The organism is Streptomyces sp. NPDC090045 (assembly GCF_044747975.1).
Classification (GTDB): Bacteria; Actinomycetota; Actinomycetes; order Streptomycetales; family Streptomycetaceae; genus Streptomyces.
This window is the reverse complement of sequence record NZ_JBIVFA010000012.1, coordinates 113,655-225,227: the sequence shown is the minus strand read 5'-3', so window position 1 is coordinate 225,227 and position 111,573 is coordinate 113,655. Positions and strand designations below refer to the sequence as shown.

85 protein-coding genes and 1 riboswitch (1 of these 86 cut by a window edge) are annotated in these 111,573 nt (G+C 72.5%); of the genes, 54 read left to right on the top strand and 31 right to left on the bottom strand.

The genetic code is table 11. The annotated features are described in order from the left end of the window. Window positions 1-383 precede the first annotated feature (383 nt). Window positions 384-638: a hypothetical protein gene (locus tag ACIPYQ_RS28875; protein ID WP_401256620.1), complete on the bottom strand. Its 255-nt coding sequence runs from the start codon at window positions 636-638 to the stop codon at window positions 384-386. A 205-nt stretch (window positions 639-843) separates the two neighbouring features. On the opposite strand from ACIPYQ_RS28875, the gene ACIPYQ_RS28870 reads away from it, so the two are divergent. The 4 genes from ACIPYQ_RS28870 (at window position 844) to ACIPYQ_RS28855 (ending at window position 7,532) form a co-directional block, all read left to right on the top strand. Continuing rightward, window positions 844-2,715 (top strand): IucA/IucC family protein, encoded by a 1,872-nt coding sequence (locus ACIPYQ_RS28870; RefSeq protein ID WP_401256704.1) that lies wholly within the window; start codon window positions 844-846, stop codon window positions 2,713-2,715. A 32-nt stretch (window positions 2,716-2,747) separates the two neighbouring features. After that, the gene (locus ACIPYQ_RS28865) at window positions 2,748-3,446 is read left to right on the top strand and encodes a GNAT family N-acetyltransferase (protein ID WP_361761146.1); all 699 of its coding nucleotides are present in this window, start codon (window positions 2,748-2,750) and stop codon (window positions 3,444-3,446) included. A 98-nt stretch (window positions 3,447-3,544) separates the two neighbouring features. After that, window positions 3,545-5,509 carry an IucA/IucC family protein gene (locus ACIPYQ_RS28860; RefSeq protein ID WP_401256618.1) on the top strand — a complete coding sequence of 655 codons (1,965 nt, stop codon included), beginning with the start codon at window positions 3,545-3,547 and terminating at the stop codon, window positions 5,507-5,509. A 52-nt stretch (window positions 5,510-5,561) separates the two neighbouring features. After that, a complete protein-coding gene (locus tag ACIPYQ_RS28855; protein WP_361761140.1) occupies window positions 5,562-7,532 on the top strand; it encodes an ATP-dependent DNA helicase in 1,971 nt (656 codons plus the stop codon). Window positions 7,533-7,661: 129 nt separating this feature from the next. On the opposite strand, the gene lexA is transcribed toward ACIPYQ_RS28855, so the two are convergent. Continuing rightward, window positions 7,662-8,456, bottom strand: coding sequence for a transcriptional repressor LexA (gene lexA / locus ACIPYQ_RS28850; RefSeq protein WP_030709636.1), 795 nt, complete (start codon window positions 8,454-8,456; stop codon window positions 7,662-7,664). A 497-nt stretch (window positions 8,457-8,953) separates the two neighbouring features. Here lexA and nrdR point away from each other — a divergent pair, with 497 nt between their 5' ends. Both nrdR and ACIPYQ_RS28840 read left to right on the top strand, forming a co-directional pair. Continuing rightward, entirely contained in the window at window positions 8,954-9,466 is a 513-nt protein-coding gene (gene nrdR, locus ACIPYQ_RS28845) for a transcriptional regulator NrdR (protein ID WP_361761137.1), read from the top strand. 169 nt (window positions 9,467-9,635) lie between these two features. After that, on the top strand, window positions 9,636-12,524 hold the full coding sequence (locus ACIPYQ_RS28840; RefSeq protein WP_401256614.1) for a vitamin B12-dependent ribonucleotide reductase: 2,889 nt from the start codon (window positions 9,636-9,638) through the stop codon (window positions 12,522-12,524). Window positions 12,525-12,624: 100 nt separating this feature from the next. Here the strand turns inward: ACIPYQ_RS28840 and ACIPYQ_RS28835 are convergent, their stop codons facing one another. Continuing rightward, on the bottom strand, window positions 12,625-13,020 hold the full coding sequence (locus tag ACIPYQ_RS28835; RefSeq protein ID WP_401256612.1) for a winged helix-turn-helix transcriptional regulator: 396 nt from the start codon (window positions 13,018-13,020) through the stop codon (window positions 12,625-12,627). A 68-nt stretch (window positions 13,021-13,088) separates the two neighbouring features. On the opposite strand from ACIPYQ_RS28835, the gene ACIPYQ_RS28830 reads away from it, so the two are divergent. Next, on the top strand, window positions 13,089-13,775 hold the full coding sequence (locus ACIPYQ_RS28830) for a nitroreductase family protein (protein ID WP_401256610.1): 687 nt from the start codon (window positions 13,089-13,091) through the stop codon (window positions 13,773-13,775). Window positions 13,776-13,812: 37 nt separating this feature from the next. Here the strand turns inward: ACIPYQ_RS28830 and ACIPYQ_RS28825 are convergent, their stop codons facing one another. Next, window positions 13,813-14,772 (bottom strand): DUF1152 domain-containing protein, encoded by a 960-nt coding sequence (locus ACIPYQ_RS28825; RefSeq protein WP_401256608.1) that lies wholly within the window; start codon window positions 14,770-14,772, stop codon window positions 13,813-13,815. A 56-nt stretch (window positions 14,773-14,828) separates the two neighbouring features. Between ACIPYQ_RS28825 and ACIPYQ_RS28820 the strand changes: the two genes are divergently transcribed. The 5 genes from ACIPYQ_RS28820 (at window position 14,829) to ACIPYQ_RS28800 (ending at window position 19,993) form a co-directional block, all read left to right on the top strand. Next, complete coding sequence (locus ACIPYQ_RS28820; RefSeq protein ID WP_401256607.1) at window positions 14,829-15,713, top strand: arylamine N-acetyltransferase; 885 nt, start codon at window positions 14,829-14,831, stop codon at window positions 15,711-15,713. A 32-nt stretch (window positions 15,714-15,745) separates the two neighbouring features. Beyond that, window positions 15,746-16,351 carry a YdbC family protein gene (locus ACIPYQ_RS28815; protein WP_319728923.1) on the top strand — a complete coding sequence of 202 codons (606 nt, stop codon included), beginning with the start codon at window positions 15,746-15,748 and terminating at the stop codon, window positions 16,349-16,351. A gap of 72 nt (window positions 16,352-16,423) precedes the next feature. Continuing rightward, on the top strand, window positions 16,424-17,083 hold the full coding sequence (locus ACIPYQ_RS28810) for a histidine phosphatase family protein (RefSeq protein ID WP_327416804.1): 660 nt from the start codon (window positions 16,424-16,426) through the stop codon (window positions 17,081-17,083). An 11-nt stretch (window positions 17,084-17,094) separates the two neighbouring features. Next, entirely contained in the window at window positions 17,095-18,012 is a 918-nt protein-coding gene (locus tag ACIPYQ_RS28805; RefSeq protein ID WP_401256604.1) for an ADP-ribosylglycohydrolase family protein, read from the top strand. A gap of 169 nt (window positions 18,013-18,181) precedes the next feature. Then, window positions 18,182-19,993 carry a DUF4153 domain-containing protein gene (locus ACIPYQ_RS28800; protein WP_401256602.1) on the top strand — a complete coding sequence of 604 codons (1,812 nt, stop codon included), beginning with the start codon at window positions 18,182-18,184 and terminating at the stop codon, window positions 19,991-19,993. Window positions 19,994-20,090: 97 nt separating this feature from the next. Here the strand turns inward: ACIPYQ_RS28800 and ACIPYQ_RS28795 are convergent, their stop codons facing one another. After that, a complete protein-coding gene (locus tag ACIPYQ_RS28795) occupies window positions 20,091-21,644 on the bottom strand; it encodes an MFS transporter (RefSeq protein WP_401256600.1) in 1,554 nt (517 codons plus the stop codon). A 142-nt stretch (window positions 21,645-21,786) separates the two neighbouring features. Here ACIPYQ_RS28795 and ACIPYQ_RS28790 point away from each other — a divergent pair, with 142 nt between their 5' ends. The 3 genes from ACIPYQ_RS28790 (at window position 21,787) to ACIPYQ_RS28780 (ending at window position 23,952) form a co-directional block, all read left to right on the top strand. Beyond that, on the top strand, window positions 21,787-22,389 hold the full coding sequence (locus tag ACIPYQ_RS28790; protein WP_401256598.1) for a TetR/AcrR family transcriptional regulator: 603 nt from the start codon (window positions 21,787-21,789) through the stop codon (window positions 22,387-22,389). A gap of 115 nt (window positions 22,390-22,504) precedes the next feature. After that, window positions 22,505-23,215: a ribonuclease HII gene (locus ACIPYQ_RS28785; protein ID WP_361761107.1), complete on the top strand. Its 711-nt coding sequence runs from the start codon at window positions 22,505-22,507 to the stop codon at window positions 23,213-23,215. Between the two features lie 59 nt (window positions 23,216-23,274). Then, entirely contained in the window at window positions 23,275-23,952 is a 678-nt protein-coding gene (locus tag ACIPYQ_RS28780; RefSeq protein WP_361761104.1) for a hypothetical protein, read from the top strand. Between the two features lie 272 nt (window positions 23,953-24,224). Here ACIPYQ_RS28780 and ACIPYQ_RS28775 read toward each other — a convergent pair whose 3' ends face one another. Together ACIPYQ_RS28775 and ACIPYQ_RS28770 are read right to left on the bottom strand one after the other, a co-directional pair. Beyond that, the gene (locus ACIPYQ_RS28775; RefSeq protein ID WP_361761101.1) at window positions 24,225-24,854 is read right to left on the bottom strand and encodes a hypothetical protein; all 630 of its coding nucleotides are present in this window, start codon (window positions 24,852-24,854) and stop codon (window positions 24,225-24,227) included. Window positions 24,855-25,069: 215 nt separating this feature from the next. After that, on the bottom strand, window positions 25,070-27,229 hold the full coding sequence (locus tag ACIPYQ_RS28770; protein ID WP_361761098.1) for a RecQ family ATP-dependent DNA helicase: 2,160 nt from the start codon (window positions 27,227-27,229) through the stop codon (window positions 25,070-25,072). Window positions 27,230-27,351: 122 nt separating this feature from the next. On the opposite strand from ACIPYQ_RS28770, the gene ACIPYQ_RS28765 reads away from it, so the two are divergent. The 7 genes from ACIPYQ_RS28765 to ACIPYQ_RS28735 all read left to right on the top strand — a co-directional run bounded on the left by ACIPYQ_RS28765 (window position 27,352) and on the right by ACIPYQ_RS28735 (window position 37,828). Beyond that, window positions 27,352-28,617, top strand: coding sequence for a DUF4192 domain-containing protein (locus tag ACIPYQ_RS28765; protein ID WP_361761095.1), 1,266 nt, complete (start codon window positions 27,352-27,354; stop codon window positions 28,615-28,617). Window positions 28,618-28,916: 299 nt separating this feature from the next. Then, window positions 28,917-30,905 carry a glycogen debranching N-terminal domain-containing protein gene (locus tag ACIPYQ_RS28760; RefSeq protein WP_401256594.1) on the top strand — a complete coding sequence of 663 codons (1,989 nt, stop codon included), beginning with the start codon at window positions 28,917-28,919 and terminating at the stop codon, window positions 30,903-30,905. Between the two features lie 117 nt (window positions 30,906-31,022). Then, window positions 31,023-31,769 (top strand): NUDIX domain-containing protein, encoded by a 747-nt coding sequence (locus ACIPYQ_RS28755; protein WP_401256592.1) that lies wholly within the window; start codon window positions 31,023-31,025, stop codon window positions 31,767-31,769. 188 nt (window positions 31,770-31,957) lie between these two features. Continuing rightward, window positions 31,958-33,742: an ATP-binding cassette domain-containing protein gene (locus ACIPYQ_RS28750; protein ID WP_401256590.1), complete on the top strand. Its 1,785-nt coding sequence runs from the start codon at window positions 31,958-31,960 to the stop codon at window positions 33,740-33,742. A gap of 191 nt (window positions 33,743-33,933) precedes the next feature. Continuing rightward, a complete protein-coding gene (locus ACIPYQ_RS28745; RefSeq protein WP_362801645.1) occupies window positions 33,934-34,821 on the top strand; it encodes a FadR/GntR family transcriptional regulator in 888 nt (295 codons plus the stop codon). 375 nt (window positions 34,822-35,196) lie between these two features. Further along, window positions 35,197-36,789, top strand: coding sequence for an RNA polymerase sigma factor (locus ACIPYQ_RS28740; protein WP_361761080.1), 1,593 nt, complete (start codon window positions 35,197-35,199; stop codon window positions 36,787-36,789). Window positions 36,790-36,901: 112 nt separating this feature from the next. Continuing rightward, window positions 36,902-37,828 (top strand): serine protease, encoded by a 927-nt coding sequence (locus ACIPYQ_RS28735; RefSeq protein ID WP_401256588.1) that lies wholly within the window; start codon window positions 36,902-36,904, stop codon window positions 37,826-37,828. A gap of 136 nt (window positions 37,829-37,964) precedes the next feature. Here ACIPYQ_RS28735 and ACIPYQ_RS28730 read toward each other — a convergent pair whose 3' ends face one another. After that, window positions 37,965-38,198 (bottom strand): hypothetical protein, encoded by a 234-nt coding sequence (locus tag ACIPYQ_RS28730; protein WP_030016583.1) that lies wholly within the window; start codon window positions 38,196-38,198, stop codon window positions 37,965-37,967. Between the two features lie 448 nt (window positions 38,199-38,646). On the opposite strand from ACIPYQ_RS28730, the gene ACIPYQ_RS28725 reads away from it, so the two are divergent. The 3 genes from ACIPYQ_RS28725 (at window position 38,647) to ACIPYQ_RS28715 (ending at window position 43,027) form a co-directional block, all read left to right on the top strand. Beyond that, window positions 38,647-40,767, top strand: a complete 2,121-nt coding sequence (locus ACIPYQ_RS28725; protein ID WP_401256586.1) for a type IIA DNA topoisomerase subunit B — start codon at window positions 38,647-38,649, stop codon at window positions 40,765-40,767. A 185-nt stretch (window positions 40,768-40,952) separates the two neighbouring features. Further along, window positions 40,953-41,438 (top strand): DUF485 domain-containing protein, encoded by a 486-nt coding sequence (locus ACIPYQ_RS28720; RefSeq protein ID WP_401256584.1) that lies wholly within the window; start codon window positions 40,953-40,955, stop codon window positions 41,436-41,438. Beyond that, window positions 41,435-43,027, top strand: coding sequence for a cation acetate symporter (locus tag ACIPYQ_RS28715; RefSeq protein WP_362236498.1), 1,593 nt, complete (start codon window positions 41,435-41,437; stop codon window positions 43,025-43,027). Before ACIPYQ_RS28720 ends, ACIPYQ_RS28715 begins: the two co-directional genes overlap by 4 nt. Window positions 43,028-43,093: 66 nt before the next feature. Here ACIPYQ_RS28715 and ACIPYQ_RS28710 read toward each other — a convergent pair whose 3' ends face one another. The 3 genes from ACIPYQ_RS28710 to ACIPYQ_RS28700 form a co-directional block, all read right to left on the bottom strand. Beyond that, window positions 43,094-43,807, bottom strand: coding sequence for a response regulator (locus ACIPYQ_RS28710; RefSeq protein WP_401256581.1), 714 nt, complete (start codon window positions 43,805-43,807; stop codon window positions 43,094-43,096). Then, window positions 43,804-45,405, bottom strand: coding sequence for an ATP-binding protein (locus tag ACIPYQ_RS28705; protein ID WP_401256580.1), 1,602 nt, complete (start codon window positions 45,403-45,405; stop codon window positions 43,804-43,806). Before ACIPYQ_RS28705 ends, ACIPYQ_RS28710 begins: the two co-directional genes overlap by 4 nt. 160 nt (window positions 45,406-45,565) lie before the next feature. Beyond that, the gene (locus tag ACIPYQ_RS28700) at window positions 45,566-46,801 is read right to left on the bottom strand and encodes a citrate/2-methylcitrate synthase (RefSeq protein ID WP_401256578.1); all 1,236 of its coding nucleotides are present in this window, start codon (window positions 46,799-46,801) and stop codon (window positions 45,566-45,568) included. 80 nt (window positions 46,802-46,881) lie between these two features. Between ACIPYQ_RS28700 and ACIPYQ_RS28695 the strand changes: the two genes are divergently transcribed. Further along, window positions 46,882-48,042, top strand: a complete 1,161-nt coding sequence (locus ACIPYQ_RS28695; RefSeq protein WP_401256576.1) for a citrate synthase — start codon at window positions 46,882-46,884, stop codon at window positions 48,040-48,042. A gap of 32 nt (window positions 48,043-48,074) precedes the next feature. After that, a complete protein-coding gene (locus tag ACIPYQ_RS28690) occupies window positions 48,075-49,187 on the top strand; it encodes a CobW family GTP-binding protein (RefSeq protein WP_401256574.1) in 1,113 nt (370 codons plus the stop codon). 30 nt (window positions 49,188-49,217) lie between these two features. Here the strand turns inward: ACIPYQ_RS28690 and ACIPYQ_RS28685 are convergent, their stop codons facing one another. From ACIPYQ_RS28685 to ACIPYQ_RS28675, 3 genes are all read right to left on the bottom strand, one after another. Then, the gene (locus tag ACIPYQ_RS28685; RefSeq protein ID WP_401256572.1) at window positions 49,218-49,982 is read right to left on the bottom strand and encodes an alpha/beta fold hydrolase; all 765 of its coding nucleotides are present in this window, start codon (window positions 49,980-49,982) and stop codon (window positions 49,218-49,220) included. Between the two features lie 10 nt (window positions 49,983-49,992). Further along, window positions 49,993-52,044: a restriction endonuclease gene (locus tag ACIPYQ_RS28680; RefSeq protein ID WP_401256570.1), complete on the bottom strand. Its 2,052-nt coding sequence runs from the start codon at window positions 52,042-52,044 to the stop codon at window positions 49,993-49,995. Between the two features lie 99 nt (window positions 52,045-52,143). Further along, window positions 52,144-54,600, bottom strand: a complete 2,457-nt coding sequence (locus tag ACIPYQ_RS28675) for a DNA topoisomerase (ATP-hydrolyzing) subunit A (protein ID WP_401256568.1) — start codon at window positions 54,598-54,600, stop codon at window positions 52,144-52,146. 262 nt (window positions 54,601-54,862) lie between these two features. Between ACIPYQ_RS28675 and ACIPYQ_RS28670 the strand changes: the two genes are divergently transcribed. From ACIPYQ_RS28670 to ACIPYQ_RS28655, 4 genes are all read left to right on the top strand, one after another. Next, window positions 54,863-56,212, top strand: a complete 1,350-nt coding sequence (locus tag ACIPYQ_RS28670; RefSeq protein ID WP_361762468.1) for a pitrilysin family protein — start codon at window positions 54,863-54,865, stop codon at window positions 56,210-56,212. 20 nt (window positions 56,213-56,232) lie between these two features. Then, window positions 56,233-57,600 carry a M16 family metallopeptidase gene (locus tag ACIPYQ_RS28665; protein WP_401256702.1) on the top strand — a complete coding sequence of 456 codons (1,368 nt, stop codon included), beginning with the start codon at window positions 56,233-56,235 and terminating at the stop codon, window positions 57,598-57,600. Between the two features lie 217 nt (window positions 57,601-57,817). Further along, a riboswitch (cyclic di-AMP (ydaO/yuaA leader) is annotated at window positions 57,818-57,977 on the top strand. A 12-nt stretch (window positions 57,978-57,989) separates the two neighbouring features. Then, window positions 57,990-58,790, top strand: a complete 801-nt coding sequence (locus ACIPYQ_RS28660; protein ID WP_401256566.1) for a M23 family metallopeptidase — start codon at window positions 57,990-57,992, stop codon at window positions 58,788-58,790. Window positions 58,791-58,974: 184 nt separating this feature from the next. Next, window positions 58,975-59,652, top strand: a complete 678-nt coding sequence (locus ACIPYQ_RS28655) for a GntR family transcriptional regulator (protein ID WP_361762462.1) — start codon at window positions 58,975-58,977, stop codon at window positions 59,650-59,652. A 321-nt stretch (window positions 59,653-59,973) separates the two neighbouring features. On the opposite strand, the gene ACIPYQ_RS28650 is transcribed toward ACIPYQ_RS28655, so the two are convergent. Next, window positions 59,974-60,255 (bottom strand): HPr family phosphocarrier protein, encoded by a 282-nt coding sequence (locus tag ACIPYQ_RS28650; RefSeq protein ID WP_030026990.1) that lies wholly within the window; start codon window positions 60,253-60,255, stop codon window positions 59,974-59,976. 185 nt (window positions 60,256-60,440) lie between these two features. Here ACIPYQ_RS28650 and ACIPYQ_RS28645 point away from each other — a divergent pair, with 185 nt between their 5' ends. The 4 genes from ACIPYQ_RS28645 to ACIPYQ_RS28630 are packed head-to-tail and all read left to right on the top strand — an operon-like array spanning window position 60,441 to window position 65,849. Beyond that, window positions 60,441-63,293, top strand: a complete 2,853-nt coding sequence (locus tag ACIPYQ_RS28645; RefSeq protein ID WP_401256563.1) for a GNAT family N-acetyltransferase — start codon at window positions 60,441-60,443, stop codon at window positions 63,291-63,293. A 50-nt stretch (window positions 63,294-63,343) separates the two neighbouring features. Beyond that, window positions 63,344-63,943 (top strand): DUF5998 family protein, encoded by a 600-nt coding sequence (locus ACIPYQ_RS28640; RefSeq protein WP_030009684.1) that lies wholly within the window; start codon window positions 63,344-63,346, stop codon window positions 63,941-63,943. Next, a complete protein-coding gene (locus ACIPYQ_RS28635; RefSeq protein WP_401256561.1) occupies window positions 63,943-65,145 on the top strand; it encodes an alkaline phosphatase family protein in 1,203 nt (400 codons plus the stop codon). The genes ACIPYQ_RS28640 and ACIPYQ_RS28635 overlap by 1 nt, the downstream gene beginning before the upstream one ends. Window positions 65,146-65,198: 53 nt before the next feature. After that, the gene (locus ACIPYQ_RS28630) at window positions 65,199-65,849 is read left to right on the top strand and encodes a thymidine kinase (protein ID WP_362235998.1); all 651 of its coding nucleotides are present in this window, start codon (window positions 65,199-65,201) and stop codon (window positions 65,847-65,849) included. Between the two features lie 9 nt (window positions 65,850-65,858). Here ACIPYQ_RS28630 and ACIPYQ_RS28625 read toward each other — a convergent pair whose 3' ends face one another. Genes ACIPYQ_RS28625 through ACIPYQ_RS28600 form a run of 6 tightly spaced genes read right to left on the bottom strand, consistent with a single transcriptional unit; the run spans window position 65,859 to window position 84,801 of the window. Further along, window positions 65,859-67,790: a hypothetical protein gene (locus ACIPYQ_RS28625; protein ID WP_401256559.1), complete on the bottom strand. Its 1,932-nt coding sequence runs from the start codon at window positions 67,788-67,790 to the stop codon at window positions 65,859-65,861. Continuing rightward, a complete protein-coding gene (locus ACIPYQ_RS28620; protein ID WP_401256557.1) occupies window positions 67,783-73,041 on the bottom strand; it encodes a hypothetical protein in 5,259 nt (1,752 codons plus the stop codon). Before ACIPYQ_RS28620 ends, ACIPYQ_RS28625 begins: the two co-directional genes overlap by 8 nt. Then, window positions 73,034-76,282: a hypothetical protein gene (locus ACIPYQ_RS28615; protein ID WP_401256555.1), complete on the bottom strand. Its 3,249-nt coding sequence runs from the start codon at window positions 76,280-76,282 to the stop codon at window positions 73,034-73,036. The genes ACIPYQ_RS28620 and ACIPYQ_RS28615 overlap by 8 nt, the downstream gene beginning before the upstream one ends. Next, window positions 76,279-77,469, bottom strand: a complete 1,191-nt coding sequence (locus ACIPYQ_RS28610) for a Kelch repeat-containing protein (protein WP_401256553.1) — start codon at window positions 77,467-77,469, stop codon at window positions 76,279-76,281. Before ACIPYQ_RS28610 ends, ACIPYQ_RS28615 begins: the two co-directional genes overlap by 4 nt. Window positions 77,470-77,521: 52 nt before the next feature. Then, a complete protein-coding gene (locus ACIPYQ_RS28605; RefSeq protein WP_401256551.1) occupies window positions 77,522-82,213 on the bottom strand; it encodes a DUF6603 domain-containing protein in 4,692 nt (1,563 codons plus the stop codon). Beyond that, window positions 82,210-84,801 carry a hypothetical protein gene (locus tag ACIPYQ_RS28600; protein ID WP_401256549.1) on the bottom strand — a complete coding sequence of 864 codons (2,592 nt, stop codon included), beginning with the start codon at window positions 84,799-84,801 and terminating at the stop codon, window positions 82,210-82,212. The genes ACIPYQ_RS28605 and ACIPYQ_RS28600 overlap by 4 nt, the downstream gene beginning before the upstream one ends. A 429-nt stretch (window positions 84,802-85,230) precedes the next feature. Here ACIPYQ_RS28600 and ACIPYQ_RS28595 point away from each other — a divergent pair, with 429 nt between their 5' ends. Continuing rightward, window positions 85,231-85,788: a nitroreductase family protein gene (locus ACIPYQ_RS28595; RefSeq protein ID WP_401256547.1), complete on the top strand. Its 558-nt coding sequence runs from the start codon at window positions 85,231-85,233 to the stop codon at window positions 85,786-85,788. Between the two features lie 316 nt (window positions 85,789-86,104). On the opposite strand, the gene ACIPYQ_RS28590 is transcribed toward ACIPYQ_RS28595, so the two are convergent. Together ACIPYQ_RS28590 and ACIPYQ_RS28585 are read right to left on the bottom strand one after the other, a co-directional pair. Beyond that, entirely contained in the window at window positions 86,105-87,166 is a 1,062-nt protein-coding gene (locus ACIPYQ_RS28590) for a M20 family metallopeptidase (protein WP_401256700.1), read from the bottom strand. A gap of 66 nt (window positions 87,167-87,232) precedes the next feature. After that, a complete protein-coding gene (locus tag ACIPYQ_RS28585; RefSeq protein ID WP_401256545.1) occupies window positions 87,233-87,541 on the bottom strand; it encodes a hypothetical protein in 309 nt (102 codons plus the stop codon). A 273-nt stretch (window positions 87,542-87,814) separates the two neighbouring features. Here ACIPYQ_RS28585 and ACIPYQ_RS28580 point away from each other — a divergent pair, with 273 nt between their 5' ends. Next, window positions 87,815-88,066 (top strand): ACT domain-containing protein, encoded by a 252-nt coding sequence (locus ACIPYQ_RS28580; RefSeq protein ID WP_401256543.1) that lies wholly within the window; start codon window positions 87,815-87,817, stop codon window positions 88,064-88,066. A gap of 260 nt (window positions 88,067-88,326) precedes the next feature. Beyond that, window positions 88,327-88,467, top strand: coding sequence for a hypothetical protein (locus ACIPYQ_RS28575; protein WP_401256541.1), 141 nt, complete (start codon window positions 88,327-88,329; stop codon window positions 88,465-88,467). Here ACIPYQ_RS28575 and ACIPYQ_RS28570 read toward each other — a convergent pair. Next, window positions 88,464-89,249 (bottom strand): VOC family protein, encoded by a 786-nt coding sequence (locus ACIPYQ_RS28570; protein ID WP_361762422.1) that lies wholly within the window; start codon window positions 89,247-89,249, stop codon window positions 88,464-88,466. The genes ACIPYQ_RS28575 and ACIPYQ_RS28570 overlap by 4 nt on opposite strands. Window positions 89,250-89,425: 176 nt before the next feature. On the opposite strand from ACIPYQ_RS28570, the gene ACIPYQ_RS28565 reads away from it, so the two are divergent. Further along, window positions 89,426-90,271: a sulfurtransferase gene (locus ACIPYQ_RS28565; RefSeq protein ID WP_401256538.1), complete on the top strand. Its 846-nt coding sequence runs from the start codon at window positions 89,426-89,428 to the stop codon at window positions 90,269-90,271. A gap of 187 nt (window positions 90,272-90,458) precedes the next feature. Here ACIPYQ_RS28565 and sepH read toward each other — a convergent pair whose 3' ends face one another. Next, entirely contained in the window at window positions 90,459-91,478 is a 1,020-nt protein-coding gene (sepH, locus tag ACIPYQ_RS28560) for a septation protein SepH (protein ID WP_401256536.1), read from the bottom strand. Window positions 91,479-91,999: 521 nt separating this feature from the next. On the opposite strand from sepH, the gene ACIPYQ_RS28555 reads away from it, so the two are divergent. Then, the gene (locus ACIPYQ_RS28555) at window positions 92,000-92,806 is read left to right on the top strand and encodes a hypothetical protein (protein ID WP_401256534.1); all 807 of its coding nucleotides are present in this window, start codon (window positions 92,000-92,002) and stop codon (window positions 92,804-92,806) included. 23 nt (window positions 92,807-92,829) lie between these two features. On the opposite strand, the gene ACIPYQ_RS28550 is transcribed toward ACIPYQ_RS28555, so the two are convergent. Next, window positions 92,830-94,167, bottom strand: coding sequence for a D-arabinono-1,4-lactone oxidase (locus tag ACIPYQ_RS28550; RefSeq protein WP_401256532.1), 1,338 nt, complete (start codon window positions 94,165-94,167; stop codon window positions 92,830-92,832). Then, window positions 94,109-95,374, bottom strand: coding sequence for an MFS transporter (locus tag ACIPYQ_RS28545; protein WP_361762407.1), 1,266 nt, complete (start codon window positions 95,372-95,374; stop codon window positions 94,109-94,111). The genes ACIPYQ_RS28550 and ACIPYQ_RS28545 overlap by 59 nt, the downstream gene beginning before the upstream one ends. 171 nt (window positions 95,375-95,545) lie before the next feature. On the opposite strand from ACIPYQ_RS28545, the gene ACIPYQ_RS28540 reads away from it, so the two are divergent. Continuing rightward, window positions 95,546-96,700, top strand: a complete 1,155-nt coding sequence (locus ACIPYQ_RS28540; RefSeq protein ID WP_401256530.1) for a ferrochelatase — start codon at window positions 95,546-95,548, stop codon at window positions 96,698-96,700. Between the two features lie 11 nt (window positions 96,701-96,711). Beyond that, complete coding sequence (locus tag ACIPYQ_RS28535) at window positions 96,712-97,515, top strand: inositol monophosphatase family protein (protein ID WP_401256528.1); 804 nt, start codon at window positions 96,712-96,714, stop codon at window positions 97,513-97,515. A gap of 163 nt (window positions 97,516-97,678) precedes the next feature. Here the strand turns inward: ACIPYQ_RS28535 and ACIPYQ_RS28530 are convergent, their stop codons facing one another. Then, window positions 97,679-97,858 carry a hypothetical protein gene (locus ACIPYQ_RS28530; RefSeq protein ID WP_319728675.1) on the bottom strand — a complete coding sequence of 60 codons (180 nt, stop codon included), beginning with the start codon at window positions 97,856-97,858 and terminating at the stop codon, window positions 97,679-97,681. A 245-nt stretch (window positions 97,859-98,103) separates the two neighbouring features. Here ACIPYQ_RS28530 and ACIPYQ_RS28525 point away from each other — a divergent pair, with 245 nt between their 5' ends. The 4 genes from ACIPYQ_RS28525 (at window position 98,104) to ACIPYQ_RS28510 (ending at window position 101,628) form a co-directional block, all read left to right on the top strand. Beyond that, the gene (locus ACIPYQ_RS28525; protein ID WP_030008767.1) at window positions 98,104-98,757 is read left to right on the top strand and encodes a response regulator transcription factor; all 654 of its coding nucleotides are present in this window, start codon (window positions 98,104-98,106) and stop codon (window positions 98,755-98,757) included. Window positions 98,758-98,762: 5 nt separating this feature from the next. Beyond that, window positions 98,763-100,004, top strand: coding sequence for a HAMP domain-containing sensor histidine kinase (locus ACIPYQ_RS28520; protein WP_361770650.1), 1,242 nt, complete (start codon window positions 98,763-98,765; stop codon window positions 100,002-100,004). A 382-nt stretch (window positions 100,005-100,386) separates the two neighbouring features. Beyond that, a complete protein-coding gene (locus ACIPYQ_RS28515; protein WP_030036261.1) occupies window positions 100,387-100,683 on the top strand; it encodes a DUF4193 domain-containing protein in 297 nt (98 codons plus the stop codon). A 12-nt stretch (window positions 100,684-100,695) separates the two neighbouring features. Then, window positions 100,696-101,628: a hypothetical protein gene (locus ACIPYQ_RS28510; RefSeq protein WP_401256525.1), complete on the top strand. Its 933-nt coding sequence runs from the start codon at window positions 100,696-100,698 to the stop codon at window positions 101,626-101,628. Window positions 101,629-101,657: 29 nt separating this feature from the next. Here ACIPYQ_RS28510 and ACIPYQ_RS28505 read toward each other — a convergent pair whose 3' ends face one another. Beyond that, window positions 101,658-102,131: a DUF3093 domain-containing protein gene (locus tag ACIPYQ_RS28505; RefSeq protein WP_361770646.1), complete on the bottom strand. Its 474-nt coding sequence runs from the start codon at window positions 102,129-102,131 to the stop codon at window positions 101,658-101,660. 58 nt (window positions 102,132-102,189) lie between these two features. Between ACIPYQ_RS28505 and ACIPYQ_RS28500 the strand changes: the two genes are divergently transcribed. The 7 genes from ACIPYQ_RS28500 to ACIPYQ_RS28470 all read left to right on the top strand — a co-directional run bounded on the left by ACIPYQ_RS28500 (window position 102,190) and on the right by ACIPYQ_RS28470 (window position 108,799). Continuing rightward, window positions 102,190-102,774, top strand: coding sequence for a PaaI family thioesterase (locus tag ACIPYQ_RS28500; RefSeq protein ID WP_401256522.1), 585 nt, complete (start codon window positions 102,190-102,192; stop codon window positions 102,772-102,774). Next, complete coding sequence (dut, locus tag ACIPYQ_RS28495; RefSeq protein WP_361770642.1) at window positions 102,774-103,319, top strand: dUTP diphosphatase; 546 nt, start codon at window positions 102,774-102,776, stop codon at window positions 103,317-103,319. The genes ACIPYQ_RS28500 and dut overlap by 1 nt, the downstream gene beginning before the upstream one ends. Before the next feature lies 1 nt (window position 103,320). After that, window positions 103,321-104,106 carry a DUF3710 domain-containing protein gene (locus tag ACIPYQ_RS28490; protein ID WP_361770640.1) on the top strand — a complete coding sequence of 262 codons (786 nt, stop codon included), beginning with the start codon at window positions 103,321-103,323 and terminating at the stop codon, window positions 104,104-104,106. A gap of 238 nt (window positions 104,107-104,344) precedes the next feature. Then, window positions 104,345-106,942: an ATP-binding protein gene (locus tag ACIPYQ_RS28485; RefSeq protein ID WP_401256520.1), complete on the top strand. Its 2,598-nt coding sequence runs from the start codon at window positions 104,345-104,347 to the stop codon at window positions 106,940-106,942. Beyond that, window positions 106,939-107,625, top strand: coding sequence for a response regulator (locus ACIPYQ_RS28480; RefSeq protein WP_361770636.1), 687 nt, complete (start codon window positions 106,939-106,941; stop codon window positions 107,623-107,625). Before ACIPYQ_RS28485 ends, ACIPYQ_RS28480 begins: the two co-directional genes overlap by 4 nt. A gap of 25 nt (window positions 107,626-107,650) precedes the next feature. Beyond that, entirely contained in the window at window positions 107,651-108,070 is a 420-nt protein-coding gene (locus ACIPYQ_RS28475) for an OB-fold nucleic acid binding domain-containing protein (RefSeq protein ID WP_078892815.1), read from the top strand. A 3-nt stretch (window positions 108,071-108,073) separates the two neighbouring features. Further along, window positions 108,074-108,799 carry a DUF3159 domain-containing protein gene (locus ACIPYQ_RS28470; protein WP_361770634.1) on the top strand — a complete coding sequence of 242 codons (726 nt, stop codon included), beginning with the start codon at window positions 108,074-108,076 and terminating at the stop codon, window positions 108,797-108,799. A 181-nt stretch (window positions 108,800-108,980) separates the two neighbouring features. Here ACIPYQ_RS28470 and ACIPYQ_RS28465 read toward each other — a convergent pair whose 3' ends face one another. Both ACIPYQ_RS28465 and ACIPYQ_RS28460 read right to left on the bottom strand, forming a co-directional pair. Continuing rightward, the gene (locus ACIPYQ_RS28465; RefSeq protein WP_361767904.1) at window positions 108,981-109,643 is read right to left on the bottom strand and encodes a TrkA family potassium uptake protein; all 663 of its coding nucleotides are present in this window, start codon (window positions 109,641-109,643) and stop codon (window positions 108,981-108,983) included. Beyond that, window positions 109,640-110,308 carry a TrkA family potassium uptake protein gene (locus ACIPYQ_RS28460; RefSeq protein ID WP_361767901.1) on the bottom strand — a complete coding sequence of 223 codons (669 nt, stop codon included), beginning with the start codon at window positions 110,306-110,308 and terminating at the stop codon, window positions 109,640-109,642. Before ACIPYQ_RS28460 ends, ACIPYQ_RS28465 begins: the two co-directional genes overlap by 4 nt. A 243-nt stretch (window positions 110,309-110,551) precedes the next feature. Between ACIPYQ_RS28460 and ACIPYQ_RS28455 the strand changes: the two genes are divergently transcribed. Beyond that, on the top strand, window positions 110,552-111,573 hold the 5' end (the start) of the coding sequence (locus ACIPYQ_RS28455) for an APC family permease (RefSeq protein ID WP_401256516.1). 1,033 nt of this gene lie beyond the right edge of the window; 1,022 of the gene's 2,055 nt are visible here — the first part of the coding sequence; its start codon is at window positions 110,552-110,554; the stop codon falls past the right edge of the window.

The following is a 111,573-nucleotide window of genomic DNA, read 5'->3' as shown; positions in this document are numbered from 1 at the left end:
CCTCCCGACATGGCCACCCCAGGTCCCGCGGTGAGCCCGTCACCTCGCCCGACCGAGGACCACCACCCGCGGCCGGCCTCGACCGTGTCTCCCGACATGGCCACCCCAGGTCCCGCGGTGAGCCCGTCACCTCGCCCGACCGAGGACCACCACCCGCGGCCGGCCTCGACCGTGTCTCCCGACGCGGCCACCCCAGGCCCAGTGGTGAGCCCGCCGGCCCGCCCGATGGAGGACCGGAGCCCGTGGCCGACTTCGACGGTGTCTCCCGACACAGCCGCCCCCGGCGCCGCCGCGAGCCCGTCACCCCGCCCGACCGAGGACCGTCACCCGCGGCCGGCCTCGGCCGTGTCTCCCGACACGGCCGCTCCGGGCCCTGTGGTGGGTCAGCCGACCAGCCCGATGGAGGACCGGCCGCTGTTGCCGATCTCTGAGGTGTCTCCCGACACCGCCTCAGGCTCGGCGGTGAGCCCGTCGGCCCGCCCGATGGAGGACCGGCCGCTGTTGCCGGCCGCCGAGGTGTCTGCCGGCACCGCCCAGAGCTCCGCAGTGAGCCCGTCGGCCCGCCCGTTGGAAGGCCGGCAGCAGTGGCCGACCTCTGCGGCGTCTCCCGACGCCGCCACCGTCCCGGGTTCGGGCACGGCGCTGCCTGCTCCCGCCGACGACACCCCGGCAGCGCCCCCCGCCGCCCCGCGAGGCGCAGACGGCGGGCAGGCCCCCGTGGCCGCGAGACCGCAGGGAACCTCCGCAGACCCGGCCACGGACTCCCGCCCCGGTACGCCGGCCCACCCCGGCGGGGCCACCCGGGAGCACGAGGCAGAGGGCCCGGCCGGCACCCCCGCCACCCTGCGAGGCGGCGAGGCCGGTGAGCTCGCCGCCGCCGGCACCGGCGCGCCGGTCACCGTGCCGCGTCAGAAGGACGGCACGCCCAGAGCCCGTTCCGGGTGGTCGGGTCCCGTCTGGCCGGAGCCGTCCGCGCTCCCCGACCTCCTGGACCACCCGGACCCGGCCGTCGCCGCCGAGGCCGCGGCGGTGGAGAACCTGCTCCGGTGCTGGGTCCGCGAAGCCGGTGTTGGCCGCCCCGACGGCCCCGCCGGAACCCCCCTTCGCATCCCCCTCCCCGCATCGGGCACCGCCGTACTCGTCGCCGTCCGCTACTGGTCCCAGGCCGGCTGGCACCGATTCGGCCCGGCCCGGCTCGAAGGCTCCCCCGCCGGCGCACCCTGCCTGGACGCCGTCACCTTCGCCTCCCTCATTGCCCGTGAGGGCACCAGAGGCGGCCGCGGCGGCGCCGACCTCGTCGGCCGGGTCGCCGACTCGGTGCGCCGTACCACCGAGTTCATCGCCGACCGACGGGAACGCCCCACCGCCCCGGCCCCCGTGGGCGGGGACCGCTTCCTCACCGCCGAACAGTCACTTCTCCTCGGTCACCCCCTCCAACCCGACCCGAAGAGCCGCGAAGGACTCTCCGAAGCCGAGGTACGTCGCTACTCGCCCGAACTCCACGGCTCCTTCCCCCTGCACTGGTTCGCGGTAGACCCCTCCGTCCTCGCCACCGAATCGGCCTGGACCGAGCGCGGACGCCCCGTCTCCGCGCCCCAGCTCCTCGGCCGCCTCGCCCCCGGGCTCCCGCTGCCCGACGGCGCAACCCCCCTTCCCCTGCACCCCTGGCAGGCCCGAGACCTGCTCCAGCGCCCCGCCGTCACCGCCCTCCGCGACGCAGGGCTTCTGCACGACCTGGGCCCGCACGGCGAACCCTGGTATCCCACCTCCTCCGTCCGCACCGTCCACCGTCCCGGCGCTGCCGCGATGCTCAAGCTCTCCCTGGGCCTGCGCATCACCAACTCCCGACGCGAGAACCTCCGCAAGGAACTGCACCGGGGCGTCGAGGTCCACCGGTTGCTCCGCACCGGCCTGGCCGAGCAGTGGCAGGCGGTCCACCCCGGCTTCGACATCGTCCGCGACCCCGCCTGGGTCGCCGTCGACGCCCCGGACGGCACCCCCGTTCCCGGCCTCGACGCCCTGTTGCGCCACAACCCCTTCCGCTCGGGCGACGACGCCGTCTGTATCGCCGCGCTCACCGCTCCCCGCCCATGGCCCGGCCGGCCCACCATGAACTCCCGCCTCGCCGAGCTCATCTCCCGCCTCGCCGCCGCCACCGGACGCAGCACGTCCGCCGTCTCCGCCGAGTGGTTCCTGCGTTACCTCGACCACGTCGTCCTGCCGGTCCTCGCCTTCGACGCGCTCGCCGGCATCGCCCTCGAAGCGCACCAGCAGAACACCCTGGTCCTCCTCGACCCGGCCGGCTGGCCGAATGGCGGCCGCTACCGCGACAACCAGGGCTACTACTTCCGCGCATCCCGCCGCGCGGAACTGGAGCACCGGCTCCCCGGTATCGGAAGCGCCAGCGACACCTTCGTCTCCGACGCCGTCACCGACGAACGCTTCGCCTACTACCTGGGCATCAACAACGTGCTCGGCCTCATCGGCGCCTTCGGATCCCAGCGGCTCGCCGACGAGCGCGTGCTCCTCGCCGCCTTCCGCCGCTTCCTCGCCAAGGCCGCGGGCCTCGGCCCGCTCCCCACACGGCTGCTCGACTCGCCCACCCTGCGCTGCAAGGCGAATCTGCTCACCCGCCTGGGCGGTCTCGACGAGCTGGTCGGCCCCGTCGACACCCAGTCCGTCTACGTCACCATCACCAACCCCCTTCACGATTGACGCGTCGGCGCCGACGCGGAGAAGAGCCCCCGATGCGCTCCACCGACACACCCGCCCATTCCGCCGGCTCCGCCACCGACGCCTTCGGCGCCATCGACGTGGCAGAGCACACCGTCGGACCACGGCTCAACGCCGGCCTGTTGCCGCTACTCGCCGAAGCCGACCTGCTCGACTCGCCGGCCATCTGGGGCAGCGCCGCCACACCCGCCGGAGCCTTCCGCCTCGAACCCGTACGGCCGGGCCGGGACCTCGAGCTCCTCACCGGCTGGATGAACGATCCCGAGGTGGCCGCCTACTGGGAACTCGCCGGCCCCGCAGCGGTCACCGCAGCCCACCTACGGGCGCAGCTCGACGGCGACGGCCGCAGCATCCCCTGCCTAGGCCTCCTCGACGGCACGCCGATGAGCTACTGGGAGATCTACCGGGCCGACCTCGACCCGCTCTCCCGCCACTACCCGGCGCGCCCCCACGACACGGGTATCCACCTGCTCATCGGAGACGGCACGAACCGCGGCCGCGGCCTGGGCACGACCCTGCTGCGCGCCGTCGCCGACCTCGTCCTCGGCAACCGCCCCCGCTGCACTCGCGTCATCGCGGAACCGGACATCCGCAACACCCCCTCCGTATCTGCCTTCCTGAGCTCCGGTTTCCGCTGCTCAGCGGAAATCGACCTTCCCGAAAAGCGCGCCGCTCTGATGATCCGGGAGCGGGCGCTGCGCAATCTCCTCTGAGTGCCGCCCCGCAAGCCCTGACCATCGTCGCCGCTTCGCACCTCTCCCTTAGAAAACTCTGCGTCGCGCAGCAAAGTTCCCGATCTTCGAGGAGTCCCGTGCCGAACTTCCACGCAGCCCCCGACTCGACGGAACCCACCGTGCCACCGTCGCCCCAGCACCCCTGCACTCCGCCCGAACTCAACCGTCCGACCTGGGACTTCGCCGCCCGTCGGCTGCTCGCCAAGATGATCGCCGAGTTCGCGTACGAGGAGGTCATCAGCCCCGTCCCGACTCCGGCCGCCGCCGGCGACGCGTGGACCCTGACCCTCGACGACGGCAGCAGCCTCGGCTTCCGGGCCCGCCGCCGCTCGTACGGCAGCTGGCACGTCGCCCCCGACACCATCACCCTCACGCCGCCGCCGGCCACCCCCCAGGCACGCACGACCTCCGGTGACCCGACCGCCTCCACCCACCCGACCGCCTCCACCCACCCGACCGCTTCCACCCATCCGACCGCTTCCGCTCACCCGACCGCTTCCGCTCACCCGACCGCCTTCGGAGACCCGTACGCCTTTCTCATCCGCGCCCGGACCCTCCTCGGCCTCGACGGCCCCACCCTCGGCCACCTCGTCCGCGAGCTCAGCGCCACCCTCGCCGCCGACGCCCGGATCGACCACACCGCCCTCACCGCCGACGTCCTCGCCGACCTCGACTACGCCGCACTCGAAGGGCACCAGACCGGCCACCCCTGGCTCGTCCTCAACAAGGGCCGCATCGGACTCTCCGCCTCCGACACTGCCGCCTGGGCCCCCGAGGCCCGCACCCGCCAGCGCCTGCCGTGGCTCGCCGCCCACACCTCCCTCGCCGCCTACCGCGGCACCGCCGGACTGGAGGACCCCGCCCGCCTCTACTCCGCCGAGCTCGACCCCGTCACCCGCGCCGCCTTCGACCAGGCCCTCCGCGACCGCGGCCTCGACCCGGTCCACTACCTCTACCTACCGGTCCACCCCTGGCAGTGGGACGAGGTCGTCCTCCACCTCTTCGCCCCGGCGCTCTCCTCCGGCGCCCTCGTGCCGCTCCCCGCCGATCCCGACCTGCGCCTGCCCCAGCAGTCGATCCGCACCTTCCTCAACCTCAGCCGCCCCGACCGGCACAGCGTCAAACTCCCGCTCTCCGTCTTCAACACCATGGTCTGGCGCGGCCTGCCCTCCGACCTGGCCCTCGCCGCCCCTGCCGTCACCGCCTGGATCCACTCGCTCCGCGACGCCGACCCCTTCCTGCGCGACGAGTGCCGGGTCGTCCTCCTCGGCGAGGTCGCCTCCGTCACCGTCCGCCACCCGGTCTACGAAGAGCTCCCCGAGGTCCCCTACCAGTACAAGGAGCTCCTCGGCGCGATCTGGCGCGAGCCCCTCACCGGGCTCCTCGCCCCCGGCGAGCGCGCCCGCACCCTTGCCTCGCTCCTCCACACCGACCCGCGCGGCCGGTCCTTCACCGCCGAGCTCGTGGCCCGGTCCGGGCTGTCCCCCACCGTCTGGCTGCAGCACCTCTTCGCCGCCCTCCTGCCGCCGCTGCTGCACTTCCTCTACCGCTACGGCACCGTCTTCTCCCCGCACGGCGAGAACGCCATCGTGATCTTCGACGAGCGCGACGTCCCGGTCCGGCTCGGGGTCAAGGACTTCGTCGACGACATCAACATCACCGACGAACCCCTGCCCGAGCTGGCCTCCCTGCCCGACGAGGTCCGGGCGGCCCTGCTCACCGAGCCCGCCGACTTCCTGCCGCAGTTCATCCACTCCGGGCTGTTCGTCGGCGTCTTCCGCTACCTCTCGGCCCTGTGCGAGGACCGCCTCGGCGTCCCGGAGGAAGAGTTCTGGTCCCTCGTACGGGCGGAGATCCTGCGCCACCAGGCCCGTTTCCCCGAGCTCAAGGACCGCTACGAGCTCTTCGACCTGCTCGGCGAACGCATCGGACGGCTCTGCCTCAACCGGAACCGGCTATACGAGGACGGCTACCGCGACCGCCCCGACCGCCCGCACGCCGTGCAGCACGGAACCGTACCCAACCCCTTGTACCGGCCATGATTCCTCGTCGGTGCACTCGCTGTCGGTGGGGCCCCGTAGGGTTGTCAGTGCTATGACGAAGCCCTCCCTCCCCGACCTGCTGCACGCCGCCGTCTCCGCCGTCGGCGGCACGGAGCGCCCCGGCCAGGTGGCCATGGCCGAAGCCGTCGCCGAAGCGATCGACGACAACTCCCACCGGCTCATCCAGGCCGGTACCGGCACCGGCAAGTCCCTGGGCTACCTGGTGCCGGCCCTCGCCCACGGCGAGCGCGTGGTCGTGGCCACCGCGACCCTCGCCCTCCAGCGCCAGCTCGTCGAGCGCGATCTGCCCCGGACGGTGGAGGCGCTGCATCCGCAGCTGCGCCGCCGCCCGCAGTTCGCCATGCTCAAGGGCCGGTCGAACTATCTGTGCCTGCACCGCCTGCACGAGGGTGCTCCGCAGGACGAGGAGGAGGGCCTCTTCGACCAGTTCGAAGCGGCCACGCCCACCAGCAAGCTCGGCAAGGACCTGCTGCGCCTGCGCGACTGGGCGGACGAGACGGAGACCGGCGACCGCGACGACCTGACCCCGGGCGTCTCGGACAAGGCCTGGTCGCAGATCTCCGTCTCCTCGCGCGAATGCCTGGGCGCGACGAAGTGCGCGTACGGGGCCGAGTGCTTCGCGGAGGCCGCCCGCGAGCGGGCCAAGCTCGCGGACGTGGTCGTCACCAACCACGCGCTGCTCGCCATCGACGCCATCGAAGGCGCCCCGGTGCTGCCCCAGCACGAGGTGCTGATCGTGGACGAGGCCCACGAGCTGGTCTCCCGGGTCACCGGCGTCGCCACCGGCGAGCTCACGCCCGGGCAGGTCAACCGGGCCGTGAAGCGTGCGGCCAAGCTGGTCGACGAGAAGACCGCCGACTCCCTGCAGACCGCCTCGGAGTCCTTCGAGCGGGTCATGGAGCTGGCCCTCCCGGGCCGCCTGGAGCAGGTCCCCGAAGACCTCGGCTACGCGCTGATGTCGCTGCGCGACGCCGCGCGCAACGTGATCTCGGCGATCGGATCGACCCGCGACAAGTCCGTCCAGGACGAGGACGCGGTGCGCAAGCAGGCCCTGGCCGCGGTGGAGAGCGTCCACGGGGTGGCGGAGCGGATCACCAACGGCTCCGAGTTCGACGTCGTCTGGTACGAGCGCCACGACCGCTTCGGCGCCACCCTCCGGGTCGCCCCGCTGTCAGTGTCCGGCCTGCTGCGGGAGAAGCTGTTCGAGGACCGCTCGGTGGTCCTGACCTCGGCCACCCTCAAGCTGGGCGGTGACTTCAACGGCGTCGCGGCCTCCCTGGGACTGTCTCCCGAGGGGGTCGAGGGGGACGACGTTCCCGTCTGGCGCGGCCTCGACGTCGGCTCGCCCTTCGACTACCCGAAGCAGGGCATCCTCTACGTCGCCAAGCACCTGGCCACGCCGGGCCGCGAGGGCACCCGCGGCGACATGATGGACGAGCTCGCCGAGCTGATCGAGGCGGCCGGCGGCCGGACCCTCGGCCTCTTCTCCTCCATGCGCGGTGCCAAGGCGGCCGCCGAGGAGCTGCGCGGCCGGCTCGACAACCCGATCCTGCTCCAGGGCGAGGAGACGCTCGGCGAGCTGATCAAGGCCTTCGCCGCGGACCCGAAGACCTGCCTCTTCGGAACCCTGTCGCTCTGGCAGGGCGTGGACGTGCCCGGCCCCAGCTGCCAGCTCGTGGTCATGGACCGGATCCCCTTCCCGCGCCCCGACGACCCGCTGATGAGCGCCCGCCAGAAGTCGGTGGAGGAGCACGGCGGCAACGGCTTCATGGCCGTCGCGGCCACCCATGCCGCCCTGCTGATGGCACAGGGCGCGGGTCGCCTCGTACGGGCCACGGGCGACCGGGGCGTCGTCGCGGTGCTGGACCCCCGGCTGGCCACGGCCCGGTACGGGAGCTTCCTGCGGGCCACACTGCCGGACTTCTGGTACACCACGGACCGCAACCAGGCCCGCCGCTCCCTGGCGGCGATCGACGCGAAGGCCAAGGCCGACGGTACGTAGCCGTCCGCCCGTCCCGGGTCCCAGGGCGCGCCCCTTCCAAGGGGTTCCTGGGGGCGAACGGGTCCCGGGGACATGGAAGCCCCCGGGACCGGCGCAGTAGGTCCCGGGGGCCGGATGGAGGCGGCGGGGTCAGACCCGACGCAGTACCGCGACGACCTTGCCGAGGATGGTCGCGTCGTCGCCGGGAATCGGCTGGTAGGCGGCGTTGTGCGGGAGGAGCCAGACGTGGCCGTCCTCGCGCTTGAAGCGCTTGACGGTGGCCTCCCCGTCGAGCATCGCGGCGACGATGTCGCCGTTCTCCGCGACGGGCTGGCGACGGACCGTGACCCAGTCGCCGTCACAGATGGCGGCCTCGATCATCGAGTCGCCGACGACCTTGAGGACGAAGAGCTCGCCGTCGCCGACGAGCTGGCGGGGGAGCGGGAACACGTCCTCGACCGACTCCTCGGCGAGGATCGGGCCGCCGGCCGCGATCCGGCCGACCAGGGGAACGTAGGAGGCGGCGGGCTTGCCGGTGGTGTCCGTGGGCTGCGAGCTGGGCTGGTCGGAGCCGCGTACCTCGTAGGCACGCGGGCGGTGCGGGTCGCGGCGCAGGAAGCCCTTCCGCTCGAGCGCCATCAGCTGGTGGGCGACCGACGAGGTGCTGGACAGGCCGACCGCCTGGCCGATCTCCCGCATGGACGGCGGGTATCCCCGGCGCTGCACGGAGTCGCGAATGACCTCGATGACCCTCCGCTGCCGGTCCGTGAGCCCGGAGCTGTCGGCGCGGATGCCTGGAGGTCGACCTGGCAGCGAGCGTGCGGGGCGTACTACGGGCTCCGCATCCGGGTTCAGGTTTGCGTCGTTCATGGCATGCACCGGCTCGAGTCGGCTCTGGGAGCGGTTCTGGGCAGTGATGGTGGCACTGTCTGCGGTGGTGGTCACGTCGGCCCCTCTCGAAATGTTCTCCCTAGCTGGACAACGGTAGTAGCTTTCGAAAGGTTGCGCCAAACACACGTTCGAGTGAAAAATCGCGGATCGTCCGGCGTGGGCATATCAAGGGGTGTATGGACGATCGGCTCGCCGAACGCGGGTTCGATCTGACGCTCGCTGCTTACGCTACCCTTCCCCGTCGGGTCGCCGCCGTCCGGGCCCGCGGCGGCCTGCGACGCCGGTGCAGGCCCGTGCCCAGTGTGGCACCGAGGGGCCTCGTGACCGCCTGACGGACACCGCGACACGCAGAGCCACGAAAATCCCATCCAACCCAAGATCTAGTGGTTGGATGGGCGTTGCCGCCTAGAAGTAGTGGTCCTCGGGTCTGTTGGGGCTCCTGGGATCGCATATGCTGGTGGCTGCTCCGCGAGCCCCCGACAGAGTCCGTCTCTGTTGTTCAGGGGTCTGTGGGGTGATTCTGTCGTGCCAAGAGGGAGGGTGAGGGAACCGTGCACTGCCCTTTCTGCAGGCACCCCGACAGCCGTGTCGTCGACAGCCGCACCACGGACGACGGTACGTCGATCCGCAGGCGCCGTCAGTGCCCCGACTGCTCCCGTCGCTTCACGACGGTGGAGACGGCCTCGCTGATGGTGATCAAGCGCAGCGGGGTGACGGAACCCTTCAGCCGTACCAAGGTCATCTCCGGCGTGCGCAAGGCGTGCCAGGGGCGGCCGGTCACCGAGGACGCCCTCGCCAAGCTCGGCCAGCGGGTCGAGGAGGCGGTGCGCGCCACCGGGAGTGCCGAGCTGACCACCCACGACGTGGGTCTGGCCATCCTCGGCCCGTTGCAGGAGCTCGACCTGGTCGCCTACCTGCGCTTCGCGTCCGTCTACAAAGCGTTCGACACCCTTGAAGACTTCGAGACCGCCATCGCGGAACTGCGCGAGCCGCGGCCTCACCCCCATGAGTGCGAGCCCCGAGGGACCGTTTCGGTCCCCGTGCCCGCCTCCGCCTCCGACTGACCGGACGGCCCGCGCCGCGATGCGCACGCACCGTGACGCGGCCGGTCGGCCCGGAGGCCCTCCCGGCGGAAGCCGGGGCAGAAAAACGTAGAAACAGACACACAGCACCGTGCCGCGGAATAGCGCTGGCACTTTAGGGCGTTTTTGCCCGCATATGGGAGGAAGCGGCATGACAGAGACGGCGAGCGGCTCGGCACGTGGTTCCCGCGCCAAGGGGACCAAGGCTGCCAAGGGCGGCCTGCGTATCGAGCGCATCCACACCACCCCGGGCGTGCACCCCTACGACGAGGTGAGCTGGGAGCGCCGTGACGTCGTCATGACCAACTGGCGCGACGGCTCGGTCAACTTCGAGCAGCGCGGCGTCGAGTTCCCCGACTTCTGGTCGGTGAACGCGGTCAACATCGTCACCAGCAAGTACTTCCGCGGCGCGGTCGGCACCCCGCAGCGCGAGACCGGTCTGAAGCAGCTGATCGACCGGATCGTGAAGACGTACACGAAGGCCGGCGAGGACTTCGACTACTTCTCGTCGCCCGCCGACGTGGAGATCTTCGAGCACGAGCTGACCTACGCCCTCCTGCACCAGATCTTCAGCTTCAACTCCCCGGTGTGGTTCAACGTCGGCACGCCCCAGCCGCAGCAGGTCTCCGCCTGCTTCATCCTGGCCGTCGACGACTCCATGGAGTCGATCCTCGACTGGTATAAGGAAGAGGGCATGATCTTCAAGGGCGGCTCCGGCGCCGGCCTGAACCTCTCCCGCATCCGCTCCTCCAAGGAGCTCCTCTCCTCCGGCGGCAACGCCTCCGGCCCGGTCTCCTTCATGCGCGGCGCCGACGCGTCCGCGGGAACGATCAAGTCGGGCGGCGCCACCCGCCGCGCGGCCAAGATGGTCGTCCTGGACGTGGACCACCCGGACGTCGAAGCCTTCATCGAGACCAAGGTGAAGGAAGAGGAGAAGATCCGCGCCCTGCGCGACGCGGGCTTCGACATGGACCTGGGCGGCGACGACATCACGTCCGTCCAGTACCAGAACGCCAACAACTCCGTCCGCGTGAACGACGAGTTCATGACGGCCGTCGAGAACGGCACCGAGTTCGGCCTGCGCGCCCGCATGACCGGTGAGGTCATCGAGAAGGTCGACGCCAAGGCGCTCTTCCGCAAGCTCGCCGAGGCCGCGTGGGCCTGTGCCGACCCGGGCATCCAGTACGACGGTGTGATCAACAACTGGCACACCTGCCCCGAGTCCGGCCGCATCACCGCGTCCAACCCCTGCAGCGAGTACATGCACCTGGACAACACGTCCTGCAACCTCGCCTCGCTGAACCTGATGAAGTTCCTGAACGACGACGGCAAGGGCAACCAGTCCTTCGACGCCGAGCGCTTCGCCAAGGTCGTCGAGCTCGTCATCACCGCGATGGACATCTCCATCTGCTTCGCGGACTTCCCGACGCAGAAGATCGGCGAGAACACCCGCGCCTTCCGCCAGCTGGGCATCGGCTACGCCAACCTCGGCGCCCTGCTGATGGCCACCGGCCACGCGTACGACTCGGACGGCGGCCGCACCCTCGCCGCGTCGATCACCTCGCTGATGACCGGTACGGCGTACAAGCGCTCCGCCGAGCTGGCCGCCATCGTCGGCCCGTACGACGGCTACGCCCGCAACGCCGAGTCCCACAAGCGCGTCATGAAGCAGCACGCCGACGCCAACGCCGTCGCGCCGCGCACCGAGGACCTCGACAACGTCATCTGGGCCGCGGCCACCGAGGCCTGGCAGGACGTCCTGCGCCTCGGCGAGAAGAACGGCTTCCGCAACTCCCAGGCCTCCGTCCTCGCGCCGACCGGCACCATCGGTCTCGCGATGTCCTGCGACACCACCGGTGTCGAGCCGGACCTGGCGCTGGTCAAGTTCAAGAAGCTCGTCGGCGGCGGCTCGATGCAGATCGTCAACGGCACCGTCCCGCAGGCCCTGCGCCGCCTGGGTTACCAGGAGGAGCAGATCGAGGCGATCGTCTCCCACATCGCCGAGCACGGCGTGGTCGTCGACGCCCCGGGCCTGAAGACCGAGCACTACTCGGTGTTCGACTGCGCCATGGGCGAGCGCTCCATCTCCGCGATGGGCCACGTCCGCATGATGGCCGCGATCCAGCCCTGGATCTCCGGCGCGATCTCGAAGACGGTCAACATGCCGGAGACGGCGACCGTCGAGGAGATCGAGGAGATCTACTTCGAGGCGTGGAAGATGGGCGTCAAGGCGCTCGCGATCTACCGCGACAACTGCAAGGTCGGCCAGCCCCTCTCCGCGAAGAAGAAGGAAGAGGAGAAGGAGGAGGTCACCGCCAAGACGGAGGAGACCATCCGCGCGGCCGTCGAGAAGGTCATCGAGTACCGTCCGGTCCGCAAGCGCCTCCCGAAGGGCCGCCCGGGCATCACCACCTCCTTCACGGTCGGTGGAGCCGAGGGCTACATGACCGCGAACTCCTACCCGGACGACGGTCTGGGCGAGGTCTTCCTGAAGATGTCCAAGCAGGGCTCGACCCTCGCGGGCATGATGGACGCCTTCTCGATCGCCGTCTCGGTCGGTCTTCAGTACGGCGTGCCGCTGGAGACCTACGTCTCGAAGTTCACCAACATGCGCTTCGAGCCGGCCGGCATGACGGACGACCCGGACGTGCGGATGGCGCAGTCGATCGTCGACTACATCTTCCGCCGCCTGGCGCTCGACTTCCTGCCCTTCGAGACCCGCTCGGCCCTCGGCATCCACACCGCCGAGGAGCGTCAGCGCCACCTCGACACCGGCTCCTACGAGCCCCTCGAGGACGAGCTGGACACCGAGTCCCTGACCCAGTCGGTCCCGCTGGCCGCGGTGCCGTCGGCGCCGAAGCCGGCCGCGACCATCCCGGTCCCGGCCCCGAAGACGGCGCACAGCAACGCCGAACTGGTCGAGATGCAGCTCGGCGTCTCCGCCGACGCCCCGCTCTGCTTCTCCTGCGGTACGAAGATGCAGCGCGCCGGCTCCTGCTACATCTGCGAGGGCTGCGGCTCCACCAGCGGCTGCAGCTGAGAATGAGTGACCGCCAGGCGTGAAGCGCCTGGCCAGAGCGGGGAGTCGGGAAATTCCGACTCCCCGCTCTCGCTATGCCGACTGCATGCGGTGCACCTGCTCAGGGGGCCTTCCCGGCCTCCGACGCGGCCCGGGCCCGGGCCCGTTCGATCTCGTTGATATGGGTTTCCGTCCACTGGCGGAGCGCGGTGATCGGCTCCGCGAGGCTGCGCCCGAGCTCCGTCAGGTCGTATTCGACCCGGGGCGGAACGGTGGGATGCACGGTGCGGGCGACGAACCCGTCGGCTTCGAGGCCGCGCAGGGTCTGCGTGAGCATCTTCTGTGACACGCCCTCGATGCGCCGGCTCAACTCGGTGTAGCGCAGGGCGCCTTCGAGGAGGGCGTCCACGACCAGAATGGTCCACTTGCCGGAGATGTGATCGAGGACCTGGCGTGTCGGGCACTTCGCGGAGAAGACATCGGCCGGCAGCCCGGACGATTCGACTGTGGTCTTCATGCGGGGAGAGTAACGCACAAAATAGTGCCCTCTTCCCGATGGAGAGTGACTCTCCAATAGTGAGTGACATGACGAGTCCCACGATGTCCGTCGCAGAAGCGATCCGCACCCGCCGCACCGTCCGCCACTACCTGCCCGACCCGGTCCCGGAAGCCACGCTCGACGCGCTTCTCGGTCTCGCTGTTGAGGCCCCCACCAGCTGGAACCTGCAGGACCGCTCGATCGTTGCGGTCTGCGGAGACGAGGGCCGTGCGGGTCTGGCATGGGCCACGGGGGGCCAGCCCCAGACGCAAGAGGCTCCGGTCGTACTGGTCTTCGTCGCCGAGCCCCAGTCCTGGCGTGACGACCACAGCGACGTCTACGAGCAGGCACGGTGCGGCGGGGCGTGGAACGACGAGTTCATCGCCATGTTCTCCGCCGCGTCACGGGCGTTCCAGGAGGATCTCGACCAGCGGGGTCTGCTCCGCGAGTACGCGGTCAAGGACGCCATGATCGCGGCATCCTTCCTGATGCTCGCCGCTACGGAGCTGGGCCTGGCGACCTCGCCCATGAACGGCTGGGACGAGGCGAAGGTGAAGAAGGTGATCGGGATCGACGGCCGGGACGACCTGGCCATCGCCCTGTTGGTGTCGGTCGGCTACCCGGCGCAGGACCAGCGCCATCCGGGCCGGCGTGCCCGGGAGCGGACGATCTTCCGCGAATCGTACGGGGCCGGCGGAGCGGGGAGTACCGCACGCCAGGAAGAGGTGCGCTGACCAGCAGGTCACGAAGGGGACCGGCCCGAGGTCGTTCTCAGTGGGGGATGCGGCGGGGCGGGCGGGTGACGAGGTCCTCGCGGAATTCCGCGATCCGGGAGTGCACCTGGCGTATCAGGTGGGTGTCCTCGATGCGGTCCAGGTAGAGGCAGTGCGCGGCGAGGCCCGGCAGGTCGAAGGCGAAGCACAGCGACATCAGCGGGTTCACGAAGAGCTCGCTGCCCTGGGTGCGGGTGGTGAACTGCACGTCGCCGAAGGAGCCCCGGACGGCCGCGGCGATCGAGCCGTTGACGATGCTGGGGCGGTCCGGCGTGTGGTCCTGGGCATGGGCCACCGCGTCCAGGAAGAGCGCGCCCTCGCGGGTGGCGCGCGGGACGGAGAACGCGCCGAGGTACGCTCCCGCGCGCTCCAGAGCCGCTATGTTCTCCAGCACCAGGGCGTGGCTGACCCCGTGGTACGCGTCCACGCCGAAGCCGACCGAGACGACGAGCCGCTCCGGTACGTCGTCCAGCGCGGCCAGCGCCGCCACGCTGGTCAGGTCCTCCTCGGGGGTGCCGAGGCCCGCTTCGTCGCCGCGCATCAGGATGTCCGTGCCGCCGTCGACCAGGACGATCGCGTCGATGCGGTGGAGGTCCACCAGCTCGCGGTAGGCGGCGCGCAGCGGCTGCACGCCGATCTGCGGGAAGGCGTACACGCGCGCCGGGTAGCCGTGGAGCCGGAGCCACTGGGCCAGCGTCCGCTCGGGGAAGTACGTCTGGTGCGGCGCGGAGTCGGGCGTGATGACGGCGAGGTCGGGGGCGGCCCATTCCTCGACGGGCAGTCCTGCGAGGGAGCTGAAGGAGAGGTTCGCCAGGTGGACCTCCTTGCCCTGGTGCAGGAGGGAGAGGGCGATGGGCAGGCCGGCGTAGATGTCGAAGCCGCCGCCCGCGCCGGCGACCAGGATGCGTTCGGCGTCGGCGAGGCGGGCGAAAAGCGGGTTGGTGTGCAGGGCCGTCATGGCGATCATTGTGCGGGGTGCGGCGGACCGGTGCCCCGGGATTTCACGGCGGCGCGATGCCGGTGGCACAGCGGCACAGCAGCACGGGGGAACGGGGAGCCATGTGGAGCGGTGACGAGCTGGACCTGGACGCATATCTGGCGCGGATCGGATATCAGGAGAACGAGGGGGAGAGCCGGGAACTCCGGCCGGACCTCGCCACGTTGTACGCAGTGCACCGGGCCCACACCGCGGCCTTTCCCTTCGAGAGCCTGGACGTCCTGCTCGGCCGCCCCGTCGCGCTGGACGTCAAGTCGATCGAGGACAAGCTCGTGCGCGCCCGCCGCGGCGGCTACTGCTACGAGCAGAACTCGCTGCTGGCCGCCGCCCTGGAGCGGATCGGCTTCGAGATCTCCGGGCGCGGTGCCCGCAACCGCACCCGCGGGGACTCCCTGCTGGCCGTGACGCACGCCGTCCTCGTCGTCACGGTCGGGGGCGAACCGTGGCTGTGCGACGTGGGGTTCGGCCACCAGGGCCCTCGCGAGCCGGTTCCACTGGGTCGCCCCGGCGTCTCGGTCGAGCAGGGGGAGTGGACGTACCGAGTCCGCGAGGAGGAGGACGGCATCCTCGTGCTGTGTCTCCTGCGCGGCGGGATCTGGCGGGACCTGTACGCCTTCTCCCCGCAGCGCTACCACCCCGTCGACTACGTCCTGCTCAACCACTACAGCTCCACCCACCCCCACTCCTCCTTCGTGGGGCGGCTCGTCGTCCACTACCCGGGCGACCGCGTCCGCCGGGCGCTCGTCGGGCGGGAGCTCACCCTGCTGTATCCCGACGGGCGGGCGGAGCGGCAGGAGGTCGGCCCGGACGAGCTGCTCGCCGTGCTCGACCGGGAGTTCGGACTTCGCCTGGCCGAGCGGGATGCGGCGGAACTGGTGCGGATCCACCGCGCCGAGGACTGACCCGGGCCGCGCCTGGCCCGTACGATGGCGCAGTGCTGGTCAAGTGGATTCGCTGCACGGTGACGGACCGACGCGGGTTCGAGCGCGGGCAGCGAAAATGGGCGGGGCTGCCGGGCGAGCCGGGTTTCCGGGGGCAGGGCGGCGGCTGGAGCCGGGGCCGGCAGGGGGTCGCGCATGTCTTCGCGTTCTGGGAGAGCCGGTCCTTCTACGACTCCTTCATGGCCCGCTCGCACGACCGGCTGGCCGCCGCGCAGAACGGCACCTACACCGATCTGCGGGTCACCCTCTTCGACCACCGCTTCGACGTGAAGACCGGCTTCGAGCCGCGCTTCACCGACGCCGACGTGGTGCGGGTCGCGCACACCCGTGTCCGGGAGGGCCGGGTCGACCACTTCGCCCTGATGCAGGAGAAGGTGTGGAATCCGGCGATGGCGGGCTCGCCGGGGATGATCCGCGGTCTCTTCGGGGAGGCCCCGGGACGGGAGTTCCTGGTGCTGTCGATGTGGCACGCGGCCGCCGAGCACGGCAAGTACCGGCAGGAGCGGGTCGAGCGGCTCTCCCTGCGGGCCCAGATCCAGGCCGATGTCGAGGCCCTCACCGGTGACGTCGTCGACCTCGAACCGTCCTGGACGGTATGACCGTACGACTACCGCCAGGCCGTTCGGCGTGCCCGGTGCACCGGTCGGGCGTTGGCCGAATAGGGTCGTGGGATGGCTCGACCACGGCGCATCGTCCTTGTCCGGCACGGGGAATCGGAGGGGAACGCCGACGACTCGGTGTACGAACGCGAGCCCGACCACGCCCTGCGGCTGACCCGGAACGGGCGCGAGCAGGCCGCTGCGGCCGGGGTACGGCTGCGCGAGCTCTTCGGCGAGGAGACCATCAGCGCGTACGTCTCCCCCTACCGCCGGACCCTGCAGACCTTCCGCGAGCTCCGGCTGGACCCGGCGCGGGTCCGGATGCGCGAGGAACCGAGGCTGCGCGAGCAGGACTGGGGGAACTGGCAGGACCGGAACGACGTACGGCTGCAGAAGGCGTACCGGGACGCGTACGGCCACTTCTTCTACCGGTTCGCGCAGGGCGAGTCCGGGGCCGACGTGTACGACCGGGTCGGGTCCTTCCTGGAAAGCCTCTACCGCAGCTTCGAGGCCCCGGACCACCCCGAGAACGTCCTGCTGGTGACGCACGGGCTGACGATGCGGCTGTTCTGCATGCGCTGGTTCCACTGGTCGGTGGCCGAATTCGAGGCCCTGTCCAATCCCGGCAACGGCGAATTCCGGGTGCTCCTGCGGGGCCCCGACGGCCGGTACCGGATGGACCGCCCGTTTGAGCGGTGGACCACACCCGAGCCTTATGACCTGGACGGCTAGAGTGACCCGCGATGACGCCTGACTCCACTCCCGAACGGCGCTACGCGCGCGCCATGTCCAGCCTCCGCGGGCTGGCGCTGGGTGACGCCCTGGGCTCCCAGTACTTCGTCCCCGTGAACTACCCGCTGCTCAAGCGGCGCGAGCTGCCCGCCGGCACCGGGACGTGGCAGTGGACCGACGACACCGAGATGGCCTGCTCGGTGGTGGCCGTGCTGGCCGAGCACGGACGGATCGACCAGGACGCGCTCGCGCGTTCCTTCGCCCACCACCACGACTTCGACCGGGGCTACGGGCCCGCGGTCAACCGGATGCTGCGGCTGGTGCGGGAGGGAGAGGACTGGCGCACCCTGGCCGCGGAACTGTTCAACGGGCAGGGCTCGTGGGGCAACGGCGCAGCCATGCGGATCGCGCCGCTGGGCGCCTGGTACGCGGACGACCCGGAGCAGGCCACCCACCAGGCGGAGATCTCCGCCTACACCACCCACCAGCACCGCGAGGCCGTGTGCGGGGCGATGGCCGTCGCCGCGGCCGCCGCGCTGGCCGCCGCTCCGGACGGTCCGCCGAAGGCCTCCGACCTGCTGGACGGAGTGATCGCGCTGGTGCCGCGCAGCGCCGTGGGCGCCGGCTTGCGGCGGGCGCGGGACATGCTGGACTACGGCGACGCGACCACGGTCGCGGCCGTTCTCGGCTGCGGGCGGCGCACGAGCGCCCATGACACCGTGCCCTTCGCCCTGTGGTCCGCGGCGCGTGCACTGGACGACTACGAGCGGGCGTTCTGGACCACCGCGCAGGTGGGCGGCGACGTCGACACGACCTGCGCGATCGTCGGCGGGGTACTGGGCGCGCGCGGGGACGCGGTGCTGCCGGCCGCGTGGCTGGCGCGTACCGAGGTCCTGCCGGCCTGGCTGCCGGAGGCGGCGGCGGGCTGACGGATCGCCGCGCCCGGCGTCCGGAGCGGGGTGAAATGAGTCCTTCCGATTGTCACGGTCCTGCCACAGGGCGCTTTTGATCCTGTTCAAAACCACCTGCCACCGGCCTACTCTGTCCGCTGTGCCGCCCCCCAAGGAACGATGGGCGGCCGACAGGGGAGGGAACCCGATGTCAGACAACACCGGCGGGGCCGACGAAGCCCGGTCCAAGGACTCGAAGGAACCGGAGGACTCGAAGGCCCTCGGCGACACGGCCAACGCGGGGGCCACGACCGGGGATTCGCCCGCGAGTCCGGCTCCGGCCGCTCCCGCTGTTTCCGTCGCTCAGGCAGTACCGGCGGCCCCCGCCGCTCCGGCCGGAAGCGCACCCACCGGCCCGTCCCGTCCGCCGGTGGGAGCGGGGCCCGCCGACGCCGCCGCGTGGCAGGCCTGGCAGGCGCACCAGCAGCAGCAGCGCCAGTGGCCCGGCGCACACGCGCCGTCGCCGTCGCCGACGCCCTCGTGGGTCACGCGCGTGCGCCCCGCCGAGACGGCCCCCATCGCGACCGCCACCCTCCTCGCCGCCGCCGCCACCGGCCTCGCCGCCGCACTGCTCCTCGGCGACGGCATGGGCCCCGGCCTCCTGCTCGCGGTGGTGCCCGCCGTCGTCGCCGCGTACGTCGCCGCCCGCACAGCCCGGCGTACGGCACGGCCCTGGACCCTGGTCTGGGCGATCGGCTGCCTCGCCCTCCTCGCCGTACCCGCCCTGCGCGACTCCGCCTGGCCGTCCACGCTCGCGATCCTGTCCGCCGTCCTGCTGGGCGCGCTGGCCCTGCACGGCAGCCGCACCTGGCCCGGCGTCCTGCTCAGCCCGCTCGGCTTCTTCGACTCCGCCGTGTCCGGGCTCGCCTGGGCCCTGGTCGGACTGCGGTCGCGCGGCGGGGTCAGCAAGGACCGCTGGCTGCCCGTTGCCAAGGCGGCTGCCGTCGCCGTGGCCCTCCTGCTGGTCTTCGGCGCGCTGTTCGCCTCCGCCGACGCCGCCTTCGCCGACCTCCTGGGCGACCTGATGCCCGACGTGTCGACCGAGAACGGGCCCATCCGGTTCCTGCTCTTCCTCCTCGGCACGCTCATCGCGCTCGCCGCCGCCCGCACCGCCGCGGCCCCGCTGCGCTGGGACCGGATCAAGGTGGCCCCGGGCAAGCCGCGCTCCCGGGTCGAATGGGCCCTTCCGCTCATCGTGCTCAACCTGCTCTTCGCCGGCTTCAACGCCGTCCAGCTGGCCGTGCTGTTCGGCGGCTACGACAAGGTCCTGGAGAGCACCGGCCTGAGCTACGCCGAGTACGCCCGCCAGGGCTTCTGGCAGCTGCTCTGGGCCACCCTGTTCACCCTCGTCGTGATCGCGCTCGCCCTGCGCTGGGCCCCGCGCTCCGGAACGGGCGACCGCCGCTTCGTCCGTATCGTCCTCGGCGTGCTCTGCGCGCTGACCCTGGTCGTGGTCGCCGCCGCGCTGCGCCGGATGGACCTCTACGTCGACGCGTACGGGCTGACCAGGCTGCGCGTGTCGGTGGCCGCGATGGAGCTGTGGCTCGGGCTGGTCATCGTACTGATCATGGCGGCCGGGGTGTTCGGCGCGCGCTGGCTGCCGCGCGCGGTCGCGGGCAGTGCGGCGGCCGTCGTCCTGGCCTTCGGCCTGCTGTCCCCGGACGGGATGGTCGCCGAGCGGAACGTCGCCCGCTACGAGGCCGACAAGAAGATCGACCTGGCCTACTTCCAGTCCCTCTCGGCCGACGCCGCGCCCGCCCTGGACCGGCTGCCCGAGCCCCAGAGGTCCTGCGCCCTGCGCGGGATCAACGACGAGATGTCCAGGGCCGGGGACGTCCCCTGGTACGCCATGAGCCTGGGCGAGTACCGGGCCCGGCAGATCCTGCGCGAGCGCCCGGTGACGGCCTCGTACGAGGTCTGCTCGCGCCTGGGCACCTTCGGAAGCCGCCTGGAGTACTAGGAGCGGTGGTACTGGGAGACGCGGCGCGCGGAGCGTTCGTACGAGAGCCCGGGTGCGGGGACCGTTCCCCGCGCCCGGGCTCTCGTACGGCAGGGGCTCAGGCGGCCGGGCCGGCCTGTGCGGCCGCACCGGCCAGGGCGTCCAGGTCGCTCTTGCGCACCCGGATCACCAGCAGGGCGGTGGCCAGGGCCAGGCCCGCCATCGCCACGGCGGCGAAGAACGCGGTGGAGATGCCCTGGGCGAGGACGAGGTCCCCCCAGGGGTCGGGCAGCTGCCGGGTCTCCTTGAAGGCGGCCAGCTGCTCGGGATTCGCCTGCGCCATGAAGGCCGGGACCTGCTTCGCGGCCTCGTCGCGGCTGGCCGTGCCGAAGACGGTGACCAGGATGGACAGGCCCAGCGAGCCGCCCACCTGCTGGCTGGCGTTGAGTAGCCCGGAGGCCGCGCCGGCCTCCTTCGGCGCCACCCCGGAGACGGCGGTGAGGGTGAGGGTCACGAAGTTGAGGCCCATGCCGAAGCCGAAGAGCAGCATCGGGCCGAGCACTCCGGAGACGTACGAGCTGTCGGTGCGGAGGAAGGTCAGCCAGGCCAGGCCGGTCCCGGTGAGCGCGGACCCGATGACCATGAAGGGCTTGGGGCCGAAGCGCGGCAGGAACCGCTGCGAGAGGCCGGCGGCGGTCACGATGGCGACGGTCACGGGCAGGAAGCCGAGCCCGGACTGGATCGGCGAGAAGCCCAGCACGTTCTGCACGAACTGGACGATGAAGAAGAACATCCCGAACATCGCCGCCGCGAGGCCGAGCATGATCACGTAGGTGCCGGTGCGGTTGCGGTCGGCGAACATCCGCAGCGGGATGATCGGCTCGCGGGCCCGTGACTCGATCACGACGAAGAGCGCGAGCAGGACGAGGGCCGCGGCGAAGGAGCCGATGGTGAGCGGGTCGCGCCAGCCGTCCTCCGAGGCGCGGATGAACCCGTAGACGAGCGAGGCCATGCCGCCGGTGGAGGTGAGGGCTCCGGCGATGTCGAAGCGGCCGGGGTGGCGTTCGGACTCGGTGATGTAGAGCGGGGTGAGGACCGCGATCAGCACACCGATCGGGACGTTGACGAAGAGCACCCAGCGCCAGTCGAGCCACTCGGTGAGCATGCCGCCGGCCAGCAGGCCGATCGCGCCGCCGCCCGCGGAGACGGCCGCGAACACCCCGAACGCCCGGTTCCGCTCGGGGCCTTCGGGAAAGGTCGTGGTGATCAGGGCGAGCGAGGTCGGGGAGGCGATCGCGCCGCCCACCCCTTGCAGGGCGCGGGCCGCGAGCAGGTGCCAGGGCTCCTGGGCGAATCCGCCGAGGAGGGAGGCCAGGGTGAAGAGCAGGATTCCGGCCAGGAACACGCGGCGCCGGCCCAGGATGTCACCGGCCCGGCCGCCGAGCAGCAGCAGGCCGCCGAAGGTGAGGGTGTAGGCGCTGAGCACCCAGGAGAGGTCGGTGGTGCTGAAGCTGAGCGCGTCCTGGATGTGCGGGAGTGCGATGTTCACGATCGTCGCGTCGAGGACGACCATGAGCTGGCACGCGGCGATGACCGCCAGCGCCACTCCCGGACGCCCCTCGCGGCGGGCCGCCCCCGGTATCCGGGGTGTGGCGAGTTGAGAGCTTGTCACTGAGGATCCCCCCCAAAGTGAAATAGTGAACGTATTCGTTCACTACGGGGCTACGGTAGGAGCCGATCCTTAAGGAACGCAAGCGTTCTCTAAGGCTGAAAATGCGTACGCCGGGCACGGGGGCCGGCCGGGAGGCGGAGAGATGGCGGGTTCGCGCTGGCCGGTGGCGTCGCCGGGGCGCAGACGGGGTCCCGAACTCGAACGGGCGATTTTGGACGCCGCGTTGGAGCAGCTGAGCACGGTCGGCTGGAACGCGCTCACCATGGAGGGCGTCGCGGCCGGCGCGCACACCGGCAAGGCCTCCCTCTACCGGCGCTGGCCGTCTAAGGCGGACCTGGTGGCCGACGCGCTGCGGACCGGTCTGCCGCAGATAGGAGAGATTCCCGACGGCGGGTCGATCCGCGAGGACCTTCACCTGCTGTGCGTGCGCACGCGGGACGTCATGCACTCCCGCGCCGGAGAGGCGCTGCGGTCGGTGCTTCACGAATGCGATCACAAGCAGGCCGACCGGTTCCACGGGCTCATCTGGTCGGGGCTGCACGAGCCTGCCCAGCGGCTGATCAGGGAGCTTGTGCTGCGCGGAATCGCGCGGGGTGACGTGCGACCGGATGCGACTGGTCCGTTTGTCGTGGATGTCATTCCGGCGATGCTGATGTACCGCGCCAAGGTGTGCGGTAGCGAATGGGGGGGCGCGGAGATCGCGGAGCTGATCGACGAGGTGATGGTGCCGCTGCTCAGGGCGTGAGACGCCGCGGGCGCGGCACGGGGTGCGCGGAGGGGGATCCGTGCCGGATCGGGCGGGGGTCGGACCCGGGCGGGGGTGTGCAGTCGGCTCGGGGCGGCGTAACCTTGCTGGCGCCATGCCGTACGAAGCACCCACCCACACCGTCGAACGCTCCCTCCGTGCAACCACCGGCGCCAAGGTCATCGCCGGGGTCGACGAAGTCGGACGAGGGGCCTGGGCCGGTCCCGTCACCGTGTGCGCGGCGATCACCGGCCTGCGCCGGCCGCCCGCCGGGCTCACCGACTCCAAACTGCTCACCGCCAAGCGGCGCGATGCCCTGCTCGACGTCCTGGAGAGCTGGGTCACCGCGTACGCCCTCGGGCACGCCTCGCCCGAGGAGATCGACGAGCTCGGGATGACGGCCGCCCTGCGGCTGGCGGCGGAGCGCGCCCTGGTGGCCCTGCCGGTGCGGCCCGACGCGGTGATCCTCGACGGCAAGCACGACTACCTCGGCGAACCCTGGCGGGTCCGTACGGTGATCAAGGGCGACCAGTCCTGCATCGCCGTCGCCGCGGCCTCGGTCATCGCGAAGGTCACGCGCGACCGGATGATGGCCGAACTGGGCGAACAGGGCGGCGGAATCGAGGACTTCGCCTTCGCCGCCAACGCCGGATACCCCTCGCCCGTGCACCGGGCGGCGCTGGAGGAACTGGGGCCCACCCCCTACCACCGGCTCTCGTGGTCGTACCTCGACGGGCTGCCCCGGTGGCGCCACCTGAAGAAGGTGCGCCGCAGCGAGGAATCGATGGAGCTGGAAAACGGAGGCCAACTCGGCTTCGATTTCTGATCGCACCCATGTGCCACCGGCCGGTACGTTTCGTACCGGTGTTTGATAGACATCAACTCATGCCTCTCACCCCCGCCATCGAGGAGCCTCAGATTCACGAGAGCGCCCAGGGTCCCCGCGTCACGCCGGCCGCGAGCCGCACCGCGCAGACCCCCCGCCCTGTACCTGGTCCGCGTCCCGCCGCCGTCCCGCGGCCCGGACGCCCCGGTCCCTCCCCCGTAGCGGCAAGCCGCACGGGTGGTGCCCCCCGGCCCGCAGCGCCCGCGCAGCGTGCGCCGCAGGCCGCCTCCGGACCCGTTCCCGCAGCGCCCGCCGCTGCTCCCACCGCACCGTCCGTCTCCGCGGCGGTGCCGCAGATCCAGCTGATCCCGGCTTCCGTCGAGGGTGCGCTGGACGCGGCCGAAGAGGCCGTCGACCTGCTGCTCGACACCGGGCGCGCGCCCGGCGACATCCTGGTGCTCACCACCGGCGACCCGCACCCGTGGGCCGCGCACGAGCTGTCCTTCGGCGAGGCCGCGTACTGGGCCCTGCACGATGCCGGGGACGACGTCTTCTACGCGGATGCGGCACAGGTCCAGCGTGCCGCGGGCCGTCCGGTCGTGGTCTTCGCGGTCAATGGCGGAGCGGTCGAGAGCGTTGCCGGCGCCCTGCCGGTCGCGCTCACCCGGGCCGGTGCGCTGCTGATCGTGTGCGGTGACGCGCAGCAGATCAACTCCGTGCTGGGTGCGGGCGTCTGACGCCCTGTACCCCGGCACGGGCGAGGGGCGGGGCGGGCTTCGAGCCGGCCCCGCTGAAGCCCGGGCCGAGGTCCGGCTCGAAGCCCGAGCCGCATCCGAGGTGAGGCCCGAGCCGAAGTCCGGGCCGCAGTCCGAGGCCTGATCCGCCGTACGCCCGGTTCCGGGTGTACGGCCGTGAGGCCTGCCCGAGTACGTCCGGTGCCCGTTCGCCTGTCATGCGTCGCGCGTACGTCCGGGGGAGCAGCCGTGCGGCCGGGCCGGCCGTACGAGGGTCAGCGCGCGGCGGTCCGGCGCAGGGCCTCGACCGCGCCACCGCCGGTGTGCAGGGCGAGCGGAGCGAACTCGGCCACGGTGTCGCCGAGGCGCTGGGGCCGCGAGTCCGAGCTGGGCTGACGGCCGCCACGGCCCTCCCCCAGCACCTGCCAGCCGCCGCGGGTCAGGGTGATGTACGCACCGCAGCGCAGCCCGTGCAGGGTGCAGGCGTCCCGCAGCCCCCACATCCACGCCCCGTCCTCCTCGGTCCACCGCTCGTCGCCCTCGCGGCAGTAGAGCAGGACCGCCGTACGCACCGGGGTCCGTCGCCGCAGGTCGTGCGGGAGGACCCGGCGCAGCCGGGACAGCAGGGCGTTGCGGTACTCCCAGCCGTCCGCCGAGGCCGACCGCTGCACGAAGGAGGCGCTCGCCACGAGCCGCTCCTCCGGACCGAGGACGGCGATCACCGCGGTCGACGGCACCGGGCTGTGCCGGGAGTGCAGGCCGCTGACGACCTCGCGGGGATTGCGGAGAAGGGGAATGCCCGCCGCCGTCCATTCGGCCGGTTCCAGCAGCCTGCCGTGCCGGCTGGCGGTGCCGGTGGCCGTTGTCAGGGACGAGGTCGAAGGCGGCGCGAATCCGAAGGTCACGGTCCTCCCTTCGGGTACACGCCCGCGGACGGGCACGGCTGGAGTCAGGGCGCGCCGCGGCGCGGCCCAGGAGAGTGCCGAGGAGCCGAGCGGGAGCACCCCAATTCTCGCGTGGCTTCTGAGCATGCGGCAACGAGCAATTGACGCCGCCGACCGGAATTCGCCGGTATGCCGTTCATATCCTTGCCCCGCCACGCCGAGGATGACGCATTCGGTTACCCCTGGAGCGCCAGCACCAGCGGGAACACCTCTTTCGCGCCTGCCCGCCGAAGCAGCCGGGCGGCCACCGCGAGGGTCCACCCGCTCTCCGAGCGGTCGTCCACGAGGAGCACCGGACCCGACGCCTGTGCCAGCGCCTCGGCCAGCTCCGGGGGCACGGTCAGGGCTTGGTGGAGCACCCGTACCCGCTGGGCGCTGTTCGAGGCCGCCGCTGCGAACTCCGGAGCCCGATCGGTGTAGGCGACCGAGCCGAGCAGGGGCATCCGGCCGACCTCCGCGATCCGCGCGGCCAGCGAACCGACCAGCCGAGGGCGGCTGCGCGAGGGCAGGGCCACCACACCCACCGGCCGGGCCGGGGCGTCCGGGGCCCCCGAGGCCCAGCCGCCGGGGCCCCGGGCCCAGTCGGCGAGCACCGCGACCACGGCTTGGGCGACGTCGTCCGGAATCGGCTGGTCCGGAGCCTGCGGGGCGAGCATGGGGCGCAGCCGGTTGCCCCAGCCGATGTCGGACAGCCGGCCCAGCGCCCGGCCCGTCGAGGCCTGTTCCCCGGCGGGGATGCGGCCCTTGAGGTCGACGCCGACCGCCGCGAGCCCGGTCGGCCACATCTTGCGCGGCTCCAGCTCCACGCCCGGGCGGCCGAGCTCGCCGCGGGCGGTGTCCAGCGCGGTGGTGGAGACCTCGGCGGTGAACCGGGCTCCCGCGCAGTTGTCGCAGCGGCCGCAGGGTGCGGCCTCCTCGTCGTCGAGCTGTCGGCGCAGGAACTCCATCCGGCACTCGGTGGACGCCGCGTAGTCCCGCATGGCCTGCTGCTCGGCGGCTCGCTGCCGGGCCACCCAGGCGTAGCGCTCGGCGTCGTAGGCCCACGGCTCGCCCGTCGAAGTCCAGCCGCCCTTGACGCGGTGCACGGCGCCGTCGACGTCGAGGACCTTGAGCATGGTCTCCAGACGGGTGCGACGCAGGTCCACCAGCGGTTCCAGAGCGGGCAGCGACAGCGGCCGGCTCGCCTGGGCCAGGACGTCGAGCGTGCGGCGCACCTGCTCCTCCGGCGGGAAGGCCACGGAGGCGAAGTACTGCCAGATCGCCTCGTCCTCGCGGCCGGGGAGCAGCAGCACTTCCGCGTGCTCCACACCACGGCCGGCGCGGCCGACCTGCTGGTAGTAAGCGATGGGGGAGGAGGGCGATCCGAGGTGCACCACGAAGCCCAGATCGGGCTTGTCGAAGCCCATGCCGAGGGCGGAGGTGGCCACCAGCGCCTTGACCCGGTTCGCCTGGAGGTCGTCCTCGGCCTGCTGTCGGTCGGCGTTCTCCGTCTTGCCGGTGTACGAGGCGACCGTGTGCCCGCGGTGGCGCAGGTACGCGGTGACCTCCTCGGCCGCGGCCACGGTCAGCGTGTAGATGATCCCGGAGCCGGGCAGATCGCCGAGCCGGTCGGCGAGCCAGGCCAGCCGGTGCGCCGCGTCGGGCAGGGTCAGCACGGCCAGGCTCAGACTCTCGCGGTCCAGCGGGCCGCGCAGCACCAGGGCGTCCGTGCCGGCTCCGGTGCCCAGCTGTTCGGCGACGTCGGCGGTCACGCGGGCGTTGGCCGTGGCGGTCGTGGCGAGCACCGGGACGCCGGGCGGCAGGTCGGCCAGCATGGTGCGCAGCCGGCGGTAGTCGGGGCGGAAGTCGTGCCCCCAGTCGGAGATGCAGTGCGCCTCGTCCACCACGAGCAGACCCGTCGCGGCGGAGAGCTTGGGGAGGACCTGGTCGCGGAAGTCGGGGTTGTTCAGCCGCTCCGGGCTCACCAAGAGGACGTCGACCTCGCCGGCGGCGACCTCGGCCTGGATGCCCTCCCATTCCTCGGGGTTGGCGGAGTTGATGGTGCGGGCGCGGATCCCGGCCCGGGCCGCGGCTTCGACCTGATTGCGCATCAGCGCGAGGAGCGGGGAGACGATCACGGTGGGGCCGGCGCCGCTCGCCCGCAGGAGCGAGGTGGCGACGAAGTACACCGCGGACTTGCCCCAGCCCGTGCGCTGGACCACCAGCGCACGCCGCTTGTGCGCGACGAGGGCCTCGATCGCACGCCACTGGTCCTCGCGCAGCCGGGCGGTGCCCGTGGGGTCACCCACGAGACGGGCGAGTACGGAGTCGGCCGAGGACCTCAGGTCTGCGTTCATGCCCCCATGCAACCCGATGCCTGTGACATCGCGCCAATGCCGCTCTGAACCTGTGGACATTGAAGCGTCAACAGTTATCCACAGGGCTTTCGGGATCGGATCATGCACGGGACCTTCGTGCCATGACGAACAACCACGAATCACGCAGCCCGTCCGACCGTCCCTCCATCAGCCCTGCCGGAGCCGCCACCGGCCCCCAGATCACCCTGCGCAGTCCGGCCGAACTGGCCGATGCCCTGCCCTACATGCTCGGCTTCCACCCGAGCGACTCCCTCGTCCTGGTCGCCGTGCACGGCGAGGGCGGGCGCTTCGGCGGCCGGCTCCGGGTCGGCATCCCCACCGCGCCCGCGGAATGGGAAGACACCGCCCGTCAGGTCGCCGACTGCCTGATCCGGGGCAGCGAACGCCGTGGCGGCAAGCCCGACGGCATCGTCGTGTACCTCTGCCAGGAGCCGCGGGGGGAGGAGAGCGGCCAGCGGGTGATGACCCGGCTGCGGCCGTTCGCCCAGCGGATCCGGCTGGCCTGCGGAGCGCTGGACGTTCCGGTCCTGGAGGCCCTGTGCCTCTCCGAGGGCCGATTCTGGTCCTACGTCTGCCCCGATGAGCGCTGCTGCCCGGCCGAGGGGACCCGGCTGGCCGCGGTCGGTACCTCGGTGATGGCCGCGACGGCCACTTTCGCCGGGCTCCAGGTCCGGGGCTCCCTCAAGGAGATCGAGGGCCGGCTCGCACCGCTGCGCGGGGCCGTGGCCGACGAGGCGGAGCGGGCCCTGGACCGGGCGGCCGCGGCCCTGATGCCGAGGATCCTCGACGGGGCCACCCGGGAGGAGGTCGGGGCCGAGACCATCACGCTCGCGCAGGCCCTGATGCGGCGCATGACCCTGGCCCCGCCGGTCGAGGGCGGCTCGCACGCCGACGACTGGGACGACGCCCTGCTGGGTCACGACGAGGCCGCCTCGCTGATCCTGGGCCTCCAGGACCGTGAGATCCGGGACATCGCGGCGGAGTGGATGGAAGACGAGGAGGCCGCCCCGGCCCTGCGGCTGTGGCGGGCCCTCGCCCGGCGCTGTGTCGGGGCCTACGGCGAGCACGCCGCGGCCCCGCTCACCCTCGCGGGCTGGGTCTCCTGGTCCACCGGGGACGAGCCGACCGCCCGGATCGCCTTCGGACTGGCCCTGCGGGCGGACGCCGAATACCGCTTCGCCCAGCTGCTCCACCACGCGTGCAACGAGGGGATCGACCCCGAGGGGCTGCGGGAGTGCCTGCGGGAGGAGCGCCGCCGCCGCGAGCCCCGGCGGGGGCGTTCCTCGGCCGGCACCCGTCCTCCCGGGCGGCGGGGCCGGACGGCGCCCCGCCGCGGGTCCCGCCGCACCGCGGGGAGCGAGCAGTGAGGGGGCGCCGGCCCTGGCGCCGTGGTCCGGTGCGGCTGCTCCGGAGCGCCCTGGGCCGGACCCTGAGGCGCAGGCCCCGCCCCGCGCATCCGCGGCAGGGTCCCGCGATCCGCACACGGTCGGGGCCCGTGACCGGCACATGGCCAGGGCTTGTGACCCGGGCGGAACCGGCGCTCGTGACCCGGGCGGGGCAGGAGGCCGTGACCCGGGCGGGGGCGGGGGCGTTCAGATGTGGGGTGGTGGGGGCCCGGCCACGCCGCCGCCCAGCTGAACCGACCGGAGCGCAGACAAGGCGACACATGTCTCACCCCGCACCTCCCCGCCCATCCGGCGTACCCGCCGCCCGCAAGTTCGAACTGCCGCCCGTGCACGGCGCCGTCATCTGTGTGGCCGCGCCCTGCCTGGTCATCTCGCCGGAGCACGGCCAGCTGACCGGGCGGGGGATCGACGGGATCTACCGGGCCGGCCGCAGGCTGCTCTCCCGTTGCATGCTGCGCGTAGGCGGCCGGGAACCCGTCGCCGTCCAAGGGCGCAGCCTCGGCTCCGACAGGGCCGCCTTCACCGCGACCGTGCGCACCGGTGCCGAGCCCGGCCCCGACCCGGACATCGGTGTGGAACGGGTCAGGCATGCGGACGGCACCGAGCGGATCACCCTGCGCAGCTTCTCGGCCCGGCCGCTGCGCCTGCCCGTGGAGGTCCTGCTCGGGACCGACCTGGCGGAGCTGGCCGCCGTGGCCGCTGGCCGGGCCGGACCGGAGCTGCCCGCCGGGGTGCACGCCGCAGGGTTGCGCTGGAGCACCGGCGAGGCGCAGACGGTCACCGCCGCCGTCCCGCCGCCGGACGACGCGCTGGCTTCGGCGGGGCTGCTGCGCTGGCAGCTCGAAATCGGCCCCGGAGAGTCCCGCACCATCGAGCTGCGGACCACCCAGGACCGGATCGTGCGGGCCACCGCCGGGCAGGCAGCCAACCCACTGGCCGACGCCCGGGCCGAAGGCGACGATCCCAGGGTTGAGGCGTGGTTCCGCAGCAGCGTGGAGGACCTGGCCGCGCTGCTGCTCAGGGACCCCGAGGCGCCGGGCGACACCTTCGTGGCCGCCGGGGCGCCCTGGAGGCTGGGCCTCGCCCCGGCCGAGTCGTTGTGGGCCGCGCGGATGGCGCTGCCCCTCGGGACCGGGCTCGCCGCGGCCACCCTGCGCGTGCTGGCCCGGACCCAGACCGACGGGAGCGGGCCCGACGCGGGGAAGATCCCGGGGCCGCTGCGCGGAGCGGGCCCGCAGCTGCCGCCGGGGTGCACCGGCACAGAGGCGACCCTGGCCTTCCCGGCGGTGCTCGCCGAAGCCCGGCTCTGGGGCCTGCCGGAAGAGGAGGTGGCCCGGCTGCTCCCGGCCGCCGAGGGGTGCCTCGACTGGCTGCGCGGCGCTCTGGGGGAGGACGGCCTCCTGGCCGATCCCGATCCGGGCCCGCGGCGCTGCGAGACCCAGGCCCACGCCCACCGGGCCGCCGTGCTCGGCGCGGACCTCCTCGCCGGATGCGGGCGGCCCGGAGCCGAGGAGTGGCGGGAGCGGGCCGCCGCGCTGCGGGAGCGGTTCCGGGCCGGGTTCTGGATCGACGGTCCGGACGGCGGGCGGCCCGCTTCGGCCCTGCATCCCGACGGGCGGCCGCTTCCCAGGCTGACGGGTGCCGCCGCCCACCTGCTCGACACCGGACTGATCAGCGGCGGCCGCACGGCCCCGGGGCTCCTGGACCGCGTGCGGTCGGAGCAGCTGGCCCGGCTGCTCGGAGCCCCCGCCATGGATTCCGGATGGGGGCTGCGGAGCATGGCCACCAGGGAGCCGGGGCACAACCCGTTCGGCCACCGCTCGGGCGCGGTCCGGGCGTACGAGAGTGCGGTGGCGGTGGCGGGCCTGGCCCAGGCGGGCTTCGAGAAGGAGGCCGCAGGCCTGCTGAGGGGCCTGCTGGACGCGGCCGAGGCCTTCGGGTATCGGCTGCCGGAGATGTTCGCGGCCGAGCAGCGCACCGCCGGAAGCGCGCCCGTCCCGCACCCGGCGGCCTGCCGCCCGGCCGCCGTGGCCGCGGCGGCCGGGGTCCACGTCCTGACCGCCCTCGCCGGGATCCGTCCCGACGCCCCCTCGGGCACGGTCGCCCTCGCCCCGCTCCCCGGCGCCCCCCTCGGCGCGCTCCGGCTCGCAGGCCTGCGGGTGTCCGGGGAGCCGTTCGCCGTCCGGATCAGCCGGCTCGGCCTCGGCATGGTGGAGGAGGCCGCCGATGTGCTCCAACTGGGCGGCTAGCGAAGTGGCCGATCGTGGCGGGCCGTCTGCCGGGCCGGCGGCCTCCCGGCTCCGGAACAGTGTCTTCAAGGTCACCAAAGAGCTGTTTATCGTCAGGCAGACGACTATGATCGCGGCATGTCGCCCTACGACCCGTCGGCCTTTCCGCCCTTCGCCGTCACCGTCGACCTGGTCGTGCTCACCGTGCGGCGCCACGCGCTCTGCGCGCTGGTCGTCCGACGGGGTGAGCAGCCGTTCCAGGGGCGCTGGGCGCTGCCCGGCGGATTCGTCCGCGGGGACGAGGACCTGGCCGGTGCCGCCGCGCGGGAGCTCTCCGAGGAGACCGGCCTGTGCGCCCACGACCCCGCTCTCCCCGGCGCGGGCAACGGGGCTCACCTCGAACAGCTGGCCACCTACGGCGATCCGAAGCGCGATCCGCGCATGCGTGTCGTCAGCGTGGCGCACCTGGTGCTGGCTCCGGACCTGCCGGCGCCGCGGGCCGGGGGCGACGCCAACAGCGCGCGCTGGGCCCCCGTGGACGAGCTGCTGGCCGCCCCAGACGAGGCCGCGGCCGCGCTCGCCTTCGACCACGCCCGGATCCTCGCCGACGGTGTGGAACGGGCCCGCTCGAAGATCGAGTACTCCTCACTGGCCACCGCCTTCTGCCCGCCCGAGTTCACCGTCGGCGAGCTGCGCCGGGTCTACGAGGCCGTCTGGGGCGTGGCCCTCGACCCGCGCAACTTCCATCGCAAGGTCACCGGAACCCCCGGATTCCTGGTGCCGGCCGGAGGGACGACGACCCGTCAGGGTGGCCGTCCGGCCCAGCTGTTCCGTGCGGGAGGGGCCACCCTGCTCAACCCGCCGATGCTGCGCCCGGAAGTCTGACGCCGCGCCACACGGGCCGGCCGGGATCCGGCCGGCTGTGCGGGGGCAGGCCCCTGCGGGCGCACCGCCGCCGGCGGCAATATCGGCATCCCATCGGACCGGTTGCCTAGAAAATCGGACATATCGCGCTATCTTGCTTGCGGTACTCACCCTGCCGCAGAGCGGTCTCACCCCCCGCGAGAGAAGCGATGCTCCAGGCCATCGGACTCACCAGCAAACACCGAACCGACGCCCCGCCCCTCGTGGACGACCTCACGTTCGAGGCCCGCCCGGGGCACGTGACCGCCCTGCTCGGCGAGCCGGGGTCGGGCAAGACGACCGCGCTGCGGCTCATGCTCGAACTCGAACCGGGTCGTGGCGTCACCTACTTCCGCGGCCGCCCGCTGCACCGGCTCCCGCACCCCGGCCGTGAGGTCGGGGTGGTGCTCGGGGACGTTCCCGGCAACCCCTCGCGGACCGTCCGCAACCAGCTGCGGATGCTCTGCGCCGCCGCCGGAGTGCCGGCGTCCCGGGCCGACACCATGCTGGAGGTCGTCGGCATCGCCGGCCTTCGCGACCAGCGGCTCGGCTCGCTCTCGCTCGGCATGGAGCGCCGGGTCGCCCTGGCCTCGGCGCTGCTCGCCGATCCGTGCACCCTGCTCCTGGACGAGCCCGGCGCCGGACTCTCCCCCCGCGAGCGCGGCTGGCTGCACGGGCTGCTGCGCGGCCACGCCTCCCTCGGCGGTGCCGTGCTCTTCACCACCGACGACGCGAAGGAAGCCGCGCGCAGCGCCGACCGGGTCGTCAGCATCGAGGCGGGCCGGCTCGTCGCCGACCAGGACGCGGCCGATTTCGCCCGCACCCGGCTGCGGCCGCGGGTCGCCGTGCGCACCCCGCACGCCGCCCGGCTGGCCGACGTACTGGGCCGGGAGGCCCGGGCCGCCCAGCGCTCGCTGGAGATCGTCGAGGAGAGCGGCAGCCGTCTCTCGGTGTACGGCAGCAACTGTGCCGAGGTCGGGGAGGCGGCGTTCCGGCACGGCGTGCTGGTCCACCAGCTCGCCGACGAGACGGGTGACGCAGGTTCGCCGACGGCGCCGGTCCCGCACGCCCGCGCCTCCGGCGCCGCGAGCCCGCCGGAGCCCGCAGAGGCCCGCGCCGAGGACTCCGGTCGCAGGCCCCGCCAAGCCCGCCCGGGGCGGCCGGCCTCGGCCGTGCGCCGCGTGGGCGGGCCCCTGCGGCCACTGCGCTACGAGTTGCTGCGGGTCTTCGGCACCGCCACGCCCGTCCTCACCGCCGCCCTCGTCGTCGCCGTCTCCGTCCTCACCGCTCTGGTCCTGGCCCGGGTCGGTCAGACCCCGCAGAACCGGCTGCTCGCCGCCTGGCCCGAGCTGCTGCCGCTGCCGCCCGCCGCCCTGGGCGCGGGACTGCTCGGCGCGCTGGCCTTCGGCGAGGAGTACCGCTACCCCGCGCTCGCCGCCGACCGCGGCACCGTGCCCCGCCGGATGGGGCTGCTCACCGCCAAGCTCGGCGTCTGCGCCGCCCTCGCCCTGCTGCTGGGCGCCCTCGCCGTGGCGGCCGACGCCGCCGCCCTCGCGCTCGTCTTCGACAGCGGCCCGCTGCGCACCCCGGTGGAGTGGCTGTCCCCGGGGGTGAGTTGGGCCGGGCTGCTGGTCGGCTGCGCCTGGGCCGGCGTACTGGCCTCCGGAGTCTTCCGGTCGGCCACCGCCGGGCTGGCCGCGGTGCTCGCCGTGCCGGTGATGGTGGTGCCGCTGGTGCGCAAGGTCCTGGAGGGCCCGTCCGCGTACCCGGTGACCGGGCTCGGGCCCCGGCTGCGGGGCATGACCTGGGTGCAGTGGCCGCCGGAGGCGGACCGCCTGCTCGTGGGGGCCCTACGGGTGATGGCCCAACCCGTCGGGACCGCGCTGGTGTTGTCGCTGATGGTCCTGTTGTGCGCCTATGGGTTCACCAGACTGCGCAGCCGGGTCCGTTGGTGATCGTTCCGGTGCCGGAGAAGTCACGGACGGGACCGGTCCCGTCCGTGTCGCGTCAAGCAGACCGCAACTCCCCGCAAAAGGCCCGGTTCTTTACGATAAGTCGTCAATTGCGTAGGTGGCACCGATCACCCTTTCGTGTGCTTTTCACCAAAGACCTCAAGGCTCATGGAGGCACGACCGACAAAGGATTCGTGAGTACCCTTGCGCACACCATGATGACCGCCGCCCGCCACGCCGACTCCGGCCTCGCCGGCCCGGGCGAACTCGACCGCTACCCCTACGCGGAGACCCCCGGGTCCGACCGCGTCGGAGCGCCCCACTGGGACGGCGCCGACGTCGAGTTGAGCCGGGTCGGCCGCCGCGCGGCAGGCAGCCGCGGCCGCGGACTGCACGGCCAACTCGTCCAGCAGCTCGGCCAGATGATCGTTTCCGGTGACCTCGGAGCGGACCGCCCCCTGGTCCCCGAGGAGATCGGCCAGCGCTTCGAGGTCTCCCGTACCGTCGTCCGCGAATCGCTGCGGGTCCTGGAGGCCAAGGGCCTCGTCAGCGCCCGCCCCAACGTCGGCACCCGGGTCCGCCCGGTCGCCGACTGGAACCTGCTCGACCCCGACATCATCGAGTGGCGCGCCTTCGGACCCCAGCGCGACGACCAGCGCCGCGAGCTGGGCGAGCTCCGCTGGACCATCGAACCGCTCGCCGCCCGCCTCGCCGCCGGCCACGGCCGGCCGGACATCCAGCAGCGCCTCGCCGACATGGTCGAGATCATGGGCCACGCGCTCGGGCAGGGCGACTCGATCACCTTCGCGCGCGCGGACAACGAGTTCCACGCACTCCTCATCCAGGTCGCCGGCAACCGCATGCTGGAGCACCTCTCCGGCATCGTCTCCGCCGCCCTCCAGGTCTCCGGCAGCCCGATCACCGCCTGCGACCGGCCGAGCGAGACCTGCGTGGCCCACCACGCACGGATGGTCGAGGCCCTCGCCGCGGGTGACGCGACCGGCGCCGAGAACGCCATGCGCCAGCTCCTGACGGTTCATCCGGAGGTAGAGCGCGTGGTCCCCGCCCCGCGCGAGCACTGAGGGGCGGTCGCGCGGGGGCGTGGGGGTGTGCAGGACGTGTCGCCGGGCCCGGTCGGGTCCGGCGACACCGGCGTGGGGCCCTCCGTCACGGGCGTCCGGCCACGTCCGGACCGCCGGTGCGACCGCTGGACCGGCGTCCGTGCGTACGGGGTGTGACTCGGGCCACGAAGATTGGGCGTAACACTCTGCGAGGTCACGCGATGACCTAAGAGGTGATGGCCGACGGAGGGAAGACAGCAGCCCTTGGGGATGCTGTGCAGCTCCCCGGCCCCTGCCCGCGCCGCCGGCCCAACCCCGGTCGGTGGTCGTCGGCTCCGGTCCAGCACCACCAGGCCCGGCGTCGGAAGCCGTTCCCATCGTTCCGAGAGGTTGTTCGTGTCGGCCAGCACATCCCGTACGCTCCCGCCGGAGATCGCCGATTCCGAGTCTGTGATGGCGCTCATCGAGCGGGGCAAGGCCGAGGGGCAGATCGCCGGCGATGACGTGCGTCGGGCCTTCGAGGCTGACCAGATTCCTGCGACCCAGTGGAAGAATGTTCTGCGCAGCCTCAACCAGATCCTCGAGGAAGAGGGTGTGACGCTGATGGTCAGTGCCGCGGAGTCGCCCAAGCGCACCACCCGCAAGAGCGTCGCAGCGAAGAGCCCGGCCAAGCGGACGGCCACCGAGCCCGTCAGGAAGACGGTGGCCAGGACGACGGCAGCGCAGCCCGCAGCCACCGCGCCCGTCGCGGCCCCGGCAGCCGAAACGGCGGACCCGGAGACCGCGGACGCTCTCGCGGAGGAGCCCGGAACCGAGCCGGCCGCCAAGAAGACGGCGGCGAAGAAGACCGCCGCCAAGAAGGCCGCGCCCGCCAAGAAGACCGCCGCCAAGAAGACGGCGGCGAAGAAGACCGCCGCCAAGAAGGACGCCGACGAGGCGGGCGAGGACGAGACCCCGGACGAGGGTCCCGACGCCGCCAAGGCCGAGGCGGACGAAGAGGAGGAGGGCGGCGAGAACAAGGGCTTCGTCATCTCCGACGACGAGGACGACGCCCCCGCCCAGCAGGTCGTGGTCGCCGGCGCCACCGCCGACCCGGTCAAGGACTACCTCAAGCAGATCGGCAAGGTCCCCCTCCTCAACGCCGAGCAGGAGGTGGAGCTCGCCAAGCGCATCGAGGCCGGTCTGTTCGCCGAGGACAAGCTGGCGAACTCCGACAAGCTGGCGCCCAAGCTCAAGCGCGAGCTGGAGATCATCGCCGAGGACGGCCGCCGCGCAAAGAACCACCTGCTGGAGGCCAACCTCCGCCTCGTGGTCTCCCTCGCGAAGCGCTACACCGGCCGCGGCATGCTCTTCCTGGACCTGATCCAGGAGGGCAACCTGGGTCTCATCCGCGCGGTCGAGAAGTTCGACTACACCAAGGGCTACAAGTTCTCGACCTACGCCACGTGGTGGATCCGGCAGGCGATCACGCGCGCCATGGCCGACCAGGCCCGCACCATCCGCATCCCGGTGCACATGGTCGAGGTCATCAACAAGCTCGCCCGCGTGCAGCGCCAGATGCTCCAGGACCTGGGCCGCGAGCCCACCCCGGAGGAGCTGGCCAAGGAACTCGACATGACCCCCGAGAAGGTCATCGAGGTCCAGAAGTACGGCCGCGAGCCGATCTCCCTGCACACGCCGCTCGGCGAGGACGGCGACAGCGAGTTCGGTGACCTGATCGAGGACTCCGAGGCCGTGGTCCCGGCCGACGCCGTGAGCTTCACGCTCCTGCAGGAGCAGCTGCACTCGGTGCTCGACACCCTGAGCGAGCGCGAGGCCGGCGTGGTCTCCATGCGCTTCGGCCTCACGGACGGCCAGCCCAAGACCCTCGACGAGATCGGCAAGGTCTACGGGGTCACGCGCGAGCGGATCCGCCAGATCGAGTCGAAGACGATGTCGAAGCTGCGGCACCCGTCCCGCTCCCAGGTGCTCCGCGACTACCTGGACTGACCGGGCACGGTCACGGCCGGCGGACGGCAGCGACGGTGGCCGCGCGGGTGCGCTCGGCCACCGGGCATCCCACTCTGGGTGGGGTCATGCACACTCGGAGTCAGGAGGCCTCATGCGTCGTCCCTTTGCCCGTGCTCTGGCGGGCGCGCTGACCCTGGCGGCGGGAGCGGCCGCGGCGCCGCTCGCCCAGATGCCGCAGGCGGCCGCGGACAGCGTGGTGATCGGCGGCAAGCCGGTCAAGGTGGCCGACAGCCCTTGGGTCGTGGCCCTGGCCAGCCGTGACCGGTTCGGGGGTACGCGGGGCGGGCAGTTCTGCGGGGGAGTCGTCGTCGCCCCGACCCGGGTGCTGACCGCGGCGCACTGCCTGGGCAGCCAGGTGCTGGGCGGCCCGGTCGAAGCCGTGCCGGACTTCCGGGTGATCGTCGGGCGTACGGAGCTCCAGGCAAGCGAGGGCCGGGAGATCCCGGTGCGCGGGGCCCGGGTGAACCCGGCCTACGACCCGCAGAGCAACGCGGGGGACCTCGCCGTCCTGGAACTGGCCGAGGCCGTGCCGGCCCACCACGTCCTCCCCCTGGCGGAGGCGGGGCATCCCGCCTACGGGGCGGGCACCGAGGCGGCGGTCTACGGCTGGGGCGACACGAGCGGCTTCGGTGACTACGCGTACGCGCTCCGGGCCGCGCGGGTGACGGTGCTGGAGGACGAGGTGTGCGGGCGCGCCTACCCCGGGGACGCCGACGGGCAGTACCGCGCCGAGTCCATGGTGTGCGCGGGGGACGGCGGGGGCGGCAAGGACGCCTGCCAGGGCGACAGCGGTGGACCGCTGGTGGCCCAGGGGCGGCTCATCGGGCTCGTCTCGTGGGGCCGGGGCTGCGGGCGCGCCGACAGCCCGGGGGTGTACACGCGCATCGCCCCGTTGGCCGGCTTCGTGACGGCCCCGGAGACGGGCGCGCAGCCCGCCGGGGTCCGGGACAGTGCATGGGAGGCCCGCAGGCGCTCCCTGCCGGGTGCAGGGCCCGCACAGGGGCATCGCACGCGCTAGCGGCCCCGTACGGCCGCCCGCCCCCGAGCGCGGGCGGCCGGATGTGAGGACGGGCGGCACCCCTGGGTCTCAGGGGTGCCGCCCGTCGACCGGCATCGCCGGTCCTGGCTCGTCGGATGCGAGGTGCAGGCCTGTGTCAGCGGTCCTCGGGTTCGGCATTGGCAGCCGGAGCGGACGTAAGCCGCTCGGTCTCATCCTGTATTTCCGCGGCGATCTTCTTGAGTTCCGGCTCGAACTTGCGACCGTGGTGGGCGCAGAAGAGCAGTTCACCGCCGCTCAGCAGGACGACGCGCAGATATGCCTGGGCGCCGCAACGGTCGCATCGGTCAGCGGCCGTCAGCGGGGTCGCGGGTGTCAGAACAGTAGTCACGTCGCCTCTTCTCTAGCTCGACGAGCTGTCGTACCAGGGTCAACATCCAACCAGGCCGAAAACGTTCCCGCTCGCGGCTTTTCCTCGAAACTTCCTTCCGAAGCTGGCCGGCTGTTGCCGGTTGGCGGCGAAGGAGCCGTATTGCGTTGCTTTACGGTTTCGCGTTGTCAGTCGTGCGCTTGTTGCAGTTCCATCCTCCCCCGGCGTGAGTGCCAGGTTGTTCATGAGGACGTGCCCGAACCCTAAATGGTTCATGCGCGGAAGGGAACGTGATGTTTCCTTCACCCGCCCGGGGGATCGAACATCCGTACGGATCTGGACTAGGGTGAGGACCGCACGAGGGTGGCGTTGCATCGGCTCTACCTGGCCTCGGTACCCTTCGAGCGGCAGCCGAGCCACCCCTGCGCCCGACCGGGCCAGAAAAGAAATTCAGCGAGGAGCGAACTGCGTGACCGCCGACACGTCCGTGCCTTCCAGCGCGCTGCTGTCCGGAGCAGACCGGGACGGTTCCAACTACACCGCGCGGCACCTGCTCGTCCTCGAAGGGCTGGAGGCCGTCCGGAAGCGCCCCGGCATGTATATCGGCTCGACCGACAGCCGGGGCCTGATGCACTGCCTCTGGGAGATCATCGACAATTCCGTCGACGAGGCCCTGGGCGGCTACTGCGACCACATCGAGGTGATCCTCCACGAGGACGCCTCCGTGGAGGTCCGGGACAACGGCCGCGGCATCCCCGTGGACGTCGAGCCCAAGACCGGCCTGTCCGGCGTCGAGGTCGTCATGACCAAGCTGCACGCCGGCGGCAAGTTCGGCGGGGGCTCGTACGCGGCCTCCGGCGGCCTGCACGGCGTCGGCGCCTCCGTGGTCAACGCCCTCTCCGCCCGGCTGGACGTCGAGGTCGACCGGGGCAGCTCCACCCACGCCATCAGCTTCCGCCGCGGCGTCCCCGGGATGTTCATCGAGCAGGGCCCCGACAGCCCCTTCGACCCCGCCAACGGCCTGCGCAAGGTCAAGCGGATCGCCAAGGGCAAGACCGGCACCCGGGTCCGCTACTGGGCCGACCGCCAGATCTTCCTCAAGGACGCCCGGCTCAATCTGGAGACGCTCTACCAGCGCGCCCGCCAGACCGCCTTCCTCGTGCCGGGCCTGACCCTGGTCGTCCGTGACGAGCGCGGCATCGACGGCGCCGGCAAGACCGAGGAGACCTTCCGCTTCGACGGCGGGATCAGCGAATTCTGCGAGTACCTCGCCCAGGACAAGGCCGTCTGCGACGTGCTGCGCCTGACCGGCACGGGCACCTTCAAGGAGACCGTCCCGGTCCTCGACGACCGCGGCCACATGACCCCCACCGAGGTCACGCGCGAGCTCGGCGTGGACATCGCCCTGCGCTGGGGCACGGGCTACGAGACCAACGTCAAGTCCTTCGTGAACATCATCGCCACCCCCAAGGGCGGCACCCACGTCTCCGGCTTCGAGCGCTCGGTCGCCAAGACGGTGAACGAGGTGCTGCGCTCGGCCAAGCTGCTGCGCGTGGCCGAGGACGACGTGGTCAAGGACGACGCGATGGAGGGCATGACGGCCGTCGTCACCGTCCGCCTCGCGGAGCCGCAGTTCGAGGGCCAGACCAAGGAGGTGCTCGGCACCTCGGCGGCCACCCGGATCGTCGCCGCCGTGGTCGCCAAGGAGCTCAAGGCCTTCCTGACCTCCACGAAGCGCGACGACAAGCAGCAGGCCCGCGCCGTGATGGAGAAGATCGTCGCGGCCGCCCGGACCCGGATCGCGGCCCGCCAGCACAAGGAGGCGCAGCGTCGCAAGACCGCGCTGGAGACCTCCTCGCTGCCCGCCAAGCTGGCCGACTGCCGTAGCGACGACGTGGAGCGCAGCGAGCTCTTCATCGTCGAGGGCGACTCCGCCCTCGGTACGGCGAAGCTCGCCCGCAACTCCGAATTCCAGGCGCTCCTGCCCATCCGAGGCAAGATCCTCAACGTTCAGAAGTCGTCCGTCTCGGACATGCTCAAGAACGTCGAGTGCGGGGCGATCATCCAGGTCATAGGAGCCGGCTCGGGCCGGACCTTCGACATCGACGCCGCCCGCTACGGCAAGATCGTGCTGCTCGTCGATGCCGATGTCGACGGCGCGCACATCCGCTGCCTGCTGCTCACGCTCTTCCAGCGGTACATGCGGCCGATGGTCGAGGCCGGCCGGGTCTTCGCGGCCGTGCCGCCGCTGCACCGGATCGAGCTGGTCCAGCCCAAGAAGGGCCAGGACAAGTACGTGTACACGTATTCGGACAACGAACTGCGCCAGACCCTGCTGGAGTACCAGCGGAAGAACATCCGGTACAAGGACTCGATCCAGCGCTACAAGGGCCTCGGCGAGATGGACGCGGACCAGCTGGCGGAGACCACCATGGACCCCCGCTTCCGCACCCTGCGCCGGATCAACATCGGCGACCTGGACTCGGCCGAGCAGGTCTTCGACCTGCTCATGGGCAATGAGGTGGCGCCGCGCAAGGAGTTCATCACGAGCTCCGCGGCGACGCTGGACCGCTCGCGCATCGACGCCTGACCCGGTCGGAGCCGGCGGCCGGCACCGGCCGGCACGGACGGCGCCGACGGGCCCCACGGCACACCGGCGCTCTTCCCTCCATCACCTGTTGGAGTGAAGAGCGCCGGTACACCAGTCCGGAAAGCGACTATTGAGCACATCCTTGTGGGCACGCGGCCAATGCGGCGGCGGACAAGGAGAGTTCGGTGGACAAGCACGAAGGTCGTGATGCCGGAACGATCCGGCTGGACGACCCCTGGTACGACGCGCTGGCCGTCGGCTGGGGCGAGGGCGAGGAAGCGTCCCCGCCGCGCCCGGCCCCGGGCGGCGGCCCCGCGCACGGCGCATCCGACATCTACCTCGAAGTGCAGCGCAGCGCCGCCTTTCAGGAGGTCCGCAGCCGCTACCGGAGGTTCGTCGTCCCCGCGACCGCCGGCTTCTTCCTCTGGTACGTCGCCTACGTGGTCGCCGCCACCGCCGCGCCCGGCGTGATGGCCCGGCCCGTGGTGGGCGCGGTCAACGTGGCCATGCTGGCGGGGCTCGGGCAGTTCCTCACCACCTTCCTGCTGACCTGGGCCTACGTCCGGCACGCGCGGCTGCGCCGGGACCGGGCCGCGCTCGATCTGCGCTGGACCGTCTTCGAGCAGGAGCGCGACCAGGAGCGGACCCGGGCGAGGGGGGCCGGCCGGTGACCACCGAACACCAGACCCTCGCGCTGATCCTGTTCAGCGTCTTCATCGCGGTGACCCTGGGCATCACCACCTGGGTCAGCCGGAACCGGCACGGGTCGGCCGAGGAGTTCTACGCGGGCGGGCGGTTGTTCTCCCCGATGGAGAACGGTTTCGCCATCGCCGGCGACTACATGTCCGCCGCCTCCTTCCTCGGCATCTCCGGCCTGATCGCCCTCTTCGGCTACGACGGCATGCTCTACTCCGTGGGGTTCCTCGTGGCCTGGCTGGTGGTCCTGTTCCTCGTCGCCGAACTGGTCCGCAACTGCGGGCGCTTCACCCTCGCCGACGTGGTCGCCGCGCGGATGAGCGAGCGCCCGGTGCGGATCGCGGCCGGCACCTCCTCGGTCGTCGTCTCCGTGCTCTACCTCATCGCGCAGATGGTCGGCGCGGGCAGCCTGGTCGGCCTGCTGCTCGGCAGTTCGAGCGCAACGGCCCGGACCCTGACCGTGATCGGGGTGGGCGCGCTGATGGTGGTCTACGTGTCCTTCGGCGGGATGCGGGCCACCACCTGGATCCAGATCGTCAAGGCCGTCCTGCTGATGGGCGGGGCGGTCACCCTGACCGTGCTCGTGATGCTGCGCTTCCACGGGAACTTCGACCAGCTGCTGACCAGCGCCGCCGACCGCAGCGGGCACGGGGCCAAGTTCCTCGGCCCCGGCCTCAAGTACGGCGGCGACTGGACCTCCCGCGTCGACTTCATGAGCCTCGGCCTCGCGCTGGTCCTCGGGACCGCCGGGCTGCCGCACATCCTGTCGCGCTTCTACACGGTGCCCACGGCACGTGCGGCGCGCCGGTCGGTGGTGTGGGCGATCGCGCTGATCGGCGGCTTCTACCTGATGACCATCGTGCTCGGTTTCGGGGCGGCGGCGCTGGTGGGCCCGGACGAGGTACGGGCCTCCAACGCCTCCGGGAACACGGCCGTTCCGCTGCTCGCGGCCTTCCTCGGCGGGGGCGCCGGATCCACCGGAGGGGCGGTGCTGTTCGCCTTCGTGGCCGCCATCGCCTTCGCGACCATCCTGGCCGTGGTGGCCGGCATCACCCTGGCCTCGTCGGCCTCCGTCGCACACGACCTGTACGCGTCGCTCAAGCGGCGCCGGGCCAAGCAGCGCAGCGAGGTCGCGGTGGCCCGGGTCGCGGCCGTCGGCATCGGGGCGGTGGCGATCGCCCTCGGGCTGCTCGCCCAGGACCTCAATGTGGCGTTCCTGGTGGGGCTGGCCTTCGCGGTGGCGGCCTCGGCGAACCTTCCGGTGCTGCTGTACTCGCTCTTCTGGCGCGGCTTCACCACGCGGGGGGCCGTCTGGTCGGTGTACGGGGGCCTGGTGCCGGCGGTGCTGCTGGTGCTGGTCTCGCCGGTGGTGTCGGGCAGCGCGGAATCCCTCTTCCCGGGCGTGGACTTCCAGTACTTCCCGCTGCAGAACCCGGGCATCGTCTCGATCCCGCTGGGGTTCCTGGCGGGCTGGCTGGGCACGGTCACCTCGGGCGAGGAGCCGGACGAGGCGAAGCACGCCCAGACGGAGGTCCGCTCCCTGACCGGCGCCGGAGCGGTCTGAGCGCCGTCGGGCCGGGCCCCCGTGCAGGGTCCCCGTCGGGCCGGGTCCCCGTCAGGCGGGCCTCCGTCAGGCCGGACCCTCCGACGGGAGCCAGGTGTAGCGGTGTTCCGGGCGGCCGGTCTCGCCGTAGCGCAGGGCCAGGGTCACGCGGGCGGTGCGTTCGAGCAGTTTCACGTAGCGCTGGGCGGTCTGGCGGCTGATGCCCGCGCGGTCGGCTATCTGCTGGGTGGACAAGGGGCCCTCCGCCGAGCGCAGGACCTGGCGCACCAGTTCCGCGGTGGTGGCGGAGTGGCCCTTGGGGAGTTCGTTCGCGGGTCCCGCGGCGGCGAGGGCGCCGAAGATCCGGTCGACCTCGGCCTGTTCGGCCTCGCCGCCCGTCTCCAGGGTGCGGCGCAGGGCCCCGTACGCCTCCAGCCGGGTGCGCAGCCCGGCGAAGGTGAAGGGTTTGACCAGGTACTGGAGGGCTCCGAGACGCATCGCGGCCTGCACGGTGGCGAGGTCGCGGGCGGCCGTGACCATGATCACATCGGTGTGGTGGCCGAGCTGGCGCAGGCGCCGGACCAGGTCCAGGCCGTTCTCGTCGGGGAGGTAGTGGTCCAGGAGGACCAGGTCCACGGCCTGCGAGGTGAGGAACTCCAGGGCCTCGGCCGCCGAATGGGCCTGCGCCGTGACCCGGAAACCGGGAACCTTCGCCACGTACGCCGCGTTGATCCGGGCAACACGCATGTCGTCGTCGACGACCAATACGTGGATCGGGGTCCCGTTCACCGCTTCGTTCATCGCAGGGCCTCCGGGAGTACGACGGAGAATTCCGCCCCTCCGTCCGCTGCTTCACCGGCCCGGACGTTGCCACCCTGCCGCTCCGCGAGGCGGCGTACGAGGGCGAGGCCCAGCCCGCGCTCGCGGTGGGCGCTGGGCTGCTTGGTCGACCAGCCCTCGGTGAAGATCTCCTCGCGGCGCGAAGCCGGCACCCCGGGGCCGCTGTCGCGCACCCGCAGCACGGCGGTACGGCCCTCCGCGCGCAGCTCCACCTCGACCAGGGGCGCCGTCGAACCGGCGGCGGCGTCCAGGGCGTTGTCCACCAGGTTGCCCACGATCGTGACGAGGCCGCCCGGGTCCACCAGGCGGTCGGGGAGGAGGGTGGCCGCGGCCAGCCGCAGGGGAACGCCGCGTTCGGCCGCGACGGTCGCCTTGCCCACGAGAAGGGCGGCCAGCAGCGGGTCGCGGACCTTCTCGGTGACCTGTTCGGCGGTCGTGCGGTGCACGTCGGCGACCTCGGTGACGAACTCCACCGCCTCCTCGTGCAGGCCCAGTTCCAGCAGGCCCAGGAGGGTGTGGAGGCGGTTGGCGTGCTCGTGGTCCTGGGCGCGCAGGGCATCGATGAGGCCCCGGGTGGAGTCGAGTTCGCGGCCGAGGCGTTCCAGCTCGGTACGGTCGCGCAGGGTGGCGACGGCGCCGCCGTCCTCGGTGGGCATGCGGTTGGCGACCAGGACCCGGGGGCCCTGGACGGTGAGCAGGTCGCGGCCGGTGACGCGGCCCGACAGCACGTCGGCGGTGCGGCCGGCGTCGAGTACGTCGTCCAGCGGGCGTCCCGCCAGGGTGGCGGTGGAGTCCGGGGCGAGGCCCAGCAGCCGGGCGGCCTCGTCGTTCACGAGCCGGACCCGGCCGTGGCGGTCGAGGGCGATGACTCCTTCGCGGATGGAGTGCAGCATCGCCTCGCGCTCGGCGAGCAGGCCGGAGATGTCGGAGAAGGCCAGGTCCCGGGTCTGGCGCTGGATCCGGCGGGAGAGCAGATAGGCGGCCAGGGCGCCCGCGGCCAGCGCACCGCCTGCGTAGGCGAGCAGTCCGGGGATGGCGCCGAGCAGCCGGTCACGGACGCTGTCGTAGGCGATGCCCACCGAGACGGCGCCGACGATCTCGCCGTCGGCCGCGAGGAGCGGGACCTTGCCGCGGGCGGAGCGGCCCAGGGTGCCCTCGTCGATCTCCATGACCTCGCGGCCGGCCAGCGCCGCGCTCGGGTCGGTGGAGACCGGCAGCCCGATCCGGTCGGCGCTCGGGTGCGAGCGGCGGATGCCGTCCAGGTCGAGGACGACGACGTACTCGGCCCCGGTGGCCCGGCGGATCCGCTCGGCCGAGGACTGCACGGGGCTGTCGGGCGAGGCTCCGGAGTCCAGGAGGCCGGCGGCCAGCGAGGGGTCGGCCGCGGCGCTCTGCGCGATCGCGAGGGCGCGCCGCATGGCCTGGTCGTCGAGCTGCGCGCTCAGCGGTGCCAGGAACAGTCCGGTCGCCAGGACGGCGACCCCGGCGGCGATGGCCAGCTGGGTCAGCAGGATCTGGGAGACGGCCCGTCTGGGCAGCCCGAGGCGCCGAGCGCTCATGAGGGGGAACCGCATGGGCAGCAACGGTAGGTCGGCCTCGGCACGAGCGGAACGTCTGTGCCGAGCTTGTCGGCTTCGCCACTTCTGTCGTGTTCGGGCCGTGGTGCACACCTCACCGCGGGTGAGGACGTAGAGGGAGGTTGCAGGGACGGGTGGGCCGTCAGGGCAGCGGCTGGGGCGGGCGGGGACCGTGGTACTGCCCGCTCGGCCGCATCCGCAGCGGCCGCTCCTGGTACTCCTCCAGGGCGTGCGCGATCCACCCCGCCGTACGGGCCACCGCGAAGACCGTCTCCCCGGCCTCCGCGGCCATCCCGCACGACACGGTCAGCACCGCCAGCGCCAGGTCGACATTGGCGTGCAGCCCGCCCTGCCTGGCCATCACCGCGGCCACCTCGCGCGCCGCACCCAGGGCGGGAGCGGCCTGTTCCAGCCCCTCCAACCGGGCGAACAGCGCCCGCGCACGCGGGTCCTCGCCCCGGTAGAGGCGGTGTCCGAGGCCCGGGACCCGGCGCCCGGCCCGAAGGTACTCCGCCACCACCGGCGCGGCCCCGCCCTGTTCCAGCACCTCCACGAGCATCCGGTGCGCGAGCCGTCCGGCCGCGCCGTGCAAGGGCCCTTCGAGCGCGCCGAGCCCGGCGGACACCGCCGCGTACGGATGGGCCCGCGCCGAGGCGGCCACCCGTACGGCCAGGGTCGAGGCGGCCAGGTCGTGGTCGACCAGCAGTGCCAGCGCCAGGTCCAGCACGGCCAGGGCGTCCGGGTCCGGCTCCCGGGCCGTCAGCCGCGACCACAGCTGCCGGGCGATCCGGCCGTCACCGGACCACGGGGCCGTACCCGCCTCGGGGAGCGCGCCGACCAGCGTGGGAATCAGACAGCGGGCGGATCCGAGGACCGCCTCCTCGGACAGGTCGAAGCGCAGCGGGTCCGCCACCGCGGCGGCGGCCACCGCCACCCGCAGCCGGTCGATGGGGCCGCCGTGGGCCGGCAGAGCGGCCACCGCACGCCGGGCCGCGGCCAGTGCCTCCGGGGGAGCGGTGAACCGTGCCCCGTGCACGACGTTCCCCGTCCAGAGCCACTCGGCGACCTCCTCGTAGCGGTACTCCGCGGCCAGCGCCACGGCGTCCACGCCCCGGAAGTAGTACCGGTCGGGCTCGATGAGGGTGAGCGCCGTGCGGACGGAGAGCTCTCCGCCGGGCGCCGCTGCCTCGCGCCGGCTCCGCCGGGCCAGCGCCTCCACCTCGGCCGCGTCGAAGGTGCTGCCCCGCCCGGCCGGATCGCGGCGGCTGGTGAGCTGGCCCCGGCTGACGTACGCGTACACCGTCGCCGGTTTCACGCCGAGTACCCCCGCCGCCTCCTGTGTGCTGAGCCTGCGCCCGCCGTCCGTCTGGTCGCTCATGACGGACACCCTACAGATGGATTTGAATATTGATTCAATCAACATTGACAAGGATTCAATCCATCATGGATGGTCGATTCATGAACACCACCGACAGCACCATCGAAGGACCGCGCGGCCTCGCGGGGGTCGTGGTCACCGAAACCGAGCTGGGCGACGTCCGAGGCCTCGAGGGCTTCTACCACTACCGCCAGTACTCGGCCGTCGAGCTCGCGGCCCGCCGCAGCTTCGAGGACGTCTGGCACCTGATGTTCCGCGGCGCCCTGCCCGCCGATGCCGCCGAGCGGGCCGCCTTCGCCGCCGAGACCGCCCCGCTGCGCCACCTGCCCGTGGAGGTCCGGGACGCGCTGCCGGGCCTGGCCCGGGCCACCCGGCTCTCCGGCCCGCTCGCCGGGCTGCGCACCGCACTCTCGCTGCTCGGAGCCTCCGCCGGCTTCCGCCCGGTGTACGACCTCGACCCCGCCCGCCGGGCCGCCGACGCGCTGGCCGCGTGCGCCGCCGTACCGACCCTGCTGACCGCCCTGCACCGGCTGGGGCAGGGGCTGGAGCCCGTAGAGCCGCGCGACGACCTCCCGTACGCCGCCAACTACCTCTACATGCTGACCGGCCGGGAGCCCGGCCCGACCGAGACCCGCGCGATCGAGCGGTACCTGATATCCACGGTCGACCACGGCTTCAACGCCTCGACCTTCACCGCCCGCGTGATCGCGTCCACCGGCGCCGACGTGGCCGCCTGCCTGACCGGCGCGATCGGCGCGCTCTCCGGGCCGCTCCACGGCGGCGCCCCCAGCCGTGCCCTGGACACCCTCGACGCCATCGGCAGCGTGGAGCGGATCGGGCCGTGGATCCGCGAACGGGTCCTGGCGGGCGACCGGATCATGGGCTTCGGCCACCCCGTCTACCGCACCGAGGACCCCCGCTCCCGCATGCTCCGCGAGATCGCCCTCGGGTTCGGCGGGCCCCTCGTGGACTTCGCCGTGGAGGTCGAGCGCCAGGTCGAGGAGATCCTCGCCGAGCTCAAGCCGGGCCGGGAGCTGCACACCAACGTGGAGTTCTACGCGGGCGTGGTCATGGAGCTGTGCGGGCTGCCGCGCGAGATGTTCACGCCGACCTTCTGCGCGGCCCGTGTGGTCGGCTGGAGTGCGAACGTCCTCGAACAGGCCGCCGATTCGAAGATCATCCGCCCTGCCGCCCGGTACAGCGGCCCCACGCCGCCCCAGCCCGTGCCGGTGATCGACTGATCGACCGGCGGAGGCTGGCTACGATCGACCGGGTGAACAGCAGGCAGCCCATCCCCGTCGTCGTCCTCGCCGGTTTCCTCGGATCCGGCAAGACCACCGTGCTGAACCACCTCCTCGCCGGTCGCGGGGGCACCCGGATCGGGGTCGTCGTGAACGACTTCGGATCGATCGAGATCGACGCGATGTCGGTGGCCGGCCAGCTCGGGGACTCGATGGTCTCCCTCGGCGGCGGCTGCCTCTGCTGCGCCGTCGACGGCAGCGAGCTGGACGCGTACCTGGAGAAGCTCTCCGCTCCCGTCCACCGCATCGACGTGATCGTCATCGAGGCGAGCGGGCTGGCGGAGCCCCAGGAGATGATCCGGATGCTCATGGCCAGCGAGAACCCCGCCGTCCGCTACGGCGGGCTGGTGCAGGTCGTGGACGCGGCCGAATTCGACGCGACGCGGGCCGTGCACCCCGAGACCGACCGCCACCTCGCCGTCGCGGACCTCGTGGTGCTCAACAAGACCGACCGGGTCGCCCCCGGCGAACGCGCCCGGATCGAGACGGAACTCGCCGCGCTCTGCGCCCCCGGCACCCCCGTCGTGGGCGCCGACCACGGGCGGATCGACCCGGAACTGCTCTTCGACCGGCGCCCCTGGACCGAGACCCGGGGCCAGCTCTCCTTCGAGGACCTCCTCGCGGAGGCCGACGGCCACGACCACTGCACCCACGCGCACGCGGCCTACGAGAGCACGGAGTTCGCCTGCGACCAGGCCCTCTCCCCGCGCCGGTTCATCGACTTCCTCGACCGGCGGCCGGCCGGGCTCTACCGGATCAAGGGCTTCGTGTGGTTCGGGGTCCCCGGTCACGAGGAGAAGTACGAGGTCCACGCCGTCGGCCGGTTCCTCCGCTTCGCCCCGCAGCCCTGGGGGCGGGGCGAAGCGCGCCTGACGCAGCTCGTCCTGATCGGCTCCGGCACCGACGGCGAGGGGCTGGTGCGGGAGTTGGAGGCCTGCCGAGAGGAGGCCCCGCAGAACGCGGCACCCGAGAGCATGTGGGGCGTGCTGCGGTACGTCGCCGAGCCCCGGTCCGCGGCCCACCCCGAAGCAGGGGCGGAGCCGGAGTCCGACTTCGGAGCCGAGGCCGAGGCCGACGTCGTCTGATGGGCGGACCGGGACACCGGTCCATCCGGTTCAGCCGGCGGGAACCGTCTCGCGCAGGAAGCCGATCAGCAGGTCCGTCACGGCTGCGGGCCGTTCCAGGCTGGGGAGATGGCCGGCCCAGGGCAGTTCGACGTGCCGGGTGTCGGCGAGCAGCCCCGGCAGCCGGGCCGCGATCTCCCGGAAGTCCGCCAGGTCGAGGCCGCCCGAAAGCGCGAGACCGGGTGCCTTGACCGCTGACAGGTCGATGTCCACGTTCCTGCGTCCGGCCCCCTCGGGGGCGGCCAGTTGCACCTCGAAGGCACGCCGCTGCATCGCACGGACCTCGTCCCGGACCGCTTCCCCGGCGTCCGGACCCAGGAAGGTGTCCACGTTCAGTTCCACGGCCCCCGCGATGTCACCCGCCTCGATCAGCGCGTCCTCCCGCTCGCCGAACGCGCGCAGCTCGTCGCCGGGTTCATGTCCGGGCAGCCCGGAACACAGCAGCGCCAAGGCGGAGACCCGGTCCGGACGGCGAGCGGCGATCTCGACGGCAACGCGTCCGCCGTACGAGGAGGCGATCAGCGCCGCCTGCTCGATGCCGAGGGAGTCCAGCAGCTCCAGCACGTCCTCCGCGTCGTTGTGGCGCCGGGCCGGCAACGGGCTCTGGCCGAAGCCCCGGAAGTCGCAACGCACCACCCGGTATCCGGCATCGGCCAGAGCCGACCACTGCGGATCCCACATTCGTCGGTCACAAACGGCGGAGTGCAGCAGCACCACCGCGGGGCCGTCTCCGGCTGCGTCATAGGCAAGAGTCATGCGGCAGACCCTAGGCGACCTCTACGCCGTACTCGCCCAGCAGGGCTTCCAGGCCGCCGCGGTAGCCCTTGCCGCCGATCACGAAGTCCCAGTCGCCGTTGGGCCGGCGCCGGAACGAACCGAGGACCAGGGCCGTCTCTCCGGCGCGTCCGTCGGAGACGTCGAGCCGGCCCAGTTCCTCCCCGCCGGCCGACAGCAGGCGGATGTGGGCGTCGGTGAACCCGACGAGGTCGGCGTGCGGATCGACCTCCGGATCGATGGCGGCCACCAGGACCAAGCGGTCGGCCTGCGACGGCAGGGCGTCGAAGGAGACCTCCAGCGCAGCCTTGTCGGGCATCGCGTGCTCCCGGGACCGGACCGAACCGTCCGGGGTGCGCGGGTTGTTGAAGAAGACGAAGTGGTCCTCGCTCAGCACCCGGTTGCCCGTGCAGACGAGAGCGCACACGTCGAGGGCGACCGACCCCGACCAGGACATGCCGAGCACGTTGTGGTCCGCCGGGGGAGCAGGCTCCGGCGCCGGCCGTGCCGGTCCGCCGCCGAGGCGGCCGCGCAGCCCGTACTGGTGCAGCAGTTCCACGAGCTTGTCGCCGGGAACCAACTCCAACGGCTTGCCGTTGGAGAAGGTGTACGACGTCGGCCCGAAGGACGAGGTGGTGACGAGCACCCCCTTGTTCGCCCCCTTGTCCTGGACCGTGCCGTACAAGTCCCTGACCGCCGTGGGCGGCACGGTGTTCCGGTAGCGCTTGACCTGTACCACGATCCGTCCGCCCGTGATCGGGGAAGGGTCGTTCGCCTCGATGTCCACACCGCCGTCGCCGGACCGCTGGGTGGTCACCGCCTCCATGCCCATCGCCCGGAACAGCTCCGCCACCAGGTTCTCGAAGGCGATCGGGTCCATCAGGAAGAGGTCCGGCTCGCCGTCGTCCGCGTGCCCGCCGTGGCTGACGACACCTCCGCCGACCTCGTCGGGCCGGCGCCCGGGACGCACGGCCGTCAGCTGGTCGGGCCGCGCCGACAGCTGCCCGCCCAGCCCCGAGACCAGACAGTCCACCGCGCTGACCTGCTCCAGCCGCAGCCCGGCGAATGCGCTGCGCTCCGCCGGCACGGTGGAGAGCACGAACCGCGCCTCCTGCCCCGTCACCGGATCGTGGCAGTCCACGAAGCCGTTGACCACGACCGAGTCCAGTACGCCGAACTCGTCCGCCGCGTACAGCTCGCGCACCACCAGCAGCACGCACTGCGCCAGCAGGTCCCGGTACAGGGCCCGGCGTTCCGTGACCGGGCGCGGCTTCACCTTGTCCTGGTCCGTGCTCGGCAGGTACTGCACGGCCCGGGCCTCCGGCACGACCGCGTACCCGGGAAGCTCCCAGTCCAGTACCAGCTGGCGCGCGGCGGGATCGTAGGCGGCGGCCACCTGCCGGGGCAGCGCCTCGGGCCAGGCCTTCGAGGCGTACAGGGCTGCCGAGAAGTACTCCACCGCCGCCTCGGCATCGCCCGTGCGCAGCGCGTCGGCCAGCTCGGTGAGCCCGCTGTTGTGCGACCGTACCCCGGCGAGCTGCTCCGCCGCCCATCGGTCGTACTGCTGCCGGTATGCGGCCAGTTGCTGCTGCCGCTGCGCCTCCGCGGCGTTCGCGGCCTGCCAGGCCTGCGTGTACCGGGCGTGCGCATCCCGTTCCGCCTGCGCCCGGTGGTTCGAGCCGAGGGTCCAGCCGCTGCTCTGCCGCTGGAAGTCCTCGATGCGGGGCATCGGCACCGGCTGGGCCAGGGCCCCGGGGTTGAAGGGCTCCAGCCGGTCGGGCCGGGCCAGGTCGGATATCCGGAACGCCGGTGCCCGGCAGCCCGTGGCCAACAGGCCCTTGAGGGCGGTGACCTCGGCGTCGATCTGTGCGGTGCGCCTCAGGGCCTCCGCCTCGCGGTACTGCCGGTGGCTCCGGTTCGCGTCCCGTTCGTAGGTCCGCTGCCGACGCTCGGCCTCCCGCTGCTGGATCAGCTGCGTCTGCTGCTGACGGCGCTGCGCCTCCGCCCAGTTCCCGATCAGTCCGCTGCCCGCTCGACGGCTCATCAGCTGTGTTCTCCCCCCACCGCGTCCACGGGGAAAACACTAGTCGGCATTCGGGTGGTACGTCCCCTCGGCCGCACCACCCGAATGACCGCGTACTTCCTACAGCGCGGCACCCGCCAGCGCCGCCACGGTGGCGGGCAGTGCCGTACCCGAGCCGTCCCGGCGCGGGTCCACGGCCGGCAGTTCCGCCGGAGTGCCGTTCGCCGCCGCCGCGCGGACGGGGGAGCCGCCCGCCCAGGCCAGCACCAGCACGTCCTCGCCCTTCAGGAACCGCTGGCAGCGCACGCCGCCGGTGGCCCGGCCCTTGCGCGGGTACTGGTCGAAGGGGGTCAGCTTCCCGGACAGCACCGAGTCGTCCAGCGTCCCGTGAGAGCCCGCCACGGTGAACACCACGGCGTCCCGTCCGGGGTCGACGGCCGAGAAGTGGATCACCTTGGCGTTGTCGGAGAGCTTGATGCCCGCCATACCGCCCGCCGGGCGGCCCTGCGGGCGGACCTGGCCCGCCGGGTAGCGCAGCAGCTGGGCGTCGTCGGTGATGAAGACGAGGTCCTCCTCGCCCGTGCGCAGCTCGACCGCGCCGACGATCCGGTCACCGTCCTTGAGGGTGATGACCTCCAGCTCGTCCTTGTTGGCCGGGTAGTCCGGCACGACGCGCTTGACCACGCCCTGCTCGGTGCCCAGGGCCAGGCCCTGCGAGGACTCGTCCAGCGAGGTCAGGCAGATCACCTTCTCGTCCGCCTCCAGCCCGGAGAGGAACTCCGAGACCGGGGCGCCGCCCCCCAGGTTCGGCGCGGCGTGCGTGTCCGGCAGCTGCGGCAGGTCGATCACCGACAGCCGCAGCAGCCGCCCGTACGAGGTGACCGCGCCGACGTCGGCGCGGGCGGTCGCCGCGACCTGCGAGACGATCAGGTCGTGCTTGGCGCGGGCGCCGCCCTCCTCCTCCGGCAGCGGGTCGCCGTTCGCCGTACGCGCGAGCAGGCCCGTCGAGGACAGCAGCACCCGGCACGGGTCGTCCGCGACCTCCAGCGGAACCGCCGCCACCGCGGTGCCCGCGGACTCCAGCAGCACCGTACGGCGCTCCGTGCCGAACTTCTTCGCGACCGCCGCCAGTTCCGCGGAGACCAGCTTGCGCAGCTCGCTGTCCGACTCCAGGATCCCGGTCAGCTCGTCGATCTCGCCGGTCAGCCGGTCGCGCTCGGACTCCAGCTCGATCCGGTCGAACCGGGTGAGCCGGCGCAGCGGGGTGTCCAGGATGTACTGGGTCTGGATCTCGCTCAGCGAGAACCGCTCCATCAGCCGGGACTTGGCCTGCGCGGAGTTGTCGCTGTCCCGGATGAGCCGGATGACCTCGTCGATGTCGAGGAGCGCCACCAGCAGGCCCTCGACGAGGTGCAGCCGGTCGCGGCGCTTGGTGCGGCGGAACTCGCTGCGACGCCGGACGACCTCGAAGCGGTGGTCGAGATAGACCTCCAGCAGCTCCTTGAGGCCCAGCGTCAGGGGCTGCCCGTCCACCAGCGCCACGTTGTTGATGCCGAAGGACTCCTCCATCGGCGTCAGCTTGTAGAGCTGCTCCAGCACGGCCTCCGGGTGGAAGCCGTTCTTGATCTCGATGACCAGGCGCAGGCCGTGCGAGCGGTCGGTGAGGTCCTTGACGTCGGCGATGCCCTGGAGCTTCTTCGAGCCGACCAGGTCCTTGATCTTCGCGATGACCTTCTCGGGGCCGACCGTGAAGGGCAGTTCGGTGACGACCAGGCCCTTGCGGCGCGCCGTCACGTTCTCCACGGCCACGGTCGCGCGGATCTTGAAGGTGCCGCGGCCGTTCTCGTAGGCGTCCTTGATCCCGGACAGGCCCACGATCCGGCCGCCGGTGGGCAGGTCGGGACCCGGCACGAAGCGCATCAGCGCCTCCAGGTCCGCCTGCGGGTGGCGGATCAGGTGCCGGGCGGCCGCGATGACCTCGCCGAGGTTGTGCGGCGGCATGTTGGTGGCCATGCCGACCGCGATCCCGGACGCGCCGTTGACCAGCAGGTTCGGGTAGGCGGCGGGCAGGGCGACCGGCTCCCGCTCCTGGCCGTCGTAGTTGGCGGTGAAGTCGACGGTGTCCTCGTCGATCGACTCCGTCATCAGCGACGTGGCGTCGGCCATCTTGCACTCGGTGTATCGCATGGCGGCCGGCGGGTCGTCGTTGCCGAGCGAGCCGAAGTTGCCGTGGCCGTCGACCAGCGGGAGCCGCATGGAGAAGGGCTGGGCCATGCGCACGAGGGCGTCGTAGATGGAGGCGTCGCCGTGCGGGTGGAGCTTGCCCATGACCTCGCCGACGACACGGGCGCACTTCACGTAGCCGCGGTCGGGGCGCAGCCCCATCTCGTTCATCTGGTAGACGATGCGGCGGTGCACCGGCTTCATGCCGTCCCGGGCGTCGGGCAGGGCGCGGGAGTAGATCACCGAGTACGCGTACTCGAGGAAGGAGCCCTGCATTTCGTCGACGACGTCGATGTCGAGGATCTTCTCCTCGAAATCCTCCGGCGGCGGGGTCTTCGTGCTGCGGCGGGCCATCGCTGCGCGGCTCCTTAACCAAGAATGGGGTGTGCTGGGTGTCTGGCGGGACTGCTGGGGTCTGGCTGGGTCTGGCCGGTCTTGCCGGGTCGGGCGGGTGTCCGGACGGGTATGACGCGGACCATTGTGGCCCGAGGCACCGACAACGCCGACTCCGACCCCGGGGGAGTGACCCGGGAACTTATCCGGCGGCCGACGCGCTTGCATACAGTGGCAGGTCTGACGGAAATCTCTGCATCGCGATCGAAGGGACCACATGCCCATGGGTCACACGGCCACAGCCCAGGCCGGCTCCGGCGGCCTGACAGCGACCGAGCACCGGCTGGCCAACGGCCTGCGCGTGGTGCTCTCCGAGGACCACCTGACCCCGGTCGCCGCGGTCTGCCTCTGGTACGACGTCGGCTCGCGCCACGAAGTCAAGGGGCGTACCGGTCTTGCTCACCTCTTCGAGCACCTGATGTTCCAGGGTTCGGCGAGCGTTCCGGGCAACGGGCACTTCGAGCTCGTCCAGGGGGCCGGCGGCTCTCTCAACGGCACCACCAGCTTCGAGCGCACCAACTACTTCGAGACGATGCCGACCCACCAGCTGGAGCTCGCGCTCTGGCTGGAGGCGGACCGGATGGGGTCCCTGCTGGCCGCCCTGGACGACGAGTCCATGGAGAACCAGCGCGACGTCGTCAAGAACGAGCGCCGCCAGCGGTACGACAACGTCCCGTACGGCACGGCCTTCGAGAAGCTGACCGCCCTGGCGTACCCCGAGGGCCACCCGTACCACCACACCCCGATCGGCTCCATGGCCGACCTGGACGCCGCGTCCCTGGAGGACGCGCGCACCTTCTTCCGTACGTACTACGCGCCCAACAACGCGGTGCTCTCGGTCGTCGGGGACATCGACCCCGAGCAGACCCTCGCCTGGGTCGAGAAGTACTTCGGCACCATCCCCGCGCACGACGGCAAGCAGCCGCCCCGCGACGGCTCGCTGCCCGACGTCATCGGGGAGCAGCTGCGCGAGGAGATCGTCGAGGAGGTCCCGGCCCGCGCGCTGATGGCCGCCTACCGGCTGCCGCACGACGGCACCCGCGAGTGCGACGCCGCCGACGTGGCGCTGACGATCCTGGGCGGCGGCGAGTCCTCGCTGCTGCACAACCGGCTGGTACGCCGCGACCAGACGGCCGTCGCCGCCGGCTTCGGCATGCTGCGCCTGGCCGGCGCGCCCTCGCTGGGCTGGCTGGACGTCAAGACCTCCAGCGGCGTCGAGATCCCCGCCATCGAGGCGGCCGTGGACGAGGAGCTCGCGCGGTTCGCCGCCGAGGGCCCGACGGCCGAGGAGATGGAGCGCGCCCAGGCGCAGCTGGAGCGCGAATGGCTGGACCGGCTGAGCACGGTCGCCGGCCGCGCCGACGAACTGTGCCGCTTCGCGGTGCTCTTCGGCGACCCGCAGCTGGCGCTGACCGCCGTCCAGCGCGTCCTCGACATCACCGCCGAGGAGGTGCAGGCCGTGGCCGCGGCCCGACTGCGCCCGGACAACCGCGCGGTGCTCGTCTACGAGCCGATCGCGGCAGACGACGACGAGAACGACGAGTCCGACGAGAACGAGGGGGCGGAGCAGTGAGCGACACCGCAGCCGTCACGATGACCTTCCACCCGCGCCCGCAGGCCGGCGAGCCGCAGCCGTGGGCCTTCCCGGCCCCCGACCGCGGGGTGCTGTCCAACGGGCTGACCCTGCTGCGCTGCCACCGGCCGGGCCAGCAGGTGATCGCGGTCGAGGTCAACCTCGCCGCCCCGCTCGACGCCGAGCCCGAGGGCCTGGACGGCGTGGCGACCATCATGGCGCGCGCGCTCTCCGAGGGCACCGACAAGCACTCCGCCGAGGAGTTCGCGGCCGAGCTGGAGCGCTGCGGCGCCACCCTCGACGCGCACGCCGACCACCCGGGCATCCGGGTCTCCCTGGAGGTCCCGGCCTCCCGGCTGGCCAAGGCGCTGAGCCTGCTCGCCGAGGCGCTCCGCGCCCCCGCCTTCGCCGACGCCGAGGTGGACCGCCTGGTGCGCAACCGGCTCGACGAGATCCCGCACGAGTTGGCCAACCCCCAGCGCCGCGCCGCCAAGCAGCTCTCCAAGGAACTGTTCCCGGCGTCCCTGCGGATGTCCCGGCCGCGCCAGGGCACCGAGGAGACCGTCGCCCGGATCGACTCCGGCGCCGTACGCGCCTTCTACGAGGCCCACGTACGCCCCGCCACCGCCACCGCGGTGGTCGTCGGCGACCTGACCGGCATCGACCTGGACGCCGTGCTGGCGGACACCCTGGGCGCGTGGACGGGCAACACCGCCGCGGCCCTTCCGGTGCCGCCGGTGACCGCGGACGACACCGGCCGCGTGGTCATCGTGGACCGGCCCGGCGCGGTCCAGACACAGCTGCTGATCGGCCGGACCGGGCCGGACCGCCACGACCAGGTCTGGGCGGCCCAGGTGCTGGGCACGTACTGCCTGGGCGGCACCCTCACCTCCCGCCTGGACAAGGTGCTGCGCGAGGAGAAGGGGTACACCTACGGCGTGCGCGCCTTCGGCCAGGTGCTGCGCTCCACCGCCGACGGCAAGGGCGCCTCGATGCTCGCCATCAGCGGCTCGGTGGACACCCCGAACACCGGACCGGCGCTGGAGGACCTCTGGAAGGTGCTGCGCACCCTCGCGGAGGGCGGTCTGACCGACGCCGAACGCGACGTGGCCGTACAGAACCTGGTGGGCGTGGCCCCGCTGAAGTTCGAGACGGCGGCCTCGGTCGCGGGCACCCTCGCCGACCAGGTCGAGCAGGAGCTGCCGGACGACTACCAGGCGCAGTTGTACGCGCGGCTGGCTGAAACCGGCACCGTGGAGGCGACCACGGCGGTCGTGAAGGCCTTCCCGGCGGACCGCCTGGTCACGATCCTGGTGGGCGACGCGGCGGTGATCGAGGAGCCGGTGCGCGCCCTCGGGATCGGTGAGGTCACGGTCGTCACCAACTGACCTGTCGGTGACGGCCGGCTGACGGTCGACCGACGGATCGCGCAGGGGCTCTGGCGGGCGCAACCGCCGGAGCCCCTTTTGTCCGTTTGGCGGCTAGGTTGCTCGTATGGGGTGTGGCGTACGCAACAAAAAGGCGCGTCTGTTTGGCGATTGACTGATGATCCGCCTAGCGTCGGCCCTGCTGTCCGTCAGTTGTGCCCGCCGCATCCGCGGCACCGGACAGCGATCGCCGAGTCCCCGTCAGGCGCGAGCCTGGGGAGCCGGGGACCCACATGAGTCCCTGGGGTGAATCGGACCCCCTCGCAAGAGGAGGCCCGTAGGAGACCTTCCTGCTCCGAACCCGTCAGCTAACCCGGTAGGCGAGAAGGAAGGAAAGGATCAAACCCTTCATGGCGTTTGGCAGTCGTCCCGCTGGTACCGGTAAGCACCGTGGCTCCAGCCGTCTGAGCAAGAAGACCGCCGGTTACGCCGGTATCGCCGCGATCGCCACCACGGGTGTCGTCGGCTCCCTCGCCGCCCCGGCCTTCGCCGCGGACAACCACAGCAGCTCCGCCCCGGAGAACGGGCTGGGTGCCGTGGTCGTCGCCGAGGACCTCGCGGGTGACATCGCCGAGCAGGCCGATTCCCAGCACCGCGCCGCCGAGCACGCCGCCGCCAAGGCGCAGGCGGAGGCGGAGGCCAAGCAGAAGGCCGCCGAGTCCAAGCGCCTCGCCGAGGCCAAGGCGAAGGCCGAGCGCGACGCCGCCGAGCGTGCGGCCCGCGAGGAGGAGCGCAAGCGCCTCAACACCTTCGTCGCCCCGGTCGACGGCTCGTACGTCAGCACGCAGTACCACGCGGGCGGCGGCATGTGGTCTTCCGGCAGCCACACCGGCATCGACTTCCACGCCTCCTCCGGCACCTCGGTCCACGCGGTGGGCGTCGGCACCGTCGTCGAGGCCGGCTGGGGCGGCGCCTACGGCAACAACGTCGTCATCAAGCACAACGACGGTACGTTCACCCAGTACGGGCACCTGGCCTCGCTGAACGTCTCCGTCGGCGAGCAGGTCACCCCGGGCCAGCAGATCGGCCTGTCGGGCTCCACCGGCAACTCCAGCGGCCCGCACCTGCACTTCGAGGCCCGCACGGGCTCGCAGTACGGCTCGGACATCGACCCGGTCGCGTACCTGCGCTCGCACGGCGTCAGCCTCTGACCCCGTTCCGCACCGCTTCACCGAAGGCCCCGGCTCCCCGAGCCGGGGCCTTCGTGTTGCGTCTCTGTGCAAATGTTTCGCATTTCCGGCCGCTCTCGGAAATTATCGTGTGTTGCAATAGAGTTGCAGCGCGCGCATGTGCGTGCAATCAGGCTGGCGGTCGGAAATAGGCGGAGGTTCGGTCTTGCGTATTCCTGCGCACGCGGTATGCACAGCAATCCGCGACGACATCGTCTCCGGAGTGTTCGAGCCGGGGGGCCGGCTGACCGAGGAGGTGCTGGCCCGCCGGTACGGAGTCTCGCGGGTCCCGGTCCGCGAGGCGCTGCGGACCCTGGAGTCCGAGGGCTTCGTGACCACGCGGCGCCATGCGGGGGCCTGCGTGGCCGAACCGACCGAGCAGGAGGCCACGGACCTCCTGGAGGTGCGGATGCTCCTGGAGCCGCTGGCGGCCGCCCGGGCCGCCCGGCGGCGCACCGAGGCGCACCTCAAGGTGCTGCGCGGGCTGGTCAGGCTGGGGCAGGAGCGGGCCAGGCGGGGGCAGGGGGAGGACCTGCGGTCCCTGGGCGGCTGGTTCCACGAGACGCTCGCGCAGGCCTCCGGCAGCCCCGGGCTGGTCGCCATGCTCACGCAGATGCGGCACAAGGTGGCGTGGATGTACGTGGTGGAGGCGCCGGTGCGGCCCGTGGAGTCCTGGGCGGAGCACGGCGCGATAGTGGACGCGGTGGCCCGCGGGGACGCGGAGCGGGCGCGGGCGCTGACCGTGCTCCACGCCGACCGGGCCGCGGGGGCGCACCGGCTGCGGCTCCGTCCGGCGGTGAGCACTTCGCAACGTGCCGTAAACATGTCGAGCGGCCGGCATTAACAGGAGCCGTATACAAAGGGTGGTGTCGGGCACTGCCGCCGGAATTCACGGCCGGTGTTAATTCGCCGTGGGAGTGGTGCGGGCACGCCGCGGCCGGAATTGATTTCCGGCCTGCCGAATTTCCTGGTGACCTGAATTCCGGTGCGGCCCGCGGTGTGCGGAAGACCGGCTTTCCGTCGATCCGGCGCCCGGTGGGGCGCCCCGGCCTCCGGCGGGCGCCGCCGCCCGCGGGCCCCGAGACGACAAACGCCGAAGCCGCGGCCCCCTGGCGATCGGGGGCCGCGGCTTCGGCGCGGTACCGCGCGGGTCGAACCCGAAGGGTCAGACGGTCTCGGGGAGCTCCTCGAGGCCCTCGGCGACCAGCTTCGCGAGGCGGTCCAGTGCGGCTTCCGCACCCTCGGCCTCGGAGGCGAGGACGATCTCCTCGCCGCCCTGGGCGCCCAGGCCCAGAACCGCCAGCATGGAGGCGGCGTTGACGGGGTCGCCGCCGGACTTCGCGATGGTCACCGGGACGCCGGAAGCGGTCGTCGCACGGACGAAGATCGAGGCGGGACGAGCGTGCAGGCCCTCGGCCCAGCCGACGTTGACGCGGCGCTCTGCCATGGTGATGCCCTTCAGGTTCTTACGGTTGTCTAGACCAGTCTCTCACGACGCCCCGAATGCTCCGACCGACCTCCGGCCCGGATCCGCCGCCGTTCGACCTTCCCCAGCTTGCACTCATTCGTCCCGGGTTGCCTCATGCGCCGCGCGGGGGGCTGCCGGGCCCCTCCCGGCCTTAAGGTGACCCCATGACCATCGAGTCGGACCCCTCGTACCCGGCCCACTGGGAAGCCGATGTCGTCCTCCGCGACGGCGGCACCGCCCGGATCAGGCCGATCACCACCGAGGACGCGGGCCGGCTCGTCAGCTTCTACGAGCAGGTCTCCGACGAGTCGAAGTACTACCGGTTCTTCGCCCCCCACCCCCGGCTCTCCGACCGCGACGTGCGCCGCTTCACGCACCACGACTACGTGGACCGGGTGGGCCTCGCGGCGACCATCGGCGGGGAGTTCATCGGCACCGTCCGCTACGACCGCATCGGCCCCGACGGCCGGCCCGCCTCGGAACCCGCCGACGAGGCCGAGGTCGCCTTCCTCGTCCAGGACGCCCACCAGGGCCGCGGGGTCGCCTCCGCCCTCCTCGAACACATCGGGGCGGTGGCCAGGGAGCGCGGCATCCGCCGGTTCGCCGCCGAGGTGCTGCCCGCCAACACCAAGATGATCAAAGTGTTCACGGACGTCGGCTACCAGCAGAAGCGCAGCTTCGAGGACGGCTCCGTCCACCTCACCCTCGACCTCGAACCCACCGCCGAGTCCCTGGCCGTGCAGCGCGCCCGCGAACAGCGCGCCGAGGCCCACTCGGTGCAGCGGCTGCTGGCCCCCGGCTCGGTCGCCGTCGTCGGAGTCAGCCGCTCCGGCGCCGGTGTGGGCGCGGCCGCCCTCCGCAACCTCCGGGACAGCGGCTTCCACGGCCACCTCTACGCAGTCAACGAGGCCGTCGAGCGCGATCTGCTCGACGGCGTACGGGCCTACCGCACGATCGGGGCCATCGGCGCCCCCGTCGACCTCGCGGTGATCGCCGTTCCGGCCGAGCGGGTCCCCGACGCGGTGGCCGCCTGCGGCGAGCACGGGGTGCAGGGGCTCGTCGTCCTGTCCGCCGGATACGGGGAGAGCGGCCAGGCCGGACTGGCCCGCCAGCGCGAACTCGTGCGGCAGGTGCGCTCGTACGGGATGCGGCTGATCGGACCGAACGCCTACGGTGTGATCAACACCGCGCCGGAGGTGGAGCTCAACGCCTCGCTGACGCCCGCGCCGATGCCGATGCGGGGCCGGATCGGCCTCTTCACGCAGTCCGGGGCGATCGGCATCGCCCTGCTCTCCGCGCTGCTGCGGCGCGGCGAGGGCCTGTCCTCCTTCGTCTCCGCGGGGAACCGGGCCGACGTCTCCGGCAACGACATCCTCCAGTACTGGTACGACGACGAGGCCACCGACGTCGCCCTGATGTACCTCGAAACCCTGGGCAACCCGCGGAAGTTCACCCGCCTCGCCCGCCGGACGGCCGCGGTCAAGCCGGTGGTCGTCGCCAAGGGCGGCCGCCACACCCCGGCCGGCCACGTCGTCCCCGGCACCAGGCTGCCGGAGGCCACCGTCTCCGCGCTGCTGCGGCAGGCCGGCGTCATCCGGGTCGACACGGTCACGGAGCTGGTGGACGTCGGCCTCCTGCTGGCCGCGCAGCCGCTGCCCGCCGGGCCCCGGATCGCGATCCTCGGCAACTCCGAGTCCCTCGGCGTCCTCACCTACGACGCCTGCCTGGCCCAGGGCCTGCGGCCGCTGCCGCCGCTGGACCTGACGACGGCGGCCGCGCCGGAGGACTTCCGGGCCGCCCTGGCCGCCGCGCTCGCCTCCGAGGACTGCGACGCGGTCGTGGTCACGGCCATTCCCTGGGTGAGCGAACACGCGCTGGCCGACGACCTGGCCGACGCCCTGCGGGAGGCCGTGGCCGAGGTCCCGGGCAAGCCCGTGGCCGTGGTGCACGTGGAGCTCGGCGAGCTCGTCGAAGCCCTGTCCGCCGCGCGCGGCCCGTCCCCCACCCCGCCCCCTCCCGACGCACCGGGCCTGCGGCCCCGCCTCGGCGGGACCCCGACGCCGACGCCGTACGCGCCCTACCCGCCCGTCCCCCCGAACCCCGGGCGGGACGCATCGGGCGGGGCGGCGGAGAAGCCCCCCGCAGGTGACCGGATCCCCAGCTACCCCGCCGCCGAGCGGGCCGTACGGGCCCTCGCCGAAGCCGTCCGGTACGGACAGTGGCGCCGCGGCCTCGCCGAGGGCGGGCACGTGCCCGAGTTCGAGGACGTGGACGAGGCCGGGGCGGCCGCGCAGCTGACCGGGCTGCTGGCCGACGTCGACGGCGGAGCCGTGCTGACCCTGGCGGAATGGGACGCCCGCGAGCTGCTCGCCCGGTACGGGATCGCCGTCCGGTCCGCCCTGCCCGCGCCCAGCGCCGACGCGGCGGTCCGGGCCGCCGGGATCCTGGGGTACCCGGTGGCGCTGAAGACCACCGCCCCGCACCTGCGCCACCGCGCCGACCTGGGCGGCGTACGGCTCGACCTCGCGAACGAGACCGAGCTGAGGCGCTCGTACGAGGAGCTCACCGAGGTGCTGGGCAAGCCGGCCGAGCTCCAGCCCGTGGTCCAGGCCATGGTGCCGCGCGGGGTCGACACCGTCGTCCGCTCCGTCATCGACCCGGCCGCGGGCGCCGTCCTCTCCTTCGGGCTCGCCGGCGTCGCCTCCGAACTGCTGGGCGACACCGCCCACCGGCTGGTTCCGGCCACCGACCGGGACGCCGCCGGACTGATCCGTTCCATCCGGGCCGCACCCCTCCTCTTCGGCTGGCGCGGCAGCGACCCCGTGGACACCCCCGCCCTGGAGGAGCTGCTCCTGCGGCTGTCGCGCCTGGTGGACGACCACCCCGAGGTGATCGGGGTCTCCCTGGAGCCCGTCGTGGTCGCCGCCGAGGGCCTCTCCGTGCTCAGCGCCACCGTCCGCGTCGCGCACCCGCCCGCCCGCGGCGACCTCGGCCCGCGGACCCTCCCCAGTTACTGAGCGAGTACGACGCGGCCTGGGGGCCTCGTAGGGGCCTTAGGATGGACCTCATGGCGAAATCCGGTACGACGACCCAGGGGCTGCGCACGGCGATCGAGCGCAGCGGCTACTACCCGGCCCTCGTGGCCGAGGCCGTGGAGGCCGCGGTGGGCGGCGAGCCGATTTCGTCGTACCTGGTCCACCAGGAGACGACCTTCGACTCCAACGAGGTGCGCCGCCACGTCACCGTGCTGGTCCTGACCGGCAACCGCTTCATCGTCAGCCACACCGACGAGCAGGCCGCCGACGCCGGGTCCCCGTCCCCGTACGCGACCACCTCCACCGAATCGGTCAAGCTGTCCAGCATCTCCTCCGTGGTGCTGAGCCGTGTCGTCGCCAACCCGGAGTCCTACACCCCGGGCACCCTGCCCCGTGAGGTCGTCCTGACCATCGGCTGGGGCGCGGTCTCGCGCATCGACCTGGAGCCGGCCGCCTGCGGCGACCCGAACTGCGACTCCGACCACGGCTACACCGGCAACTCCACCGCCGACGACCTCAGCCTGCGGGTCAGCGAGGCCGGCGACGGCCCCGAGGCGGTGCGCCAGACCCTGGTCTTCGCGCAGGCGCTCAGTGAGGCAACAGCAGCCACCTCCTCCACCCCCGCCCGCTGATGGCGTACTCCGCGGCGCAGGAGTGGCCCGAGCCGGAGCTGCTGGACCTGGCCGGCGCCCCCGTCCCGGAGTACGGCACCGGGTCGCTCGCCGACCTGCTGCCCACGCTCGCGGCCGGCCAGGGCGTCCCCGGTTTCACCGCCGCCATCGCCGAGCTGACCCCTGCCGACCGGAACTGCGTGTTCCTGGTCGACGGCATGGGCTGGGAGCAGATCAAGGCCCACCCGGACGAGGCCCCCTACCTCACCTCCCTGCTCGGCACCTCGCGCGGCGGCACCGGCCGCCCGATCACCGCGGGCTTCCCGGCGACCACGGCCACCTCGCTGGCCTCCGTCGGCACCGGCCTGCCGCCCGCCCGCCACGGCCTGCCCGGCTATGCCGTGCGGAACCCGGCCACCGGCGAGCTGATGAACCAGCTCCGCTGGCACCCGTGGACCCCGCCCAAGCCCTGGCAGCCGTACCCGACGGTGTTCCAGCTGGCCGACAAGGCCGGCGTGGCGACCGCCCAGGTGTCCGCGCCCGCCTTCCAGACCACCCCGCTCACCAAGGTCGCGCTGAGCGGCGGCACCTTCCACGGGCGGATGACGGGCGAGGAGCGGATGGACCTCGCGGCGATCCAGCTCGAGGCCGGTGACCGCTCGCTCGTGTACACGTACTTCAGCGAGCTCGACGGGGCCGGCCACCGCCACGGCGTGGACTCCGACGCCTGGCGCGGCCAGCTGATGCTGGTCGACCGGCTCGTGCAGCGGCTCGCCGAGCAGCTGCCCCCGCGCACCGCCCTGTACGTGACCGCGGACCACGGCATGGTCGACGTCCCCTTCGACGAGGACTCGCGGATCGACTTCGACGAGGACTGGGAGCTCGGCGCCGGCGTGGCCCTGCTGGGCGGCGAGGGCCGGGCCCGGCACGTGTACGCGGTGCCGGGCGCGCAGAACGACGTACTGACCGTGTGGCGCGAGGTCCTCGGCGACCGGTTCTGGGTCGCGAGCCGCGAAGAGGCCCTGGACCTGGGCTGGTTCGGCGCGCCGGGGGAGTGCGACGAGCGCGTGCTGGGACGCATCGGCGACGTGGTCGCCGCCGCCCAGGCCGATGTCGCGATCACCGCTTCGCGCAACGAGCCGAACGAGTCCGCGCTCGTCGGCATGCACGGCTCCATGACCGCGGCGGAGCAGCTGGTCCCGCTGCTCGAAATCCGCTCCTGACCCCCGTCCCGTCCCGCACCCCGACCCACGAACCGAAAGGTCCCGTACTTCCCATGCCCGAGCTGGTGTTCTTCTCCGGAACGATGGACTGCGGAAAGAGCACGCTGGCTCTCCAGATCGCGCACAACCGCGACGCGCGGGGACTCCAGGGCGTGATCTTCACCCGTGACGACCGGGCGGGCGAGGGCAAGCTGTCCTCGCGCCTCGGCCTGGTGACGGAGGCGATCGAGGCGCCGGAGGGCATGGACCTGTACGCGTACCTGGTCGCCCAGCTGTCGAAGGGCGGCAAAGCGGACTACGTGATCGTGGACGAGGCCCAGTTCCTGGCCCCGGAGCAGATCGACCAGCTGGCCCGCATCGTCGACGACCTGGACATGGACGTCTTCGCCTTCGGCATCACCACGGACTTCCGCACGAAGCTGTTCCCGGGCTCGCAGCGGCTGATCGAGCTGGCGGACCGGCTGGAGCAGCTCCAGGTCGAGGCCCTGTGCTGGTGCGGCGCCCGCGCCACCCACAACGCCCGCACGATAGACGGCGAGATGGTCGTCGCGGGCGCCCAGGTGGTCGTCGGCGACGTGAACCGCCCGGCGGGGGAGATCGGCTACGAGGTGCTGTGCCGCCGCCACCACCGCCGGCGGATGACGAGTGCCGCGTCGCGGGCGGGGGCGCTGTCGCCGGACGTGCTGCCGGTCACGTCCGGCTGAGTCCTCCCCTTACTCGCGGGCCCCTGGCCCCGGCGGCGGTGACACCGGCTTCGGGGCCGGGGCCAGGTGGTCGAAGGCGAGGCCGCTGGAGACCTCGCCGCGGCCCGCGCCACGGCGCGCGCTCAGCCAGACGGTCACCTGGCCGTCCTGGCCGCGGGTCCGGTTGAAGGCCACGGTCAGCCGCGAGCCCGCCTTCGGGACCTCCTCCTCGTTGACGTAGTAGGCCAGGGGCTCGGCCTGCGGCGGCACGTCCAGGCCCTCCCGCAGCAGTTCCGTCCGCGGCCGGACGGGAGTGCCGTCGACGGCGTGCGGCATGGCGGCCCGCTGGAGCCGTACCGAGCGGTGGTCCTCGCCGGTGTGGACCGCGATGAAGGGGATCCAGTGCTCGGGGACGGAGGTCATGGCCCGGTACGCCACCGGGGCGCGCGGTGGTTCGCCGGGCGCCGGCGGGTCCTGGAGCCGGAGCCGGTGGGCCGTGCTCTCGGCGGACATCTCACTGCCCCGGCGCGGCTCGCCGGTCGCCGTGCGGACCGTCTGCTCCAGTCCCCAGACCAGGTTGGCCTGCTCGTCGCGGACCAGCAGCACCTCCTCCAGCACCGGCCCCTCCGCCACGGTGGGCGCGCCCGGCGGCAGCAGCAGGACGGGCCGCTCGAAGGCCGGCGGGGCCGGCGTCGGCCCTTCCGGTGCGGGGCTGCCCGGGCCCGGCTCCCCGCCCGGCGTGTCGGGCACGTCCAGCGGGTCCAGGCTGAACATCGTCCAGCGCCGGCCCGGGTCTCCGGTCTCGGCGGGGGCCGGGGTGATCCACAGCTTCGTGCCGAACACGTCGGTCACGCTCAGGCCGCGTACCGAGGCCAGGGTGCCGGACGGCAGGTCGCACGGCAGCTGGTACCAGTCGTTGCTGTACACGAGGGCGAATTCCAGGAAGATCAGCCGGGCCAGGTCGGTGCTGTCCGGGCGGACCGCCGCGAAGTTGGTGCGCCCGTCCTCCACCGCCCACCAGCGGGGGAGCGGCATCCCGGAGAACCGGACGGGGGCGGGGAACACCGTGCGGTGGACGGGGGCGGGGGCGGGCGGAGTCCCGCCGAGCGGGCCGCGCCGGTCCAGGGAGAAGGCGTGCCAGTCCAGTTCGCCCCCGGGGTACTCCGGTGCGGCGAGGACCTGTTCGCCGTCCGGTGCCGCCACGGCCACCGAGAAACGGTGCTCGAGGCGGCCGGGGTCCCAGGCCGGTGCGGCGGCGGGCTGGTCGATCAGCGCCTCGAACCAGGCGGTGAACTCCCGGCCGAGGGCGTTGAGTTCCTCGTAGTGGAGGTGCAGGGCGTTGACGATGCCGTCCGAGGCCAGGTGGCCGGTGCCGTCCTTGAGGTGACGGTAGAGGAGATAGCCGTCCATCTGGCGGCCGGCGGTGGACTGCAGGGTGGCCCACACTTCCGGGTGGGCCACCCGCGGGGTGTCCGCGGGGTCCTCGGGATCGGGCAGGGCGACGGGGTAGCGGGCGACGTACTGCCCGCGGAAGTCCTCCACCGCGGCCAGCGCCAGGTCGCGGATCAGTTTCAGCCAGCGGTGGCCCATCGTCAGCCGCAGGTCGAAGGAGACCGGGTCCGGGCCGAACCGGAAGGCCAGCGGGCGGCGTTCGGCCACGGATTCCAGAGTTCGGCCGTCGGGCAGCGGTTCCACCGGGCCGGTCGGCGGGCGGTACCGGGTGGGCGGCGAGGCGGCCATCGAGTACGTGGCGGTGACCGGCGAGCCGGCGTCCGTGGCGCGGAACTCGCCGAGCTGCCACTGTCGGGTGAGCAGCCACAGCGGGTCGCGGATCTCCGCCCGCAGGGCCCCGGCGAAGTCGGTGGTACGGGGCCGGCCCTCCAGCCGGTTCCACACACCGACGGTGGGTTCGTACCGCTCGTCCAGGGCGAGCGGGAACTCGATCCGGGCCGGTTCAGTCATGGGCCGTGGCCTTCCACCGGAGGTTGCCGAGCGCCAGGTCGGTGCTGACGGTGATCGGTTTGCGGGTCGCGGACATGCCCGCGGCGGGCAGCAGCTGGGCGTACGCGGTGTCCTCCAGGTGCGTGGGTTCCACGGCGCGGGCCCGGGCCAGGTCGAAGGTGTCGGCGATCGCGGCGAGCAGGTCCTCGGTGGTCCAGTCGCCGTCCGGGCTCGGCGGCGCGACCAGCAGCATGGCCTGCGGGGGCTCCGAGTCCGGGCCGTCGTAGTGGACGGCGATCCCCGTGGTCTCGCGTCCGGTCGGGACCATCTCGGTCCATTCGTCGAGGAGCAGTCCGCAGGCGCCGGGGGCACCGGGCAGCGGCTGGGCGGTGCGGGCCGCGTAGTGCGCGGTGTAGAGCACGCGGTCCTCGTCGAGCGGCCGGCGCCGCCGCGGGTCCTTGGGGAAGTCCATCGCCAGCCAGTGGTCGTCGGGACGGTAGGGAAGCTGGACGGGGAGCAGCCGGGGTTCCTCCCGGGTGACGGTGAGGCCGCCGTAGCCGTTCAGCGCGTCCGCGAGGACCACCGTCTTCTCCCACAGCCGGGGTTTGTCGCGGATCCGGGCCATGCCGTGCAGCCAGTCCTCGACGGGGAAGCTGCGGGGTGCGGGCGGGTCGCTGCGCAGGTGGGCGATCAGCGCGTCGCTGTCCTTCAGGGCGGCCCGCCAGTCCTCGGCGAGGGCCTCGGACGGGCTGAACTCGGGTACGGCGAGCACGTCCTCGCCGAGCAGGGTCTTCAGGGCGTCCAGCCCGGCGCGGACCCGGTCGGGTCCGGTGACCGCGGCGTCGTACGCCCGAAGGCCGTCCCCGGCCCGGTCTAGGCGCTCCCCGATGTCCCCCAGCAGGCCAATGGTGCGGGTGGCCAGTTCACGGGCCTGGGCCACCACTCGGTCGCCGTACGGGGTGAGGTCGAGCCCCTCGTGGTCGTAGGCGTCGATCGGCAGCAGCGCGGACACCTCGGCGAGCAGCCCCGACAGGGTGGTGCGTACGGTGTCCCGCACCCGGGCGAGGTCGGCCTGTCGGCCGGCGAACTCCCCGCGGCGCGAGAACAGGGTGGCGCGGTACAGGGCGGGCGGGCTCGGGGGCGGGTCGGCCGGCGCCGTGGTCAGCAGCCGTTCGGCCTGCCGGAGCAGGCGGTAGCGCTCCGCGTCCGGGGTGCCGGCCGGGAGCCGGTCGTACCGTTCCAGGAGTGCGTCCGCCTCGCCGAGGGCCCGGCCCATCCGGGCGGCGGTACGGGCGGCGGCCGCGAGTACGTCGGTGAACACCCCGCGGCGCCACACGGCGAGTTCGGCCCAGCCGCTGCGGAGCAGTCCGAAGCGGCCCGCCTCGGCCGTCAGATCGGCGTACCGGGCGAGGAACTCGTCGATACGGCGCAGCAGTTCGGCCCGGACGGCCGGCGTGGGAGCCCCGGACGGCAGCAGCGGTCCGAGCGCGTCCCGGAAGTCCTCGGCACGGGTCTTGAGCGCCGACAGCGATTCCAGCACCTTGGCGGGGCGCTCCCGGCGCAGCCGTACGGCCTCGTCGGCGGTGCGGTCCACCGGGGTGATGCCGGCGCCGGGCACCAGGTCGGTGGCGCGCAGCGGGCGGGAGGTGGTCAGCAGCGTGCGCAACGCGCCGATCAGAGGCGACAGTTCGAAGAAGGTGATCTTCTCCGGGACGCGGCGGGTGTAGTGGATGACCGGCAGGGCGTCCGGCCGGGGGTGGGTGACCGAGCCGACGAGCTCGCGGACGATCCGGTCGTCGAGGTCGGTCATCGCGGCCTCGCCGGCCGGCCGGACCGCCCAGAGCAGTTCGATCGCCTGGAGTCCCAGCTCCGCCTGGGTGACCACGCGCTCGCGCGGCGCCTTGGAGACCGGGTCGGTCCAGGTGACCAGGACCACCACGTCCTCCGGGTCCGGGAGCAGCCCGGTGAGCCAGTCGTTGACGGCGGGTTCGGCGCGCGCCCGCGGGCTGTTGCGGACGGCCGCGCCGGCGCCGTGGTCGGGGCCGAGGCCGGGAGTGAGGTGGAGGGCCAGCCGGTGGGTGAGGGTGGTGCCGCTGCGCGGGGTCCGGACCACCTCCGGCTCCGGCGGGAAGCCCTCCTTCGCGTACGCGTCGAGGGTGGCGGCGGCGCGTTCGGGGTTGCCGGCGAGCGTCTGGTGGGTGCTTTCGGCCACGGCCAGGTCGGCCAGGGCGTCGTGGATGTCGAGCAGGTTCCGCAGCTCCGCGTCCATGGCGGCCTTCTGGGGGTCGGAGGCGTCCCGGGGCAGGCCCTCGGCGCCGTACGGATAGTGGACCTGGCCGTCCCGCGTGGCGCGGCGGACCAGTTCCAGGCCGTCCACCACGGTCCGGGCCTCCACCAGCCGGACCTCGCCGGGGGACGCGGACCCGGGGGAGAGGCGGCCGGCCCGCAGCGGGAACGCGCCGCGCAGCAGCGGGACGAACCGGTCGAGTTCCACGCCCGGGTGGCCCTCGTGCAGGCCGCGTTCGAAGACGCGGCCGAGCATCGCACCCGGCGACTGGCCCTGCCGCAGCCCGTCCAGCAGGGCGAGGGCCGTGCGGACCCGCCGGGAGCCGAGGTCGACGGCGAAGGCGCCGGTGCCCTCCCGGTGGCCGTTGGCGAGGTAGCCCGCGCGCAGCACGGCGGCGGTCGTGGCCTGCGCGGGGGAGGGGGCGTGGACCCAGCCGCCGTTGCGCGGGTCGTGCGGCAGGGCGGCGGCCCCGAACACGGACCGGAGCTCCTCCGGCACCGGGGCCTCGCCCAGCGGTTCGGCGCGCGGGGCGACGTCCTCCAGCCAGCCGTACGCCCCCAGGTGCAGGCCGCGGCGCGGGGCGCCGGTACCGTCCGGTCCGTACCTCAGGTCCATGAGCTTCTCGGTGGCCAGGCCGAGCCGCCAGGCGTCCAACCGGTAGGTGGCGCAGTCCAGGTGCTCGGTGAAGAGGCGCTCCAGCCGGGCGGTGGGCAGCGGCGCGAGCAGCTTCAGCGCTTCGACCACCTCCCCCAGTTCGGCGGTGGCGGGGTGCCCGTCGGCCAGTGCGCGGGGGATGAAACGGTGCAGCGGTTCGCCGTTGCCCGTGATGTCCGGTGCGGGGGCGTAGAGCTGGCGGTACCGGCTCTCGCTGGGCAGCCGTACCTCCGGGTGGGCCGGGTCGTCGGCGATGTGGACGAACGCCGGGTCGGCGGGCGAGGGGGCCGGCAGCCCCTTCGCGAGGGCGAGCCGCCGGCCGGTCTCCACCCACGCCAGCAGGACGGCGTGCCGCAGCATCAGGTACAGCAGGGCGGCCGGGCGGGCGTCGCCCTCGAAACCGGTCTCCTGCCGGACGGCCTCCAGGTCGGTGCCGGCGTGCTGGGCGAGCCACTGGAGGTAGTTCAGGGCGGGGGCGGTGGTGTACGGGCGGACCGGACGCGTCTCGGACGGCGGCCGGTCGTCGACCAGCGGGCCGAGCAGTGGATGCTGGCCGTCCACGAAGAGCCGGCCGAGCAGGTCCGGGTCGGTGCCGGCGCCGCCGAGCCGGGTGAGCAGGGCCCGGACCGGTTCGGCCATGTGCAGCTGTTCCAGGGCGGAGACCACGAGGTGGCCCTGGCCGCCCAGGTTCTCCCGGTTGAACAGGTCGTCGACGGACTGCGCGTACCGCTGGTGGAACTCGGCCGACGAGGGGTGCAGGGCGAGGATGTCCAGCAGCTGCCGGTGGGTGTCGCGGTCGGCGGTGCCGAGCCGGGCCACCTTCCCGGTGGCCTTCTCCCAGTCCGTGGCGGCCTCGGCGAGCACCCGGTGCAGTCCGGCCCGGTGGGTGTCCGCGGCGGGCCGGGTCAGCCGGCCGAAGGCGGTGGTGACCAGGATTCCGTACGGTTGCCGGCCGATCCGTACGACCGGCAACGGGCCGCGGCCGGAGACGTTGCGCAGGAAGAAGTCCCGGGTCCGCTCCACCGCCTCCTCGGACAGCAGCGGGTGGAGGGTGGTGCGCAAGTGGTTGCCCCAGGTGGCGGGCCACAGGGCGGTGTTGGCGGCGAGGGCCTCGCGCAGGTCGGTGTGGTCCGCGTGCGGGACACCGGCCAGGGCGGCGGGGTCGATGCCGAGGAGTTCGGCGAGCCACTGGCCGTCGGTCTTCGCCGTCCGGTCGCCGGAGGCTGCGGCGGCCGTGAAGCCGTGGGCCGTCCGGAGCACGGCCTCCGCCTCCCGGCGGGGGTCCGGCCCCGCAGGGGCTTGTTCGCTGTTGTTGGTGGGGGTGCCCTGGGGGAGCAGCGCGAACCCGGCGGGGCTGCGGACCTGGTGGCCGATCAGCCCGGCCAGCTGCTCGGCGGACTTCTCGGCCGTGGCCCCGGTGCGCAGGCCGAGCACCACCAGCCGGTGCAGCCCGCGGCGGAGCACGGCGTCCAGCGGGATGCGGACGGCCATTCCGGCGGCGACCGCCGCGTCGAAGTCGGTCAGCCAGGCGAGAGCGGGCGGTACCCGCAGGGTGCCGGTCTCCTCGTCCACCTTCAGCTGCTCATCGCGCGGGGTCGCCGGGTCCGGGCCGACGGAGAGGGGGCCGGTGACGGGGGCGCCGGCGGCCCGGCAGACCAGCCGGCCGTCGCGGTAGCCGAACACCTCGAACCGGTCGGGCAGCAGCACGGCCTGGGCCGGCCGGCTCCAGGACTGCGGGGCGACCTCCGACTCGGGCGGCTGCGGCACCACCAGGAAGGCCACCGCGACCGCGTCCTGCGCGGTCAGCCGGGGGCCCTCCAGCCCGGCGGGCGGGCGCGCCCGGACGGCGGCCGCGCGAGCGCGCCCGACCGCGGCCAGCAGGGCGGCATCGGCGGCGCGGAGCGGCACGCGGTCGCCGTGCGCCCGCCAGACGGCGGTCCAGTACGCCATGGTGGGCTGCCGGTCCTCCGCGGGCAGGGCCCGGTCGCTGGTGACGACGAGAACGGTGGTGCCTGCCGCGAGCCCCGACGGCCGGTCGGCGGGATTGGCGGGCGCATGGGTGCGGATCAGATCGGCGGCCCGGCCCTGCGCCACCCGCCCGGCCAGCTCCTGCCAGGCGGCCCGCTCGCTCCCGGGGTCGCCGGCCGCCCGCCAGACGGCGGTCCAGTAGGCGGTCACGGCACCGAGCTCGGCCCGGGTCGGCAGCGGCTGGAGGCTGTCCACCGACCACTCGTCCGGGAAGATCCGCACCAGCAGTTCGGTGCTGGTGAACCGGGTCTCCAGCCGGACGGGGCCCAGCAGGACCGGGTGGGTGCGGGCGAGCTCAGCCACGGGGCAGCATCTCCTGTGCGTGTACGGCCATCAGGACCGGGGCCTGGAACAGCATGTAGGCCACGTCGGCGGAGTCCAGTGCGGCGTTCCAGGACCGCAGCGCGGTGTCCTCGCCGTGCTGGCCGATCTTCTCCTCGTCCGCCACCACGTCGGAGAGGTCCTGGAGCTCGACGACGGGGGTGGCGCCGTCCAGGGCGATGAACCCGCGCCGGCCGCCCGGGTCCAGGTCCTCCCAGGTCAGGTCGTTCCACACCTCCACCTTGACGGGCGGTCCGTCGTCCGCCCCGAAACGGGGCTCGCCCGGGCGTTCCTGGAGCATGAAGAACCAGCCGGGGTCCTTGGCGTCCCCCTTCGCCTCCTCCGCCGTCAGGTTGAAGCCCAGCAGCGTGATGTCCGGTTCGATCCGGGCCTCGTAGAGCGGCAGCAGGATCTCGTCGGGACCGGGGCGGTCCGGGTCCCGCGGGGTCACCGGCGTCCGCTCCCGTTTGGGGTCGGGATGCTCGTTGCTGGGGTTCCAGCGCGCGCGGTGTGCGTAGACCGCGGTGTTCGGGTACTTCTTGAGCAGTTCGCCGCGGATCACCAGAACCAGCTCGTCCCGTTTCCGCGCCGGGTCCGGCTGCCGATGGTCGTGCGCGCCGAGCTCGCTCTGCGGCGTCCAGCGATGGATCGGCGGGATGTCGTACAGCCGCTCCCGGCGGGATGCGGCGCTCTCCTCCGGAACGGTGGTCGCCACCCGCGGGTCCCAGAACTGTCGGAAGGGCGTGCCCCGCTGGTCGGTGGGATGCTCGCGCCACAGCAGTTCCCGGGCCATCTCGTGGTTGAGGCCCACCATGAACGCTTCGATGAACTCCTGGTCCGTGTCGAGCAGGGTGACCGTGTTCACGGGGATCCGGTCGAGGTGGGGCACGAAGGACTCGACCGACAGGCCCAGCAGTGCCTCGTACATCGGCAGGTCGATCACCGGGTACGCCATGACCTCCAGGAACCGCTCGACGAACGGGGTGAGTTGGGGGGCGTCGAGCCGTACGGTGCCCAGCAGGGCGTGCGGCACGGTGGTGGCCGCGTCGAGTCCGCCGAGCACCCGTCCGGCCGTGCCCGGCACGTCGAGCGGGTCGGGCACCGGGGTGCGCGCGGAGGCGGTGGCCGTGCCCCAGCCCTCGTACAGGTCGGTCAGGCCCAGCTTGAACCGCCGGGCCTGTTCGCTGTCGGTGGGCTCGGCCTCGGTGGCGGCCGGTGGTACGGGGACGGTGCCGTCGGGGTGGCGCAGGACGAAACCGGGGCTCACCGGCAGGGACTTCACCGGGTCGGGCAGGGGCTCGCTCCGGATGATGCGGTCCACCTGGACCGGGGTCACCACGGCGGCCGGGACGGTCTTCTCGGGGGCCGCGGTGACCAGCAGCGGTTCGGTGTCCATCCGCGGAAGCAGCGCCTCGGGCGGGTGGCTCGCGGGGAAGTCCAGGGTCCGCATCAGCCGGGAGCCGGGCCGGGTGATCCGGCGCATGGTCGCCGAGACCGGGGCCGCGCCGATCCGGCTGGCGGCCACCTTGAATCCGGCCGTGACCTGCTCGGTCGGGCCCTCCGGCCCGGCGACGGCGGCGGCCGGGCGGGCCCGCGGGACGGTGACGCGGAGGTGGGCGGGTGCGGTGAGCGCCAGCGCCCGGCCCACCGGGCGGGCCGTCGCACGCGCCACCCGCAGGCCCGTGGGGCCGCCGCCTCCGCCGGGTGGCGCAGGCGGCGGCCCCAGGTGCCGGTCCTGGAGCCGGAGCCCGACCTCGCAGGCCAACTGGGCCGCGCGGATGCGGTGGTTGACGTCCACCAGGTCGCCGACCTGAGCCCAGGCGGCGGCCATGAACTCCTCCTGCCGGGCCTGTACGACCTGGGTGCCGAAGTTCGCGGCGATCCGGAACCGCGGGTCGAGGTTGAGCCGGTGCACCCAGTTCTTGTCGTACGGCAGCGGGCTGCCGTCCGCCGCCCTCAGCAGCCGCGACGCACGGGCCGGCCAGCGCCCGTACAGCGGCGGGGTGATCACCGGGTCCACCCCGTCGGCCAGCTCCACCGCGGCCGGGCCGACGACGGCCGCCAGTCGGGCGTGCGCCTCCGCGGGCGTGCGCGTCGGATAGTCGTCGGCGAGGTTGACCAGGGCGGCCAGGGCCTCCTGGAACTCGTGCGGGTAGTGCCCGGCGGGCGGGCGGTGCCCCTCGTCCGCGGTGAACCGGCTGTCCCAGTTGTCCCAGTCGTCGTTCGGGCGTACGGCCTTCAGCGCACCGCCGAGCTTGAGCACCCCGCCGATCGACGGCGGGAAGTCGATGCCGGGCAGGGTCGGGCCGGGCGCCTCGTGGACGTCGACGTCGCGGCGGCCCACGCCCGGGTCGGCCTCGGCCGGCTCCAGCAGCCGCACCAGGTACTCGAAGTCGCCGGCCGTACCGGTGTGGAAGGACCAGCGGTGGTAGTAGGGCATCCGGGGGTCCTCCCGGCCCGGCCCCCAGCTCGGATCGGTGGCCCCGACTCCCTCCTGGCCGAGGCCGAGCCCGGCCCGCCGCCCGGATTCGAAGGCCGGGACCAGGAAGGCGTGGTAGGTGGTCAGGGGCTTGAGCCTGCGCGGGCAGATCAGTCGCGAGCAGGCGTCGTCGGGGCTGGTCCGCAGCAGGTGCCCGAGCGTGGCCAGGGGGTCGTCCATCACCTCGGTGAGCACGCTGCCGGTCCCCCCGAGGTCACCGTTGACGTGGACGTGTGCCCAGGCGCCGAGCTGGTCGGCCGGCGGCAGCGCGCCGGGGTCCGTCACGACGACGTACGGCAACGGCCCCTCCGGAGGCCCCCCTTCGCGGAACTCGCCGCCGGTCTCGTTCTGCGGGTCGGCGGCAGCGGCCAGCACGATCAGGGCGAGCCACGGGCGCAGCCGGCCCGTGTCGTCCGGCACGGCGGGGCTGTAGGCCCAGGGGAAGTCCTCCTCGTAGAACTCGATGTGGGCGAGGAAATTGGGCTCGGCGTTGGTGACCGAGGGCTGCGGTTCGGTGCGGGAGATCGCCCTCGGGTCCACGCCCACCACGTCCCCGGGGCCGTAGAGCTGCACCTGCTGGGTCACCGTGCGCGCCGACACCGGGCGGTCCGGGCCCTGCCCGGTCAGCCGCAGGGTGACCGGGATCCGCGGACGGGGCCCGTCCGCCGCGAAGCCGTCCTGCCCGATCCTGGTGGTGAGCCCGGTGCGCAGCCAGGGCAGGAAGGAGTACGCGTTGGGCGTCACGAGCCGTCTCCGGTGCGGAAGAGTTCGGTGCCGCGGGTGAGGTCTTCGGCCCGCGGATCGGCGGCGGCCAGGCCGGAGCGTACGGTTCCGCCGGTGATCAGGACCTCGGTGCCGGACAGCGCCGTGGCGGAGAAGGCCCAGCGGCCGGTGGCCAGTCCGGCGGCGGGGGCCCAGCTGTCGTCGGCGGTGTGGTAGATCAGCACGCTCTGGTAGCCGGCCGCGTCCTCGGTGTCGCCGGTGCCGCCGATCACCAGGACCCGGTCCGGGCCCAGGGGCACCGCCCGGTGGTGTCCACGGCCGCCGGGCACCGGTGCGCCGGGAGTCCACTTCTGGGTGGCCAGGTCGTACAGCTCGGCGTCGATCACGGCGTACGGGTCGTAGGTGCCGTCGCCGGGCACCCCGGGCGTGCTGCCGCCGATCACCAGGGCGGTGGTCGCGGACAGGCGCAGGGCCTGGTGCCGGCTGCGCGGCCGGGAGAGGCTCCCGGTCGGGGTCCAGACCGGGGTGGACGGGTTGTACAGCTCGCAGTAGGCGAGGGCGGCCTCCCGACCGGGGGCGACGGGTGCCGTGCCGCCGCAGACCAGCACCCGGCCGTCCGGGAAGGCCAGGGCGGTGTGTCCGCCGCGGGCGTCGTTCATCGGCTTGAGCGGGGTCCAGCTGCCGTCGTCCGGGGCATAGACCTCGGCCGAGGCCAGAGCCCTGGCCGAGTCACCGGAGCGGACCGCGTAACCGCCGCAGACCAGCACCTTGTTGTCGGCCGTGCGGACGGCGGCGTGGCCCCAGCGGGCCTCGTTCAGGTCCTTGGCCGGGGTCCAGGTATTGGTCTTGGGGTGGTACACGGCGGTCGACTTGAGGGCCGGGGACAGCCCGGGCGCGGCGGTGCCGCCGGTGACGAGCACATCGCCGTTGGCCAGCAGGGTGGCGGTGTGCAGGCGGCGGGCGCCGCCGGGGACCTGGCCGGCGGAACCCCAGGTTCCGGCCGTCGACGGGGTGGCGCCCGGGGTGAAGAGCCAGGCCTTGGCGAGGGCGGCGGACCGGCCGTCGGCCCCGGCGACGACGAGGACCTGCTTCTTCTCGTTGCCCAGCGGCACGGCGGTGTCGTACTGCCCGTACCAGCAGGCTGCCTCGGGCAGGTCGCCCTGGGCCGTCCACTGCCCGGTGGCGGCCGCGGGGGTGGTGATGGTCATGGGGTGGGTTCCTCCGTCGTCGCCCTCGGTCGGGTCACGGGATGGGTCGCCCTCACGGGACGAAGAGTTCGGTGCCGGCAGTGGTCACCGCGCTGCCCGGGCCCGGGGCTGCCGGGCCGGCGGCGACCAGCCCACCGGCCGCCAGTACCCGGCCGTCGACCAGGACGAGGGCGGCGAAGTCCGCGCGGCCCCGGTCCAGGGAGCCGGTGGCGGTCCACCGGCCGGTGGCCGGGTGGTACCGCAGCACGCCGCGGTGGGCGGCGGTGGCCGAGGGGCCACTGGTCCCGCCCACGACCAGGACCTCGCCGGTGGGCAGCCGCACGGCCCGGTGCCTGCCGCGCCCGGCCGGCATGTCGGCCGCCGGCGTCCAGCTGTCGGCGACCGGATCGTAGATCTCCGCGGAGGCCGGGCTGCGCCCGCTGATCCGGCCGTTGCCGGGCAGCAGGACGGGGTCGCCGCCGGTGACCAGGATCCGGCCGTCCGCCAGGACGGTGGCCTGGTGTCCGGCACGGGGGGTGCGCAGGCTCGCGGCCGGGGTCCAGGCGTCGGTGTCCGGGTCGTAGCGCTCGCAGTAGGCCAGTGGCACGTTGCCGCCCCCGGTGGCCAGGGCGCCGCCGACGACGAGCAGCCGGCCCCCGGGCAGCGGCACCATCCGGTGGCCGGACCGGGCGTCGGTCATCGGCGCGGCTGCCCGCCACCGGTCGCGGACCGGGTCGTAGACCTCAGCCGAGGCCAGCGTGCGGCCGTCCCGGGTGCCGCCGGCGATCAGCAGCCCGCCCTTGGGCAGCGGGAGGGCCGCATGGTCGGTGCGTCCGGCCAACGGGGCTTCGTTCGTGGATCGCCAGCCACCGGCCACCGGGTCGTAGAGCTCGGCGGAGGCCAGGTCGGTACCGGCGGGTCCGGAGCCGCCGACGACCAGCACCCGACCGTCGGCGAGCCGGGTGGCCGAGTGGCCGCGGCGGGCCGTGAGCAGCGGCGGGGCCGCGGTCCAGGCGGTGGTCACCGGATCGAACAGGCCGGCCGTGGCCACCGCAGCCCCGGTGGCGTCGGCGCCTCCGGCGAGCAGCACCGACCCGCCGGCCAGCAGGACCGGATCCGCGCCGAAGACCGCGGCGGGCGCGGGCGTGGCCGCCGCCGTCCAGGTCCCCGGGATCCGGGGCCGCTCCCGGGCGTCCGAGACCGGGATGACGTGCAGCCTCCCGGCCAGGCGGGGATCGGAGTCGGTCCACCGGGCCAGTGCGTCGGCCGCGGCGGCGGGGCTCCGGAAGGCGGCGGCGGGCGGCAGCGGGGCGCCCGGGAGCTGGGGCGGGAAGGCCTGGGCGTTGTTGCGGGTGTGCGCCACCACGTACCGCTGTCCGGCCGCCCGGACCGTCTGCTCCTGCGGCAGCGGCCGGCGGCGGTGCGCGTCGGTGCGGGAGAGGGGCGAGCGGCTCGTGCTGCTGCCTTCGAGCAGCCGCCCGAAGACGGCGGGGCTCACGCTGACGAGCTTGCGCCCGCGCGGCGGAGCGGGCTCGTCGGCCACCGTCCGGACGGACCCGGCCCCGGATCCGTCCCCGGGCACAGGCACGGGCTGGTTGACCTCCCGCGCCTTCCGGTCGACCACGATCGCCTCGTACCGGGCGCTGCGCCGCACGACCCGGGGCGCGCCCAGCACCCCTTCCACGGCGGCGAGTTCGATTCCGGCGTCCTGCTGCTCGTAGGCGGGCCTGGAGAGCTTCGCGGCGTCGTCCATGTCCTGGAACTGGGCCATGGGGAACTTCTCGCCGGTGTCGGAGAGCTTGACGAGTTTGCAGGTCGGGTCCGGTTCGATGAGGAACCGCTGCCCGTCGCTCGCCTGCTGGCCTCCGATCTTGTCCACGCGTACGTCGAGCGGCACCGCCCGCTGGGCCACGAACAGGGTGCCGCGCGGGTGCAGGACGAGCCCGTCGGCGGCGGTCAGGTCCCGGAGGGTGACCAGGGTGCGGGTGCCGCCCTCGGGGAGCCGGGTGCTCCAGCCCTCGGTGCGGCGGACCTCGTTCTCCAGCAGGGCGAGGACCTCGACGGGCGGCAGGGTGGTGTGGTGGGCCTCGCCCCACTCGATGTCGAAGTCGGCGGAGATCTCGAAGAACAGCAGGGAGATGGAGCCGCGCCCGTGGGCCCGCCAGGGACAGGGGCCTTCGACGGTGAAGTCGAGCGAGATGCCGAACACGCCGACGCCGAAGGCCTTGAGCGAGACGTGGGCGGAGAGGGAGATGACGAAGGCGAACGGCGAGAACCGGAACAGCGCGTCGAAGGAGAATCCGCCCTCGATGCCGAAGGCGTCGAAGCCGAGCCGGAGTTCGGCCCGGGCACCGAACTGGACGGTGTTGCTGGTGACGGCCAGGTAGCCGGAGACCCGGATCAGCTGTCCGGGCTGGTTGAGGATGTCCACCGAGATCCGCTCGGGGACCGGGAAGGGCAGCTCCGGCGGGCGGAAGGAGGGGTGGAAGCCGCCGACGCTGAGCACGAGCTGGGGGTCGTCGCCCCAGGAGACGAGCAGCCCCATCCCGCCGTTGATGGTGATGCTGAGGATGCGGGAGTCGAAGAGCTGGGCGTAGAACCACAGCCGGGACTTGTCGACCTCCAGGGCGCCGACGAACTGGACCTGGACGACCACCAGGGGCAGCTGCTCGCTGGGCAGGACGCAGCTGAGCACCCCCAGTACGGCGATGTTGCCGGGCGGGATCTCGATGACGACGCCGAGCGAGATCCGCAGCAGCGCGGGGGTGCCCCAGCCGATCTTCGCCATCGGTCCGACGAGGAAGGTGCCGTCCTCGGGCGGGAAGAAGGCCCGCAGGTCGCTGAGGATCCGTGGCGCGTTGGCGACCACGTCCTTGGGGAACATCACCGATTCGATGGCGCCGGAGCGGACGCCGGCGACCAGCGCCTGAAGGTCCATGCCGCGGTTGAGGCCGATCAGTCCCCCCACCGCGAGCAGCGAGAAGCCGAAGCCGAGCTGGATCCCGCCGCCGCCGAACTCGGCCGCGATGACCATCAGCAGGGAGAACCCGCGGCTGCCGTCCGGCATGCGGGTGCTGATGAGCCCGACGGCCTTGAGGGCGACGATCCCGGCGAAGTCGAGTTCCAGGGCGCCCGCGTACTCTCCGCGGTCCGGGTCGAAGGACAGATAGCCGCCGCCCTTGACGATGCCCGCGTCCACCGAGAGGCCCGCTCCCTTGGGCGGTTTGAACCCCAGGCCCACGTCGACCGGGCCGAGGTTGCCGTCATGGTCCGGCCGGAACACCAGCCGGGCGGTGAGGCCGATGTCCTCGACCACCACCTGGACCGGCCCGAGGGCGGCCCGGAAGGTCGCGCCGAGCGCGACCGGCAGGGCGTCACCGGAGGGCGTGGCGGAGATGCTGAGGGCCTGGATCCGGACGGGGCCGAGCTCCAGCCGGGTCGGGATCCGGATCTCCAGGGCGGCGTTGCCGCGGAAGGTGAATCCTTCCCGGTGGGAGACCGCGAGGGTGAGGTCCGCGCCGAGGGTGAATCCGTCCCGGGGCAGGACGGTCGCGACGAACCCGTCCGCATCGCCCGGACTGAGCACGAACTCCAGTCCGTTCAGCCTGAATTCGGCGAAGACGTCGGCGCCGCCCGAGTCCAGGCGCACTCCGCCGCCACCGGCGAGCCCGCGGAACTGGAGCCGGGTGCCGTCGGCCGACCCGACCAGGAGGACCGGGTCGCCGTCGGTCCGCGTGCGCTCGACGACGGCCTCCACCGCACCGTCGAGACGTACCGGGGTGCCGTCCCCGGCCTCGAACCCGGTCACGGTCTCGATCGGCTGCCCCGGCCGGAACCGCAGGGCCACCCCGCCCTGGAGGTCGAGCTCGCTGCGCACGGTCAGCACGAGATCCTCGCCGAGCGGGATCCGTACGCCGAGCCGGCCCGAGTACGAGGGCAGCAGGGCCAGACCGCCGGGCCCGCCGCCGTCGGACGGCAGCTCCAGCAGCCGGATCTCGGCCCGGTGGACGTCCTGCCCGCCGTCGCCCGGCTGCTCCAGCAGGCCGGCGCGCAGCAGGGGCACCGGCGGCTCGGCCGGCTGGAGCTCGGTGCCGTGGACGGACTGGACGGTCCAGTCGTCGGCGTAGCCGCTGCTGGTGTGCGCACCGAGGGAGAGCAGCAGGTTGTCGAGCTGGTCGGCGAACTCCGCGTAGTCGAAGTCGGGCCCGCCCCAGCCGTGGGCGTCCTTCAGGACGGCCGCCGGATCGGTGAGCACCCGGGGCAGCTCGGTCAGGTCGAGGGTGAGGCGGGTGTGTTCGGGGCGGTTCCCGGCGGGGGGCACGTAGCGGGACTTGACCACGCCGAGGGCACGCAGCGCGAACCCGAGGGCCGGGCGGTGACGCTGGAGATGGCCGATCACCAGGTGGTCGATCAGCTGCTTCGGGAAGTGCTCCTTGAAGCCGTCCGCGCGCAGATGCTCCGGGACCGCCTCGCCGGGGGCCCCGGCGATGGCCCGGATCCCGCCGACCAGGGCCTGGACCGCACCGAGCACACGCGGTACGTCGTCGGCGCCGAAGCCCCCGTCGACCAGCCCGCCCAGGGTCTCGGTGAGGGTGTCCACGCCGGCGCGCAGGGCCGCCAGGGGCTGCGGGATCTCCGCGGCGTACCAGCCGAGTTCCCGCAGCAGCCCGGTGCAGCTCTCCGGCGAGGTGAGCGCCGAGCGCAGCGGGACCAGCGCCAGGCCGATCTCGGCAAGCAGGACCTCGAACGTGCCCGGCCGGCTCATCGGCCCCGCCCGGGGTAGAACCTGCGGCTGATCGTGGCGTGGTGGCTCGGGTCGATGCGGTTCACGACCAGCCACATGCAGACGAAGCAGAAGGACCCGGCGTCCCCGACGCCGGCGCCGTTGCGCATCTTGCAGGCTCCGGCGGGCCGGTAATGGGCTCCCGCGTAGTGGTTCCCGCCTTCGAAGATGCCGACCAGGGTGCGGCGGAGCTCGTTCGCGGCGAGGCCGTCGATGCGTTTCGGGGTATCGGGACCGTCCCTCGGGACGCTGTGGTCGAGGTTGCTGTTGAGCGGATCGGGGTGCTGCCGCAGGAAGGTCAGGACACGGCCGTCCACGACGGTGAGGGGCGTGCCGGCACCGTCCCTGAGGGGGACGTAGAGCACGGATCCGGCGCCGAACACCGGAGCGGGACCGGTCTGGCCGGTCAGGACCAGGACTCCGCTGTCACCCTGGACGGGTTCGACGTCCAGGCCTTCCAGCAGCGCCCCGGACAGCGGAAGCTGCCGGCCGTACTGCGTGATGCTGAAGTCCCGCAGGGACACCTTGCTCGCGCGCGGCCCGCCCTTCTGGACCGCACGCCACACGGCGAGCTGGCCCGGGTCGACCTGCACCTTGATCCCCGGCGGGCTGCCGCTGGGCTCGCTCGCCCTGAGCAGCCGTGCCGAGTACCTCATGCGCGGCAGCGTCAGCCATTTGACGCGGCCGAGGTTGATGTCCCGCCCTTCGGCGTGCAGGCGGGCATGGCCGAGTCGGGTGAGGTTGTCGTGGAGCAGGTCTCCGGGCTCGTTGCCCGCGCCGTCGTCGGGGAAATCCTCGTACTCGTCCCCCAGGTTGAAGGTGTGTCCGAACTCGTGGGCGACGACGTTGACGATGTGGCCGGGCTTGAACTTCCCGAGGTCGGGCGCGGGGACGGTGCGGTGCATGACAGCGGGGTCGATGTCGGACGTGGTGTCGTACTGGAAGAAGATTTTGGGGGCCCACTCGAGCGTATTGAGGGTCAGGGTGCGGCTGTTGGTGTTGACGGGGCGGCCCTGGTAGTCGTACGCGACGACCGCGATCAGCGCCCTGCTGCGCCGCAGCCCTTCGCCCTCCGGTGCCCAGACGTGGCCGATGTTGCCGTGGACGTGCAGGTGCTGGTTCACGTAGCCCAGTCCCCGCGCGTAGGTGAGGACGGAGTTCAGCGGGCTCGTGCGGCCGGGGCCGAAGAGCTCCGGGGGGTGCCGGCGCGGGTCGAGCGTGAGGATCCCGGTGGCCCCGGTGTCCCAGAACTCGTAGACGCGCTTGACGAAGGCGGCCATGTCGGCGCTCACCGAGTCGTTGCCCGGAACCCGTACCGGCTCCGTGGGGCCGATGATCCGGTCCGCCGGCCGGTAGCCCATCATCACGCCGAAGAAGCTGTTCCTGGCCTGGAGGATGCCCAGGGACCGGTGCGTCTTCCAGGCCTTGAGCAGCTTGGCACTGACCCGTTCGGGTTTGAAATCGTGCAGCTGCTGGCCGCTCCACAGCGGCACCGGGTCGGTGGTCCGGGAGTCGATGCGCGGCGGCAGTCCGACCCTCCTCACCAGCTGGTCCATGGTGTAGGGGCGCCGTTCGGGCGGGGTGCCGGGACGGACCGGCCCGACCGTGTTCTCGAACGGGATCAGCGTGCCGCTCGGCAGTGCCGGGTCCAGGGTGTCGGTGACCCGGTTCCCGCAGGTGATGCCGCGTTCGTAGGACTCCTGGAAGGCGCTGAAGACGTTGAACCGCTCTTTGAGCGTGCCGTAGGGCTCATGGCGCCGCTGTACGAACAGCTGGGCCTTGGTCTTCTGGGCCACCTCGTCGAAGGCGGCCCGGTCGGCGGCGCTTCCCTCGAATCCCTCGGCGAGGATCAGGATGTTCTGCATCTCGTCGACGTCCGAGTGCTGCCACAGCTGGTGCTCCCTGAGGACGAAGCGCTCCTTGCGGTAGTCGGCGACGTCGACCTGCAACTTCCGCTCCGGGAACGTGCCGAGCCGCCCGCTGACGGGGACGAAGTCGGGCGGATCCTCCGGCCGTTGCGGCTGCGGCGTCTCGACCAGACCCCGCAGCCGTCCGTGCGGGGTGATCTCCACCCGCTGGGGATTCTCCGAGGTCAGCGTCACGTAACCGTGTCCGCTGATGTCGCCGATGAGGTCCGTGGCGTTGTTGTCGTCACTGAACCGGGCGTAGATGGTGGGCAGCGCGTGCCCGAACGCGGGGTCGAGGGCGGTGGTCAGGGTGTTGTTCCCGAACCACCAGTTCTCCAGCTGCCGGTGCACCTGGAGCCGGCCGACCAGGTAGTAGTCCCCGACCCCCAGCTGGAAGAGGAACACGCCCGGAGCCTTGGGCTGCACCACGCCGTTCGCGTCGACGGTCGGCACGTCGTCGAACCGATGCCCGGTGTCCTGGTACGGCGCCATGAACCCGTACGTGCAGTCGGCGCGCGGTACTTCGGTGAGGGTGTACGGCTCGACGACACCGGGTTTGTCCGTGCGCCTGAAAACGCGAAGGGTGAGCGGCGGCGTGCCGGTGAGCGCGACGTGCAGATCGCAGTGCGGGAGGAGCACCAGATCGACGATCTCATCCGCCATACCGACCCCGCAGCCTGTGGTCCCGCGCGACTCCGCCACTGATCATTCAGGAGGCCGGAGGAACAGGTCAAGTCATATGCCATAAATGTGGCAACCCGCCTATGTGACCATATTCTTGCGAGCTCGGAGGAGATGGAACGCCACACCAAGACGAGACGGCATGCCGCCGCCGGCGGCGGCCGGCCGCCGGGTGGTCCTGCGCGCGTCGTACGGCGTTTTCCCGACCGGCTCAGGCGGTCGGCTCGGGGGCCCTGTGAGCCGGTGTTGAGGATGCCGGTCCTGGCGACCGATAGGCGGAGGGCGAAACCTCATTGTGATCGAAGATCACTCAGCGCATTCTCTTCCCGTGGCACCGTTGCGCGCGTCTGGCTCCGGTGCCTCGGGTTTTCTTATGACACCGATCATTCAAGGAGTCGCACCATGGACGTCATGACTGCTGTCCTGACCCGTCGCAGTCGGCACTTACTGCACGAACCGGCCCCGTGTGATGCCGAGTTCGCCTATCTTCTCGGCGGCGCGGCGGCAGCGCCCGACCACGGGGGCATTCGGCCGTGGCGCTGGGTCCTGCTGCGGGGGGAGGACCGGGAAGCCCTTGGAGCATGCCTGGCGAGCGAGGCGGAGCCGGAGCAGCGGGACCGCATAGCCCGGAAGGCGTTGCGGGCACCTTTGATGGCGGCGCTGGTCTTCTGCCCCTCGGCGGAGCACAAGATCCCCGAGTGGGAGCAGATGGCCGCCGCGAGTTCCATGGCCTACGGACTGATGTTGCTGATGCACTCGCGCGGGTACGGCAGCATCTGGCGTACCGGTCGGCTGTGCGAAAGCCCCGGCGCCCGCGATCTGCTGGGTCTGGCACCGACGGAGCGGCTTCTGGGGTCCCTGGACATCGGCACTCCCGACGGCACGGAACCACCGGCCCGTCGGCGGATCGGGAACCTCGCCGACCGCATCTCCACCCTCGCCTCCCGGCCCGTGCCGGCGGCGACGTGAGGCCGGCAGGACATTGAGCCGCAACTGACGGCGCGATTTTCAAGGAACAGCGGAACGGCTGTCACCGGGCCCCTCCCGTCTCAGACGGGAGGGGCCCTTTGAACACGCAGACGTCCATGGACGGTGGGGGCACGGAGCCAGTTGAGCGGCCTGGTCGGAGCGGCTCAGGAACGCCGGCTCGACAACACGGCGTCCCGGGTCGGTCCGTCACCCGACGGGGCAGTGCCCGGACGGACGGGGCGCAGGGACGTCGCCGCCGGCAGCGCTCCCGGTCACCGTGACCGTGGCCGGGCCGGGCGCCCCGTGGTCCGTGGTCCTACGTGTTCCGGATCGCGTCGATCAGGCCGGCGACGAGGTGCGCCCGCTGGGCCATGGCATCGACCACCAGGTACTCGTGGTCGGCGTGCGCGCCACCGCCGACCGCTCCCAGGCCGTCGAGGGTCGGCACCCCGAGGGCGGCCGTGAAGTTGCCGTCGCTTCCTCCCCCGACCGCTGTGCCCTCGAGGCCGGGACACAGGGTCTGCGCCAGCGCGAAGAGGCCTGCCGAGGCGGACTCGGGCATCGGCGGCCGGCCGATGCCTCCCCGGACCGAGACCTCCGCCCCGTCGAGGTGCGGCGTCAGAGCCGCGAACGCGGACTCGATGCGCTCCTTCTCCTCCGTCGTCTCGACGCGCACGTCGACGACGACGCTCGCCTCGGCGGGCACGACGTTGTCCACGGTGCCCGCCGACGCGACGGTCGGGGTGACGGTCGTGCCGGCACCGGGGCGTCCGAGCGCCGCGATGTCCAGCACCTGGTGTGCGGCTTCGACCAGGGCGTTGACCCCGGCTTCGGGTTCGAGGCCCGCGTGGGACGCCCGCCCCCTGACCGTGACCTCGAACGTGCCGCAGCCCTTGCGGCCCGTCTTCACGGCCCCGTCCTCGGCCGCGCCTTCGAAGACGAGGACGGCGCCGCACGCGAGGGCCCGTTCCTCGATGAGGGCCCGCGAGGCGTGCGAGCCGACCTCTTCGTCGGAGGTCACCAGGATCTCGACGCCCGACCGGTCGTCGAGCAGCGCCACGCCGTGCACGGCCTGCACGATGCCGCCCAGCATGTCGAAGACCCCGGGGCCGGTGGCACGGCCGTTCTCGACCGTGAACGGCCGGCGTTCGAGGGAGCCGAGCGGGAACACCGTGTCGTGGTGCCCGAGGAGGAGCACCTTGGGCTCGCCGCCGCCGGACCAGCCGACGTGGGGCCCGGATGGGCTCTCGATGAGGGCGGCCTGCCCGCCGAGGTGCTTCTCGATGACGTCGGCGACGGCCTTGGCCGATGCCGTCAGGGCTTCCACGTCACGCGAGGGCGACTCGACTTCGACCAGGGTCCTCAGGTCTTCGATCATCGCGTCGACGTTCACGGGGCCTGGCGTGCGGGTGGTGGTGCGGGTGGTTGTCTTCACGGCGACCTCTCAGAAGCGCAGGTGGGCATGGGCCGCCCGGGCGGACTCGGCCGGCGCGGGGATCTCGATCACTTCCACCCCGGACTCGCGCATCAGGCGCGCACCCTGGCAGTCCGTCACGAAGACGTCCGGCTCGCGCCAGGCGATGACGCCCCGGCGGATGCCCGAGGCCGGCTCCCGGCCGTCGGCGTCGACGATCACGGCGCCGAAGGAGAAGGCGGTGGTCGACGGCGGGCACGCGTACGACAGTTCGACGGCGCGGCGCAGCCGGCCGACATCGGCGGCAGTGTACGGGGGAGGGGGCGTGGGGGTGGTCATCGGGCCGGCTCCACCGCGCGCGCCCAGGTCGTTCAGCAGGTCCCGAGGCCCAAAGTCGGTCCGGGCGTAATACGCGCACCGGCGCCGACTCCGATTGGTCAATTCGGGTGTCGATGTACAGGCGAAAGTCCGTACGATGCACCCATGACTACTGCGACTCCCCAGCATCTGCGGGTACTCAATGGTTCCTTTGTGGTCGAACGTGCGGAGGACGCGGCAATTGCCCTGGCCGGTCCCTGGATTTCTCTGGTCCGTGCTCCCGAAGGATTGACGGTGGTCCGGGAGCGGAGTTCCGGCGAGACCGTCGTGGACGGCGAGATATGGGCCGCTCTCTACAGCGGCGACACCGCGCACGGTCTCGACGTGCCGGGCATGCTCGCCATGCTGCTCTCGCCGCTCGCCGAGGGCGGGGTTCCCGTCTTCGTGGCCTCGACGTACAACGCCGACCTGATCCTGGTGCCCCGTGACCGGCTGGAGGACGCCGCCGGCGTCCTGCGCGCCACAGGGCACCGCGTCGACCTCTGACCCGACTGCCCGGCGCTCCCGAGCGCGTGCCGGAATATGGACGAGGCGCACGGATCGCGTTGCGCCCCTCTCATGGATTTGAAAGCGCGAAGGGCCGTCAGTCTCCACTGGCGCATTATCGACGGTCCGGTCGAAGACCCTGCCTCGGGCGCCTGGGCGTTTAGCCGAGAGTCGTGACGGATTGCAATGAATGGAATGACGTGATGCAGGAAATTTCCCCTCAGCCGGGAGAATAACTGCCGCTGCGCCCGGCGGACGGCGTGCTCGCAGCCGCCCCGCAGGTCCCGCTGGAACGGCGCCTCGACCAGCTCGCCGTCGTCGAGAACGGGGCGACCGGCGGTGGTCGGCCCACGCGCACGGGTGCTCCCCGCGCCCCCGACCGGCACCCCCGGTCCGGCTAGGCGCGTGAGTGGACGAGGGTGAAGACCGCGCCCTCCGGGTCCGCGACCGTGGCCTGGCGGCCGCGCAGGCCCTCGCGGGGCGGTTCGACGACGCGTCCGCCGAGTTCGGCGACCCGGGCCGTGGCCGCGTCGGTGTCCGCCACCTCGAAGTACGCCATCCAGTGCGGGCCGCGGTCGTGCGGCAGCGAGCGGCCCACGCCGTGCACCGCGGCCACGGGCCGGCCCTCCAGGTTGAGGGTCAGGTAGTCGAAGTCGTCGGTGGCCGCGCCGTGCGCCAGCGCCTCGTGGCCGAAGACGTGCTCGTAGAACTTGCCGACCGTCGAGGTGTCCTGGGTGACCAGCTCGTTCCAGACGGGGGTGCCCGGCCCGCCGGGCAGCCGGGTGCCCATGCGGCTCTGCGCCTGCCACAGCCCGAAGATCGCGCCGAGCGGGTCGGAGCAGATCGCCACCCGCCCCGCGATGCCCGCGTCCAGCGGGCCCACCGCGACCGTGCCGCCGCACGAACGCACCGATTCGGCGGTCGCGTCGGCGTCGTCCGTGGCGAGGTACGTCGTCCAGGCCACCGGAAGATGCCGGTCCGGCGGCATCTCGCCGATCCCAGCCACCTCCTGGCCGTCCAGCACGGCGCGCACGTACGGGCCGAGCTGCTCGGGGCCCGGTACGTACTCCCAGCCGAACAGATCGGCGTAGAAGTCCTCGGTGGTCCCGAGCCCGTGCACCATGAGGCTCACCCAGCACGGGGTACCGGGCGTGCGCCGCGTCGCTTCCGCTGCCTCGGACATGTCAGCCGTCTCCTCCGTCGTACCGCTTACCGGTGCTGATGCTTCCACTCCGGAGGACCCGGCGCGCCCCGACCGCGCCGCATCGGGGGGTCCTGGCGCGGAGTTGACCGGATCGGTGCGCCCCGCCGATGACGGGCTTGTTACGCCGGTTCCGGGTGGGGAGGAAGATGACCGGCATGACTGCGAAACATGCGATCCTCTCCGCCGCCGAACTGAGGAACGAGCTGGCGGGTTCCCGGCCGCCGGTGCTGCTGGACGTCCGCTGGCAGCTCGGCGGCCCCGACCAGCGGCCCGCCTACGAGGAAGGACACCTGGCCGGCGCGGTGTACGTCGACCTCGACCGAGAACTGGCAGGTCCGCCGGGGGCCGGCGGACGCCACCCGCTGCCGGACCCGGAGGCCTTCGGCGCGGTGATGCGCCGGGCCGGCGTCTCGGCGGACGCGCCCGTCGTTGTGTACGACGGCGGCCAGGGCTGGGCGGCCGCCCGGGCGTGGTGGCTGCTGCGCTGGACGGGTCACCCGAACGTGCGGGTGCTGGACGGCGGACTGGCCGCCTGGACGGCGGCAGGAGGTGGAGTGACGGCCGACCGGGTGACTCCCGAGGAAGGCGATTTCAAGCCAACTCCGGGTGCGGTCGGGCTGCTGGACGCGGACGCGGCGGCCGTACGGGCGCGCGAAGGGGTGCTCCTCGATGCCAGGGCGGGGGAGCGGTACCGCGGCGAGGTCGAGCCGATCGACCCGGTCGGCGGCCACATCCCGGGCGCGCTGTCGGCGCCGACCGCGGAGAACGTCGGGCCGGACGGGCGTTTCCTGCCCGCGCACGCCCTGCGCGCCCGGTTCGAGGGGCTCGGCGCGTCCGAGGGCGGCCCGGTGGGCGTGTACTGCGGCTCGGGGGTCTCCGGAGCCCACGAGGTCCTCGCCCTGGAGGTGGCGGGCATCGCGTCGGACCTCTACGCGGGCAGCTGGTCGGAGTGGTCCTCGGACCCGGCCCGGCCGGTGGCCACGGGCCCGGACCCCCAGTAGTCCTGACGGGGCCGGGTGCGTGTCGGGCCCGCAGGGCGCCGAACGGCATGCCGCCCGGCCCTCCGGCCCCTCGTCACGTAGGCGTCCGAGGAGCCGCCCCGGCGTGTGCCCGGCACCGGCGCAACCGGGCCCGCTCACCGGTTCCGCCGTACCGTTCCGCCCGCCGCTTCAGGCACCGGCGGCGGTGCTACTCCTGCTTCTTGCGGCGGGTGCCGAAGACGATCTCGTCCCAGCTCGGCACCGCCGCGCGCCGGCCGGGGCGGACCCCGTCGGCCTCGGCCTGGCGGTCGGTGGTGCCCGTCAGGCGGTCGCGGTGGCCCGCCACCGTGCGGGGCATCAGGACGTCCGCGTACGCGGAGCCCGCGCCCGCCGAGGCGGCCGGTGCCGGCGGCTCCTCCGCCTCCGGTTCCGTCGCCGGGGTTTCGGTGCGGTCGGGGACCACCATGTCGCCGCGGAAGCTCGGGACCGCCTCCAGCAGGCTCGTCAGGGTGTCCCGCTCCTCCTCCGGGTCCGGCGCAGGCCTGCTGTCCGGCCGCTCCAGCTGCCGGTCCAGGGCACGGTCCAGCGGCCGGTCGCGCGGCAGCCGCGCGATCCTCGGCACGAAGGGGAAGCTCGGCTCCGGCGTCGCCGGCAGGTCCTCCGACTCGCCGATCAGTGAACGGGCCTCGTCGTCCACGGCCACGACCAGCCGACGCGGCGGGTCGTAGGTCCAGCTCGCCGAGTGCGGCTCGCCCGCGACCCGGTAGACGAGGAGGACCTCCCAGGTGCCGTCGTCGCGGCGCCAGGAGTCCCACTGCACGGATTCCTTCTCGGCCCCGCGCAGGGTCAGCCGCTCCTGCACGGCCTCGCCGAGCTGCGGCCCGGTGTTCTCGCCGGGACGGCGCACGGGGGTCTTGCGGGCCCGCTCGGCCATGAACGCGCGCTCGGCGAGCACGGGGCCCTCGAAGCGGCGTACGCGGTCGACGGGGATGCCGGCGAGTTGAGCGACCTCCTCCGCGGAGGCACCGGCCCGTATGCGGGCCTGGATGTCGCGGGGGCGGAGGTGGCTCTCCACCTCGATCTCGATCTGGTTCAGGCGCGCACGGTCGTTGCGGACGGCAGCCCGCAGCCGCTCGTCGATCGGAAGCGTGTACTCCGTGCTGTCCCCAGCCTTGAGCACCAGTCGTGTGCCGTCATTTGAGACGGCCACGACACGCAGTTCGGGCATGGGGACCTCCCGGGTGGTGCCTGCCGACGTCACGTGCGTCGCTGCTTCCGCTAGTCGAGTGTGGCCTGCCCGGGTGCAGCCTGCCACAACCTTGCCGAGTTAAACCGGCGTGTCGGGCATGCGCCCTTGATCGCCGTTATGGCACGGTTACCTGTTGGGCACGCACAGTGACCGAACGGTTACTGTGCGCAGCAGGAGCCCGTGCAATACCGCGGCATCACCGGTCTTGAGTGCCGTTTTCCATCAGCCGGCCCCCTCTCCCGAGTCCGGACATCCGAAAGGAAGGACGGCCCCAGGGCTCGCCACAGTACTCCATTCGGGCCACCTGGGTGGACCGCCGCGCCGCCGAACTTCTCCCGGACGGTGGGAGTTGGGCTGCCCTCCGTCGGGTCCCACCTGCACCCGACGTCCGATTTCGGGTGTCTTGCTTCACATAATCACCAGAAACGGAACTATCTGCTTCGCTCAGCGGTCAGTAACTGCTGGAAGAGGAGAAGCGGGAGAGGCGGGACACACACGGGATGCCGACGGGTCAGAAGACGACGCAGGACGCCGGGAACGCACCGGAGAAGAAGAAGCTCGACCTGAGCGCGGCACAGGTCGCCGGCTCCTCCCTCGCCACCGTGGCGGCGGCCCTGCTCGCCTCGAAGATGGGCGTCTACGGGACCATCCTCGGCGCCGGTGTGGTCAGCGTCGTCGCCACCGCCGGCGGCCCCGTCATCCAGCACTTCTTCCGGCGTACCGGCGACCAGCTGCGCGAGAGCGCCCGGACCGGGACCCGCCGGGTGCCGCCGCCCCGCGAGGAGCGGGAGGCGGCCGGCGCCGTGACGGCGCCGCACGCGGCCGCGCTGGCCGGGGAGTTCGGCGAGGAGTTCGGCGAGGCCACCGTGCACGGCACCCGGGTACGGGGCTGGAAGCGCACCGCCGTGGCCTCCGGCGCCGCCTTCGTCCTCGCCATCGGAGGCCTCGGCACCTACGAGGCGATGGCCGGCACCTCCGTCAGCAGCGACGGCGGCACCCTCTTCTCCGGCGGCACCCGCAAGGCGGGCCAGGACCGGCCGTCGACGCCCCGGGACGAGCCGGCGGGCGGCGGGACGGGCGGGAGGACCCCCGGGTCCGGGACCTCCCCGGGCTCCCCGCAGCCGCCCGGGAGTCCGAGCCCGGGCACGAGCCGGGGTCCGAGCACCGGCCCGAGCCCCTCCGGCTCCGGGGAACCGACGCCAGGGCCCTCCCCCTCAAAGCAGGCGCCGACGCCGACACCCGCTCCGCCGACCCCGCCGCCGAGCCCCGACGCGTCGCCGCCGGCGGCGCGGCAGAGCCCTCCCTGACCCCGCGCGACGCCGGCCGGAGCTCAGGCGCCCAGGACCCGCCGCAGGTAGTCGTTGCCGAAGACCCGGTCCGGGTCGAGCCGGTCCCGCAGGGCGGTGAACTCGCCGAACCGCGGATAGACCTGCGCGAAGTACTCCGCGTCCCGCGTGTGCACCTTGCCCCAGTGCGGCCGGCCGCCGTGCGCGGTGAAGATGCGCTCGGCCGCGGTGAAGTAGGCCTGGTACGGGGTGCCCTTGTACATGTGCACCGCGATGTACGCCGTCTCGCGCCCCGAGGCCGTCGACAGCGCGATGTCGTCCGCCGGAGCCGTCCGCACCTCCACCGGGAAGCTGATCCGCAGCCGCGAGCGGTCGACCATCGCGCGCAGCTCCCGCAGCGCCTCGACCACCCGCTCGCGCGGGAGGGCGTACTCCATCTCCACGAACCGCACCCGGCGAGGGCTGGTGAACACCTTGTACGGGATGTCCGTGTACGTGCGCGCCGACAGGGCGCGGCTGGCCACGCGGGCGATGGAGGGGATGGTGGCGGGGGCCGCGCGGCCCACCGAGTTCACCACCTGGAAGAGGCCGTTGGAGAGCAGCTCGTCCTCGACCCAGGCGCTCACCGGTCCGGGCGGGGCGGCGGGGCCCTGGCTGCGGTTGTTCCGCTTGGTGTTGCAGTTGCCGGTGTGCGGGAACCAGTAGAACTCGAAGTGCTCGTTCTCCGCGAAGTGCTCCTCGAACTCCGCCGTCACCCGGTCGAAGCCCATGGGCTCCTCACGGGCGGTCAGGAAGAAGAGCGGCTCCACGGCGAAGGTGATCGCGGTGACGATGCCGAGCGCGCCGATGCCGATCCGGGCGGCCGCGAAGACCTCGGGATTCTCCTTCTCCGAGCACGTCAGCAGGCGGCCGTCGGCGGTCACCAGCTCCAGGCCGCGGATCTGGGCGGCGATGGAGGCCGAGTCGCGGCCGGTGCCGTGGGTGCCGGTGCTGGTCGCGCCGGAGACCGTCTGCTCCATGATGTCGCCCATGTTGGTCAGCGACAGGCCCTCCCGGGCCAGGGCCCGGTTCAGATCCTTCAGGACCGTGCCGGCCTCCACCGTGACGGTGCCGGCGGCCCGGTCGACGGCCCGGATCCCGGCCAGGGCCTGGGGGCGTACGAGCACCCCGTCGGTCGCGGCGGCCGCGGTGAAGGAGTGGCCGGTGCCGACGGCCTTCACCCGCAGTCCCTCTTCGGCGGCCCGGCGGACCGTCTCCTGGAGCTCGCCGACCGAGGCCGGCGTCACCACGCGGACCGGCGTGGCGGTGACGTTCCCCGCCCAGTTATGCCACGTGGTGGCCGGCCTGCTGTTCCCTGCTGTCCCCGCTGTCGCCGTCGCCATCGCTAGAGGGCTCCTCCCCTTGCGCCGGCCTCGTCAGCCGGCGGTATCCCGCGAACGCCACCGCCGCCGCGGCCACCCCCGCCGAGATGGAGACGACGTACCCGGTCCGCGCGCCGGCCGCGTCCACGACCCAGCCGGTCACGGAGGACCCGAGCGCGATGCCGACCGCGAGGCCGGTGCTGATCCAGGTCATGCCCTCGGTCAGCTTCGCGTGTGGTACGTGCGCCTCGATCAGGGCCATCGTGGTGATCATCGTGGGAGCGATGGCGAGGCCCGAGACGAAGAGCGCCACGGCCAGAATCGGAAGGTTCCCGGCCAGTAGGAGGGGGATCATACTCACGGCCATCGCACATACGCCCAGTACCCAACGGCGTTCTGTCCGGCCCTTGAGATGAAGAAGGCCGAAGACGATGCCGGCCAGACAGGATCCCAGCGCCCAGACGGCCAGGATGAAGCTCGCCGAGGACTTGCTGCCCTGCTCCTCCGCGAAGGCCAGGGTGGCCACGTCGATGGAGCCGAAGATCGCGCCGGTCGCCACGAACGTGGCCGTCAGCACCTGCAGGCCGGGCGAGCGCAGCGCAGAGGTGCGTTCCACGGTCTTGTCGCGCGGGTGCGGTGCGGGCTCGGTGGAGCTCTGGGCGGTGAGCAGCCACACGCCGACCATCAGGCAGACGGCGGCGATCAGCGGCCCGGCCTCCGGGAACCAGGTGGTGGACAGTCCGATGGCGAGGATCGGGCCGAAGATGAAGCAGACCTCGTCCACCACCGACTCGAAGGAGTACGCGGTGTGCAGCTCGCGCGGGGAGTCCCGGTAGATGACGGTCCAGCGGGCCCGGATCATCGAGCCGACGCTGGGCACGCAGCCGGCGATCGCGGCGCAGACGAAGAGCGTCCAGTCCGGCAGGCCGTACGCGGCCGCCAGCAGCAGTCCGGTGACCGCCGCCACGGAGATGAGGGTCGCGGGACGCAGGACGCGGCGCTGGCCGTACTGGTCCACGAGCCGGGAGACCTGGGGGCCGATGACCGCGGCGGCGAGCGCCAGTGTGCCGGTGAGCGCGCTGGCCATGGCGTAGCGACCCGTGATCTCGGAGATCATCGTGAGGATGCCCACGCCGACCATGGAGATCGGCAGCCGGCCTATGAGGCCGGCGGCGCTGAACCCCTTGGTGCCGGGGGCCGCGAATATGGCGCGATAGGGACTGGGCAAGGGCCCTCCGTAAGGGACGTCGTGGGCCCATACAGGTTACGACCGCTTACAGGGCACCCGCACGGGGAAGGTTCCGGATCCTGGAACTTAGGTTCACCTTACCCATGTCGCGGGGCAGGTCGTGGCCGGGCCGCTTCTCGGCGGAGGACGCCGGGTGGCAGGATTCGACGCATGTCAGACCAGCTCCTCCCGCCCGCCGGCGGGTCCGCCGCCCCGTACGACGCCCTCCTGCTGCTCTCCTTCGGAGGGCCCGAAGGGCCCGACGACGTCGTGCCGTTCCTGGAGAACGTCACCCGCGGGCGCGGCATCCCGCGCGAGCGGCTCAAAGAGGTCGGACAGCACTACTTCGGCTTCGGCGGGGTCAGCCCGATCAACGGGCAGAACCGCGAGCTGCTGGACGCGCTGCGCAAGGACTTCGCCGGGCACGGGCTGGACCTGCCGGTCTACTGGGGCAACCGGAACTGGGCCCCGTACCTGACCGACGTGATGCGGGAGATGGTCGCCGACGGACGCCGCCGGATCGCGGTGCTCGCGACCAGCGCGTACGCCTCGTACTCGGGCTGCCGGCAGTACCGCGAGAACCTCGCCGACGCGCTGGCCGTCCTGGCCGAGGAGGGCGTGGAGCTGCCGCGGGTCGACAAGCTGCGGCACTACTTCAACCACCCCGGCTTCGTGGAGCCCATGATCGACGGGGTGCTGGATTCGCTCGCCGCGCTGCCCGAGGAGGTGCGCGCCGGCGCGCACCTCGCCTTCACCACCCACTCCATCCCGACCGCGGCGGCGGACACCTCCGGCCCGGTCGAGGACCACACCGGGAACGGCGAGGGCGGGGCGTACGTCAAGCAGCACCTCGACGTCGCCCGGGTGATCGCGGACGAGGTGGCCGCGCGGACCGGAGTCGCCCGCTCCTGGCAGCTCGTCTACCAGTCCCGCAGCGGCGCCCCGCACATCCCGTGGCTGGAGCCGGACATCTGCGACCACCTGGAGGCCCTGCACGCCGGCGGCGCACCCGCCGTGGTCATGGTGCCGATCGGCTTCGTCTCCGACCACATGGAAGTCCTCTACGACCTCGACACCGAGGCCACGGCCAAGGCGGCCGAACTGGGCCTGCCCGTGGCGCGCTCCGCGACCGTCGGCGCCGATCCGCGGTTCGCCGGGGCCGTACGGGAGCTGGTGCTGGAGCGGGCCGCCAAGGAGCGCGGGGAGCCGGCCGCGGAGTGCTGGGTCGGCACGCTGGGCCAGAGTCATGATCTGTGCGCGGTGGGCTGCTGCCCGGCGCGGGGCCCCCGGCCGGCCGCCGCGGGCGTGGACAGTCCGTACGCGTAGGAAGTGGGACCGTGATCTCTGACGAGCTGAAGGCCGAACTGCTGGACGTGGGCCTGGAGGCCGCCCGGCAGGCCGGGGCCCTGCTGCGCGACGGCCGGCCGGCCGATCTCTCGGTGGCGGCGACGAAGACCAGCCCGATCGACGTGGTGACCGAGATGGACATCGCCGCCGAGAAGCTGATCACCGGCATCCTCGCCGAACGGCGGCCCGAGGACGGGCTGCTGGGCGAGGAGGGCGCAGACACCCCGGGGACGAGCGGCGTGCGCTGGGTCGTCGACCCGCTGGACGGCACCGTGAACTACCTCTACGGGCTCCCGAGCTGGGGCGTGTCCATCGCCGCCGAGTACGGGGGCGAGACCGTGGTGGGCGTCGTGGCGGCGCCGATGCGCGGGGAGACGTACCACGCGGTGCTCGGCGGCGGGGCCTGGCTGGGCACGGCGCGCCTCGCGTGCCGGCCGGCGGCGCCGCTGGACCAGGCGCTGCTCGCGACGGGCTTCGCGTACGTCCAGACCCGGCGCGCCCGCCAGGCCGAGATCGCGGCCAGGATCATCCCGCTGGTACGGGACATCCGCCGGGCCGGGTCGGCGGCACTGGACCTGTGCGACGTGGCCGCCGGGCGGCTGGACGGGTACTACGAGCGGGGGCTGAACCCCTGGGACCTGGCCGCCGGCGACCTGATCGCGCGGGAGGCCGGGGCCGTGACGGGCGGCCGGCCGGGGGAGCGGGCCTCGGGGGAGCTGGCGCTGGCCGCCACACCCGCCGTGTTCGCCTCCCTGCAGCCGCTGCTGGACGAGTCCGGGGCCTGGCACGACTGACCGCCTTCCGCACGCGTCCCGCGTCCTCTCCGGCCGCCGGAAGCACGCGAACCCCGGCCGCCCTTGGGGGCGGCCGGGGTTCGTGACGTGCGGGATCAGCCGGGGTCGGTGACGTGCCGGATCGGCAGGTCGGCCGGGGTCGGGTCGGGTCGGCGGGCCGGGGTCAGCAGGCGGGCACGGTGGCCGAGACGGGGACACCGTGCTCGGCGGCGAGCCGCTGGAGGTCTTCCAGCTCCGCCTGTTCCACTTCCGCGAGGAAGTCGTCGCCCGTCTCGCGGGCGTGCATGAGGTCCGACTGCGTGGACCTGATGCGCTGCAGGAGACCCGCGGTGAATGCGTCCATGATGGGTTCGCCCCCTCTTCGTGGGTCGGCGGCGGCACGTTGAAGTCCGCCGTCAGGGAGTGGATGGGGTGTGTTGACGTCCTCCCCGACACCCTGGGCCCAGAAACCTCTCGGAGCGAGGGAATCCTCACTTCCGCCCCGAGAGCCCCTCCATGAGCCGCCTTACAGCCGGTTTACGGCCGAAACGTGCAGGATGGACGACGCAATACACGTGTGCCCTTTTGGGCTCGGAGGAAGGAAACGACGTGCGCGTACTCGTCGTCGAGGACGAGCAGCTGCTCGCCGATGCGGTGGCCACCGGCCTGCGCCGGGAGGCCATGGCCGTGGACGTCGTGTACGACGGCGCCGCCGCCCTGGAGCGGGTCGGCGTGAACGACTACGACGTGGTCGTGCTGGACCGGGACCTCCCGCTCGTGCACGGCGACGACGTGTGCCGGAAGATCGTCGAGCTCGGCATGCCCACCCGCGTGCTCATGCTGACCGCCTCCGGTGACGTCAGCGACCGGGTGGAGGGCCTGGAGCTCGGCGCGGACGACTACCTGCCCAAGCCCTTCGCCTTCACCGAGCTGACCGCCCGCGTGCGGGCGCTCGGCCGGCGCACCACCGTGGCCCTGCCGCCCGTACTGGAGCGGGCCGGGATCAAGCTGGACCCGAACCGGCGCGAGGTGTTCCGGGAGGGCAAGGAGGTGCAGCTGGCCCCGAAGGAGTTCGCGGTGCTGGAGGTCCTCATGCGCAGCGAGGGGACCGTCGTCTCCGCCGAGCAGCTGCTGGAGAAGGCCTGGGACGAGAACACCGACCCGTTCACCAACGTCGTACGAGTGACCGTCATGACCCTGCGGCGCAAGCTGGGCGAGCCGCCGGTCATCGTCACCGTGCCCGGTTCCGGATACCGGATCTGACCCGCGTGGCAACCACCCCGGCGCCACCCGCGGCGCCACCGAAACCGACATGGGACCCCGGCCAGCCCGAGGGTCCCTTCCCGTGGCTGCGGCCGACCATCCGGATACGCCTCACCCTGCTCTACGGCGGGATGTTCCTGATCGCGGGCATCCTGCTGCTGTCGATCATCTACCTGCTGGCGGCGCAGGCCCTGCGGCAGGGCAACGCCCTGCCGTTCACGATCGTCGGCGGCCAGGTGAGGGTCACCAGCAGTTCCTGCCCGGGCCTGGTGGGCGAACTGACGCCCGACCAGTTCAACGTCGCGACGGGCCAGTGCCTCCTCGAACAGCGCAGGCACGCCCTGGACGACCTGCTGAGCCGGTCGCTGATGGCTCTCCTGGGGCTGAGCATCATCGCCTTCGCCTTCGGCTACGCGATGGCCGGCCGGGTCCTCTCGCCGCTCGGCAAGATCACCCGGACCGCCCGCCGGGTGGTCGGCTCCGACCTGACCCGGCGGATCGAGCTGGACGGGCCGGACGACGAGCTGAAGGAGCTCGCCGACACCTTCGACGAGATGCTGGACCGGCTGGAGCGGGCCTTCACGGCCCAGCAGCGGTTTGTCGCCAACGCCTCGCACGAGCTGCGGACCCCGCTCGCGATCAACCGGACCCTGCTGGAGGTCCACCTCTCCGATCCGGGGGCTCCGGTCGAGCTCCAGCAGCTCGGCAAGACCCTGCTCGCCACCAACGAGCGCAGCGAGCAGCTGGTCGAAGGCCTGCTGCTGCTGGCCCGCAGCGAGAACCAGATCGTCGAGCGCAAGCCCGTGGACCTGGCGGAGGTCGCCTCGCGCGCCGTCGACCAGGTGCGGGGCGAGGCCGAGGCGAAGGGCGTGGAGATCCGCGGCGAGCGCGCGCCGGCCGTCGTCCAGGGCAACGGCGTCCTGCTGGAGCGGATCGCCCTGAACCTGGTGCAGAACGCCGTCCGGTACAACGTGCCGGAGGACGGCTGGGTGGAGGTCACCACCGAGGCCGAGCACGGTCAGGCGGTCCTCCTGGTATCGAACACGGGTCCCGTTGTTCCCGCGTACGAGGTGGACAACCTCTTCGAGCCGTTCAGGCGGCTGCGTACGGAGCGAACGGGCAGTGACAAGGGTGTCGGACTCGGTCTGTCCATCGCGCGCTCCGTGGCGCGCGCACACGGCGGAAGGATCCAGGCGATGCCCCGGGAAGGCGGTGGCCTCGTGATGCGTGTCACTCTTCCTTTGTGAGCAGTACACCCCGTGTTCGCTGTTGGCTGAATCCTTGCCCTCTGAAGGCAATTGCCGCTGTGTGATCGATCACAGTGGCGAGTGTCGGTGCATGTGCGTTCAGTGACTCCGGGGCGGCCGGAAAGCCCGGGAAGTCCGGGTTTCCGGCCCCCCGTATGGCGGGAAATACACGGGGTGGCGTTTGTGCAAGACGGCCCCCGGACCGTGTACGGTCCCGGTCGTCATCCCAGCCAATCGCCCCTTCAGGTGGGCGGCTGGGTGTCGATTGAGTAACAGACCTTGATGTGAGGCAAAATCTCCGCCTCAGGTCGGGCACAAGTCCGGCCTCTCGTGCGTTACGTGCGCTGAGACACCGCTAACACCCAGAGGGGGAGAGCGAACAATGGCAACGGACTACGACACCCCGCGCAAGACCGACGACGACGTCGACAACGACAGCATTGAAGAGCTGAAGGCCCGACGTAACGAGAAGTCGTCCTCGTCCGTGGACATGGACGAATTCGACTCGGCCGAGAGCCTGGAGCTTCCCGGTGCGGACCTCTCCAATGAGGAGCTGGCCGTCCGGGTCCTGCCCAAGCAGGCCGATGAGTTCACCTGCATGAGCTGCTTCCTGGTGCACCACCGCAGCCAGCTGGCGCGTGAGAAGAACGGTCAGCCGATCTGTCGCGACTGCGACTGAGAGGCCTCGGCCGTGGCTGGCTCGACACCCTTTCGGAAGCGACGCTTCCGGAAGTCTGGTGATCCGGCGGAGGCGCAGGCGGCACCCCTGGACCCGGAAACGGGTTCCGGAGCCCCCGGCGACTCCGCCAGCGAAGTGATCGCCGTGCCCTCCGACACCGCCCCGGCGGTGCCGTCGGACACAGAGCCCGGTGAGGGGGCCCGGCACAGGTCCGGGGCCCGTCGGCTGCAAGCCGTCAAGAAGGGTGTACGCAAGGGCGGCGAAAGTGTCAGGGACGCCGTCCTGTACATCACCGAGAGAGTCATCGAGAACGCACCGCGCGTTCCGGTTCGGGACCTCGCGACCCTGCGCGCGCAGTTCCCGGGCCTCGGCCCCGATCAGCTTGCCGACAAGCTGATCTCGGGAGCCGCCAACGCCACCTCCACCGTGGGAGCGGGGATCGGCGCGGCGGCCATGCTGCCCGTCCCGCCCGCGATGCCCGCGGAGCTGGCGGCGGAGATCACCGGAGTCGCGGCGATCGAGCTGAAGCTCATCGCGGAACTCCACGAGGTGTACGGGCTCCGCGCGCCCGGCAGCCTCGCACAGCGCAGCTACGCCTACCTGACCGCCTGGACGGAGGAGCGCGGGGTCGACCTGACCAAGCCGACGACGCTGAACGCGGCGCTCGGCGGGCAGATGAAGCGCGAACTGCGCCAGCAGATCATGAAGCGGATGTTCCGCAGCCTGCCGAACCTCATGCCGTTCATGGTGGGCGCCGCCGTCGGCGCGGTCATGAACCGCCGCGACACGCTCAAAGTCGCCGAGAAGGTCCGTGGCGACCTGCGGAGCCGGTCCGTGCCGTGGGATGCCCTTCCCGCCCTGCCGCCCCTGGAGCAGCCCGTACAGCCCCTTCCCGAGGCCACCAGGGCCGCACTCGAGGGCCGGGATCCCTTCCCGCACGACTGAGGCCGGCCGCCGCCGCGAGCGCGCAGCCGCTATCCGGCCGGGACGGCCTGCGCCTTGGCCGCCCGGATCGCGGCGACCAGGGCCGCCGGCTCACGGGTGGAGACGTAGACGTAGGGGGTCGGGTCCGCCGGGTCGGTGATCTCGACGCGCACCGCGGTCGGCACGTAGCTGCGCATCAGCATGAAGGCGCGGGTGTCCGCCTTGTACGTGCGCCAGGCGCGCGACTCCTCCGCGTCCAGGACCTCGGGCTCGCCCAGCGCGGCCACCGGGATCCGGGCGTCCCCGACCGCCAGCGCCCCGTTCACCACGCGCACGCGCGCGGAGCCGTACGCGCTCACCAGCAGCCCGGTCAGCGCGGTGCCCCCGACCAGGCCGGCCAGCAGCGGCATCGTGCCCAGCGGCAGCAGCATCAGCGCGCACGCGAGGCCGGTCAGCACGGCGATGCCCCACCAGAAGCGGGGGGCGGTCAGTCGTTCGTCATGGTGCGCGGGGGAGAGCTGCATGAGCTCAAGCCTGCCACGAGGCGACCGGTGGGTAGCCGCGCGGGTAAGGTCTGCGGCTGTGAGTGGACGAAACACAGCGTTGACGCCTCCGGCCGATGCCGCCGCACCGGTCCGGCACCCCGATGCCCCGGCACCCGGCGAGCTCCTCGGTGCGCACTACGAGCACTGTTTCGGCTGCGGCGGGGGCCAGCCGCACGGACTCCACCTGGAGGCCCGCGCGGGCGAGGGCGTGCGCATCACCGCCGAGTTCACCGTCAAGCCCGCACACCAGGGCGCTCCGGGCCTCGCCCACGGCGGGGTGCTCGCCACCGCGCTCGACGAGACCCTGGGCTCCCTGAACTGGCTGCTGCGCGTCATCGCGGTGACGGGGCGGCTGGAGACCGACTTCGTACGGCCCGTGCCCGTCGACACCGTGCTGTACCTGGAGGCCGAGGTCACCGCCGTCGCCGGGCGCAAGATCTACTGCACCGCCGTCGGCCGGATAGGCGGTCCGCAGGGCCCGGTCGCCGTGCGCGCCGACGCCCTCTTCATCGAGGTGAAGGTCGACCACTTCATCGACAACGGACGGCCCGAGGAGATCCGGGCGGCGATGGCCGACCCGGACCAGGTCAGGCGCGCACGCGCCTTCGAGGTGAACCCCTGATGTCCCTGAACCACAACGGACCCCGCCATGCGGTCGACGTGCTGATCCGCCGCGTCGACCCGGAGGTCCCCCTTCCCGCGTACGGTCACCCCGGCGACGCCGGCTGCGACCTGGTGACGACCCAGGCCGCGGAGCTGGCTCCCGGCGAGCGGACCGTGCTGCCCACCGGAGTGTCCATCGCCCTGCCCGACGGGTACGCGGCGTTCGTGCACCCCAGGTCCGGCCTGGCCGCACGCTGCGGGCTCGCCCTCGTGAATGCCCCGGGGACGGTGGATGCCGGGTACCGTGGGGAGATCAAGGTGATCGTGGTCAATCTCGACCCTCGCGAGAGCGTCCGGTTCGAGCGTTTCGACCGCATTGCCCAGCTGGTTGTCCAGCGGGTCGAGAAGGTGCGCTTCCATGAGGTGGCGGAACTTCCCGGCTCGGCCCGGGCCGAGGGGGGTTTCGGCTCCACCGGCGGTCATGCGGCCGTGGCCGGATCCGGGGCTGGTCAGCAGGGTGGGAATGGCTACGCTTCGGTCGTAACCGACCGGGAAGGACAGTGACGTGTTCGGACGTCGCAAGAAGAACGACTCCGCCCAGGACGGCGGCGCGGCCGAGCAGGTCGTAGACGGCGTCGGCTCCGGTGAGCCGGACGACGCGGGCGAGCAGGACGGCGCCGCCACACCGCGCCGGGTGAACCTGCCTCCCGCCCCGCGGCCCGACGGCCCCTGGGACGTCTCCGAGGTACTCGGGAACCCGGCCGACGGCCGGGTCGACCTGGGCGGCATCCTCGTACCCGGTGTCGAGGGCATGGAACTGCGCGTCGAGGTCGCGGGTGACGCGATCGTGGCCGCGACCGTGGTCCTGGGCGACAGCGCCGTGCAGCTGCAGGCCTTCGCCGCGCCCAAGAAGGAAGGCATCTGGGGCGAGGTCCGCGAGGAGATCGCCGCGGGCATCACCCAGCAGGGCGGCATCATCGACGAGGCCCAGGGTTCGCTGGGCTGGGAGCTGCGCGCACAGGTGCCCGTACCGCTCCCGGACGGGCAGACCGGCGCACAGCTGGTCCGCTTCGTCGGCGTCGACGGCCCGCGCTGGTTCCTGCGCGGCGTCATCTCCGGCCAGGGCGCGGTGCGCCCCGAGTCGGCGGGCGTGCTGGAGCAGATCTTCCGGGACACCGTCGTCGTCCGCGGCGACGGCCCGATGGCCCCCCGCGACCCGATCGTCCTGAAGCTGCCGAACGACGCCCAGATGGTGCCGGACGGCGTGCAGACGGAGGAGCAGGAAGGCTCCCGCTTCGGCGGCGGCATGGGCCAGCTGGAGCGCGGCCCGGAGATCACCGAGGTCCGCTGACCCCGGACGGCCCCGCGCGCACAGGGGGCCGTCGCATGTTTTCGGCCGGTGGGCCCCACTCCTCCGGGGTGGGGCCCACCGGCTTCCGCACGCCCGGACGGCCCGTGCCCCGCCTCCGCTCCGCCCGGTTCCGGCCGCCCCGCGGGGGATCCGCGCGGGGCGTCAGAGATCCGTCAGGGATCTGCGCCCGGGTGGTCATCGGTGCGTGGACGGTGCGGACGTCCCCGAGAATGGGCGCATGGGACGCGGCAAGCTCAGGATCTATCTCGGCGCGGCACCCGGTGTGGGCAAGACCTACGCGATGCTCTCCGAGGGCCACCGCAGGGTGGAGCGGGGCGCGGATCTCGTAGTCGGCTTCGTCGAGCACCACGGGCGGCCGCGTACGGAGGTCATGCTGCACGGTCTCGAACAGGTGGAGCGCACGGCCCTCACGTACCGCGGAGCCTCCTTCACGGAGATGGACGTGGACGCGCTCCTCGCCCGCCGGCCCGCCATCGCGCTCGTGGACGAGCTCGCGCACACCAACGTGCCCGGCTCCCGCAACGCCAAGCGCTGGCAGGACGTCGAGGAGCTGCTGCGGGCCGGGATCGACGTCGTGTCCACCGTGAACATCCAGCACCTGGAGTCCCTGGGGGACGTGGTCGAGTCGATCACCGGGGTGCGGCAGCGGGAGACCGTGCCCGACGAGGTGGTCCGCCGGGCCGACCAGATCGAGCTGGTCGACATGTCCCCGCAGGCGCTGCGCCGGCGGATGGCCCACGGGAACATATACAAACCCGAGAAGGTTGACGCGGCCCTGTCCAACTACTTCCGGCCCGGCAACCTCACGGCCCTGCGCGAGCTCGCGCTGCTGTGGGTGGCCGACCGGGCGGACGAGTACCTCCAGCAGTACCGGGGCGAGCACGGCATCAGCTCGACCTGGCAGGCGCGGGAGCGGATCGTCGTCGGGCTGACCGGCGGGCCGGAGGGGCGCACGCTGATCCGGCGCGCCTCACGGATGGCGGCCAAGGGCTCGGGCAGCGAGATCCTGGCCGTCTACATCGCCCGCAGCGACGGGCTGACCGCGGCCTCGCCGAAGGAGCTCGCGGTCCAGCGGACGCTGGTCGAGGATCTTGGCGGAACGTTTCACCATGTGATCGGCGACGACATCCCGGACGCGCTGCTGGAATTCGCGCGCGGGGTCAACGCCACCCAGATCGTGCTCGGCTCCAGCCGCCGCCGCTCGTGGCAGTACGTCTTCGGCCCCGGCGTCGGCGCGAGCGTGGCCCGCGACTCGGGGCCCGACCTGGACGTCCACATCGTCACGCACGAGGAGGCCGCCAAGGGGCGCGGCCTGCCCGTGGTCCGCTCGGCGGCCCGGCTCGGACGGACCCGGATCCTCGCCGGCTGGGTGGTGGGCGTGGTCCTCCCGCCGCTGCTGTGCCTGCTGCTGACGCACGCCGCGTGGGACCCCGGGCTCGCCAACGACATGCTGCTCTTCCTGGCCCTGACGGTCGCGGCGGCGCTGCTCGGCGGCCTCTGGCCGGCCCTCGCCTCCGCCGCCGTCGGCTCGCTCCTGCTGAACTACTACTTCGCCCCGCCGCTGCACCGGTTCACCATCTCCGACTCCCGGAACATCGTCGCCATCGCCGTCTTCGTCGGGGTGGCCGTCTCCGTGGCGTCCGTGGTGGACCTCGCCGCGCGCCGCACCCACCAGGCGGCCCGGCTGCGCGCCGAGTCCGAGATCCTCTCCTTCCTGGCCGGCAGCGTGCTGCGCGGGGAGACCACGCTGGACGCGCTGCTGGAGCGGGTGCGCGAGACCTTCGCCATGGAGTCCGTGGCCCTCCTGGAGCGGGCGAGCGACGTGGAGCCCTGGAAGCCGGCCGGCAGCGTCGGCCCGAGCCCCGCGGACCGGCCCGAGGACGCCGATGTGGACATGCCCATCGGCGACCACATGGCGCTGGCCCTGTCCGGGCGGGTCCTGCCCGCCGAGGACCGCCGGGTGCTGGGCGCCTTCGCGGCCCAGGCGGCGGTGGTCCTGGACCGCCAGCGGCTGGTCGGAGAGGCGGAGGAGGCCCGCCGGCTGGCCGAGGGCAACCGGATCCGGACCGCGCTGCTGGCCGCCGTGAGCCATGACCTCCGTACGCCGCTGGCCTCCATCAAGGCGTCCGTGAGCTCCTTGCGCTCCGACGACGTGGAATGGTCCGAGGAGGACCGGGCCGAGCTCCTGGAGGGCATCGAGGACGGCGCCGACCGCCTCGACCACCTGGTGGGCAACCTGCTCGACATGTCCCGGCTGCAGACCGGGACCGTCACCCCGCTCATCCGGGAGATCTACCTCGACGAGGTGGTCCCGATGGCGCTGGGCGGCGTACCGGAGGACAGCGTGCTGCTGGACGTGCCCGAGACCCTGCCCATGGTGTCGGTGGACCCGGGGCTGCTGGAGCGGTCCGTGGCCAACGTCGTGGAGAACGCGGTCAAGTACAGCCCGCCGGGGAAACCGGTGCTGGTGGCCGCCAGCTGCCTCGGCGACCGCGTCGAGGTACGGGTCGTCGACCGCGGGCCGGGGGTGCCGGAGGAGGCCAGGGACCGCATCTTCGCCCCCTTCCAGCGGTACGGTGACGCCCCACGGGGGTCCGGCGTGGGCCTCGGGCTCGCGGTCGCCCGTGGCTTCGCCGAGGCCATGGACGGCACACTGGCGGCCGAGGACACCCCCGGCGGCGGACTGACCATGGTGCTCACCCTGCGCGCGGTGTCTCCCGGCCCGCCGCCGGAAGGACCGCCGGAACCCATGGAACACACGGAACGTGATCACAACAGTGATCGGATGACGCGACAGAAGGCAGGACCTCAATGACCCGGGTGCTCGTGGTGGAAGACGAGCCGCAGATCGTCCGAGCCCTTGTGATCAACCTGAAGGCACGCAAGTACGAGGTCGACGCCGCCGCCGACGGAGCCGGCGCACTGGAGCTCGCGGCGGCCCGTCACCCCGACGTGGTCGTCCTGGACCTCGGACTGCCCGACATGGACGGCATCGAGGTGATCAAGGGGCTGCGCGGCTGGACGCGGGTGCCGATCCTGGTCCTCTCCGCCCGCCACACCTCCGACGAGAAGGTCGAGGCGCTGGACGCGGGGGCCGACGACTACGTCACCAAGCCCTTCGGCATGGACGAGCTGCTGGCCCGGCTGCGCGCCGCCGTCCGCCGCGCCGAACCCGCGGCCGGCTCCGGCGAGGACGAGGTGATCGTGGAGACCGAGGGCTTCACGGTGGACCTGGCCGCGAAGAAGGCGGTGCGCGAGGGGCGCGACGTACGGCTGACGCCGACCGAGTGGCACCTGCTGGAGGTCCTGGTCCGCAACCGCGGCAAGCTGGTCAGCCAGAAGCAACTGCTCCAGGAGGTCTGGGGGCCCTCGTACGGCACCGAGACCAACTATCTGCGGGTCTACATGGCCCAACTGCGGCGCAAGCTGGAGGCGGACCCCTCGCACCCCCGGCACTTCATCACCGAACCGGGCATGGGCTACCGCTTCGAGAGGTAGTGGGGGCGCCGGTAGGCTTCCTTGTATGAGTGCTGAACCGCGTCCCGAGAAGCTCGCGAAGCCGGCCAGGCCGGCGGGCCGGTTCCGCCGGATGATCGAGCGGCTGTCCACCTCGCAGGAGGAGCTGCATTCGGCGGAGCTGCAGGAGGACGCAGAAGCCGCGGGGTGCACGCGGATCTGCGACTGCCACGACCGGCAGATAGTCAAGGTGACCGGAACCCTGCGTACCGTCACCCTGCGGCCGCGGGCGGGCGTCCCCGCACTGGAGGCGGAGCTGTTCGACGGCTCCGCCGCCCTGGACGTGGTCTGGCTCGGACGTCGCTCGATCGTGGGAATCGAGCCGGGGCGGCGCATGATCGCCTCCGGGCGCATCTCGATGAGTCATGGCCGTCGGGTGCTCTTCAACCCGAAGTACGAACTCCGACCGCTCGGACAGGAGCACTGACCGGTGACGTCATTCGACAAACCGACCACCCCGGAACCCGCCGCCACGCCGTCCGAGGACCAGAGCGCGGTCACGCAGGCGGCGCTGTTCGACGCTTTCGGAGGCATCCGGGGCACCGTGGAGACGATGCTCCCCGGGCTGCTCTTCGTCATGATCTACACGATCAACAAGGACCTGAAGTGGTCCGCCTTCGCCGCGGGCGCCGTCGCGGTGCTCCTGGTGATCGTCCGGCTGCTGCGCAAGGACACCGTGAAGCACGCCTTCAGCGGGGTCTTCGGCGTGGGCGTGGGCGTGGCCTTCGCGCTGTTCACGGGCAGCCCGAAGGGCTTCTACCTGCCGGGCATGATCTACGGCGCCGGACTCGGGGTCGCCTTCACCCTCTCCGCGCTCGTGGGCTTCCCGCTGCTGGGCGTGATCCTGGGCCCGGTGTTCAAGGAGAACCTGTCCTGGCGCACGCGCAACCCGGGGCGCAAGAAGGCGTACACCAAGGCCAGCCTGGCCTGGGGGCTGATCTTCCTCGCCAAGTACGCGATCCTCTTCCCGCTGTACTGGTGGGGCGACGCGACGCAGCTCGGCTGGGTGCTGATCGCGCTCAAGCTGCCGCCGATGGTGCTCGCCGTGTACTTCACCTGGGTCTTCCTGGCGAAGGCGCCGCCGCCGATCGACGTGATCGCGGAGTGGGAGGCGAAGGAGGCCGCGGAGGCCGCCGCCAAGGGGCCGAAGGCCTGACGGCCCACAGCCGACGAAGGGGCGGGACCGGCCTGGGGGCCGGTCCCGCCCCTTCGTGTCGCTGGCTGCGGGCGCAGGGGGTGAGCCCGCGTCCGCGTCGGGCCGGGGCGGGAAGTCCGAAGGGGGCGCGCCCCGCAGGGCGCGCCCCCTTCGTCGTCGAGCGTGCCCGCAGGGCCAAGGGCTAGCCGCGGGCCTGGAGGAGGTCCTCCAGCTGTTCCTCGCGGGCCTGGGCGGCCACGAACAGCAGTTCGTCGCCGGGCTCCAGGGTCTCCTCCCCGTGCGGGGTGAGCACCCGGTTGCCGCGGATGATCGTGACCAGCGAGGTGTCCTCGGGCCAGTTGATCTCGCTGATCTGGGTGCCCGCGACCGAGGAGTCGGCCGGCAGGGTCAGCTCGACGAGGTTGGCGTCGCCGTGGCTGAAGCGCAGCAGGCGCACCAGGTCGCCGACGCTGACGGCCTCCTCGACCAGGGCCGACATCAGGCGCGGCGTGGAGACCGCGACGTCGACGCCCCAGGACTCGTTGAAGAGCCACTCGTTCTTCGGGTTGTTCACACGGGCCACCACGCGCGGCACCCCGTACTCGGTCTTGGCGAGCAGCGAGACGACGAGGTTGACCTTGTCGTCACCGGTCGCCGCGATGACCACGTTGCAGCGCTGGAGCGCCGCCTCGTCCAGCGAGGTGATCTCGCAGGCGTCGGCCAGCAGCCACTCGGCCTGCGGCACCCGCTCCACCGAGATGGCGGTCGGCGCCTTGTCGACCAGGAGCACCTCGTGGCCGTTCTCCAGCAGTTCGCCCGCGATGGAGCGGCCCACCGCGCCTGCCCCGGCGATCGCGACCCTCATGCGTGTGCCTCCTCAGGCCCTTCGGCGAACGCCGCCTCGACCTTGTCGATCTCGTCCGTGCGCATCATCACGTGGACGAGGTCGCCCTCCTGGAGGACGGTCGCCGACGTGGGCAGCATGGCCTCGCCCAAGCGGGTGAGGAAGGCCACGCGGACGCCGGTCTCCTCCTGGAGCTTGCTGACCTTGTGCCCGATCCAGGCGGCCGAGGCGTGCACCTCGGCGAGCTGGACACCGCCGCTCGGGTCGCGCCACAGCGGTTCGGCGCCCGACGGCAGCAGCCGGCGCAGCATCTGGTCGGCGGTCCACCGCACGGTGGCGACGGTGGGGATGCCGAGACGCTGGTAGACCTCGGCGCGCTTGGGGTCGTAGATGCGGGCGGCGACGTTCTCGACGCCGAACATCTCCCGGGCCACGCGGGCGGCGATGATGTTGGAATTGTCACCACTGCTGACGGCGGCGAAGGCGCCCGCGTCCTCGATTCCCGCCTCCCGCAGGGTGTCCTGGTCGAAGCCGACCCCGGTGACGCGGCGGCCGCCGAATCCGGCGCCCAGCCGGCGGAATGCGGTGGGGTCCTGGTCGACGACGGCGACCGTATGCCCCTGCTGTTCCAGGGTTTGCGCGAGGGCGGAGCCCACTCTTCCGCAGCCCATAATGACGATGTGCACGGCCGTCCTTCCGGCTGTCAGCGACTCGCTGGTTCCCAGCCTCATTGCATGCTCTGGTTTAACAGGGTCTCAGACCATGGCCCAAGCTACACACGGGCGGTCACCAATGGGACCTCTTCGGTCGCGCTCCCGCAGGCGTATAGGCGACGTATGGACGACGTATACGCCGCGTATATGCGTCGGAATCGTGTAGGGCGGGGTGCGGGTTCGTCAGGCTGATTTCGAACGCTTACGATCCTCTGCGTGTCCAAACTGACCGACGTGCCCAAACGGATCCTGATCGGCCGGGCGCTACGCAGCGACCGCCTCGGAGAAACCCTCCTGCCCAAGCGGATCGCCCTTCCCGTCTTCGCCTCCGACCCGCTCTCCTCCGTGGCATATGCCCCTGGCGAGGTCCTGCTGGTCCTGTCGATCGCGGGCGTGTCGGCGTACCAGTACAGCCCATGGATCGCGCTCGCGGTCGTCGTGCTGATGTTCACCGTCGTGGCCTCCTACCGCCAGAACGTCCACGCCTACCCGAGCGGTGGCGGCGACTACGAGGTGGCGAACACCAACCTCGGACCCAGGGCCGGTCTGACCGTCGCGAGCGCCCTGCTCGTCGACTACGTCCTGACCGTCGCCGTGTCGATCTCCTCCGGAGTCGAGAACCTCGGCTCCGCCGTGCACTTCGTCATCGAGCACAAGGTGCTCTCGGCGATCGTCATGATCCTTCTGCTCACGCTGATGAACCTGCGCGGCGTGAAGGAGTCCGGCAAGCTCTTCGCGATCCCGACTTACGTCTTCGTCGCCGCGGTCTTCGTCATGATCGGCTGGGGCGCCTGGAAGGGCATCGTCCTCGGCGAGACCATGTCGGCGCCGACCGCCGACTTCGAGATCGAAGCCGAACAGAAGGGCCTGGCCGGCTTCGCCATGGTCTTCCTGCTGCTGCGCGCCTTCTCCTCGGGCTGTGCCGCACTGACCGGCGTCGAGGCCATCAGCAACGGCGTTCCCGCCTTCCGCAAGCCCAAGAGCAAGAACGCCGCGACCACCCTCGCCCTCATGGGCGGCCTGGCGGTCACCATGTTCTGCGGGATCATCGGCCTGGCCATGGCCACCGACGTGCGGATGGCCGAGAACCCCGCCCAGGACCTGCTGGTCGACGGCGTCCCGGTCGGCCCCACCTACGTCCAGGACCCGGTGATCTCGCAGGTCGCCGAGGCCGTCTTCGGCGACGGCAGCTTCCTCTTCATCCTGCTGGCGACGGCCACCGCGCTGGTGCTGTTCCT

Excerpts from the sequence above, each read along its gene's own strand:
- ACIPYQ_RS28865 (WP_361761146.1), top strand. The coding sequence starts at position 2,748 with ATGCGCTCCACCGACACACCCGCCCATTCCGCCGGCTCCGCCACCGAC.
- ACIPYQ_RS28855 (WP_361761140.1), top strand. The coding sequence starts at position 5,562 with ATGACGAAGCCCTCCCTCCCCGACCTGCTGCACGCCGCCGTCTCCGCC.
- ACIPYQ_RS28840 (WP_401256614.1), top strand. The coding sequence starts at position 9,636 with ATGACAGAGACGGCGAGCGGCTCGGCACGTGGTTCCCGCGCCAAGGGG.
- ACIPYQ_RS28835 (WP_401256612.1), bottom strand. The coding sequence starts at position 13,020 with ATGAAGACCACAGTCGAATCGTCCGGGCTGCCGGCCGATGTCTTCTCC.
- ACIPYQ_RS28830 (WP_401256610.1), top strand. The coding sequence starts at position 13,089 with ATGACGAGTCCCACGATGTCCGTCGCAGAAGCGATCCGCACCCGCCGC.
- ACIPYQ_RS28825 (WP_401256608.1), bottom strand. The coding sequence starts at position 14,772 with ATGACGGCCCTGCACACCAACCCGCTTTTCGCCCGCCTCGCCGACGCC.
- ACIPYQ_RS28820 (WP_401256607.1), top strand. The coding sequence starts at position 14,829 with ATGCCGGTGGCACAGCGGCACAGCAGCACGGGGGAACGGGGAGCCATG.
- ACIPYQ_RS28810 (WP_327416804.1), top strand. The coding sequence starts at position 16,424 with ATGGCTCGACCACGGCGCATCGTCCTTGTCCGGCACGGGGAATCGGAG.
- ACIPYQ_RS28805 (WP_401256604.1), top strand. The coding sequence starts at position 17,095 with ATGACGCCTGACTCCACTCCCGAACGGCGCTACGCGCGCGCCATGTCC.
- ACIPYQ_RS28800 (WP_401256602.1), top strand. The coding sequence starts at position 18,182 with ATGTCAGACAACACCGGCGGGGCCGACGAAGCCCGGTCCAAGGACTCG.
- ACIPYQ_RS28790 (WP_401256598.1), top strand. The coding sequence starts at position 21,787 with ATGGCGGGTTCGCGCTGGCCGGTGGCGTCGCCGGGGCGCAGACGGGGT.
- ACIPYQ_RS28785 (WP_361761107.1), top strand. The coding sequence starts at position 22,505 with ATGCCGTACGAAGCACCCACCCACACCGTCGAACGCTCCCTCCGTGCA.
- ACIPYQ_RS28780 (WP_361761104.1), top strand. The coding sequence starts at position 23,275 with ATGCCTCTCACCCCCGCCATCGAGGAGCCTCAGATTCACGAGAGCGCC.
- ACIPYQ_RS28770 (WP_361761098.1), bottom strand. The coding sequence starts at position 27,229 with ATGAACGCAGACCTGAGGTCCTCGGCCGACTCCGTACTCGCCCGTCTC.
- ACIPYQ_RS28765 (WP_361761095.1), top strand. The coding sequence starts at position 27,352 with ATGACGAACAACCACGAATCACGCAGCCCGTCCGACCGTCCCTCCATC.
- ACIPYQ_RS28760 (WP_401256594.1), top strand. The coding sequence starts at position 28,917 with ATGTCTCACCCCGCACCTCCCCGCCCATCCGGCGTACCCGCCGCCCGC.
- ACIPYQ_RS28755 (WP_401256592.1), top strand. The coding sequence starts at position 31,023 with ATGTCGCCCTACGACCCGTCGGCCTTTCCGCCCTTCGCCGTCACCGTC.
- ACIPYQ_RS28750 (WP_401256590.1), top strand. The coding sequence starts at position 31,958 with ATGCTCCAGGCCATCGGACTCACCAGCAAACACCGAACCGACGCCCCG.
- ACIPYQ_RS28735 (WP_401256588.1), top strand. The coding sequence starts at position 36,902 with ATGCGTCGTCCCTTTGCCCGTGCTCTGGCGGGCGCGCTGACCCTGGCG.
- ACIPYQ_RS28710 (WP_401256581.1), bottom strand. The coding sequence starts at position 43,807 with ATGAACGAAGCGGTGAACGGGACCCCGATCCACGTATTGGTCGTCGAC.
- ACIPYQ_RS28705 (WP_401256580.1), bottom strand. The coding sequence starts at position 45,405 with ATGAGCGCTCGGCGCCTCGGGCTGCCCAGACGGGCCGTCTCCCAGATC.
- ACIPYQ_RS28700 (WP_401256578.1), bottom strand. The coding sequence starts at position 46,801 with ATGAGCGACCAGACGGACGGCGGGCGCAGGCTCAGCACACAGGAGGCG.
- ACIPYQ_RS28695 (WP_401256576.1), top strand. The coding sequence starts at position 46,882 with ATGAACACCACCGACAGCACCATCGAAGGACCGCGCGGCCTCGCGGGG.
- ACIPYQ_RS28685 (WP_401256572.1), bottom strand. The coding sequence starts at position 49,982 with ATGACTCTTGCCTATGACGCAGCCGGAGACGGCCCCGCGGTGGTGCTG.
- ACIPYQ_RS28680 (WP_401256570.1), bottom strand. The coding sequence starts at position 52,044 with ATGAGCCGTCGAGCGGGCAGCGGACTGATCGGGAACTGGGCGGAGGCG.
- ACIPYQ_RS28675 (WP_401256568.1), bottom strand. The coding sequence starts at position 54,600 with ATGGCCCGCCGCAGCACGAAGACCCCGCCGCCGGAGGATTTCGAGGAG.
- ACIPYQ_RS28670 (WP_361762468.1), top strand. The coding sequence starts at position 54,863 with ATGGGTCACACGGCCACAGCCCAGGCCGGCTCCGGCGGCCTGACAGCG.
- ACIPYQ_RS28665 (WP_401256702.1), top strand. The coding sequence starts at position 56,233 with ATGACCTTCCACCCGCGCCCGCAGGCCGGCGAGCCGCAGCCGTGGGCC.
- ACIPYQ_RS28660 (WP_401256566.1), top strand. The coding sequence starts at position 57,990 with ATGGCGTTTGGCAGTCGTCCCGCTGGTACCGGTAAGCACCGTGGCTCC.
- ACIPYQ_RS28650 (WP_030026990.1), bottom strand. The coding sequence starts at position 60,255 with ATGGCAGAGCGCCGCGTCAACGTCGGCTGGGCCGAGGGCCTGCACGCT.
- ACIPYQ_RS28645 (WP_401256563.1), top strand. The coding sequence starts at position 60,441 with ATGACCATCGAGTCGGACCCCTCGTACCCGGCCCACTGGGAAGCCGAT.
- ACIPYQ_RS28640 (WP_030009684.1), top strand. The coding sequence starts at position 63,344 with ATGGCGAAATCCGGTACGACGACCCAGGGGCTGCGCACGGCGATCGAG.
- ACIPYQ_RS28635 (WP_401256561.1), top strand. The coding sequence starts at position 63,943 with ATGGCGTACTCCGCGGCGCAGGAGTGGCCCGAGCCGGAGCTGCTGGAC.
- ACIPYQ_RS28630 (WP_362235998.1), top strand. The coding sequence starts at position 65,199 with ATGCCCGAGCTGGTGTTCTTCTCCGGAACGATGGACTGCGGAAAGAGC.
- ACIPYQ_RS28625 (WP_401256559.1), bottom strand. The coding sequence starts at position 67,790 with ATGACTGAACCGGCCCGGATCGAGTTCCCGCTCGCCCTGGACGAGCGG.
- ACIPYQ_RS28610 (WP_401256553.1), bottom strand. The coding sequence starts at position 77,469 with ATGACCATCACCACCCCCGCGGCCGCCACCGGGCAGTGGACGGCCCAG.
- ACIPYQ_RS28605 (WP_401256551.1), bottom strand. The coding sequence starts at position 82,213 with ATGAGCCGGCCGGGCACGTTCGAGGTCCTGCTTGCCGAGATCGGCCTG.
- ACIPYQ_RS28600 (WP_401256549.1), bottom strand. The coding sequence starts at position 84,801 with ATGGCGGATGAGATCGTCGATCTGGTGCTCCTCCCGCACTGCGATCTG.
- ACIPYQ_RS28595 (WP_401256547.1), top strand. The coding sequence starts at position 85,231 with ATGACTGCTGTCCTGACCCGTCGCAGTCGGCACTTACTGCACGAACCG.
- ACIPYQ_RS28590 (WP_401256700.1), bottom strand. The coding sequence starts at position 87,166 with ATGATCGAAGACCTGAGGACCCTGGTCGAAGTCGAGTCGCCCTCGCGT.
- ACIPYQ_RS28585 (WP_401256545.1), bottom strand. The coding sequence starts at position 87,541 with ATGACCACCCCCACGCCCCCTCCCCCGTACACTGCCGCCGATGTCGGC.
- ACIPYQ_RS28570 (WP_361762422.1), bottom strand. The coding sequence starts at position 89,249 with ATGTCCGAGGCAGCGGAAGCGACGCGGCGCACGCCCGGTACCCCGTGC.
- ACIPYQ_RS28565 (WP_401256538.1), top strand. The coding sequence starts at position 89,426 with ATGACTGCGAAACATGCGATCCTCTCCGCCGCCGAACTGAGGAACGAG.
- sepH (WP_401256536.1), bottom strand. The coding sequence starts at position 91,478 with ATGCCCGAACTGCGTGTCGTGGCCGTCTCAAATGACGGCACACGACTG.
- ACIPYQ_RS28555 (WP_401256534.1), top strand. The coding sequence starts at position 92,000 with ATGCCGACGGGTCAGAAGACGACGCAGGACGCCGGGAACGCACCGGAG.
- ACIPYQ_RS28550 (WP_401256532.1), bottom strand. The coding sequence starts at position 94,167 with ATGGCGACGGCGACAGCGGGGACAGCAGGGAACAGCAGGCCGGCCACC.
- ACIPYQ_RS28540 (WP_401256530.1), top strand. The coding sequence starts at position 95,546 with ATGTCAGACCAGCTCCTCCCGCCCGCCGGCGGGTCCGCCGCCCCGTAC.
- ACIPYQ_RS28530 (WP_319728675.1), bottom strand. The coding sequence starts at position 97,858 with ATGGACGCATTCACCGCGGGTCTCCTGCAGCGCATCAGGTCCACGCAG.
- ACIPYQ_RS28515 (WP_030036261.1), top strand. The coding sequence starts at position 100,387 with ATGGCAACGGACTACGACACCCCGCGCAAGACCGACGACGACGTCGAC.
- ACIPYQ_RS28505 (WP_361770646.1), bottom strand. The coding sequence starts at position 102,131 with ATGCAGCTCTCCCCCGCGCACCATGACGAACGACTGACCGCCCCCCGC.
- dut (WP_361770642.1), top strand. The coding sequence starts at position 102,774 with ATGTCCCTGAACCACAACGGACCCCGCCATGCGGTCGACGTGCTGATC.
- ACIPYQ_RS28485 (WP_401256520.1), top strand. The coding sequence starts at position 104,345 with ATGGGACGCGGCAAGCTCAGGATCTATCTCGGCGCGGCACCCGGTGTG.
- ACIPYQ_RS28480 (WP_361770636.1), top strand. The coding sequence starts at position 106,939 with ATGACCCGGGTGCTCGTGGTGGAAGACGAGCCGCAGATCGTCCGAGCC.
- ACIPYQ_RS28475 (WP_078892815.1), top strand. The coding sequence starts at position 107,651 with ATGAGTGCTGAACCGCGTCCCGAGAAGCTCGCGAAGCCGGCCAGGCCG.
- ACIPYQ_RS28465 (WP_361767904.1), bottom strand. The coding sequence starts at position 109,643 with ATGAGGGTCGCGATCGCCGGGGCAGGCGCGGTGGGCCGCTCCATCGCG.